Here is a 115,343-nt window from a genome sequence, read left to right as displayed (position 1 = left end):
ATTCACAATCTGGCCTTTCATTAATAGAGTTGATGATTGCTATCCCCCTCAGTTTAATGGTCATGGGAACAATATTTAAAATATTTGTCAGTAGTATGCAAGGTGTGCATCTACAAAACTCTTTTGCTCGAGTGCAGGAAAAGGGACGTATAGGTGCGGAGTTAATCATCCGTGATATTCGTGGTGCAGATTATTGGGGCTGCGCTAGAGATTTTACTTCGATCGCCAATAGTTTAAATATAACACCAGTATCCTTAGGTGCGGGGGTTGAAGGTATTGGGGATGCTCATTCAATAGAAATTGATGGGATCAGCGTTAAAGATGAAACCGATATCTTAACCATTCGTGGCGCGCGCAGTATTGAAGGCGTAAAAATAGAGACTGCAATGCTCACCACACAGTCTGATATTTCTGTCACAACAGACAATACAATTGATAAGGGGGAGATTTTATTAATTAGTGATTGTAATAAGGCTGATCTTTTCATGAATACGCATGCCGCGACTAGCAGCGATGGCAGTATCAGGTATGCAACAAGTGACAAAGTAGATGGGATCGAAAATACGACACCATACCTTTCTAAAGCCTATACAAAAAATGCGCAGATACTCAGCCTTTTCTCTAAAACATATTTTATTGGCCTGAATGAGGATTTAAATTATTCACTTTATAGAAGTGATGGTGGTAATGCCGAAGAGTTAATCAGGGGAATTAATGATTTACAGTTATTATATGGTGAAGATACTAGTCAAAATGACTCGGTAGATACGTTTGTGGACGCAACCTCGGTAACTAATATGGATAACGTTCGGTCTATCAAAGTAAGTTTGACTACAGAAGATGGAGAAGGTGTGGCGGGTTCTCCACTAGAAAGGACCTATCACATTACAACCAATATACGTAATCGAACATTAAATTAGGGAAAAGCTAATGTTTAAAAAACAATCTGGCGCGGTATTAATTATTAGTTTAATTACATTAATTATCTTAACCCTATTAGTCGTGAGTGGAAGTCAGTCAACGTTGGTACAGAATAAAATGACCTCAGCAATTCGCGATACACATGTTTCACTGCAGATCGCGGAGTCAGGCGTGAGAGATGCAGAAAAGTTGATAGAGGCATTAACGGGACTTAGTGAATTTACCAGTTCGCAGGGCATTAATGGTAAATACAGTGAAAATGCTGGACCGAGTAATCCCTTTTTAGAAGAAATTTGGGGGAGTGATTTAACCAGCAGAGTCGCAACAACGGAAGTCTCAGGACACCTTTCGCGTTATTTTATTGAGTATTTAGGCTTACTTTCTGTTGAAGATAACCCACTCGGAACCAATGTCACTGGTTACGGAAAAACCAGTGGAAGTGGTGATATTCATGGATTTAAAATTGTTGCTCGTTCTGTCGGCAGAGATGGCAATACAGAACGCATTATTGTGAGCTACTACGGTAAGCGCTTTTAGTTCATAAAATAGGTAAGGGAATACAAGAATGAATAAATTATTTACTAAAACATCGGTTGCTATGTCTGTAATGATGGTTACTACTGTTTGTTTCATGTTGCCGACAGTAAAGGCAGGTAAATTGGAACTACCGACGGCCCCATTAGTGACGACCAAGTCAGTGAAACCCAATATGATGCTGTTACTTGATAGCTCTAGCTCCATGTATAGTATTGTGGTCGAAGAGAAGACAACCGATAGCGCTTATGACTCATCTAAAAAATATTTTACTTGTCCCGCTAGTCGGAAATTAAATAGTTATCAATACTCTATGCGTATTAAAGCAGATGGTTCAATTTATCTAAATGAAAGTAATGGTAATACTAATAGTGAAAAATATTACTTTGGTTCTCATGATGGAGAAAGTTGCTTTGAGGATGATAAAAGTTACAAGGTACGTTTATATACCGATATAACGTCTGGAGGCCTTAAGACAACAAGTAGTTATGGAGCTGCCGTATACTCTGGGCATTACTTAAATTGGTATTTTTCGGAAGGAAGTTTTGATGAGTACCGTAGAGCAGGTACCCGCAGTCGTATGGAGATGGCACAAGATGCTGCCATTGACTTAGTTGCTGGATTGGAAAATATACGAGTTGGTTTAGCTATCTATGATAATTCAAAGGATAGCGATGGAACTAAAGAGGGCGCAGGCGCCAAAATATTAGTTAATATCGGTGATATTGGTGAAGTCGATGATTCCGGTGATACAGCGGCACAGCGTAATACCATTATCAATAAAATTAAAGAGATTGATGCTGTTGGCTTTACGCCATTAGGTGAGTCTTTAATGGATATGGGACATTATTTCACAATAAATGAAAATGGAGATCATGACTTAATATTGCACCCTGAAAGCAGCCCTATCAGTAAATCATCATCGCAAGTTTTTATTAATGGGCCTGCATATCAAAGTATTAGTAAGCCTACAAAAGTGATTGAAAACTGGTGCCAACAAAGCTTCGTTGTTGCAATGACTGATGGCCTTCCCTCCTATGGACGTGATATCAATATCAGTAGTTATTTACAAAATTATGCAAGCGATGATGGTACCAGCGAGTATGCAGATGATGTGGTAAAGGGGATGTTTGATATCGACCTTAGACCAGATTTTTCGGAGGCTAAAAATAACGTTACAACGTATATGGTTGGCTTTTCTGATCCCCAAGTCATTGGTTCTCAGCTAATCAAGAACATGGCCAATTATGGGGTTGGTGCTGCGACGAGTGAAGATAATTTATTGGTTGCCTCTAGTGGTGAGGAGTTAGAGGAAGCGTTTACTCGCGCCACAGACCGTATATTTGCGAAAGTCGCCGCGGGCTCTGGTGTTAGTTTTAATAGCGCTCAGTTGAGTGCCGATAGCTCGATTTATGCAGCTACTTTTAATAGTTTGAAGTGGTCTGGTAGTTTACAGGGATTTGAATTATCAAAAGATGGTAGTGTTAGCAAGCATGCTAGCTGGGATGCTGCGAAGCAGCTAGACGATATGGATTATACGGAAAGAAAAATATTTAGTTATAACTCAGATACCAAGAAAGGCATTGAGTTCAAGTCAGTTGATAATATAAGTCGCCAACAAAAACAAGATCTTGAAAAAGGTCCTAAGGGTAATGACGAGACAAGTATCAATAGTTTAATCAATTACCTTAGAGGAGATAGAGATAATGAGGGCGAATCGACGAGTGATTATCGAGGCCGAGATAGTGCTCTGGGGGATATCGTTAATTCTACTTTGGTTTATGTCGGTACACCGCAATTAAATTGGCCAAATAACAATATTAATAACAAGTTTGGATCTGATAAATATGATTATGTCGCATTCAAAAATAACCTTACCGCTAATCCAAGAACACCGATGCTATATGTTGGCGCAAATGATGGCATGTTACATGGCTTTAATGCCAAAACGGGCAAAGAGGAGTTTGCCTATATTCCTGCAAGTATTGCATCTGCAGAAGACAATGCAGGTCTCCACTATTTAGCACAATCTGATTACGCCCATCGTTTTTATGTCGATGCTACACCAACAGTAAGTGATGTCTTCATCAATGGTGAGTGGCGAACAATATTAGTCGGTGGTTTACGCGCAGGAGGAAAAGGATTGTTTGCGCTAGATATAACTAACCCCAATAATTTCACATCAACGGCAGGTAATGCTCAAGCGTTAGCGCTATGGGAATTTAGTAATACAGATGATGCCGATTTTGGTTATAGCTATAGTCCCCCTACGATAGCGATGATGGAAAATGGTCGATGGGCAGTCATTATTGGTAATGGTTATAACAGTGATAATGGAACCGCAAATCTATTCATTTTATACATTGAAGAAGGTAGTGATGGTAGTTGGGTATTGGGAGATGATTATCTCAATATTAGTACTGGTGTTGGTAGTGTGTTATCTCCTAATGGCTTAGCAACACCACGCGCAGTCGATATTAATGGTGATGGGGTCGTTGATCGTATTTACGCGGGCGATCTTCAAGGTAATATGTGGGCGTTTGATGTGAGCTCAGAAGAGGATTCTGAATGGGGAGTCGCTTATCAATATGGCAGCACACCTAAGCCACTGTTTACTGCTAAAGATGATCAACCTATAACGAGCGCACCTATTGTTGCTAAAAGCACTGGTAATACCAATGATACTGGACTTTTAGTGTTTTTTGGTACCGGTAAATACCTTGAAGAAGAGGATAAAAATACGACACAAATAATGAGTTATTACGGTGTGTTAGATAGTGGGAATGCCGGCGCTAAAACAGTCTCCGATTTAACATCAAGAAAAGTAATTAGCAGCATTAATGGAAGAGCAATTAGTGGCGAGGAGATGAACTGGAATAACTCTCATGGTTGGTATGTCGATTTAACGGATAATGGCACTGGAGTGGGGGAACGTGTGACATCTAATTCACTTATTCGAAACGGCATCTTACTCTTTGGCACTATTATTCCCAATATCGAAAATAATGATGATTGTGTTTCTAACAGTGAAAGCTGGTTAATGGGGCTTGATTTGAGCACGGGTAAGGCTCCTCGTTATGCTCTTTTTAATGCGAATAGTGATGGATCGCTTGATGATACTAATAGTATTCAAGATCCCAATAATAGCGGCAATAGAATCACCTTTAGTGGCATGAAGCTTGACGGTTCAATGATTGCTGGTGATATTGCTCTGTTAAGCTCGACCGTTTACAACAATGATGTTGATGGCGAATTAAATACGATAGAAATAAATATTGAAACTGATGGACAAGAAGGGCGTTTATCGTGGGAAGAGTTGATTAAAAAATAAAAGGTGCAGTGTGAATAACAAAATAATAAAGGAATATTAATGAAAATAAAAAATGGTTTTACTTTAGTTGAGTTGATGATTGTGGTTGCTATTATCAGTATCTTGAGCATGATTGGCTACCCTTCTTATATGACGTTTATAAAGGACTCTCGCCGTGCCGATGCACAAAGTGCATTAATGGGATTTGCTCAGGCGATGGAACACCATTATTTGACACTAGGAACTTATAAAGGAGCTGCTGTGGGAGGTGATACTGGTACACCTCGTATATTCTCTACCAAATCGCCGATTGATGGTGCCAGCGCTTATTATAATTTAAAAATTGTATCCGCAGGCGCTGCTAGCTATTTAATTGGTGCAGAGCCCTTAGATGCACAAGCTGGTGATGGCGTACTTATTTTAAAGTCAACAGGTGCACGTGGTTGGAATGTTAGCAATTCGGCTAATGGCTTGCTTGCAAGCTTAGGTGATTCACCGAATGAAGTTGTTCCTTCAGAGCAATGCTGGAAAGAAGGTTGCTAGCTTTTAGTGATATAACCTATATAAAAGAGGTCTTATAGAAGAGTTATTTACTAGCAGCGTTTTCTATTCCTATCAACTTGTATAGGTTCACTTCGAAATGAACAGGTAGATAATATTTCTTCTTTAACTACTCTTTAGACATTGCTGTCCATTGTCTACTATCCAATTCTTATTGTCTTTATTTGCGTTTCCTTAGGTATAAGTAAACGCAAATTTAGGTCAAATTAAAGTTACTCTCTGTACGTTAAATTTGATTCTCTCCTTTTAGAAATAAATAAATCATTGTCCGTAAAACCATCAACATAAAGCGAATTTATTTGAAATCATACAAAGGCTCTTCTTCCTCCGTTTAGTTGTAATTGCTGATTCGTATCGACAGACAGCACGATATAAAAAAATATAACCTATTCTTTAAGGAGTGAATCTAATAATTGTTGACCGTATTAAAGCGCATTTTTCATTTGAATTGGTTTGTTGAGGGCTGAATAAATTTAAGAGTATGCTATGAAAAAATCAGGTTTTACGATGATTGAAATGTTAATCACCTTATCTATATTAGCAATATTATTAGCCATTGCTGCTCCCAACTTTAAGAACCTTATGAGCAGCAGCAATATGGTATCAAACGCGAACGGTATGATTGGTGCATTTAATTATGCCCGTGCAGAAGCGATCAAACGTGGTAGTAACGTCAATATTGGACAAATGGGAGGCGATTGGACTAGCGGCATTGTTGTCTGGGTTGATGGTGATGGAGATGGTAATAGAGCTGCTGGAGAAGAGGTACGTTTATGGCCCGGTTTTGATAGTTCAAGCACCGTAAATAGTGCCAATGCTAACGCTAGTTTCTCTTTTAGTGCCACAGGTGAGGTTAATAACGATGATCAGTTAACTATTTGTGATGATCGCACTGGAGAAGAGGGGATGCGGATTTCTATCTTGTTTTCCGGCGCTATCATTGCTGAGAAGGTGAATTGTGTATAACAACGAAGTAGGTAGGCGTGAGCAAAAAGGTAGTTCGTTAATCGAAATACTAGTGGCTGTTTTTATTCTTGCTGCAGGTTTATTAGGTCTTGCCTCAGTACAAATGCTTAGCCTAAAAAACATTAATAATGCACAGTTTCACACCTTAGCAACAACCTATGCCTATGATATGGGCGAGCGTATGCGTTCTAATCAAGAGGCTGTCTCGCTAGGGAGTTATGACAATATATTATCTACCGTGGCAGACCCTAGTTGTAGTACCTGTTCAGCAGCACAAATGGCTCAGCTTGATGGTTTTCAGTGGAATGAATTAATACAGTCAGCCGTGAATCAAGGGGGGCTACCAGAAGGGCAAGGTACCGTTACCAAGGTTGGTAGTGTATTTAACATAACCGTCTCTTGGAAAGAGCAACAAAGAAGCGATTCAGGAGGGGACATTGGCGATGCTAGTTTTACCTTAACCATTCAAATTTAATATTGTTCAAAGATTTTAAAGCTTTTCGCTATAAAAGCTAAAGGCGCCATAAACTCAGCGATTGAAGCAGAGGGTATTATGAAATTTTTTAGTAAAAAAAGTGGCTATTCTAAAAAGCAGTTGGGATTTTCAATAATAGAGCTAATGATAGCCCTCGTCCTCGGGTTATTAGTCATTGGGGCTGTGTTGAAAGTTTTTACCGCGAGTATTCAAGGTGTACACCTACAAAATAGCTTCTCTCGAGTTCAAGAAAATGGGCGTATAGCGACGGAATTAATAGTTCGGGATATTCGTGGTGCTGATTACTGGGGCTGTGCAGGTGATATTGGCGCTATTACTAATCATTTGGATACAAGCCCAGGCTCTGGATACGATGAATCAATACTCCCTACTGCTGGCTCTGGGATTGATGGTGGTAATAATGTCACTTCTCAGACGATTGCAGGCATAACAGTTAAAGATACCACTGATACTTTAACACTGCGTGGTGCAGGTAGCCTCTCTGGCGTCAAAGTATCTACCCCTTTCATGCCAACAACGGCTGCCGTTATCCATATTACGACAGGTAGTAGCCTTGCAAAGGGCGACATCATATTAATAAGCGATTGCAAAGAAGCTGATCTGTTCTCAAATACTCAACAGAATACTCCTACCAACGGAAATATTGGGCATAACATTGGTAATCTTGCTGGTGGGATAAAAAATATAACCAAGGACTTATCGCATACCTACGGCGGGGATGCACAAATATTAGTTCCCTTTGCGAAAGTTTATTTTATCGGTGTGAATGCTTCAGGCACGCACTCTTTGTATCGCAGTGATAATGGGGTAGCAAGAGAGTTAGTAAGGGGCATTAACGATTTACAGTTGATGTATGGGGAAGATACTAGTGGTAATGGCTCGGCTAATAGCTTCACTGCCACTCCGACTAACATGGATAACGTTATCTCCATCAGAGCAAGTCTCACTGCTGAAAGTGGTGAAAGTTCATCGGGGACGCCATTAGAAAGAACTTACCATACCACCGCAAATATACGTAATAGAACATTATGATAGGTGCTAATGCAATGTTAAAAAAACAATCAGGAGCTGTGCTAGTCGTCAGCTTAATTATCTTAATTATGCTGACTGTATTGGTGCTTTCGGGGACACAATCAACCGTGATGCAAGAAAAAATGACCGCAGCAATACGTGACTCCCATATTTCACTTGAGATTGCAGAGTCTGGTGTGAGGGATGCAGAAAAAATGATTGAAACGCTGACTGGTGTCAGTGGATTTAATGCAGCGGGTACCGGTGGGAAATATAGTGAAAATGATGGTCCTGCGGATCTTTTTGATGAAACTATTTGGGCTGATAACTTAACCAGTGCCGCAACCACCACTGTCTCAGGGCATGTTTCTCGTTATTTTGTTGAATATTTAGGCCTGATGTCACTTGATGAGGATTTAGGTTCACTCAATATGACGGGGTATGGCGAAACAACGGGGGGCGGCGATATTCATGGTTTTAAAGTTGTAGCTCGGTCAATCGGAAAAGATAGCAATACGGAACGCATTATTGTGAGTTATTACGGTAAACGTTTTTAATGCGTGTAAGTGTTAAGGAGTAAGGTAATGAATCGATTATTTACTAAAACATTAGTGGCAGAGGCGGTGGTGATTGCTATCGCAGTTTGCTCAATATTACCCACTGCTTACGCAGATGCATTAGATCTTCCTAATGCTCCATTGATCACGAGTAAAACCGTCCAGCCGAACATGATGCTATTTCTAGATAGCTCCGGTTCGATGGAATATATTGTGGAAGATAGTCCATCATATGACGCGAATACTTTTAGCTTTACTTGTAATAATAATGAACTCGGTAACTCCAATAGTGTTCGTATTCGCATTCTGTCCAATGGGACGCCTTATTTTAGGTATGGCAATACTAACTATGATTTTGGTGATGGCAGTGGTAATGGCATAACAGGCCGAGATCAAAGGTGTTTTGATAATGATCTTTTATATTATGCAGAGCTATTTGCTGCGAATACTGGCAATAACAATCTAAAAACGACGACTGGTTATCCCGGTGCTGTCTATAAAGGTAAATTTTTAAATTGGTATTTCTCACCAGATAATAATAATAACAGTAATGGGGTTATCAATTTTGGTTCTGGTGCTCAGCAACGTAATGATACACAGACCCGTATAGAGGTTGCTCGCTTTGCGACAAATGGTTTAATTGATAGTTTAAAGAATATTAATGTCGGTCTGTCACAGTTTGATGGTGGCAATGGTGCAAAAATTATCGCTAATATGCTTGATGTTGAGACCAATACAACAGCTTTAAAGGCAAAAGTAGCTGACGTTGATGCCGGGGCCGGTGGAACGCCACTTGCAGAAGCGTTACAGGAGTTAGGGCGTTATTTTACCCTCGGTTATTCAGCGTCGAGTAATTTAACTATTCACCCTGATGAAAGTAATGAAGCAAGTGTGAAAGTAAGTGATTTTTTTACACAGTCACCAGCTTATTCTACAGTCAGTGCTCCTAGTGCAGTAACAGAGAATTGGTGCCAGCAAAACTTTATTGTTGCGATGACTGATGGGCAATCTACTAACGATCAAAGTAACTTTAGTAGTTATTTGCAAGATTACGATGGGGACTGTGTCGGTGGGACTTGTGGTTCACATGATAAAAAAACAACTGGTGGATACAGCTATCAGAGCAGTGGCTCTGATTATGCTGATGACGTGATATTAGCGATGCATGAGATTGATCTCCGTCCAGATCTCAGTAATGGCTCTGTTGCAGTAAAAAACAACGTGACAACTTATATGGTTGGTTTTGCTGAACAGGCATTAGTTAATGACCCATTGATGGCTGATATGGCGGAAGCGGGTGGTGGTGGAGACTTTCTCAGCGCGGCAAATAGTAGTGAACTTGCTATCGCATTTCAACGTGCCACAGATAGTATCTTTGCCAAAGTTGCTGCGGGCTCTGGCGCGGCGTTCAATACCAGTCAACTTAGTACCGATAGCTCAGTGTATGCCGCTAGTTTTAATAGTGCTAAATGGTCGGGCAGCCTACAGGCTTTTGAGTTATCTGACACTGGTGAAATTAGTTCAACGGCCTCTTGGGATGCCGCAACTAAACTCGATGCAGTTGACTACAGTACACGTAATATATTTAGCTATAACACAGGGACTAAAAAGGGGATTGAATTTAATATAGGTACGATAAGTAATCAGCAAAAGCTCGATCTCCAGCAAGGACCTAAAGGAAGTAGTGATGCAGACGTTACTAGTTTGATCAATTACCTTAAAGGAGATAGAAGTAATGAAGGCGCGAGTAGTACTGATTACCGTGTTCGTACCAGCGTATTGGGGGACATTGCCAATTCGACGGTCGTCTATGTAGGTGCTCCACAGTTAAATTGGCCTAGTTATGCAACTAACGATAAGTTTGGAGCAACAACAGAAAGTTACTCTGCATTTAAAGTTGGCAGTGCATCAACTAGAACAGAGATGCTATATGTAGGTGCAAATGATGGCATGTTACATGGCTTTAATGCAGATAAAGCGGATGCTAATGTCGGACTTGAAAAATTTGCTTATATCCCTGGAATTATCGCCTCAGATGATACTGAGAAAGGGCTTCATTATTTAGCTCAAAATGATTATACGCATCAGTTTTATGTTGATTTAACACCAACGGTCAGTGATGTTTACGTTGACAGCGCGTGGCGAACGGTGCTTATTGGTGGATTACGCAGTGGTGGGAAAGGTTTATTTGCTTTAGACATAACAGACCCAACTAAATTCGGCTCATCAACGGTTAACGCTGAAGCACTCGCTCTATGGGAATTCAGTAGCGCGGATGATGCCGATTTTGGTTATAGCTATAGTAAACCAACAATTGCGATGATGGAGAATGGTAAATGGGCTGTGATTGTTGGTAATGGTTACAATAATAGTGGTGACGGTAAAGCGAAGCTATTTATTCTCTATATTGAACAGGGGATGGACGGCACTTGGTCGGCAAGTGATTATAAGAAAATAGATACTGAGGTTGGTAGTGTTGGGACACCAAATGGACTTTCTACACCGCGAGCAGTTGATATTGATGGTGATAGCATCGTCGACCGAATCTATGCGGGTGATCTACAGGGGAATATGTGGGCCTTTGATGTTGACTCGAGTAATGATTCACAATGGGATGTCGCCTATACACAAGGGCAAAATGTGAACCCTCTGTTTACCGCAAAAGATAGTGACGGTAACGCTCAGCCTATCACTACCGCACCTATCCTCGCTAAAAATACCAATGCTGTTGATGCGACAAATAATGAACCTAATCTTTTAGTCTTCTTTGGTACTGGTAAATACATTGAAGAGGTTGATAAAACTTCAACGGATGTAATGAGCTATTACGCTGTTTGGGATAATAAATCGGATGAAAAAACACGTTCAGATTTAACCGAAAGAAAATTAATCACCAGCTCTGATAAACGTGTCATCAGTGGAGCAAACATTGATTGGACAAACACTGAAGGTTGGTATTTTGATTTTGTTAATCGTGCGACGGCAGCTGCAAGCAGTGCTGATGAACTCGGTGAGCGTGTTATTTCTGGTTCGCTGATTCGTAATAATATATTGGTCTTTACAACGGCTATTCCAAACGTCGCTAATACAGATGTCTGTGTTTCTAATAGTGAGAGTTGGCTAATGGCAGTTAATTTGAATACTGGTAAAGCGCCTGTTTATTCTATTTTTGATATCAATAGTGATGGCACAATGGATGATGCAGATACCACTTCGAGCTATGACAGTAATGATGATGACACGATTGATGCTGATGATAAAGTGAGTTTTGGTGGCACTAAACTAGGTGGGTCAATGGTTGCAGGTGAGATCGCTATTTTAGGTGATAATGTTTACAGCAACGATGTTGATGGCAACTTAACTAAACAGGAAGTAAATATTGAAGGGGTCGATAAGCAGGGGCGCTTATCTTGGGAAGAGTTGATTCAACAATAAATAACCTAATGACTAGGATACAAAAATGAAAACAAAAAGAGGGTTCACCTTAATCGAGTTATTGATTGTGATCGCCATTATTGGGATTTTAGTATCAGTCGCATACCCTACTTATCAAGATTCTATGAAGCGGGGGCGTCGTGCAGATGCACAGGGAGCTTTGCAGGGATTAGCGCAAGCAATGGAACGTAATTATACCACGCAAGGCACTTATGCGGGGGCCGCTACTGGAGGTGCTGATACTGGAGCTCCAGCCATATTCTCAAGTACTTCCCCAATTGATGGCGGTAGCATTTATTACAACCTGAGAATTGCTTCGGCAGGTGCTTCTAGTTATCTGATTGGGGCTGAGCCAGTTGGCTCTCAGGCGGGGGATGGTGTACTTATTTTGAAATCAACGGGGGCACGTGGTTGGGATGCTAACAATACCGCTAATGGTTCACTTGCAAATTTAAGTGCCTCACCCAATGAAGTTGAGGTATCAGAGCAATGTTGGAAAGACAGCTGTTAGTACTCTTGACGTTTTAATTGGTTAAATTAATTATCGTACCTTGGACTATTATATCTGTTGTGATGGTGCTATTAATCCTCTCTCAAACTATTATAAACAACAGAACGGGTGAATTAAAATTGTGACATAGCGCAAATCAGTTTGTTGCTGTAAGCTACGCGCCTATTTTGTCCGTTTAATTACCCTTTATATAAGAGACCCCGTTATGAGCTTTGATTCATTAGGTTTACCCGATTCGCTAGTTAAAGCGGTTAAAGAGCAAGGTTATACCGAGCCTTCACCGATTCAGGCGCAAGCTATACCGGTTATTTTAGAAGGTAAAGATGTAATGGCGGCTGCGCAAACGGGGACAGGCAAAACAGCTGGTTTCACGTTGCCTTTATTAGCAAATTTAATTGATGGTGAACCAGCTAAAGCAAACCAAGTGCGTGTTTTAATATTAACACCAACACGTGAGTTAGCAGCGCAGATACATGCAAGTGTTCAAAATTACGGGCAAAACTTACCGTTACGCAGTGCTGTGGTATTTGGTGGTGTGAAAATTAATCCACAAATGCAACTACTTCGTCGTGGTGTTGATGTGTTAGTTGCGACACCAGGTCGTTTGTTAGATCTGTATAATCAAAATGCGGTACGCTTTAAGCAATTAGAAGTATTGGTGCTAGATGAAGCAGATCGCATGTTAGATATGGGCTTTATTCACGATATTAAACGTATTATCGGTTTCTTACCAAAACAGCGTCAAAACTTACTTTTTTCTGCAACCTTCTCTCCAGATATTCGTAAACTTGCAAAAGGATTAGTAAATAATCCGGTTGAAATTTCAGTAAGTCCACGCAATACAACAGCAGAAAGTGTGACACAGTTTATTTATGAAGTAGATAAAACTAAAAAATCTGCACTATTAACAACGTTAATAAAAGATAATGATTGGAAGCAAGTATTAGTTTTCTCAAAAACTAAACATGGCGCTAACCGTTTAGCAAAACAGCTTGAAGCTCGTGGAATTCGTTCTGCAGCTATCCATGGTAATAAAAGCCAAGGAGCACGTACTAAAGCATTAGCCGCGTTTAAAGAAGGGCAAATATCAGTATTGGTTGCAACAGATATCGCTGCTCGTGGTATCGATATTGATCAACTTCCGCAAGTGGTTAACTTCGATTTACCGCATGTAAGCGAAGATTATGTCCACCGTATTGGTCGTACAGGTCGTGCCGGTAACTTTGGTGAAGCAGTTTCATTGGTGTGTAACGAAGAGTTTAAACTGCTAAAAGAAATTGAAAAACTGATTAAGAAAATCATCCCACGAAAAATTGTAGCTGGCTTTGAACCTGGAACGCCATTGCCTCCATCTTCTTTAGATACAAATGCACCAAAACCTAAGAAACCTAAAAAACCAAGAGTTGGGCATGCAGATGGTCAACGAGGTGCTGGTGGTCGTCAGCAGCAGCGTGGCGTACGTAACAATTTTGTTGGCTAAATAAAGAAGAATCAAGTGCTAACACACTAATCTGAATATATGCCTCATTAAGCCCTCAATAACAGTGTTATTGAGGGCTTTTTTTATGTGCTTCTGGCATGATGAAAATATCTACAATCACATGTGACTATTGAATGAAAAGAATTGCAATCTTTGCCGATGTTCAAAATATCTATTACACCTCTCGTCAAGCTTACGGTAAGCAATTTAATTACCGTAAACTTTGGAAAAAAATAGAGGCTCAGGGTGAGATCACCCATGCCTTTGCTTATGCGATTGATAAAGGTGATAACCAACAGAAAAAGTTCCAAGATGTACTTAAACACTTAGGCTTTGAAGTGAAGTTAAAACCTTATATTCAGCGGAGTGATGGCAGTGCAAAGGGCGATTGGGATGTGGGCATCACTATCGATGTGATGGAGGTTGCTAAGCAAGTCGATACCGTTATTTTACTCACCGGAGATGGTGATTTTGCTATTTTGTTAGATAAAGTTAAACAATCCTTTGGCGCTGAAACAGAAGCGTATGGGGTACCTCAGTTGACGGCTAAATCATTAATAGATTCGTGCACGGTTTTTAACCCGATCAATAATGATCTATTACTTTAGCGCGGTTTATTACCATTCTACTAACAAATTTAGTAAAGTAGTCTCCTCATTTATTTAAAGGGTTGTCACATTGAAAATTGTTATTATTGCACTGATCTTAATTGTACTGTTTTTTATATTTAAAAATTTCGCTGCTAGTAAAAATGCACCACAAAATATTCAAATAGGTGTTGAATTTTTGGCTGAAAATGGTCAAAAAGAGGGGATGCAAACAACCGACTCTGGTTTGCAATATGAGGTGTTAACTAAAGGCGATGGAACTGTTCATCCGACGGCTAAAAGTAAAGTGACTGTGCATTACCATGGCACGTTGATCGACGGCACTGTTTTTGATAGTTCTGTTGATCGTGATAAAACTATCTCATTTAAACTTAATCAAGTTATTCCTGGCTGGACTGAAGGATTACAGCTAATGGTTGCGGGTGATAAATACCGTTTTTACATTCCGAGTAACCTTGCCTATGGCAATAAAGGCGTCGGTAGTATTCCTGCTGGTTCATTACTTATTTTCGAAGTGGAATTATTCGAAGTTAACTAATTATTCAGCAGCAATAGCATAGTTGATAAAAAAAGGCCTGTTTTCAGGCCTTTTTAACATTCAATCGTTCCATTATGAGCGATTAACATCTCACGAATCGTGGTTAATGCCTTACCTCGATTAACTACTTTCCATGCTAAATAGAGCGGTACAGGTTGGTGGGCTGGGGTCAGTGTCAATTCAACTAACTCGCCACGATCAAGGTGTTTTTGAATGCGTGTTCGGGGTAGGAAGCCGCACCCGATACCTTGTAGCTGTGCGCGTAACTTATATTCTAAACTTGGCACGTAGAAGTGATTATCTTTACTGATTACTGAATTCGTTTGGGTTACCCACTGCCTTGCTGTGTCGTGCGCAACCACTGCGCGATATTGTGCAACAATATCATGGCTAATGGGTTGCTTCTTTTTTGTTAATGGGTGCTCTGGGCTGACCGCAAAAACAGGATCAAAACAACACAGTGGTAATGTTTGTATGCCTTTCTGTTTGGGTAACTCACCCGATGCACCAATGATCAAATCGACGCGATCATCCACTAACGCCTCCCATGCACCATTCATGATCTCTTCGCTAATATCCATCTCAATAGTTGGGTGCTCATCCAAAAACTGCTTAAAAATCTTAAAAATAGCATCACAATGTAAAATGGAGCTAATAGCAATATTCAGTTTAGGCTCCCAGCCATTGGCAATGGTTTGGGTTTTATCGGCAAGGCGTTGCACTGCGTCTAAAATAAGACGCCCTTCGGTGAGTAGGTTTTTTCCGGCGGGAGTCAGTACCGACCGTCTCCCCTGTTTCTGAAAGATAGTGACCTGTAATTGCTCTTCCAACTTCTGAACAATATAAGAAAGGGCGGAGGGAACTTTGTTAAGTTGCTCTGCGGCTGCTGCATAACTGCCACGTTTTTCAATCGCATCCAATACGGTAATCGCTTCCAAAGTGATGGGCAGATTTTTCATGATTTTCTCATTATTGTTCAAAAAAATTGAATAGATACGCTTAATTTAATGCCTTATTAAAATTTAAGCAATTTGTATACTGGTTTATAACTAATTAAAGGAGGCTCTGATGGGATTAATTGTAAATGGACAATGGGTTGATAAATGGTACGACACTAAAAATAGTGATGGTAAATTTGTCCGCCAAGATAGTGCTTATCGCGGCACGATTAACAATAAATCAGATAACGTATATCAAGTAGAGGCTGGGCGTTATCACCTTTATGTTTCGTTAGCGTGTCCTTGGGCACATCGCGCTTTGATATTTAGGCAGTTGAAAGGACTTGAAACAATTATTTCAGTCTCGGTGGTTGAGCCTGAGATGTTAGATAAAGGCTGGTCTTTCTCAGAAAATGGTGATGAACTTTACCAACTAAAACAAATGTTTGAAATTTATTTAAAAGGTGATGAAAACTATCAAGGTCGAGTCACTGTACCGGTACTTTGGGATAAAAAAACGGCGACTATCGTTAATAATGAATCGAGTGACATCATTCGTATCTTTAATAGTGCGTTTAATGAATTAACGGGAAATAAGGATGACTATTACCCGGCTCATTTGCAGGCAGAAATTGATAGTGTCAATCAATTGGTTTATGACGATATCAATAATGGTGTTTATAAGGCGGGATTTGCTACTACTCAAAGCGTTTACCAAGCAGCATACAAAACATTGTTCAATCGTTTAGATTGGTTAGAACAGCGCTTAGCGAAACAGCGTTATTTAGTGGGGGATAAAATCACTGAGGCCGATTGGCGCTTATTTACCACGCTGATCCGTTTTGATGCGGTTTATCATGGTCATTTTAAATGTAACCGTCAAACCTTGGCGAGTTTTACCCATATTAGTGGTTATCTACGTGAGTTATATCAGGTAGAGGGTATTGCGCAAACGGTGGATTTTGAGCATATCAAAATCCATTATTATTATAGCCATGAGATGATTAATCCAACACGTATTGTACCTATTGGACCGTTGTTAGATTTCAGTTTTCTCCACAATAGGGAAACGTTATGATAAAGCATATTCAGCATTCACAGTTAGGTCGTGGTGAACATGGTTGGTTAAGTAGCCGTTTTCATTTTAGTTTTGCAAATTATTATGATCCTAATCGTATGGGATTTGGTAAGTTACGCGTGATTAATGATGATCTCATTAAAGCGGGGTATGGTTTTGATGCCCATCCTCATCGCAATATGGAGATCATCACTTATGTGCGTAGTGGTGAGGTGTCACATCAAGATAGTCAGGGTAACAAAGGGGTGACAAAAGCGGGTGAAGTACAGGTGATGAGTGCAGGTTCAGGTATTGTACACTCGGAGTATAATTTGAGTCTTGACCCACTTGTCTTGTATCAAATCTGGATTGAAACTGAAGTCAATAATGTCACTCCACGTTGGCAAACACTGCCCTTTACTAATAAAGAGCAACAGAACAAATTATCATTATTGGTTTCTGGTTATCAGGCCGATCAATACAATAAACAGATTTTATCGATTAACCAACAAGCACGCATTTTTACTGGGCGATTAACCAAAGGCAGTCGAGTGGAACATCCATTGGATCATCAAGCATACCTGCTTGCTGCAGAGGGACAATTTATTGTCGCTGATGGTGTAAAGGATGAGCTGTTAAACAAAGGAGATGGCGCAGAGGTAACGGCAGTTAAAACAATCATTATTGAAGCTGTTAGTGATTGTGAGCTGCTGTTGATCGATACGCCTTAAAGATTGCGATGGCTTATTTTCTTGCCTGCTGTTTGAGTTCAAAATCAAACTCATCAGGGAAGAAGATTAGTCCTTCACTATTCTGGTCTGGGAAAATAACTAACGCGAGCTCGTCATCTTCAAGGCCGTGTGTCCAGCGGTTGTGCCACTTTTCTATTGAGATCGCTTCAGGGGTACAGTGTGACCACTCTTCGGTTGCCCATGCTAAGGCAAACTCTTCGTTAGGCCATACCGGCACACAATCTTCATCTTCACTATTAAGCATGACACAGCCATGTTCATCCACTAATAACCAAATTTGTTTATTTTTAACCACTTCCTTTAATAGGTAGTTATAACGTTTTTGTGCATCTAATTTTTGAATATCTTTAATCTGTTGTTCAGTGAGTGCTGTGCTCATTATTTTGATCCTAGTTATGGCGTTACCGCTAGCCTACCGCTCATTATTGATTAAGGCAACAATTGTGAATGTGTGGTCGCTTCAGCTAGTAAATGATCTAATACCGGCACCATAATAATGGGCTTATAGGTACGTTGAATGGCGGTGATCATTTTTACACGTGCCACTTCGTGTTTATCTTGGCAGTTTTGTGCATTATTGAAGTGCTCTTCACTGAGCCATTGGCTGTAGGAGATCCATTGATTATCGTGGGTTTTATGTAAGCGCGAGCCCAATGCACCGTATTTTTCTACATTACGATGGATAATCTCAGACCATCCCTCTTTAAACGCTTGTTCATATTGTGGTTTGATATCCCAACGAAACAGTACCGTTATCATAAATTCTCCAAAGCAAATTAAATATTGATTTAAGCTTTGGAGGCAATGGCTTATCTGTCAAGAAAAGTAACAGACTTTAATTGTTTTTTAACGGGTTAAGCATCTCTTGGTAAGCCTTTTTCAATTGCTTTAATTAATCGATTATTTAATCGATCAGTTTTGATTGGAATCTGTAGGGCATGCTCAGCGAGTGCCCAGCGGATATGTTCATTTAACAACTCTGAATCACTCTCCTGTAATTTTTTATTGAGCGCCTCTACAACTGCTTCGCTCGTTGCTGCATTACCCAATGCTACGGCGATATTACGTAACCAGCGTTCGTAACCGATACGCCTAATAGGAGACCCTTCTGTATTACTCAAGAATTCAGCTTCATTCCATGAAAATAGTGCTAATAATGGCTGCTTTTCAAGTTGATGGCGTGCTTGGTAATCTTGCTCTTGGGTGGTGTTTGCAAAGCGATTCCATGGGCAGATAAGCTGACAATCATCGCAACCATAAATACGGTTACCAATCGCTTTACGAAACTCGACAGGGATAGGACCTTGTAATTCAATGGTCAAATAGGAGATACAACGTCGTCCATCAACCACATAAGGGGCAACAATCGCCTGTGTAGGGCATATTTTAAGACATGCTACACATTGTCCGCACTTATCTTCAACGGGTTTATCAACGGGCAGTGGCAGGTCAATCATCAGTTCGCCAATAAAAAACCATGAGCCATTTTTTGCATCAATGAGCAGTGAGTGTTTACCTGTCCAACCTAGCCCTGCTTTTTCAGCGAGTGGTCTTTCCAAAACCGGTGCGCTATCAACAAAAGGGCGGTAACCGAGCTTACCCACTTGCTGCTCTATCTTCTGGCCAAGCTGCTTTAAGCGTTTTCGCACGACTTTATGGTAATCTCGGCCAAGTGCGTAGCGGCTGATATAGGCATTATCTTTATTTTTTAAGGTACGTGCGAATTGCGCGTTATCGGGCAGGTAATCCATGCGCACAGAGATGACGCGTAATGTACCTGGATGCAGTTCAGCAGGGCGTGCGCGTTTCATGCCATGCTTCTCCATATAGTCCATTTCACCGTGATATTGGTTGTCTAGCCACTGCTGTAATTTTTCTTCATGTTGCTTGAGATCGATATCTGAGATACCCACTTGCTGAAAACCTAGCGCTTTTCCCCATAGCTTGATATTTTCAGATAACAGATTTAAATCTATTTGCTTAGTATCAAATTGGTCATTAGCTAATTGATCGCCAGTAGTGTTTTTCTCAACCATTATTTTCTCTTTTTTACAATATGTGTAACGGGACCAAAATATGATTTCTGACCAGTTAAAAGTTAAGTCTAGTTTACCACACTCTTTGTATCGTGCTCAGCAGATAAAAGACTTTGAAGGACTCGCAGCGGAGCAAGTAGGCACCACACTATATGGTTTAATGAAGCGTGCAGGTCAGAGTTGTTATCAAGTATTCACAACACATTTTCCAGAGGCTAAAAAAGTACTGGTATTAACCGGGCAGGGAAATAATGGCGGCGATGGGTATGTGTTTGCCGCTATCGCTAAAGATGCGGGGATAAATGTACAGCTTTGCCAAGTGGGAGACGCCGCTCAATTAACGGGGGATGCGGCTGAAGCTCGAAATGCTTGGCGTATTGAACATGGGATTATTGACGGTATTGAACAAGCTGATTTTGAAAGTGCTGATGTGATCGTTGATGCCTTACTCGGTATTGGTCTACGTGGTACTGTACGCGCTGAATATCAGCGACTTATCCATAAAATAAACCAAACTAATAAGCCTGTTTTAAGTGTTGATATTCCTTCTGGTTTGAATGCGGATACGGGGTATATTTCAGATGTTGCGGTGAATGCGGATGCAACGATCTGTTTTGTAGGATTAAAACAGGGTTTATTTACCGCGCGTTCTGCTGAGTATTGTGGCGAAATATACTTCTCAGGTTTAGGTATCGAACAGCAGTTTAGCGATTTATGCCATCATACCGTATCACGTATTAGCTATGACGATATTTGTGGTTATCTCACGCCGCGCACTCGCACTAGCCATAAAGGTTTTTTTGGTAAAACACTCGTGGTTGGCGGCAACATTGGTATGCCGGGGGCCGCTCGTTTAGCTTCTGAAGCGGCATTACGTTGTGGTTCGGGTCTGGTTAAAGTGTTAACACAACCTGAAAACCTATTAACTATTTTATCGGGCCGTCCTGAATTGATGGGGCGAGGCGCAGATCTCAATAGTTTAGATAATAAAGAGATTGAAGAGTGGGCCACGGTGGTTGCGATAGGCCCCGGGCTTGGTCAAGATGAGTGGGCACAAACGCTCGTTGATTATGCCATAGCAAGTGAAGTTCCAATGGTGGTTGATGCTGATGCGCTTAATTTGCTGGTGGATAAACCTAAATGGAAAGAGAATTGGATTCTGACGCCGCATCCCGGAGAAGCGGCTACACTGTTAGGTTGCTCAATCAGTAATATTGAGCAAGATCGTTTTAGTGCGGTGCGTAATTTACAGCGCAGTTTTGGCGGTATTGTGGTGTTAAAGGGGGCTGGCACGCTAATTTGTGACGGGAAAAAGATATTTATTGCCAATGTAGGTAATCCCGGAATGGCAAGTGGTGGCATGGGGGATGTACTTTCTGGTATCATTGCAGGATTATTAGCACAGGGATTAGATTCGCTACAGGCCTCTATATTAGGGGTATCTATCCACGGTTTGGCTGCAGATGCAGCGGCTAAATCCGATGAACGAGGCTTATTAGCCAGTGATCTCTTCCCACATATTAGGAATTTAGTTAATCCATAATGGTTGATCTATTTAAAGAAAAATTAAGTGATGCGGAGCAGACCGTTGCGTTTGGCGGTCGTTTGAGCAGTGCTTGCAGCGAAGCGACTTGTATCTATCTACATGGTGATCTAGGCGCAGGGAAAACCACCTTAACCCGTGGTTTCATCCAAGGGTTAGGACATCAAGGTAATGTGAAAAGCCCAACTTATACCTTAGTTGAACCTTATGAATTAGCGGATTGGAATGTTTATCATTTTGATCTTTATCGACTGGGTGACCCTGAAGAACTAGAGTTTATGGGTATTCGAGACTATTTTTCAGATAACAGTCACTGTTTAGTCGAGTGGCCTGAGCGTGGTGAAGGTGTTTTACCTTTAGCCGATATCGATTTGACCCTACGTTATGATGGTGAGCAACGCATTATTGCTTTGCAAGCAAACACGGAAATAGGAAAGCAAGTATTACAAAAATTATGAAATTAAGTGCCTCTCTCTTTATAAACCGACTACTTGTCGTCAGCTTTTTTTTATTAGCCTTTAGCAGTGTGCATGCAAATCAACTGAAAGGTGTGCGTGCGTGGCCATCTCCTGACAATACTCGTGTTGTTTTGGATCTTAGCACTAAGCCTAGCTATGAGATTCATTATCTTAAACGACCGGATCGCCTTGTTATTGATATAGCATCTGCGCAGAGTGTGGTTAACCTAAAGTCGATAAAGCATGGTGGCCCTTTAGTTAAAAACATTCGCGAGAGCGCAAGTAATAATAAAGGCACTTATCGTTTAGTTGTGGATCTCAAGCAACCTAGCAAAGCTAAAATATTTACCCTTCCTCCTGCAAAACCTTACGGTCATCGCTTAGTTATCGATCTACCTCATCAAGCCCCCAAGGTAAATACAGCCCCCTCCAAACCCAATAATGTTGTTCAGAAGCAACCATTAGGGCGTGATGTTATTATTGCTATCGATGCAGGGCATGGTGGTGATGATCCCGGTGCCTTAGGCAAGTTTAGCCAAGAGAAAAAAATAAACTTAGAGATCGCTAGACGCTTACAAAAACGTATTAACCGTCAACCGGGTATGAATGCTTTTTTGATTCGTACGGGTGATTATTATATCAACCTGAATAAGCGCTCTGAGCTTGCCGTTAAAGGTAAAGCTGATTTTCTAGTTTCATTACATGCTGACGGATTTACTTCTAGCCAGCCAAGTGGGGCCTCTGTTTGGATACTTTCCGATCGTCGTGCAAACTCTGAAATGGGGCGTCGTATGGAACGCCACGAAGTACATTCTGAGCTTTTAGGTGGTAAAGGAGAAGCATCAGAAAGTGCGAGTAGTGTACCGTTCTTGAACAAAGTTTTCTTTGACATGTCTAAGTCTAATTCGATGCAAGTGGGAGCTGATGTAGGTAACTTAGTCGTTAAAGAACTCGATCAAATCACGAAATTACATAAGAAGAAGCCAGTTGGTGCAAGCCTTGCCGTACTTAAATCGCCTTATATTCCCTCTATTTTGGTTGAAGCGGGTTTTATTACCAATCACCGTGAAGAACGTCTATTAAATCAGGCTGAGCATCAAAATAAAATTGCTAATGCGGTTTTCTCAGGAATCTATAAACACTTTAATACCTCACCTCCGCATGATTCTCTGTTTGCCCAAAAGAAAAGAGAGATACAGCATACTGTACGTAGCGGTGAGTCATTGTCTAGCTTAGGTCAGCGTTATAGCGTCGCTTCAAGTGAGTTAAAGTCTTATAATCGCTTAAAATCAAGTTCGTTACGTATTGGGCAGGTGTTAAAAATTCCACCTAATTATGAACTAGTAGTAAAAACGGAGCCGACACCCGTCCGTAAGTTAGCCGTTGTTCAACCAAGCATACATACGGTTAAAAGTGGCGAGTCATTGTCAGTGATTGCAAGTCGTTATGGATCATCGACGAGTGAGCTTAAGCAATATAATAATTTACGCTCAACTTCACTTGCAGTGGGGCAAAAGCTTAATATTCCTTCGAAGAATGTTGTACAGGTACAACCTACGGTGCACACCGTACGCAGCGGTGAATCACTGTCTGTTATAGCAAGTCGTTATGGTAAAAGTACCAATGAACTGAAAAGTTATAATAATTTGCGTTCAACCTCATTAGCGGTTGGGCAGAAGTTAAAGATTCCTAATGCTGCGATTCAAGTTGCTAGTACTAAAGCTGCAGTTAAACAAGTATCGAGTAAACCGGTCGTACATACCGTGAGCCGTGGTGAATCGCTCTCTGTGATTGCTAATCGTTATGGTAAAAGTAGTAATGAACTGAAGAGTTATAATAATTTACGTTCAACCTCATTAGCGATTGGGCAAAAATTAAAAATTCCTAATGGCGCGACTCAAACGGCTATGGTCAAAGTGCCTGCTAAACCAATCGTCCATACAGTGCGCAGCGGTGAGTCGCTTTCAGTGATTGCCACCCGTTATGGTAAAAGTAGTAATGAACTGAAAAATCATAATAATTTGCGTTCAACTTCATTAGCGATTGGACAGAAGTTAAAAATTCCTAATGGTGCAGTTCAAACTGTTGTCGTGAAAGCACCAGTTAAGCCCGTTGTACATACTGTGCGTAGCGGTGAATCACTCTCAGTGATTGCCAAGCGTTATGGTAAAACAACCAATGATCTAAAAAACTATAATAAGTTACGCTCTACCTCGTTATCCGTAGGCCAGAAATTAAAAATTCCTAATGGTGCTGTGCAAGTCGTTAAAGCCCCTGCGAAACCTGTTGTACATACTGTTCGTAGCGGAGACTCCCTCTCTGTGATTGCTAAGCGTTACAGTAAAAGCACCAATGAGTTAAAAAGCTACAATAACTTGCGTTCAACAACATTATCGATTGGACAAAAAATAAAAATCCCTGATGCAAATTACACCGTAAAGGCTGCAACATCTAATAAAGCAACTGTACATACCGTGCGTAGTGGTGAGTCTTTATCAGTGATTGCTGCACGTTATAATACCAATTCATCGGTATTGAAACAGTATAATGGTTTACGTTCGACAGCTTTATCGGTGGGACAGAAGATCAAAATACCAGCGGGTGCCAATAGATTAACAACGCATAAAGTACGCAGCGGAGAGTCATTGTCAGTGATTGCTCAGCGTTATGGTACAACAGCCTCGGTCATTAAATCGATCAATAAACTGCGCTCTAATTCGCTTTCGATCGGGCAACTTCTTACCATTCCTACGACTTAATTTTTCTGGAAGCTATAAAACATGCCAATTAAAATTTTACCCGCCCGTCTTGCTAACCAAATAGCTGCGGGCGAGGTGGTAGAACGTCCTGCTTCTGTTGTAAAAGAGTTAATCGAAAATAGCCTAGATGCGGGGGCAACGCGCATTGAGATTGATATCGAAAAGGGCGGCGCTAAATGCATCCGTATCAAAGACAACGGTAAAGGTGTTTCTAAAGATCAACTAACCCTTGCGTTGAGTCGCCATGCAACCAGTAAAATTAGCCACCTTGATGATCTCGAAGCTATTGTTAGTCTTGGTTTTCGTGGAGAAGCGTTAGCCAGTATTAGTTCTGTGTCGCGCTTAACCTTTACCTCAAAACCTAGCGACCAAGATCAAGCTTGGCAAGCGGTTGCAGAGGGGCGTGATATGCAAGTGAATATCCAACCTGCAGCGCACCCACAAGGGACAACCGTAGAAGTATTAGACCTGTTTTTTAATACACCAGCGCGACGTCGTTTTTTAAAAACAGAAAAAACAGAATTTCAACATATTGATGAACTGATCCGTCGAATTGCATTAAGCTCCTTTGAAATCGGTTTTGTATTAAAGCATAACGGCAAGATTATTCGTCAATATCGTGCAGCACAAACACCTGCTCAAATTGATAAGCGTTTAGCTGCAATTTGTAGTGAAAGTTTTGTGAAAAGTGCACTCTCTTTTAAAAGCGAAGAGAGCGATGGCGAGGCGAGTCCATTAAAAATATCAGGGTGGATCTCAGACAGACTATCTCCTCGCCTATTAGGTGATGTGCAATATTGTTATATCAATGGACGTATGATTCGCGATAAATTAGTTAATCATGCGATCAAACAAGCCTACGCAAGATTATTGCCAGAGGGACAGTTTCCTGGTTATGTTATCTACATTAACTGCCCGGCAGATCAGGTCGACGTTAACGTGCACCCATCAAAACATGAAGTGCGTTTTCATCAGGCGCGTTGGGTGCATGACTATATCGTCAGTACGCTAGCAACAACGCTGAGTAGTGACGATGCTTATGTCTCGCATCAGCGCACAGAGCATGATTATCAACCACCCACGCTCTCTCAGCCTATAGATGCAGCCTCACCGGCATCATCTCATGGTATGAGTCCCACTGGTGGTAATACAACACCATATAACAGTGGTGCGAATGTTAGTCGTGGTCAGGGAGGTGCTTCTGCTAACTATCAAAGTGCCTATAAGCCGGATGCATTAGATGATCAGCAAGTAAATGCGTATTGTGACTTTGTTAGTGAAGCGCATCCGCCATTAACAGGTTTTACAGAAAGCGTTACAAAAGATTATTTTGAGCTCATCAGTTTGATTAAAAATCAATATGTGCTGATTAAGTTAGTTGAACAAAAACAGTTACTACTGGTTTCTCTACCTAAAACTTATTTGCACCTGCAACAATTGCAGTTAATGGATGCGTGGCAAAATGGTGAAGTTATCTCGCAACCATTATTACTACCTGTGCGCATTGAACTGACTGAACCTGTCTTACAAATTAGTGAACGTTTTGAAAGCCTATTCATACGTCTTGGTTTTAGTTTTAAAAAACAAACTAACAAGCTTATAATAAGCAAAGTACCCGCGCTGCTTCGACAAGCGCCGATTGCTAAAATATTACCTTTGTTGTTTGATTTTTTAGTTGATGCTGATGCAGATATGACAGAGCAACAAGTGGAGGGTTTTTGCACTTTTATGTTGCAGCAGCTAGTGGCTGATAAACTATTTGACGCCTCTGAAGTTGCCCCACTGTTAAGGCAGCTTTCAACGACTTCACTATTAGCGCAGAGTACGTTATATATTAAACCCGATCTCACACTTTTATTACAAGGTTTTTCAGATGAATAATTTTCCTACCGTCCTGTTTTTAATGGGGCCGACAGCATCGGGGAAAACAGACCTTGCTATTCGTTTAGCAACAGAATGCAATTGTGAAATTATTAGTGTTGATTCAGCATTAATCTACAAAGAGATGGATATTGGTACGGCTAAGCCAACAGTTGCAGAGTTGAAACAAGCACCGCATGCATTGGTTAATATTATTGATCCGCTTGAAGCATACTCAGCCGGAGACTTCCGTGATGATGCTATTCGTTTAATGGATGAAATTGTTGCCCGAGGTAAAACACCGTTATTAGTGGGCGGAACTATGCTTTATTATAAAGCCTTGGTTGATGGACTATCACCACTTCCGAGTGCAGATCCTATTATTCGTGCAGAGATAGAGGAACAGGCAGAAAAGTTGGGTTGGCAGTTTTTACATGATCAATTAATGGAAATTGATCCTGTTTCAGCACAGCGTATTCATGTTAATGATCCGCAACGTTTGTCACGTGCTCTTGAAGTTTATCGTATATCAGGCAAAAGCTTAACGGAGCTTACACAAACTAAAAGTGAGCCACTCGCTTTTAATTTTAAGCAGTTTGCTATTGCACCAACAGAAAAAGTGGTGTTACATGAACGTATTGAGCGCCGCTTTAAATTAATGCTCGATGCAGGATTTGAACAAGAAGTTGAACGTTTACGTGCACGTGGTGACTTACATTTAGATTTACCCTCAATGCGTTGTGTTGGTTATCGACAAATGTGGGAATACCTCGATGGAAAGATGGATCATGAAGAGATGATTTTTCGTGGCGTGGTAGCGACGAGGCAACTAGCAAAAAGGCAGATGACTTGGCTGCGCGGTTGGAAAAGCGACATCACCTGGCTGGAAAGTGGCGATGATAATAATTTTGATATCTGTAAAGCCGCACTTAACTAGTCTGATATAACAAAGCACTAATTCAGAAAGTGCTATTGATCAAAGATTCAACATTAGGCTCGGTTTTTATCTAGTCATTGTTTATACTTGTTTTACTAAATTTAATAATAAAAATAATTAGGGAATCACGATGGCTAAAGGACAATCATTACAAGACCCGTTTTTGAATGCATTACGTAAAGAGCGAATTCCTGTTTCAATCTATTTAGTAAATGGCATTAAACTTCAGGGGCAAATTGAGTCTTTTGATCAATTTGTTATTTTACTGAAAAATACGGTTAGTCAGATGGTTTATAAACATGCGATCTCAACGGTAGTACCAGCACGCTCAGTGCCAACTATCCCACATGTTGAGTAATTAAATCGCTCACAATTATATTTCTTGGCTTACATTCTTGTAGGCCATTTTTTTATCCAAAATTTAAGCTATTATGATAGGATAATTCTTCCGTAACTATTTACTATTTCAACAAAATTTAAGGGGTTTTAAGTATTTCTTAAATCGCTGTTTAATTACTTTAAGTACTAAACAGCCTAATAGTTACTTCTTCATTATATTTCCATTTGGAGCATTTATTTGTTTGATCGTTACGAAGCCGGTGAACAGGCAGTCTTAGTTCATATCAATTTTTCCGATGATGAAAAAAAAGAGGACCTAGATGAACTTAAGTTATTAGTGAGTTCTGCTGGCGTTACAACCGTTGGTGAAGTTACAGGACCTCGAAAAATCCCCCATGCACGTTACTTTGTAGGTACTGGTAAAGCGCAAGAAATTGCAGATGCAGTGCAAACCTTAAGTGCAAATGTGGTTATTTTTAACCACTCCCTCACCCCCGCACAGCAACGTAACTTAGAAGCGATTTGTCAGTGCTTAGTATTAGATAGAACGGCACTTATTTTAGACATATTTGCACAACGAGCACGTACCTATGAAGGTAAGTTACAGGTTGAACTAGCGCAATTGCGTTTCATGTCAACACGCCTTATTCGTGGTTGGTCGCACCTTGATAAGCAAAAAGGTGGTGTTGGTATGCGTGGTCCGGGTGAGACACAGCTTGAGAGCGATAGACGTTTATTGAGCGCACGTATTACAGCGATTAAAGGACGCTTAGCAAAAGTTGCGAAACAACGTGACCAAGGTCGTCGTGCTCGCCAACGTGCCGAGGTGCCAACGGTTTCATTAGTGGGTTACACCAATGCGGGGAAATCGACACTGTTTAATCAGATCACTGATGCTGGTGTTTATGCCGCAGATCAGTTATTTGCAACACTTGATCCAACACTACGCCAAATCGAAATAGAGGACGTGGGAAATTGTATTTTAGCTGATACAGTGGGTTTTGTTCGTCATCTACCGCATGATTTAGTCGCTGCATTTAAAGCCACATTACAAGAAACGCGTGAGGCAACACTATTATTGCATGTGGTTGATTGTTCAGATGAAAATTACCGTGGTAATATCGAAGCCGTACAACGTGTTTTAACCGATATTGATGCGGGTGATGTAGCACAGCTGACGATCATGAATAAAATTGATGCATTAGACGATGTTTCGCCACGTATTGATTTAGATGATGAAGGAAAACCAACCCGTGTTTGGTTATCTGCGCAAACGGGTGAGGGTGTTGAATTATTATTTGAAGCATTAACTGCACACTTGTCGGGACAAATTAGAGAATTACAACTGGTGTTACCACCTGCCCAAGGGAAACTGCGCGCCGCCTTTTATGCGTTAAACTGCATTGAAAGCGAAAGCTATGATGAGAAAGGGGATTGTTTGTTAGGTATTCGTATTAACAATGTTGATCTTTCACGCTTACGAAAACAGTTTGATGGTGCACTAGAAGCATGTATTGTAGCAAATAAATAATAACATAATATGTCATAGTAGCTTTATTCTTGTTAAGATCATTGCTACATTTATATTTTAAATTTAATTACTTACATATCGAGGGCTAAAATGGCTTGGATGGCTTGGAACGAACCGGGTAAAGACGGTAAGAAAGATCAAGACCCGTGGCAGAATAACGGTAAGAAGAATGAGCAGGGGCCGCCAGATTTAGATGTTGTATTTCAAAAGCTGTCTAATCTGTTTGGTGGCTTATTTGGTAAAAAACCATCTTCAGGCAATGGCGGTAGCAATAAAAGTGGTGGCGGTAAGTTTGTTGTTATCGCGGTTGCTGTATTGTTATTTGTTGTTTGGTTTGCCAGTGGTTGGTATACCATCAAAGAATCAGAGCGTGGTGTCGTATTGCGTTTAGGCGCTTACAATAGCCAAGTTGAACCGGGCTTGCATTGGAATCCTAAATTCGTTGATAGCATTATTCCTATCAATGTTGAAGCATTCCGTACTATGCCAACAACTGGTTTTATGCTGACGCAAGATGAAAACATCGTCACGGTTGCCTTAGAAGTTCAATACCGTATCGTTGCACCTGAAAAATATCTATTTAGTGTAACCGATGCTGATAATAGTTTATTACAGGCATTAGATAGCTCACTGCGTTTTGTTATCGGTCATTCAAGTATGGATGATGTATTAACAACAGGTCGTGAAGTTGTTCGTCAAGAAACCTGGGAAATGCTTGAAAAAATTATCGAACCTTATGATTTAGGTATTGAGGTTGTGGATGTGAATTTACAACAAACTCGTCCACCTGAACAGGTTAAAGAAGCATTCGATGATGCTATCGCAGCGCAAGAAGATGAAGAACGTTTTGTACGTGAAGCTGAAGCTTATGAGCGTGAGAAAGAGCCTATCGCACGTGGTCAAGTTAAACGTATAGAGCAACAAGCACAAGCTTACAGTGAAGGTATTGTATTACGTTCACAGGGTGAAGTTGCACGTTTTAATAAACTACTTCCTGAGTATAAAGCGAATCCTGAAATTACTCGCCAACGTATCTATATCGAAACTATGGAGAATGTCTTGAACAACAGCTCTAAAGTGTTAATCGATAATAAAGGTGGCAATAATTTAACGTTTTTACCACTAGACAAGCTGATGACGAAAGGTGCAGGTACTGTACAACCAGCTTATACATCGGAGATAGAGACACGTTCACGTGCAGACGAAAAAGCGGATCAAGTAGAGAAAGATTCTGCAGCGGATCGTTTTTCTCGTAGTAGCCGTAGTAGCGGGAGAGAGTAATAATGAATAAATTTTTAATTTTACCAATTGTATTGTTTTTAGCGTTTATCAGCAGTGCATTTGTTGTTTCTGAAGGGCAAGGCGCTATCGTAATGCAATTCAGTAAAGTAAAGCGTGATGCTGAAGGCCTGCCTGTTGTTTACCCACCAGGCTTACATTTTAAAGTGCCTATGATTGACTCTATACGTATTCTTGATACACGTATTCAGACACTTGATGATAATGCAGATCGCTTTGTAACCTCAGAGAAAAAAGATCTGATTATTGATTCATACGTGAAATGGCAGATTGAAGACCTTTCTGTTTATTACCTCGCAACAGGCGGTAATAAGCTACAAGCTGAAGCGCTATTGAAACGTAAAATCAATAATGGTTTACGTAATGAAATCGGTTCTCATACCATTAAAGAGATCGTTTCTGGTAAACGTGGCGAAGTGATGGAAACTGCACTGAAGCGTATGGCTCGTTCATCTGAGCTAGGTATCAAGGTAGTTGATGTACGTATTAAAAAGATTAACCTACCTGATGAAGTGAGTAGTAGTATCTACAAACGTATGCGTGCTGAGCGTCAAGCTGTAGCAAGAGAACATCGTTCTCAAGGTCAAGAAAAATCTGAAGTGATTCGCGCGAATATCGACCGTAAAGTATCGATCATGATCGCTGAAGCAAATAGAAACGGTTTAGAAGCTCGTGGTGCTGGTGATGCACAAGCTTCACAGATTTATGCAGACTCTTACTCGCAAGATGCAGGCTTTTTTGCCTTTTTACGTAGTATGCAAGCTTACGAAAAAAGTTTTTCTAGCAAAGATGACGTGATGGTATTAAGCCCTGACTCTGAGTTCTTTAAGTTCATGAATAGCAAAGACTAAGTGTTTAAAAGTTGACTGAAAAGGGCGATTATTTCGCCCTTTTTTTTCGTCTAAAATTTAAACATCTGTGATTTTGCGCATAAATTGATTGATCAAGTGAATTAATGTTTGCTAAAATCCTTTCTCAATTCGATAGAGACGTGTGATTCTGATGGGAAAAAACGTAGTAATTCTTGGCACTCAATGGGGTGACGAAGGTAAAGGTAAGGTTGTAGACCTACTAACAGACAAGGCTCAATGGGTAGTTCGCTACCAAGGCGGACATAACGCCGGCCATACACTTGTAATAGATGGAGAGAAGACAGTTCTTCACCTAATTCCATCAGGCATCCTGCGTGAAAACGTAAAATGTGTTATCGGTAATGGTGTTGTACTTGCTCCTGATGCATTGTTCAGAGAGATGAACATGCTGACTGAAAAAGGCATTCCTGCAAAAGAGCGCCTATTCATTAGTGAAGGTTGTCCTCTAATTCTTCCATACCATGTTGCACTAGATATGGCGCGTGAAAAAGCTCGTGGCAAAAAAGCGATCGGTACAACAGGTCGTGGTATCGGTCCAGCATACGAAGATAAAGTTTCTCGCCGTGGTTTACGTGTTGATGATCTATTCAACATGGAAACATTTGCAGTGAAACTAAAAGAAGTAATGGAATACCATAACTTCCAATTAGAAAACTACTACAAAGTAGAGCCTGTAAACTACGAAGACGTACTTGCACAGATGACTGAAATGGCACCGCTACTAATTAGCATGGTTATTGATGTTACTGACGAACTAGATAAAGCACGTTTACGTGGCGAAAACATCTTGTTTGAAGGCGCACAAGGTACGTTGCTAGATATCGATCACGGTACTTACCCATATGTAACATCTTCAAATACAACTGCAGGTGGCGTTGCTACTGGTAGTGGTTTTGGTCCAACACATCTTGATTATGTGCTTGGTATTGTTAAAGCGTACACGACACGTGTTGGTTCGGGTCCTTTCCCAACAGAGCTTTACGATGGCGTTGATAAATTAGATCCTGCTGGTCACCATTTAGGTACTGTTGGTCATGAATTTGGCGCAACGACAGGTCGTTTACGTCGTACAGGTTGGTTTGATGCTGTTGCAATTAAACGTGCCGTACAACTAAACAGTATTACTGGTTTCTGCCTAACTAAACTTGATGTATTAGATGGCTTAGAAGAGATCAAAATCTGTACTGGTTACACAATGCCTGGCGGTAAAGTTGTTGATGTACCACCAATGGCAGCTGACGGTTACGAAGTTGCTGTTCCAGTATACGAAACAATGCCTGGTTGGAACGAAGTTTCATTCGGTGTGACTTCTTACGATGCATTACCAGAAAACGCTAAAGCTTACATCAAGCGTTTAGAAGAAATTACTGGTGTACCAATGGATATTATCTCTACTGGTCCAGATCGTAACGAAACAATGATTCAAGTGAACCCTTTCGCTTAAGCTTAATTGAAGCTAAGTTAAACTGAACACTTTAAAAAGCCCCTATCATGGCAACATGATAGGGGCTTTTTTATACGTGAAACCGAATGCTTGTTCGTTAAGTTTTTAGGACAACTAGTTTATTATACCAATGGAATTTAATAGGTGATCAGAGTTTGCGTAGGAAAAATTATTACTAATAAGGCGTGAGTTGCAGCCTTTCGAGAGATTAACTGCGTTAATCCTCTATCGGAGAATTAAATTAAAGACGTTAATTCTTTAATAGTTGTTCTCACTTCAAAACTCACAACGCAGTTAGGGATAATTTTAACCAGCAAGAATGATCACTTTATTAATTCCTTTGGTATTAGTTGGCTATCGCGTTAAGCGCTACCGATATCGTCGTTGCAAATCGTAACTGAGCTTAAAAGGCGAAATAATAATCCAATTTCATTGGTAATATTCACAGTGTAGTTATATTTGTCGTTAACAGTGCCTCATTTATCCTCTAAGCGCTTTTGAGGGAGATAACGTGCAATTGCTTTATAGGCGGGCTAAGTTGCATATAGAGCAAAGTAGAGGGGGATTTAAGGCTCAAGGGAATTACGTTGTCTGCTATCAGAATGAGCTGTTTATATTAAACAGCTCGATTATGAATGCTATTATTTATTAACAGCTGTAGCCGTATTAGCTTTTACGATCAGCTGCTAAATGTGCAAGGCTAATTAGTGCGTCTTTATATTCGCTTGCAGGCAAAATAGACAGTGCAGCAATCGCTTTGTCAGCTTCTTCAATAGCACGCTGTTTGGTGTATTCAAGTGCATTAGTATCACTTAACGCTTGCATAATCGCGTCAAAGTTTTCCATGCCGTTCGCTTTTTCGATCGCTTCTCTAATCAGTGCAACCTGCGTTGCTGTGCCATGCTGCATTGCGTAAAGTAATGGCAGTGTTGGTTTGCCTTCAGCAAGGTCATCACCGGTGTTTTTACCCATTTCTTCGGCATCTGAGCTGTAGTCCATCACGTCATCAGTTAATTGAAAAGCGGTGCCAAGGTATTTTCCATAATCAAGTAGCGCAGCTTCTACTGCTTTGGGTTGTTCTCCGATGACCGCAACTAGCTGTGTTGCCGCTTCAAAAAGTTTGGCTGTTTTAAAATAGATAACATCCATATAACTTTTTTCAGTCGTATCTGGGTCATTACAATTCATTAATTGTAAAACTTCACCTTCAGCAATCACGTTGGTTGCATTAGAAAGTACATCCATCACTTTTAAATTTTGTAATTCAGTCATCATTTGAAATGAGCGTGTATACAAAAAGTCACCAACTAATACGCTAGCTGCATTACCAAATAGAGCATTTGCAGTTTTCTCACCACGACGTAAATCTGATTCATCAACAACATCATCATGTAACAGGGTTGCAGTATGAATAAATTCAATGATCGCAGCTAGTTTTGTTATTTTATCGTCATGTACACTCAGCGCCTTCGCCGATAAAATCGTGATTAATGGACGAATACGTTTGCCGCCACTGTTTACAATATAAAACCCTAATTGATTAATCAGCGCAACATCAGAGGTCAGCTGTGCTTGAATTAAGCTATTAACCTGTGACATCTCATTGGCAGATAATTGCTGAATTTGTTTGATATCCATGGAGTAGTGTTTCCGAATTAGGCATGATGATATATAGCGTTATTATTGCCCTTTCTGATACTTATCTCAACTCTGTTATAAGAAAATGTTACAACTAATTTACTTTCTGTATTTTTGATCCTGTTTTTAGCTAAGATATTGAAATAATGGCTGCTTGTTTGTTTTGTATATTTCATATTGTTGGCCACAAATCGATGTTTAAATTAATTCCATTATTTTTACCAAATAATATTGCCAAGTGTTAGTAATTGCCGTAGACTCCGCCACCATTGTGATTAATAAGTGTGCTCTCGATGTTGATTCCTAGATGAATAACACGAGACGCCTGAACGGAGTAATAAACATGTACGCTGTTATCCAGAGTGGTGGCAAGCAACACCGTGTTGCTGTAGAACAAACTCTTCGTTTGGAAAAACTAGATGTAGAAGCCGGCGCAACTGTAGAATTTGATAAAGTTCTTCTAGTAGCAAACGCAGACGACATCAAAGTTGGTGTTCCATACGTAGACGGAAGTAAAGTAACTGCTGAAGTAGTTGCACACGGTCGTGGTAAAAAAGTTAAAATCGTTAAGTTCCGCCGTCGTAAACATTCTCGTACTCAAGCTGGTCACCGCCAGTGGTTTACAGAAGTTAAAATCGTTGCGATTAACGCTTAATTAGGAGTTATTAAAAATGGCACATAAAAAAGCTGGTGGTAGTACTAATAACGGTCGCGATTCAGAAAGTAAACGCTTAGGTGTTAAACGTTTTGGTGGCGAATCTGTATTAGCTGGTAATATCCTTGTACGTCAACGTGGTACTAAATTCCACGCTGGCCTAAATGTTGGTCTTGGTAAAGATCACACTCTTTTTGCGAAACAAACTGGTACAGTTAAATTCGAAAAGAAAGGTAAACCACTACGTTCATACGTGAGCATCGTTGCTGAGTAATTCAGTTTCGAAATAAGATTCTAAAGCCTCGCTTATGCGGGGCTTTTTTTTTATATATAATTTTTGTACTTATTTATATTGATAGAAGAAATGTGATCTATGTTTAATATAAATAGGTATAATCAGTGTACAAAAAATGTTGTGCATGTTTTTCTTGGAGATTGTAATGAAGTTTGTTGATGAAGCAAAAATAAAAATTGACGCTGGAGACGGTGGCAATGGTTGTGTCGGCTTCCGTACAGAAAAATATATCCCACGCGGTGGCCCGAATGGTGGCGATGGTGGTGATGGTGGTGATGTTTACCTACAAGCTGATGAAAATTTAAACACCTTGGTTGATTTCCGTTTTGTGCGTTTTTACGCTGCTGAACGTGGTGAAAATGGTCAAACTCGAGATTGTACCGGCTCTCGCGGTAACGATTTAGTTATTCCTGTACCTGTTGGTACACGTGCTCGTGATGAAGATACTGGCGAAGTAATCGGCGATTTAACATCGGCAGGACAAAAACTACTTGTTGCTAAAGGTGGCTTCCATGGTTTAGGTAATGCACGTTTTAAAACCAGTACTAACCGTGCGCCTCGTCAAAAAACAGACGGTACACCAGGTGAAGTTCGTAACTTACAATTAGAGCTATTGTTGCTTGCCGATGTGGGTATGTTAGGTTTACCAAATGCAGGTAAATCGACCTTTATCCGCAGTGTTTCAGCAGCAAAACCAAAAGTAGCTGACTACCCATTTACGACGCTTATTCCAAACTTAGGTGTAGTAAGTATGGGCCACGGACGTAGCTTCGTAATTGCTGATATCCCTGGATTAATCGAAGGTGCTTCAGAAGGTGCTGGTCTAGGGACGCGTTTCCTACGTCATCTAGAACGTTGTCGTGTATTACTACATATGGTTGATTTACTGCCTGCAGACGGCACAGATCCTGCAGATAATGCAGCTATTATCCTAGAAGAGCTAGCAAAACACAGCCCTAAATTAGCGGCGAAACAACGTTGGTTAATCTTTAATAAAACTGACTTGCTGCTTGAAGAAGATGCTGAAGAGGTAATGAAGTCAGTTATCGATCGTCTTCAATGGGAAGGTCCTGTTTATAAAGTAGCGGCAATCTCAAAAACGGGTACACAGCAAGTTTGTCAAAACGTAGCTGATCACCTAGAAGAGATGCCAAAAGAGTACACTGCTGAAGAAGAACGTCAACAAGTTGAGTTCCAGTGGGATGATTACCATGAAGCTACAATGGATGAGGTCAACGAAAATTATGTTGGCGCTGAAGATGAAGACGATGATTGGGATGAAGATGAAGAGACAATGGAAGTGATTTACGTTAGAGATTAAGATCTCGGCTAACATCTTCTGTTCATAATAAAACCTCGCTTTGATACTATCAAAGCGAGGTTTTTTACTTTTAGGAATCAATATGATTGAGCAAGTCGAGTTATATCTAGAACAGTTATTAGCATCTTTAGATATCCGTAACTGGGTAGTTAATTTTACACTGATATTATGTATTACCTTACTCATACAATTAGTCTGGCGTAGCTTTGCTAACAAAATTCAGCGTATTGTTTCACACACATCTAATCACTGGGATGATATTGCTTTATATGCCGTAATGCGCCCTATGAATTGGATTATCGTGCTGATGGGGGGGTCAATGGCATTAAGGGTGGTTGCTTCAAGTGAAGAGTTAGCCATCTCAAATTATCTTCCTGTGGTTCAAAAAATATCGATATTATTGCTTCTGGGCTGGTCCTTCTGGCGTATGGCGACACGCACCGAAGAGACTTACATTGCTGATGAACGTAAAGACACAACCACGGTGACAGCGGTTGCTAAGCTAGCCAAATTGTCAGTATTGATCATCATCTTACTTTCTGTATTACAGACCTTAGGTGTTAGCGTATCAGGTGTACTCGCATTTGGTGGTATGGGTGGCTTGGTGGTGGGGATGGCAGCGAAAGATCTACTGTCCAACCTGTTTGGTGCCTTGATGGTTTATATGGATAAACCGTTTAAAGTTGGAGATTGGATACGTAGTCCAGATAAGTCGATAGAGGGCACTGTTGAGAGTATAGGTTGGCGTTTGACCCGTATTCGTACCTTTGACAAAAGACCCTTGTATGTCCCTAATAGTTTGTTTACTCAAATTGTGGTGGAGAATGCATCGCGTATGAGTAACCGCCGTATTAAAGAAAGTTTTGGACTGCGTTATCGTGATATCAATCAGGTAGAAAAAATCATTTTTGAGGTCAGGGAGATGCTCGCTAATCACCCTGAAATAGATACTCGTCAGACCTTAATCGTCAATTTTGATCTGTTTAATGACTCATCATTAGATTTCTTTATCTACACCTTCACAAAAACCACTAACTGGATTAAATTTCACGGCATTAAGCAGGATATATTGCTCAATATTGCAAAAATTGTGAAAGATAATGGTGCTCAATTTGCTTTCCCAACAAGGCAGCTTCATTTAGATACAACTAGCTTGAAAGAAGAATTTCAAGCTAAATAATTAGCAGCATCACGTTGTACATTATCAAGCTCATCGAGTAACTCTAATAGCTCAGGCTCTAATAAGTCTGGGCTAAGTCCTTGTTTAAGTTCTTGCTCAATCAGACCCGCAATTTTCTTTAGCTTAGGCACGCCACTATAGCTACAACCCCCATGAAACTTATGGATAATCTTGCTGAGTTGAACGTTATCTATCTCGCCATTTATTGCTTCATTTGCGGCGCTTTTAACCTCAGTAAAATCGTTAATTAGCATGCTTATCATCTCTTTTGCGAGATCTTCTTTACCTGCAGATTGCTTTAATGCTAATGACCAGTCAAAAGAAGTGCTGCTATTCACCGCTGGAATAGTTCTTCTTGGGGGCTGTATGATTGGTGCATCTAATAATTTTGCATTAGGAGCCCAGCGATTAATAATTTTCTGAAGTGCGCGCTCATCGATCGGTTTTGCTAAACAATCGTCCATACCCTGCTGTAAAAACTGTTCTTTTTCGCCAGGGAGTACATGCGCAGTCACCGCAATAATGGGCGTTGTATTATTTGTCGAACCATCTTTAATCTGTAGACAGGCATTAATACCATCTAAAACAGGCATCTGGATATCCATAAAGATCAGATCAAATTTCTGCAGTTTTGCATGATCGACTGCTATTTTTCCATTAACACAGGTGGTGACATGGTTAACCCGATCATTTAGCATCGCTTGTATCAGTTTTAAATTGGCAGGATTATCGTCTACTGCCATCACATTAATATCTTTACGTATTATAGTTAATGGTTTCTCAGGAGTGATAAGTTCTTGTTTTACCTCGTTGCCGGTGATTAATGCATTGGCTAAATTTTTGTGATTTATCGGTTTACTTAAACAATAATTAGCACCTGATTTTTGGATCATCTCAAAAATACTTGGATCACTTGAGTTGATAAGCACAATAATGTTTTTGGTAAATTGTTTCGCTTTGTTGATCTTCGCTAAAAGTGGCTTAAGGTTGTCACATTGGCTATGACCTATCACAATGCTGCTATATTGCTTATCTAAGTTCTGCTCAAATTGTACTTCTTTTTCACTAAGAGTGAGTGTCGTCTGCCATTGATTAAGTAGTTGTGAACAGGCTAACGCGGCATATTTATTACTTTCAAAAACTAAAATAGATTGTTCTTTTAGCTGTTGAAGTGGCAAGTTTTGTAAAGGTCGATGGCTGTTTTTTTCTATTTTTATGGTAAATGAGAACGTTGAACCCTGTTCAGGTGCTGAAATAAGATCAATGTTACCTTGCATCTCTGCGACTAGTTTCTGGGTAATAACTAACCCTAGCCCCGTCCCGCCATATTCCCTAGTAACGCTTGAATCTGCTTGGCCAAATGCTTTGAATAGTTGTTGCTGCTGCTTTTCAGAGATACCAATGCCGGTATCAGCTATCATCATCTTCAAGGTAACCGTATTATCGACATCATCTTCTTGTTTAACGCGTTGAATCTGTACTTCAATATTACCCTCTTGGGTAAATTTAATCGCATTACCAATCAGATTAGTAAGAATTTGCTGTAGGCGCATTGCGTCACCAAGTACATCTGATGGCACTTCATAATCGACCATCAAACTTAGCTCTAAGTTTTTTTCATGTGCACTTGGCGCTAATAAGTGCATCGTTTCATCGATACATTCACGCAGGTCAAAGGGCAGTTTTTCAAGTGTTGATTTACCCGCTTCGAGTTTTGAAAAGTCTAAAATATCGTTAATGATATTAAGTAAATTACCTGCAGAGCGTTCGATGGTCTGTAGATAATCTACTTGATTAGCGGTCATTTGTGTCTTTAGCAGCTGCCTAGCAAAACCGATTACACCATTAAGCGGCGTGCGTAACTCGTGACTCATATTAGCAAGGAACTCTGATTTTACTGAGGCGGCTTGTTGCGCCTCTTTTCGAGTAATATCAAGTTCGATATTCTGTACTTCCATCAGATCAAGTGTTTCGCGTAGTTCACTGGTCGCTTGGTCAATATTGTCTTGCATCTCCTCATGGTGTTTCGACATCGCGAAACCCATTTGGTTAATACCATCCTTTAGTGATTCTATTTCACCGGTATAGTTGCCCTCTACCCGTGAGTTTAGACGCCCGAGACTGATCTTTTCAACCACGGAAGCCATCTCTGAAATAGGACCTGTAATGCGGTTTGCTTGTCTAAATGCGAAGAATAGGCTGCCGATAATCCCCATTAATACGACGATGATTGATAAAGCCGCATCACGGAAAAATAACAGATCAACTTGGGACCGGTTAATCTCTAAAGAGATATAACCAATCACCCGCCGTGGTTGGTCAAAAGTAAGTTGGTACTCTAAAAAATTAGATTCATCAATGATGGGGGTATGGATGACGGTGCTATCAAGATGATGTACGACTTGGGTCATCTCGGGAATCGCTTGCCCATCGTCAATCTTTAATAACTGAAAATTACGGTGATAGTTGCTGGTTACAAAGAGTTTATTTTGTGCATCAAAGATGGCAATACTTCTGATCATGGCGCTGTTTTTACGATGTGTTGCACCGATAATTCGTCTTAAAACAGTACGTGTTTCATCTTGTATCCCATATTCACTGGCAATTGCTAATGGTTCTGCAATATTAATCGCACGGTTAATTAGAAATTCATTACCTTGCATATAACGGTTAATCGTAAAATAAGTCGCTAATAATCCACCAATCAATATCGTCGGTAAAATGGTGTAGGTGATAACCTGAGCGCGCAATCCATATTTTGTCATAGGTGGCTTTCTAATCTTTTAGTCGATGAAATGAATGCTTTTTCTATTGTATTTGACAAGCTAGACCATATTACCTCAATACGCTTTCTCTGGCACTGCTAAGTAGGTTAATTTTATAGCCGTCATTTATGCACATTGTATTGCTACAATTTGGCTTGCTGATGAAGTATCATGGAGCCTGCAAAGCTATGATGGCATAGCTTATCTTACCTGTGAATTACTTATGGCTCAGTTCTTTAAAGCAGCACCTAAAAATAGTATAAAAAGTCGAATTTTGAAAAATGTCTTGGTAGAAAAATTAGATCACCAAGGTCGAGGGCTCGCTTTTTTCCAAAATAAACCTTTATTTATTGATGGTGCCTTAATTGGTGAGACGTTAGATGTTCAAGTGACAGAAAGCAAAAAGCGCTATAGCAAAGCAAACATTATAAAAATTAATCAAGCGAGTGAGTTACGCGTGCCCGCTGCTTGTCCACACTATGAGCAATGTGGTGGTTGTCATCTGCAACATACTACCCAAGATAATCAAATTAGCATTAAGCAGGCGGGTTTATTAGACCTGTTTACCCGCTTTGCTAAGCAAGCCCCTATTGAACTTGAACAAGCTGTTAAGTCCAATGAATGGGGTTACCGACGTAGCGCACGTTTTGGTGTGCAATATAATAGAAAATCAAAAAAAGTGGAGATGGGGTTCCGTCGTGCACTGAGCAATGACCTGATTGATCAAAAAGTATGTCCGGTATTGAAAGCACCGCTAGAGCTTTTAATCGTACCACTGAAAGAGCTGTTAAATAGTTTGACTAGCAAAGCTGATTTGGGCCATGTTGAAATGATTTGGTCAGATCAAGGCGTGGTGGTTTTACTGCGCCACCTAAAAGTTTTACCAAAAGGTGATGTGGCATTAATTACAGCCTTTTCAGAGCAATATCAGGTTAACTTCTATAGCCAACCAAATAAAAATGAACTTGTTTGTTTAACGGGTGACAATAAATTAAGTTACCAATTACCTCAATGGAACTCGACACTTAATTTCAATGCCACTGATTTTTTACAAGTTAATGAAGCGGTTAATCAACAAATGGTTGCACAAGCACTTACCTGGCTTGATGTAAATAAGCAAGATAAGGTATTGGATCTATTTTGTGGTTTAGGTAATTTTACCCTGCCAATTGCGACATTAGTTGAGTCTGTTGTTGGCGTAGAAGGGGTGCAAAAAATGGTCGATCGTGCCACTGATAATGCACAAGCAAACGGTATTAATAATAGTACTTTTTTTCAAGCCGATTTAAGTGCTGAACATTTGAGTAAACAACCTTGGGCAAGTTCATCGTTCAATAAAGTATTGTTAGATCCAGCACGCGCAGGTGCACTTGAGTCGATTCCCTTTATCTTATCGCTCAAGCCATCACATATTGTTTATGTTTCTTGTGATCCGGTTACCCTTGCAAGAGATAGTCAGTTATTATTGGAAAAAGGTTATAAATTAGATAAATTGGGTTTATTAGATATGTTCCCTCAAACTGGGCATATGGAATCTATGGCACTGTTTATAAAATAGTTTTTAATTGGTGTGTAACGGATTATTACACGCCTAACACGTTAAATTTGGAGTTTTTTAATGGTTTCAGTTCGTGACACACATTTTTTTCAAACTGCACAGAAAGATCCAACCAAGTGGGTAACCACGTTAGGGTTAAGCAATAATGATCAAAGAAGCCTATTAGAAAACTACGAAAAGATAATCACCCTGTGCACTGAGCCCGAGCAGCTGCCGCTATTAGAGCTGGGCACAGAGATGGTTGAAATCCTCGTTACTCTTAACATGGATATGGATACCCTTAACGCTGCGCTGATATTTCCGCTGTTAGATCATAACATCCTTACCCAAGAGCAGGTCAATGAGATGTGGCCTAAGCGCATCGCAAAATTGGTGAAGGGCGCAATGGATATGGAAGGCATCCGTGCGTTACAAAATCAAGGCTCGACTAAAATAGCTGCCTCTCAAGTTGATAATCTACGCCATATGTTATTAGCAATGGTCGAAGATGTCCGTGCTGTAGTGATTAAACTTGCTGAGCGTATCTGTTATCTACAGCAGATAAAAGGCGCAGATGAAGAGACTAAAGTATTAGTCGCGCGTGAAATATCCTCTATCTATGCACCTTTAGCGAATCGACTTGGTATTGGCCAGTTAAAGTGGGAATTGGAAGATCTTTCATTTCGTTATCTTCAGCCAGAAATTTACAAAAAATTAGCCAAACAACTCGCAGAAAAACGCATTGATCGTGAAAACTATATTCAAGACTTTGTTGGCAGAGTGCAAAACTCATTAACAGAGATGAGTGTCAACGGCAGTGCTTACGGTCGGCCAAAACATATCTATAGTATCTACCGTAAAATGCAGAAAAAAGAGTTACAGTTTGAACAACTCTTTGATGTACGTGCGGTCCGTGTAGTGGTCGAAAAACTGCAGGATTGTTATGCTGCGTTAGGGGCCATTCACACCATGTGGCACCATATTCCAAGTGAGTTTGATGATTATATTGCGAACCCTAAACCCAACGGCTATCAATCTATTCATACCGTTGTATTGGGAGATGAAGGCAAAGCGATAGAGGTACAGATTCGTACTCAGCAGATGCATGAAGACTCAGAGCTAGGCGTCGCTGCGCACTGGAAGTATAAAGAGGGGAGTGCCGGTGGAAAATCTGCCGGTGGTTACGAAGAAAAGATTGCATGGTTACGTAAACTACTCGCATGGCAAGAAGATATTGCAGATAGCGAAAACTTAGTCGATGAATTACGTAGTCAGGTATTTGATGATCGTGTTTATGTGTTTACACCAACAGGTGAAGTGGTAGATCTTCCAGCAGGATCAACACCCTTAGACTTTGCCTATTATATTCACAGCCAAGTTGGACATCGTTGTATTGGTGCAAAAATAGCGAACCATATCGTACCTTTCACTTATAAGCTTAAAACTGGCGATCAAGTTGAAATATTGACTCAAAAAGAGTCTAACCCGAGTAGAGATTGGCTTAACCCTAATCTTGGTTATCTCAATGCACCACGTGCACGACATAAAGTAGCGACTTGGTTTAGAAAACAGGATCGAGATAAAAATATTCAAGCAGGGCGAGAGCTGTTAGAGGCTGAGCTAGCAAAGGTAAAACTGAAACTCACTGATGTGTCACCAGCCATTGAGCGCTTTAATGTCAGTAGTGACGATGATATTTTTGCTGGCATCGGTAATGGTGATCTGCGTTTAAATCAGTTGGTGCACTTTTTAGATGGGCATCATCACCAACAAACATTAGAGCAACAGGATCTTGCTGCACTTGAAGCATTAGAGAAGCGAAAACAGAGTTTTACGCAAAAGCCGACGGGTAATAATATTATTATCGATGGTGTGGGTAACTTAATGCATACCATTGCGCGTTGTTGTCAGCCGATACCTGGTGAGCCTATCGAGGGGTATATTACCCAAGGGCGCGGTATATCAGTACATCGTAAGTCTTGTGAGCAACTTGCAGATCTTCGTGATGTGCATCCTGAACGCATTATTGAAGCGAGCTGGGGAGAGTCTCACTCATCTGGTTACTCATTAACACTGCGTCTTGAAGCGATGGATAGAAGCGGCTTGTTAAAGGATATTACGACACTACTTTCTAATGAAAAAGTGAATGTTCTTGGTGTTAATAGTATGACCAATATTAAAAATCAATCGGCGACCATTGATCTTAATTTAGAGGTTTTTAACAGTAAAGATATCGTTAAATTAGCGAAGAAATTACAACAACTCAAAGATGTGACTGCGGTTAGACGTTTATAATACTGATTAGTCGAGAAGAATAAAAAAGGTGAATCAGTGATTCACCTTTTTTGTGCTTGTTTTTAACTACCGCACTGTTTACGGTAGCCAACAAAAGGCAACGGAAAACGGCCTGCTAAATATTGGTTAGCATGAACAATGCCGACCAACATACTCAATACAAAGGCGAGTATAATGTTGGTACCACCGCCAATGCTTGCTATTGCCGGGCCCGGACAGAAACCTGCCAACCCCCAACCTGCACCAAAAATAATCGCGCCCCAAATAAGCGTACCATCTATGGTGGTATTGGTTGTCCAAGTAAATGCATCCCCGCTAATTGCTGTTTTGCGTTTTTTGATAACAAGGTGGTAGATAGGTGTGAATACCGCTAACGCGCCCCCCATCACAAACATTAAGCTTGGATCCCAATCACCTGTGACATTTAAGAAACCGATCACCTTAGTAGGATCAACCATACCAGAAATAATCATGCCCGCACCAAACAGTGCGCCAGAAATAAAGCCAATTAATATTCTTATTTTTTTCGATTTAGACATCTTAAACGGCTCCAAATAAACTGCGAACAAACACCATGACAATCGCTGAAGCCATAAATGCGATGGTTGCATAGATCGAACGTTTAGAGAAACGTCCCATGCCAATAATACCATGACCGCTAGTACAGCCATTGCCTAAGCGGGTACCAAAACCAACTAACAAGCCAGCAAACGAAACTAATAAAATATTTTCACCACTAATATCTGGTAGTGAAAAACCTAATGGAGCGACGATTAATACGCTTAAAACCATGCCCGTTAAAAAGGCTGCTCGCCAACTCGATTCATGTTTTTTAGGGCTTAATAATCCGCCAATTACACCGCTTATCCCTGCGATTTTCCCACTGAATAGCATCAATAATGCTGCCGAAAGACCAAGTAAAGCTCCCCCAGCTAATGATGTCCAAGGTGTAAAGTTTTCCATTAATGACTCCTACTATATTATTTTAAAAATGTTATTCACTAGGGCAGAAAGCGTTTTGTAGTGCACTCAATAACACATTAACGCGCTGATCGTCGATTGAGTAAAAAACCTGCTGGGATTCTTTACGAATTTTAACCAAGTTATTTTTACGCAGTACGCCAAGGTGTTGTGAAAATGCAGACTGGCTAAGCTTGGTATGTTCTCTTAATTCAGAAACACCCATCTCACCACCCGATAACAGGCATAAAACTACCATACGGTCTTTATGTGCCATTAATTTTAATAGTTCGCTGACTTCTGATGCTTTGTCATGAATTAGTGCTAATTTATTTTCCATATGTCGTCCTTTATTAATATCTTTAAATAATACATTTTGTACTGTTTTGTATCAAGCTAATTTAGATAAATATTAATTAGACTTTTCTAATTTAGGGGGTTATTATTTATCTGTTGATGATTAATTCGTACAAAAAATAGGGAGAATAAAATGACAATTGAAAATGGTATTAAAGTGCTAGCGGGCTCGATGGTATTACTATCAGTAGTATTAACGCAGTTTGTACACCCTAATTTTATCTGGTTAACCGTGTTTGTTGGCGCCAACCTTTTGCAAAGTGCCTTTACGGGTATCTGTCCTGCGGTATTTTTCTTAAAAATACTCGGCTGCAAAGCAGAAACGGATAAATAACCTGTATCAAGTGAGCAGCGCTATCATTTATTGATAGCGCTTATATTATTTTCAATTTTTATTTTCAAGCTTTATAAACTTTTATTCAGGAAAAATTATGTCTAAAAAAATCTTAATCATTGGTGGCGTTGCCGGTGGCGCATCAGCCGCTGCACGTGCTCGTCGTCTTGATGAATCTGCACAGATTATTGTCTTTGAGCGTGGTCCACACATCTCATTTGCCAACTGTGGTTTGCCTTATCACATTGGTGGGGAAATTGAGCTGCGTGAAAAGCTACTATTACAAACCCCTGAAAGCTTTAATAGTCGTTTTAATGTCGATATTCGTGTTCAAAATGAAATTTTAGCGATTGATAAACAGGCTAAAACCGTCACTGTGCGTGATATTGTTGCAGATAAAGAGTACACAGAATCATACGATGCGCTTATCTTAAGCCCGGGAGCGGGTCCTTTTGTACCGCCTATTTCTGGTGTACGTAACCACTTAACGCATACACTGCGTAACGTGCCAGACATGGATGCGATCATCACTTCAATTGAGGTTAATAAACCGCAACATGCAACCGTCTGTGGCGGTGGTTTTATCGGTCTAGAGATGGCTGAAGCCCTGCGTCACCGTGATATAGCTGTCACCTTAGTTGAGCTTGCTCCACAGGTAATGGCGCCGGTTGATATTGAGATTGCTAACGTATTACATGAAGAGCTGAAGCAGCATAATGTAGACCTTAAATTAGGCAAAGCATTACAGGCAGTTGCTGAAACAACAGTGAGTGATAGCTCTCTGACGCTAACACTAAATGACGGTTCTACGCTAGAAACGAACCTGCTTATTATGGCAGTTGGGGTAAAACCGGAAACCGCATTAGCAGTGCAAGCAGGTCTTGAACTCGGTGATTTTGGTGGCATTAAAGTGAATGATGCGATGCAAACCAGTGATGAGTCTATTTTTGCGGTTGGTGATGCGATTGAAACTGCTGAGTTTGTTACCGGTGAAGCGATGCTTGCACCCTTAGCGGGACCTGCAAATCGCCAAGGTCGTTTGGCGGCCAATGTGATTTTTGGTAGTGATGAAACCTACAAAAAAACACAGGGTACCGCTATCTGCAAAGTATTTGACCTTGCGGTTGCCTCTACCGGTATGAATGAAAAAACATTGCTGCGTAAAAAAATGCCTTATGAAAAAGTTTACGTCCACGCGATGAGTCATGCGAGTTATTACCCTGGTGCGCATCCAGTGAGTTTAAAACTGCTATTTAACCCTGAAAACGGCAAAATATTAGGCGCACAAGCGGTGGGTAAAGATGGCGTTGATAAACGCATCGATGTACTTTCTGTTGCACAACGCGCAGGTTTAACTGTGTATGACTTGCAAGATTTAGAGTTATGTTACGCACCACCCTTTGGCTCTGCACGTGATGTGGTTAACCAAGCTGGTTTATTAGCAAGCAACGTAATGAAAGGCGATGAAGTGGTATTCCACAGCGCGGATATTAAGCAACTCGCTGATAATCAACTGTTGATTGACGTACGTACTGAGCACGAAGTGGATAACATGGGAATGATCCCTGGCGCAATTAATATCCCAGTTGATGACCTACGTGCAAACCTATGTAACATTGATAAACAGAAAGAGATTTTAGTTTATTGTCAGGTAGGGTTACGTGGTCATGTTGCATCAACGTTATTGAAAAACAGTGGTTATAAGGTGAAAAATTTAACCGGTGGTTTTAAAACGTGGAAAGCCTTTAACTATTAATTTCACGGCATGAATAAAAAAAGGGAAGCATTGCTTCCCTTTTTAGTCATTCATTCAAATATTATTTCTAGAAGAATACTTTATAGTTAAACCAAACTGATTTTTCAGTTGCTAGGTCTAGACTGTTATTCTTGTGTTCAAAATTAGTACTTGTTCTATCGAACTTTACTTGTCCCCACGTTTTACCATCGCTAGAAAGAGGAGTAGAAACCATTAATGTTGATTTCAAGCTTGTCATTTCTAGGTCACCATTTAGGTACGTTAATTCTGGGTATGCAGCAATAAATGTACCGTCTTCACCCGTCTTCCATACCGCATAAAATGCAGCAGAAGCACCAGTAATTCCAGTATCGTCTAAATGAATACCTGCACCTTTAAGCTGTGCAGAATCATTATTGTATTCACCGGCTAATACCGCACCACGAGCAAACATAGTAAATGCGTCAGATGAAGTACGGATCATAGCGATACCACCTAATGCTACACTGGTAAAAGTATCATTATTAATGATATCAACAGAGGCTGCCGCACGTGGTGTTGTCGCGTTATTAAAGCTAAATACGTGGAAGTATTGAAGACGTGCATCTTTATAAGCACCATCTTCATCAATAGTCCCTTCTAATAAGGTCATTGCTGTTTGACCGTTATCAAAAGCGTACGATAATGAACCGGTTAATTTAACATCGCCTTTACTGCTTAAACCAACAATAGCAGTGGTGCTTGCGCGCGTCATATCTGAAGCATCAATCTCTTCTTCTTTTTCTGCTAGTGCAAACGGTGCAACTACGCTTAGAGCCAGTGCAGTACCAAATAATTTTTTAAATGTCATATTATCCCTGGGGGTATTGTTAAGTCATGTTTACATGAAAATTAGTAATTTGAACACCGCATTAATTTTTACTTATCGAAGTTCGATAAGATGTTGTAATCAATACAGGTATGAAAATAGTGGCCAACAGGAAGTTATCGCTAGTTGGCCTTGGAAATAGGTTGGGAGCCTATTTCATATCTTTAACGAAGCCACGGATATAACCAGCAACATTATGTTTTTCAATACGGTTACTGAACCATACTGCAACGGTGTTTTTATCAGGAGAGATATACAAGCCTTGGCCACGCATACCACCTTTATAAAGGTCGCCATCTTTAAATACAGCGTCAAATTGGTAACTACCACCAATTGGCTCGTCTGGGAACATGCCAACGAATCCTGTGTGCGCAGGGCTTACTTTGTAAACACCAGGTTTAACAGAATCTTGGATATGCTTAAGCATAGAATCTGGAACGATTTGTTGTTTAGCTGTCGCTGACCATGAATCTGTGAATAACATTGCAAAACGTGCCATATCTTCGATATTAGAGTTGAACAATCCGTGTGATACTTCATAACCATCTGGTGTTAATGTGAAGTAAGAATCACCTGTCATACCCGCTTTCGCCCAAACTCTTTCTTCAAATATTTCTGAGAAAGTTTTGTTTTCAACTGTTGATGCGAGTAGCGATAACATTTGAGTATTCGCTGAGCTATATTCAAACGCTTGACCAGGTGCTTTAGCTTTAGGGATATTGATTAATGTGTTGTAGTAATCTGGTACTTGACCCACTTCTGCTAACATCATTTGTGTGATCCAAGCTTTAGGGTTAGATCGAACTGAATCATTTTCTTCGTGATCCATACCTGATTGCATGTTGAGCACGTCAATAACTGCAACATCTCCCCAGTCTTTACCTTCTAAATCAGGGATGTAGGTTTTTAATGGTTTGCTTACGTCGATCTTACCTTCAGCTTCTAGCATCGCGATGATAAGTCCAGCAGTTGGTTTTGCATTACTCATCCATACATGTTTAGTATTTGCTGGAATATTGTTATGTTCAAAAATAACTTTGCCATCTTTAACGATCATCATTGAGTTTACTGATGGATCTTCGCCGTTGATTAGGTCATCTAATTTTGTATCATTGAAAGTCGCATTGTATACCTGTTGTGCATCAATAGGCGCTCTTTCAAGTGGCATTGCAATGCCTGCTTTTTTGACTGATGAAGTTGGCATTACTTGGTCAAGGTTTTCCCAGTACCAAGAAGCTTGCTTGCTTGGAACCATAAAACTTAACATACTAAAATCGTCCATGTAATGTTGACGTTCTTCAGTTGTAATCGCAGTTGCACTTGTACTGAATGCAACAATTGCTGCAAGTAAACTTTTCTTAAGCATAGGTAACCCCTTGATAAAATACGTTGTATGCTAGGAGTTTATGGTACAGGGGGGCTTAACTCCCTATCATTTTACGACATAGTTTTATAATTGATGGGTTGTTTATTTATTAGGCGCGAGTAATAAAAAAATAAACTTACTTACAGCGCTCAACGTATTGGATAGGTGTCAAACCGGTCTGTTTTTTCATTGCTCGGGTGAGATTTGCTGCTTCTGTATAATGAAGCTGCATTGCGATGCTATTAACACTATCGCCTTGTAGCAGAAGTTGTTTTGCTTTTTTTATTTTGACACTGTTCAAGTAATCTCTAAATGAACTGCCATCATCACTAAACAGTCGTTGAATCGTTCGCTCTGAAAGTCCAAATAAGTGTGCGAGTAAATCTAAATTAAAACCCTTTAGTTCCCATAGTGCGTTGATAACAATTTTAATTTGTTGCAGCGCTTTTGTTGAAGAAGCAAAGCTACCATTATTAATAGATAATTGAGCATCGTTAAGGTTGTAACTGATAGGGATATAACTTTTATCCAACCCACATAATACTTTCCCTAGTCGGGTGTTTTTCGCAAGTAAAGCGGTGTCCGCAATATTGGGTTTTAGGGCAATATAATCAGGTTTCCACTGTGCGCCATTGTATTGCTTCATAAATTTTAGGATTCTTGCAGTTGTAAACAAGTGTGAATGTTGGAACCCTCGATGTGATGGCAGTAATGCACTGGTGTGATAAATACGCAATTCACTATTGACATAAGCAAGCTCACATTGAAAATGTGAGCCCTGTAAATGTTGTAATTGCACCACACTTACCAAGCAGCCTAATAGTGATTGTTTGTTATTAATGAGTGCGATAAGTTCAGGGTGTATATCCATCATCTTTTTATCGGAGCTACCTGAGATAAAACCGATATCATCTGATTCTGTCATTCGTGCACTTGAATCGAGAATATGACCTAAGGAGTAGGAAGGTAAGTGGAGTTGTGGATTGCCTAAAAGAAGATCATCAAAGGTTTGATTGCCAAGGCCAAGTTGGCTGGTAATTTTTTTGGGATCTTTGCCATGTTGTTCCATCATATCTAAAAACGGCAATACTATCGAAGCACGACCTAGGGCATATTTACGTGGCATATTGTTTTCCTCTAGCAAAGCCTGTAGCAAAAAACGATACGTAAATCCCTGTAACAACGTATTGCTGTTGTAAGTGTCGTGATATCAAACCCATCAATCAACCGATCACTTATGTTGGTCTAAAGTAGACCGATTAATTAATCCATTAGGTCTTATACGAAGTCTATTGGGTCTACATCAATCGACCACCTTACTTTACGCCCTTCCGGCAACTTATCTAGTGTTGGTAGCGCTTGATGTAAGGTTTTACTGATTAAAGCACGATGGTCTGCCTGTAATAGTAATTGAAAACGGTATTTCCCAGCACGGCGCTCCATTGAGGCAGGAATTGGCCCCAATACAAATAAGCGACGCTCTATTTTATTAAGCTGCGTAATCTGTTCGATAACCTGTTTACACAAGCCTAAAAAACTTTCAGCGAGTGTCGCATTATCAGATTCACAGCGCAATAACGCTTGGAAAGAATAGGGTGGTAATTGTGCCATTTGACGTTCGGTTAACGCGTGACGCGAAAAATCTTGGTAGCCACTATTAACCAACTCTTGTAATAGATCGTGCTCTGGATGATGGGTTTGTAAGATCACTTGCCCGCGTTTTTCTGCACGACCAGCACGCCCCGAAACTTGTGTATAGAGTTGTGCTAAACGTTCACTGGCGCGGTAGTCATTACAAAACAGTGCGCCATCCACATCAATCAGTGCAACTAAGGTAACATCCGGAAAGTGGTGCCCTTTAGCGAGCATCTGCGTACCTAACAGTATTTTATATTTACCGTTGTTAATATCGGTTAAATACTGATTAAAGCTCTCTTTTTTACGCGTATTATCGCGGTCAATGCGCACCGTTGGGTATTCAGGAAAGAGCTGATTTAAACTCTCTTCTAACTGTTCAGTACCTACACCGGTTGAGATAAGTTGTGTTGAGCCACAATCGTTACATTGGTGCGGGATTGGCAGTGTTGAAGCACAATGATGACAGTGCAAATAATTAGCCGATTTATGATAGGTATAAAAGGCATCACAGCGGCCACATTTGACTAACCAACCACATTCATGACACATCAATACAGGTGCATAACCACGGCGATTCAAAAATAGAATCACTTGGTTGTTCTTCTCAAGGTGTTTACCCATCAACTCTACCAGTTGTGGTGATAACCCTGATTGCAGTGGCAAGCCGGCTAAATTAATTAAACTGCTGCTCGGTGGTTTGGCGTTACCGGCACGTTCTGTGAGGTGAAGATGCTGATATTTACCCTGCAAGGCATTATGTAGTGTTTCAAAAGCAGGGGTCGCAGAGCCTAATAAAATGGGAATTTGCTCTAAATGGGCACGTTTGATAGCGAAATCACGCGCATGGTAACGAAAGCCATCTTGCTGTTTGAAGGAAGCATCATGCTCCTCATCTAAGATGATCAGCCCTAAATCTTTAAAGTCACTAAAAATAGCACTACGTGTGCCGATGATAATGGCTGCACTACCTTGTTTAGCATGACACCAACTATCCAGTTGCTCACGGGAGTTAAGTGCAGAGTGCTTGAGATAGATAGGCACATTAAAGCGTTGTTGGAAGCGTTGTATTGTTTGTGGCGTGAGACCAATTTCTGGCACGATGATCAGTACTTGCCTGCCCATCTGTAAAACGGGTTTGATAATATTAAGGTAAACCTCGGTTTTACCGCTGCCGGTTATCCCCTCTAATAAAAAACAATTAAAGGTTTGGTTTTGCTGGTTAACCGCTGTGATCGCAAGTGCTTGCTCACTGGTTAAGTTAGGCTTTTCGGTGCTTTCTTCGAAATCATCAACCCAATTAAGATTAACCTGTGGCTGCTTATCAATGGTTTCTAAAACACCTTTATCTTGCAATGCCTTGAGCGTTACCCGAGTGATACCTTGTTCTTTTAAGCTGCTGCTGGATAAGCATTGCTCACCTAATAGGGTTAATGCTTGATGTTGTTTTTTAGCACGCTTAAAGTCGTCGATGTTAAGTGATTGTTCACTAACCTGCCAATGTTCGCTGCCTTTAAAAGTGGCTTCTTTACCTTGGCGTAACGCGGTTGGGATAGCTTGCTGATAAACATCACCAAAGGGGTGCTGATAATAGAAAGATGCCCAATTTAGCAGTGACCACAGTTTTTCACTCAATAGCGCAGAATGATCAATTAACTGAGTTATTTTCTTGAGTTTGGCAATATCATAATCAAGCTCTGGGTTCACTTCACAAATGATACCTACCATCTGTCTTTTTCCACCAAAAGGCACTCGAACGCGGCAGCCTACTAACTGTTGTTCAGACCCAAGGAAGTCTGCTGATAAGTATTTAGGTAGTAGATAGTCAAATTGTTTGTGCAGTGGAATCGCTAATGCGACACGACAAATTATTGCTTTAGTCATCGGCTTTCATCAAAACGGAAAAAGCCATTGTAGCGTTTTTCAGCAAGTCGATAATAGATATTTATCTAGAAAGTGTCTCGATAGTTATTTTCATGTCTCAGGCGTATTGCTTTATATCACTGGTGTCTATTTTTCTTTCCAAAAGAGACGTTAAATAGAGAGATAAGTTAAGGGAAAAAGGAAAAACTAGCCGTAGAAAATTTATTAGGCAGAGAGGGGGAGTTTGTGATGCTAATACATTTTGATGAGTTGCTCACAGATCTTTCAATGTATCATGAGCTTAAACTTAGCAACTATCAGTGCTGCTAAGTTAATTAATGGGTTAGGTATTTCCTTTCACCTTAACAGTAAAGCCTAACCCATCAGTCATTTACATTGCTGGGTCAGCGGCTAGATCTGAGCTACCTTCAGTTGTGAATACATCAACGCCGAATGCAGAACGCTCAAAAGTATGATCCAAACCACCTAGGTCTTTAGTATTACCTTTGTGTACGATAAAGTTAAACGTATCCCAATTAGCATCTTTTAAAGGTACTACGTAATAAGCACCGTATGTTTCAGAAATACCTGTTAAAGGAAATGCAGATCCCCAGCTAGTTTCTCTTACGATATCACCGCTCCAAAGGTGTAATCCCCAATCATCATATTGGCCATCAATTCGTTTGTAATAAATAACCGCTTCAGAGGGACCTGGAGTATATAACCCCGGAATATTAGTATTTACTTCAACAGCGCCACCTTCATCAGAAGTAGTTGTACAGCCGACAATTGCGAATGCAGCAATCGCTGCGATTAAAAGTCTAAATTTCATAATTGAACCTTATAGTTTAGTTATTTTTATGCCGCAATAAAACGTCCGGCAAAGTTGATTATAATTATATTCTTAAGTAGGCAGGCCGATCTGTCTGTCTGGACTGTCTAGTTCTAAATAGGCATATCTGTCAGTTTAGGTAGGATAGGTTAATGTAAACATTAGGGGGTTACAAAACAGAAGAAATTCTTTTTATTAAATAGTGATCGTTACTGATGTCATAGTTCTCATTATTTGTTTTATGCATATAACTCGTTCATTTTTCTATTGCGAAGTCGGTGCTATATTGTGCTTTTTTGATGCTAAAACGTTAATAATGTTGCATCGATAACATCGCCTTAAGTTATCCGTTAAGGCGATTAAAGATGTCTATTGTGAATCAGCTAACTTACTTAACCTCATGCATAGACGTTGTTATTTTTTACCGCTTGGATTTGCCGCTCTGCTAAATATAGAAATAACACCGCGAGGGCACAAAATAATGTTGAAACGATGAATATGGCGTAATAACTAAAGTACTGCGCAATAAGCCCAACCATTAAACTGCTCAATAACATGCTTAACATTTGGCTACTGTTAAACAATGTTGAGGCCAGCCCCATCTGCTTTTTCATCATGTCTTGTGCGACTACCATACCAAGGCAGGCGGTAATACCAATAAACAGTGCGTTAAATACTTGCAGTAGGAGTAACTGCCAAGGTTGTGTGGCGATTAATAATCCACCGTGGAAAATTAAACCACAGCTACAAGCGATAAAAATAAGACGATGAGTACCGATTTTTAGTGATAGATAACCCGCGCTAAGCATAATAGGGATCTCAATAAAGGCGGCGATACCCATTAAGTATCCTGCCCATTTTGAGGGTAGATCTAGCTCCTGTGTCAGGTATAAACTGATCGAGGTGATATACATGCTATTGGCACTGAAAGTAAAAAACATACACAGTAGAAATAGCAGTACACCAGGGATTTTTTGCCAATGTACCGGTTTTTCCGCGCTATGTTCTATCTCAATATGCAGGTTAGGTAGTCCTATTAATACAATAAAAAATACCGAGATTGCACTACTTGCTGCAATTAAAAAAGTTTGTGTGAAACCAAACTGATCATTCACTAAAAATGCCAGAGGGGGACCGATAACCCAAGCAACAGCAATTGATGCGCGCATCATCGTGATAAATAACACCGCTTTTGTCGCGAGGTATTTATCTGCATAGTTTCGTCCCATGGTAAATATCTGTGGTAATGAACAAGCACTAAAGGACATGAAAAATATCACCGCAGCGAGGGCGATATAATAGTTACGTGTTAGTGCCAAGATCACGGTCGAGCAGAAAAAACCTAACTGTCCAAGTAAAATAATCGCTTTGCGACTAGTGCCCGCATCCGATTTTTTTGCAAAATATTGCGAGACAAGGACACCACTTAAAATCATCATGCTAATTAAAAAGCCCATGCTGATCGGTGAAACCTTTAGCTCATCAATCAGATAAAGGCTTAATAGCGGCCCCATAAAAGCAGAACTGAAACCACTAAATAGACAGGTTAATAGGTAGATGATTGGCTGGCGACTTAATAGTCTGTTGTTTGGCATTCTGTTTCTCTTTTTGAACGTTGTGATGCTAATAATAAGATCGCTAAACTACCAAGTTGTCACTTGGGAAGTGATAAAAAAACACCATTTTATGATACTATTATGTCATTGTTGCGCGAAGAAAAGGACTGAAATGAAACCGAGTATCGAAAAAATCAGTAATAAACCAGAGTTTGGATGGCGAATTCAGTCTTATCACCAATGTGAGCCTCGTTTCGATTGGCACTATCATTTTGAATATGAGCTTGTTTTGCATCGACATCTTTCAGCTAAAAAGTTTGTCGGTGATTATATTGGACCTATCGAACATAATGACCTGTCACTTTATGGCCCTAAACTTCCGCACGCGACCACCTTTGAAAACGATCCTAGCAATGCAGACAATGATATTTACATTATCTGGTTTAGCCAAGCATGGATTGCGCAGTTAATAGAAACATTGCCTGAATTAAGCAATATACAGCTCATATTAGATAAATCGATTCAAGGTATTGAGTTTTCTGAGCAGCTTGGACAAGAGGTTTTTCTGTTATTAAAAGATCATCTGGATTTTAGCCCTGCTGTTGGTGTTGCACATGTCATTGAAGTGCTTGTTAAATTGAGTGAAGCGAAACAGATCAAACGCCTCAATAGTTACAGTCAGAGGAAGATAGAGGAGAGTGATAAAGCCCTAAAGTTGGTGGGTAAAATATCTCATTTTATTGAAAAAAATTACCGTAACGAGATTAAGCTCGAGGATCTGTGTGTACAAATACATGTCAGTAAAAGTACCGTTTCACGTATTTTTGAACGCCATTTTTTAAACTCATTTTCGGTGCATTTGAATGAATACCGGTTAGGTAAAGCCTGTGAGTATTTGGTCAACAGTGAAAAGAGTATTGCGGTGATTGCGGATCTGGTTGGTTTTAATAATTTATCTAATTTTAATCGCCAATTTAAAGCTAAAAAACAGATGAGCCCCAAACAGTTTAGGTTGCTATTTGCACAGTGATTTTTATACAAAGTGTATTGTTAGCAGGAGGAATTAGCGCGAAAGTTAGCTATTATGTTTCGCGCTATAGAAGGCACTGCTGTGATTAAAGCTCTGCACCTAAGAATCCGAAGGGCAGTAATTCTGCGATCGTATGTTGTTTAACTTCATTTTCTGATGCGTAACAAAAAATAAGGGTGTCATTTAATGATTGCTCTGCAATCACTTGGCGGCATGGACCACAAGGGTAAGCTTGTACGAGTTCTTTAGCGGCATTACGCGCTAGGATATGTACCTCTTGTAGGTCACCAATTTTAGCGCCCTCGGTAACTGCGGTTTGAATCGCATTACGCTCTGCACAGTTAGTAGGGGAGTAAGCTGCTGACTCAACATTAACGCCTTTAAAACTACGACCGTCTTTTAAGACAATAATAGAAGCCACATTAAAGCCTGAGTAGGGTGCACATGATGCATCAAGTAATACTTCTAGTTCTTTGAAATAGTTCATTTTTAACCTCTTATAATTCTTTTTATAATATTTTTTTGTAGCTCTGTTTGCCATTTATTTGCTGTGGCACAAAGCCCATTTTTTGTAAGTATTTCTGATGCTCAGCATCGGAAGCATCCATTCTTAATACATTGATCCCTTTTTCTTTTAAGAAATGGGGATGTTGATTGTAGTAGTAATCACCCAATTTATAGTCGCGATACTTGGGTATCACGTAATCAACTAGCAGTGTTAGCTCGCCATGACTGTCTTGGTTACCCGCTAAAATGCCTGCAATATTATTATCACGTAACATATAAAAGGAGGTGTTCACCTGTTGTAGCAGTTGCAAATCAACCTGCTTAGTAATATCGCTTTGATTACAGCTGATAAAGTGTTGGTAATAAGCCGAACTTACTTCTGCCACCACTAAATTAAACTGTTCTTTAGTACGGTATATTTGATATAGGAAATAAAGGTTGATAAATGCAATGCTAAAGTTTGCTATAGCAACGGGCAATGAACCGACCAATAAACCATAATGTGCAAAAATGATGCAGCCAATGAAATTGAATATTCTCAATTTTATAATTGAGGTCATTGTTAGTGAGATGAAAACCGTTAATGATGCAAGGTAGCCATACCATTCAATTCCATTTACGTCCATAAATCATCCTTTATGCCTAATTTTTTAGTGTTTAGTCCGCTCGTATATGTTGGTAGACCTGTGTTTCTCGTGCTGGATGTTGCTCACTATAAGTCATTGCTTGCTGGATTATTTTTTCTGATGCCTGCCATTGTGCTTCATTTTGCGCATGCACCATCGCAATAGGTTTACTTGTATCAACAGCGTCACCGAGGCTAATAAAATCAGTATAACCGACCGCATAATCAATCTTATCTGAGGCTTTCATGCGCCCACCGCCCATTTTTACCACGCCTAAACCTATCTCACGGGTATCCATTGCGCTGATAAAGCCACTTTGCGTTGCGTACACTGGGCGAATAATATCTGCACTTGGTAGGTAGAAATCACTTCTTTCAACAAAGTCAGTTGGCCCACCTAAAGTGGCCACCATTTTTGCGAATACTTCTGCTGCTTTGCCGTTATCTAATACCGCTTGTAGTTTTTCCGTTGCTTGATCTTCGTTTTTAGCAAGTCCGCTCAGTAGTAACATTTCACAACATAACGCCATGGTTACTTTGTGTAAGCGCGGATTAACGTACTTGCCAGTTAAAAAGTTAACCGCTTCTTGTACTTCCGTTGCGTTACCTGCGCTGCTCGCTAAAATTTGATTCATATTGGTGATGATTGCGGTGGTTTTGCAACCTGCACCATTAGCAACAGCAGCAATGCTTTTTGCTAAATCGATCGCACCATCATAGGTTGGCATAAATGCGCCACTACCCGTTTTTACATCCATGACTAACGCATCGAGTCCTGCGGCTAGTTTTTTAGATAAGATAGAAGAGGTGATCAGTGGAATAGATTCAACGGTCGCAGTGATATCACGTGTTGCATAAAAACGTTTATCTGCCGGTGCTAAATCACCACTTTGTGCGATGATTGCCACACCGACTTGCTCAATGGTTTTTCTAAATTTGCTGGTTAATACATTAGTCTGATAGCCCGGAATAGCATCAAGCTTATCCAGTGTGCCACCCGTGTGTCCTAGTCCTCGACCAGAGATCATCGGTACATAACCACCACAAGCAGCAACCATTGGGCCAAGCATTAAAGAGATAACATCACCGACGCCACCCGTGGAATGTTTATCCACAATAGGGCCGTCTAGGTGAAGGCTTGACCAATCAAGTACTTGGCCAGAGTCACGCATCGCTGAAACCAATAGGATACGTTCATCCATATTCATATCTTGAAAGTACGTTGCCATCGCAAAGGCGGCAATTTGACCTTCAGTGATACTATTATCGGTGATCCCATTGATAAAAAAATTGATCTCTTGTGCGGTCAATACTTTACCGTCACGTTTTTTAGCAATCACTTCTTGAGCGAGTAATGTCATCTTTTTAACCCCTATAAAAAAATGGCGACTTAAAAGCCTTTCGTCTCCTAAGTCGCCACAATATTAATTAACTTAGGAACTGTTTAGAACTTGTAAGTTGCAGAAAAGTAGTGTGCAAATCCTGAAGATTTAAAGTCACTGCTATCTTCAATGCCGTATATATTGTTATATGCTTTTAAGCCGTAACCTAAAGAAAAGTTATCGGTATGCCAGTAAAGACCATTAAACATAGCCCCACCATTACTTGTTTCTGCATATTTATCTTCCATACCAAATTGGTAATCGATGTAACCTTGGTAAGATAAGAAACTACCATTTTCAAAGAAGTGGAAAGGTTTGAACCAGTTAGCTGAAACTTGGTAACCGTTCCAATCACGCTCATTTAAGTCGTAAAGACCGTATACATTTAAACCTGTTTTACCTAACCAAGGGATGTTGATGTCTGAACCTAGGCCCCAAAATGAGTTATTTACACCACTGTTACCGCTCCAGTTAAACAATGTTGCAATGTATAGCTCTTGTAATGGACCTGCTGATAAATCAGTTTGGAAAAGACCATCAAGTGAGATACGTGGTGCAAATTTAATAAAGATTTTTTCTTCTTCATATTTATCTGAACTATCGCTACCTGTGATGTTAAATACATCAGCGTAACCGTAGTAATCGATAATCCCTGCACGACCACCAAACTCAAGCTCTAGGTAATCATGCGAAGATCCGCCTGGTAATTCATCTACTGCGTACATTAAGTTCGCTTGCATGAAACTGTAATCGTTTTTACGCAATTCGCCGTCAGTATAATCAGCTGCAAATGCAGAGGTTGTACCAGCTGCTAGTAAACCCGCTGCAATCATTGATTTTTTCATTTTTTCTTCCTTTGTTTTCCATGGTTTTTAAGTAAGTACACTTTGAACTACATAGTTCGTGCATCTTGTTTTTAAATTTTATTGTCCATTAACGACATAGGTTAATATGTCGTTATTATTTCGAAAATCTTTTCCGAAATGTATACTTCAAAGCGTTCGCTTCGAAATTCTTATTCAGCAATGGCCGCATCAAGGGCAATCACTAACATCTCGTTAAAGCTCGTTTGACGATCGTCAGAACTTACTTTCTCACCAGTACGGATATGATCCGATACCGTTAAGATACACATTGCATTTTTGCCTTCTTCTGCTGCAACGCCGTATAGGCCTGCCGCTTCCATCTCTACACCTAAAATGTTGTATTTTTCTAATGTGTCGAATACTTCTGGCTCTGGCGTGTAAAATGTATCAGCAGAGAAGATGTTACCAACATGCACATCGATGTTATGTTGTTTAGCGGCATTGACTGTTTTTGCTAATAGGTCATAGCTTGCGATTGCTGCAAAATCGTGGCCTGCAAAACGGATACGGTTTGCTTTTGAATCTGTTGAAGCACCCATGCCGATGATCACGTCACGGATTTTAATGTCTCGACTAACTGCGCCACAGCTGCCTACGCGGATGATGTTCTGTACGCCGTATTCACGGAATAACTCTGTTGCGTAGATCGAGCAAGAAGGGATGCCCATGCCGCTGCCCATAACAGAAAGGCGTTTACCTTTGTAAGTACCAGTGAAACCTAACATGTTGCGTACGTTTGTTACTTCTACCGCATCATCTAAAAAGTTTTCAGCAATATATTTAGCGCGTAGTGGATCACCAGGCATTAAAACTGTTTCTGCAAATGCACCATTTTCAGCATTGATATGAGGTGTAGCCATGATATAAATCTCCAAGTTAAGCAATTAAGTTTTTGTTTGAAAACAACCAAAAAACAGTTTTTAGATTGCATTAATATAGCGTAAGTTTTACTTACGCTATTGTTCTAAATGTGTATATTTAAAAGACCTTTGTACCGTATTTCAGCGCTGGTAGAGCGTGAAAATCAGCAATCGTTTGGCCAATATCTGCAAAGGTATCACGTAGTCCCACGGAGCCCGCTGGCACTTTTTTCCCATAGAAAATAGCAGGGATATGTTCGCGTGTATGATCGGTACCCGGCCATGTTGGGTCACAACCATGATCGGCGGTCAGTACTAATAGATCGTCTTCACCTAATAATTCCAGCATCTCTGGTAGTCGAGTATCGAAATACTCTAATGCGGCTGCATAACCTGAGATGTTACGTCGATGGCCAAAGTCGGCATCAAAGTTAACAAAGTTGGTGAAAATAATGGTGTTATCTTGAGCGAGTTTAAGCTCTGCTAAACTGGCATCAAATAGACCATCGACACCAAACGCTTTGGTCGCTTTAGTGATGCCTTGTTCTGCAAAAATATCCGCAATTTTGCCGATACTCACCACTTCACCACCATTGGCTTTCATATTATCAAGCAGGGTTGCTGAAGGTGGGGTAACAGAGTAATCGTGACGATTAACTGAACGAGTGAAGTTACTTGCTTCTGTTCCTAAGAAAGGGCGTGCGATAACGCGACCGATATTATATTCATCGACTAATTCACGCGCTAATTCACATAGCTTGTATAAGCGTTCAAGGCCAAAGCTCTCTTCATGACAAGCAATCTGGAAAACACTATCGGCAGAGGTATAAAAGATAGGTTTACCGGTTTTTAGATGTTCTTCACCTAACTGTTCAAGAATCACGGTGCCCGATGAGTGACAGTTACCTAAGTAACCCGGTAAGTCTGCACGTTTTACCAACTCATCAAGAAGAGATTGTGGAAAGCTGTTTTGTTTGTCAGAGAAATATCCCCAATCAAACAGTACTGGTACACCAGCAATTTCCCAGTGACCACTTGAGGTATCTTTCCCCGTCGAAAGTTCTTTCGCATAACCGTAAGCAGCGATAGGCGTCACGCTCTCATCACAGCCTGCTGGATATAAACCAGAGCTTTCAAAACATGCTTGACCAAAACCTAATTTATTAAGGTTAGGTATATGAAGTGTGCCACTACGACCCTCTTCAGCTTTTCCCTCAAAGCAGGCTTTAGCAATATGCCCTAGGGTATTTGAACCGGTATCATCAAAGGTGCTGCCATCGGCATTTGTGCCTTTGAAGGTGTGCGCATCAGCTGCGCCACCAATACCAAATGAATCCAATAATAAAATAACGGTACGTTTCATTAGTAAGCTCCTTTTGCAGCCACTTGATCCGTTAAGTTTAGTTCATTTAATAAGCTTACTAGTAAACTTGAAGCGCCAAAACGGAAGTGATCCGTATTTACCCAGTCATCACCCATAATATCGCGTGCCATCTGTAGGTATTGAGCTGCAGTAGGTGCGTCTTTTACGCCACCTGCGGCTTTAAAACCAACGTCTTTACCTGAGTCTTTAATAGACTCTAGCATCACTTTTGTTGCTTCAAGTGTTGCATTAACAGGTACTTTACCTGTTGATGTTTTAATAAAATCTGCGCCTGCTGCGATACAAATATCGCTGGCTTGTTTGATCAGAGCATCGGTTTTTAATTCGCCGGTTTCAATGATCACTTTTAAGCAAACCTTCGCACCACAAATTGCACGACAACCTGCAATCATCTGTGCGCCAATTTCGCTATTACCGGCAATAAGTGCACGGTAGGGGAAAACCACGTCAACTTCATCGGCGCCATAAGCAACCGCTGCACGTGTTTCTGCAAAAGCAATATCAAGATCATCGTTACCGTGTGGGAAATTAGTCACGGTGGCAATTTTGATTGATGCACTGTTTTGCAATGCTAATGTTTTGCGAGCAATAGGAATGAAGCGTGGGTAGATACAAACTGCGGCTGTATCACCTGCTTTAGTTTTTGCATCCGTGCATAACTGAATAACTTTTGCATCCGTATCGTCATCATTTAATGTGGTTAAATCCATTAATGAAATGGATTCTTTTGCTACATGTTGTAGTGTATGCATTGTTTAGCTCCTATTCTTTGGCTCGAAGTTGTTTATAAAAAAGCCACTACTGAAGTAGTGGCTTATATTGATTATTAAACGATGGCTGTCGCGCTAAGTGCGAAGAAAATACCAACCAGCGTTGCGCTCATGAAGTTAGAAAGCGTACCAGCAAGAATTGCTTTAAGACCCATATTCGCAATATCTGAACGACGTGATGGTGCAAGCACACCTAAACCACCTAGCAAAATTGCCAGTGAAGATAGATTTGCAAAACCACATAACGCAACAGTAACAATTACTTGTGAATGTTCGCTCAGTGTCTCTTTCACACCAACAAAATCGATGTAAGCAACAAATTCATTTAGTACTAGTTTTTGACCTAGTAAGCTACCTACTGTTTGTGCTTCAGACCATGGCACACCCATTAAGAAGGCAAAAGGAGAGAACAGGTAACCAAGGATTTGTTGTAATGATAATGCTTCTAAACCAAACACATTACCAAATGCAGCTAACATACCGTTAAGCAGAGCAATCAGTGCGATGAAAGCGATTAACATTGCACCCACGTTAAGTGCTAACTGTAGACCAGATGATGCACCCGATGCTGCAGCATCAATGACATTAATTGGTTTATCTTCAGCTTCTGCTTCTTCGTCTTCAAGACGTTCATCTTTTGCAGCTTCAGTTTCTGGGTATAGAATTTTAGCCATTAATAGACCACCCGGTGCAGCCATAAATGATGCTGCGATTAGGTACTCTAGACTTACGCCAAGTGATGCATAACCTACTAAAACCGAACCTGCTACTGATGCTAGACCACCACACATTACTGCAAATAGCTCTGATTGAGTCATATTTTTAATGTACGGTTTAACCACAAGTGGTGCTTCAGTCTGACCAACAAAAACGTTAGCTGCTGCCGCCATTGATTCAGTACGGCTTGTACCAAGTAATTTCTGTAATGCGCCACCAAAAATCTTGATAACAAATTGCATGATGCGTAGATGGTAAAGTACGCCCATAAATGCGGCAAAGAAAATGATAATTGGTAGTACACGGAATGCAAAGACAAAACCGCCACCGCCAAATACTTCAAACATCGTATTTGATACTAAGCCACCAAATACAAATTCGATACCAGCATTTGCACTATCAATAACAACTTGCACACCTGCTGTTAACGAGCCAAGGATACTTGCGCCGAAAGGGGTTAACATAACAAATGCCGCAATCGCAACTTGGATGGCAAACGCACCACCAACAGTCCTTAAGTTGATTGCTTTACGATTATTAGAAAAAATAACCGCGATTAAAATAAGGGAGATAATCCCTACTAAGCCCATTAAAATGTGCATTTTACTACTCCGTTTTTATTGATGGTTTGGTTTGAAATTTTTTAAAGACGACTTTTAATCATCTCTTCTAAGGTGGTCTGGTCAATTGCAAAATTACGGATACCTTCTGCTAGCTTCTCTACTGCCATTGCATCTTGGTTGTGTGCCCATAAAAATTGCGCATGTGTTAACGCCTCTGGTTTATCAGTTAATGCTACTGTGTCGTTTAAGTGCGTTATGACTTCCCCTTCTGTTTCACTTAGTGTTTTTAAAAGTTCAGGGCTAATTGTTAAACGATCACAACCAGCCAACTGTAGGATTTCACCTGTATTTCTAAAACTTGCTCCCATCACTACGGTCTTGTAGCCATGTGTTTTGTAGTAGTTGTAAATATTCGTTACTGACTTAACGCCTGGGTCATTTTCAGGTGTAAAGTCTTGTCCTTGTTGGTGCTTATACCAATCCATAATGCGACCAACAAAAGGAGAGATAAGGTAAACACCCGCTTCTGCACTTGCTTGCGCTTGTGCAAAAGAAAAAAGTAAGGTTAGGTTACAGTTAACCCCCTCTTTTTCTAAAATCTCAGCAGCACGAATGCCTTCCCAAGTCGCTGCTAATTTTATTAATATGCGCTCGTTTTTAATGCCTGCTTGGTTATATAGGCTAACTAATTTACGTGCTTTATCTACGCTTGCCCGGGTATCATAAGAGAGTTTTGCATCTACCTCTGTTGAAACACGGCCCGGTATAATATTTAAAATCTCTTTACCGATATTCACCGCTAACATATCGCAGCTATCAGCAATTTGCTGTGCTTGCTGATCACTCTGTGCTTTTGCATAGGCTATTGCATTATCAATTAACGGCGCATAAGCACTTATTTTAGATGCCTTTAAAATCAACGATGGATTAGTCGTTGCATCCTGTGGCTGGTAACGTTTAATCGCTTCAATATCACCGGTATCAGCAACAACCATGGTGACGTTACGTAACTGCTCTAGTTTATTGTCCATTATTTAGCCCTTTCTTTATGTTAGTTACTGTTAGTAGATATAAACGTAAGTGCGTTTATATAAAATATCCACTAATAGACGTTGATAGAGAAAGCACCTATATAGATACAATAATTGCGAGCAAGCCCGCTATGAGTTTAAAAACGAAAATAGCTTACATAATAAGCACCAAAAAAATTATTGAATGGTGACCTTTGTTCACTTTAAGATGTTTTAAATTTTGCTATTTTCAAATTGCGCAGAGTCTAAATATTTACCATGTCTAGAATAGTGATCTAGATCTAATAAACGATATTTATTTCATTAAATTTACTGTCGTTAACAAAATGTGTGGTTTATTTCTTGTTTGTATTAAGCTAGATGATATTGCTCAATAGGTTATGTTTATTATTTTGTTATTAATTTTATTTTTACGGGGTAAAGGGTAGGTGTTTGATTGCTATTTCAGATAAATTTTATGGGGCAAGTTGTTTATCGTTTAACTGTGGCAAGGTGAAGTTAGTTGGTTAATTTGCTAAATAGGCCTTTCCTTTACAGTGTAGGTATTTTAAATAGAATGATTACCTTATTCACATAGCCTCATTGCGGTATTGGCTTAGTTAAGCGTAATTGAGATGACTTACGCTTTATTTAACATTGTTTTCTTACTCCCTTTGATATATTTATTGGCCTCAATCAACTAGGAATCACTGATGTTTAAATTCACTAAAGACTTTAACTGTTGTAAAACCGTTTCCTGTGCAAATTTTGGTCTCAGTAATCGTAATAGTGATAGCTATATTCAGAAAAGTGAGCGTTTAGGTTATCTCTCCATCGAATGTGAGCTTTGTGGTAGTAATCCACCTTGGATAAGCAATAGCCTAGTTAAAAATTTGATTGCGGAAAAGCTCGAGTTGCAGTTTGGACAAAAAGTAGTGGGGTGTAAAAAATGCAGTCCCTATTATTTTATGATGGCGACGCCTGATTCAAAACTACATGGTTTTACCTCTGCGGGGACGCAACGCAAAAAGTGTACCCATTGCGGAGGGATATTTACACTTCCCGATTTCAAAAATATTGATGCGTTGAAACAGGTACTAAACTCAGTGACAGAAAAAAAAGAGGTAAAAGCTGCGATTCAAGAGAGTGGTTTATCAGCGCGCCTATATTACTTTTATCTCAATAAATTAAGTCTTATTTTCTCTAATTTTAGCCGCCTTAATGAGTTGCAGTTGTTAAACAGAGAGTATTTAGGAATTCATAGTGAGGGGCGATTATTGTCGTTAAATCACCAACGTGCTTTATACCATCTTTTTAGTGTTGAAATAGAGAGTGGTTATGTTTTATTACAAAGTAACAATTTAACTAAGCTCGCGATCTCAGAGGCTGCTGTTTACCAAGAAACAACAAATACACTGGCGGCGAATATTGACTCGGATAATATTGAAACAGTATTACTCGCACGTTATCAAAGCAATTTAAAACGTAATCATTTTGAACAACTACTCATTGGCAGTGTAAAACCCTTAGGGAGGTCATCTGCAATCTACCCGGATAAGGTCGCCTATACCCATTTTCAGCTGTTAAAAGCGTTTACCGATAATGTGCAACGGCACGACCACTTTATAGAGCATGAAAGTACATTAAGATCTGCAGCGTTGATGTCATCCTATGCTGCTATTAAAAATGGCTCCGCTAATGTTTTCTATTTTTTACCTTTTCTTTCCAATGCAGGAAAACTAAATGGGCAGCCGTTAGGGTGGTGGAATGATATTTGGTTTAGTAATGAGATCGGCGCTTTTTCTTCAATAACGCGTAAATATAAAACAACGCCTTCTTTTAAAATTAAAAAGGGCACTGCTATTGAAAGTTATCATTGTTATTTAAATAACAACCTCAATAAAAATATAAACAGTATGCAAGTGGTCAATGATCTTTCTGAGATTTATCGTGTGTTGTACAACTATTGTGAGGATGAGGGGGGAGCAACAGCTGCTAGCCAATTAGGTCTTGTTCAAAAGTGTTACCAACCAGAGCAGTTACTGGCACTGGCAATAAAACAGCTAAGCAATAAATAATAGCTGTTGTATTTAATCACAAGCTTGTTTATAATTTGCGCCTTAATTTTTTATGATAAATACGTGTGGTACTTTGTTGATGAAATAGTTCATCAAGCTGAGCAGCGACACGGACCAATAGAGGTTTTCCAAAATGAAAAACGCAATTCACCCAGAATACAAAGAAATTACAGCAACTTGTTCATGTGGCAACGTAGTACAAGTTGGCTCAACAATTTGTAAAGATCTTACTCTAGACATTTGTGGTGCTTGTCACCCATTCTACACAGGTACTCAACGTGTTGTTGATACTGGTGGTCGTATTGATAAGTTCAAAAAACGTTTCGGTTCACTTTCTTCTAAATAAGAAAAGTAAAACGCACGTCATAAAAGGTATCTTCGGGTACCTTTTTTTATGCCTGTAATTCAAGAATGACGATATTAAGATGTTGTTGATAGAACGTTAAGTTTAACTGTATTTTTTTAGTGATTGTTAGACTTTTAGGTGATGTATCTTTTTATGTCACACGCCCCATTTTTGAATTAAGGTGTGTTACAGAACTGTATCAAGGCAGCAGGAGCAGCTTTATTAACTCACTCACATCTAGCATCTGAGGGGATAAGTGCGGTTCATATTTTGAGGTTGAGTTTTAACCCATAATAATATTTCCTTAAAAAGGAAACTTAAAAATTCAACTTTCTACTTAACAATAGGAGCTTTAATGAGTAAGCAAGCGATCAATGGAAATGCACAAACTTCAACAGAAGACAATGTGCAAAACACATCCAAAGGAATGGATCGTTTTTTAAATTTTATCGAAAGAACAGGTAATAAAGTACCCGATCCAGCGTTACTTTTTTTCTGGGGTTTATTATTAGTCTGGGGATTATCTGCACTATTTTCGCAATTTTCTTTTGGATTAGTACATCCAATTACACAAGCAAGTGTAGAGGTAAACAACCAATTAACTGGCGATGCATTAGCAAACTTTCTTGCTAACATGGTAAAAACCTTCACCGGTTTTGCACCACTAGGCATCGTATTAGTCGCAATGTTAGGTGTTGGTGTTGCCGACGCTTCTGGCTTTATTAATACTGCACTGAAAAACATGTTACGTTTTACACCTGCTAAATTATTAACGCCGATGTTAATTTTAGTAGCTATTGTTTCTCATACAGCCGCTGATGCGGGTTACGTATTAGTTATCCCATTAGGTGGTATTCTTTTCCATGCTGCAGGTCGTCATCCTCTAGTAGGTATCGCAGCTGCTTTCGCTGGTGTATCTGGTGGTTTTGCCGCAAACTTTGTACCATCTGGAATCGATCCGCTAATTGCTGGTTTCACCCAGTCAGCAGCACAAGTATTTGATCCTACTTATATCGTTAATCCGTTATCAAACATCTACTTCACTGGTCTTTCATCAATTTTGATCGTGCTGATTGGTTGGGCGGTTACTGAGAAAATTATTGAGCCGCGTTTAAGCAAAATCAAAATTGATGACGATGCTGAAGAGGGTGAAAACCTTGGTTCGATTACTGATAATGAACGTCGTGCATTTAAATACGCTTTATTAACGATGATTGCAGGTATTGCTGTCTTAGTTGGTTTATTAATTCCTGAAGGCTCTGCACTGCGCTCAAGCACCGGTGAATTAACTGCATTTGATGCGCCAATTATGCAATCTATTGTGCCACTTATTTTTATCTTATTTATCATTCCTGGTGTTGTTTACGGACGCTTGGTAGGTAAGTTTAAAACTAATGACGATATCATTAAATCGATGTCTAACACCATGGGCACCATGGGTAGTTATATTGTAATGTCTTTCTTCTGTGCCCAATTTTTGGTGGCATTTAGCCAATCAAATATTGGTGTGATCTTGGCGCTGTACGGTGCTCAATTCTTACAGTATTTAGACTTACCAGGTCAGATGACGATTGTTGGTATGATCTTATTAACCGCATTCATTAACTTATTAGTCGGTTCAGCTTCTGCTAAATGGGCATTGATTGGTCCAATTCTAGTACCGATGTTAATGGCGGTGAATATCTCTCCTGAGTTATCACAAGCGGCATACCGTGTCGGTGATTCTGTTTCAAATATCGTCTCTCCACTAATGGTCTTCTTCCCACTCGTAGTTGTGTATTGTCAGCGTTACGTTAAAAATACGGGTATTGGTACATTAGCGTCAATGATGATGCCTTACTCAATTGCAATGTTAATCGGTTGGACACTGTTCCTATTGGCTTACTGGGCATTAGGTATTCCATTGGGTATCCAAGCTTCTTACACGTATCCTTTATAAAAATTTGTAATCGATAGTGTCATTAAGAGTATAAGTAGATCAAAAAGGCGTTTTTATAAACGCCTTTTTTATACCTGTTATTCACCTATTTAACGCGCGTTATTGCTTTTGGCTCCGGGCAGATAGCGATACACCTCGGGCTTTCAATATCATCACACTCAGTACAAAGTGTGGGATTGATAATAAAGGTATTTACTTCGATACTGATTGCCCCTGCAGGACAGACCGTCTCACAGGCGTAACAAGAAAAGCAGCTGTTGGTAATTTTCAGCGCCATAATTAAATCACCTCTCTTTGCTCTACTTTTTGCTGCTCTACCTTTTGACGCGCTTGCCATTTACTGTGCGCTAACGGGGCATAGCGAGAATAGATATCCGCTAAACTTACATCAATTGCGTGGTATGCATAATCAATAACAACTCGAATATTTTCCTGCGCTAATGCTTCACTCGGCGGTGTCCCAATACGGCAACAGAGTACTAAATCAACCCCATGCAACGCCTTGATGGTGGTCTGTAAATTCGTTTCATTCGTTTCTATACTTTGCTCGTGATTATCACCGCTGCAATAACGTGTTATGCGTCGCTCACCAATAAAATGGTGTTGATTTTTAGTCACCAGATAAAGTTTAAAGCAGTCTGCATGTCCAAAGTGTAGGTCTATCTGTTCACTGTTTTTGGTTGCTACAGCTACCACTAAAGAGGCCTCTGTTTCTGATACCCCTTTACTGATCACTGCAGATTGAAAGCGACAGCGTCCGGCCATGGTTTGTGTGTAATCTTCAGGCTCAGGGTTAATATCTTCAATGCTAAACTCGGCACTGCGGTCTTCCTCAAGCATGCCCACCGCATCGGCGCGACATTGTTGGCAGTGTTTCATCTGGCTGACATTGCCGCCAGCAAGTTCACGTACCTCATCAAGCTCAGTTGTTAATGGCTCTCGTTGGCCAACTAAACCAAAAAATGTGCCGTGTTCAGGTTTGCTGATTAGGGGCATAATATTATGTAAAAACACCTTATTACGTCTTAATTCACGGCTCAGTTCTGGTAAGTGCCCATCATTGATGCCGGGAATCATCACTGAGTTTACCTTGGTTAATATACCCTCTTTAGCGAGGGCGGCGATGCCTTCCATCTGGCGCTGAATTAATATCCTGCCCGCTTCAACTCCTTCGTAACGCCTCCCCTCAAAATAGATCCACTTATAAATTTGTGCTGCAATCACCTCATCAAGGGTGTTGATGGTCACGGTCACATGATCCACACCGAGTTTAAGCAGTTCATCGACATGGTCAACGAGGGTTAATCCATTGGTGGAGATGCATAGTTTTATATCTGGCATCGCTGCACGTATTAACGCTAATGTTTCCATCGTACGTACTGGATTAGCTAAGGGATCGCCTGGGCCGGCAATGCCGATCACCGAGAGTTGTGGAATCGCTTTGGCAACCGCTTGTGCTTTTAATAGTGCCTGCTTAGGGGTTAATAACTCAGAAACAACACCGGGTCGCGATTCGTTTGCGCAGTCATATTTGCGATTACAGTAATTGCATTGAATATTACAGGCGGGGGCAACGGGTAGGTGCATCCGCGCATATTTATGATGAGCATCATTTGAATAGCAGGGATGATTGATTACTTTTTGTTTGACGCCTGCTGGAGTGGCATCAGCGCGACGCTCTTTGCTCAAGTTTATATTGGAGGTTAATGTATCGCTTTCACATTTCGATTTACAGCTAGGGCGAGTTGCTGCTTTTGTTGTATCGCTATTATTATCCATAATTACCTACCTAAGTTGCTTATCCATAACCTGTCTAAAACAAGTAGCCTATTTAACTTTTAACTATTAATACCGTTGTTTTGCAATCTCTATACCAGATGGAAGTTTGCAGGTAACGCATTGATAATTAGCTAATTGTTTTTTATGGCGATTACTTTAAATAGGTGCAATTGGTGGTATAGAAGACAATTGTCGCAAAATTCACATCGTTGTTATTTCCCTCGCTTTTTTTATTTCTGTGTATTAGATCCGACAAAGCCCACAATTTTATTGCGACATATGTAGGTGAAAAGTTGACATAAACCTGTAACTAAATGAAATAAAATGATTTTTTGTTTGGTCTAAGTTTTGCAACAACCTCTACTACAGGGTGTAAATCAAGATAAAACAGGAAGTGAGGTGCTTATGTGGAACTATTCAGAAACGGTTAAAGATCATTTTTTCAATCCTAGAAATGCCAAAGCGTTGGAAGATGCTAATGCTGTTGGTGACGTGGGCTCTATCAGCTGTGGTGATGCATTACGCCTTACGCTAAAGGTTAATGAACAGACAGAGGTGATTGAAGATGCCGGTTTTCAAACCTTTGGCTGTGGTAGTGCCATCGCTTCCTCTTCAGCATTAACTGAGTTAATCATCGGTAAAACGGTCACTGAAGCAGAGCAACTCAGTAACCAACAGATTGTTGATTACCTTGGTGGATTACCGGCAGAGAAGATGCACTGTTCAGTAATGGGACAGGAAGCATTGGAAGCGGCGATTGCTAACTATCGTGGAATTGAGCTAGTAGATGATGATCATGAAGAGGGAAAACTGATCTGTCGCTGTTTTGCTGTCGATGAGGGCAAGATTTTCCGCGCGGTGCAAAAACATGGTTTAAGCACCATTGAGGATGTTATCAATTACACCAAAGCGGGTGGAGCATGTACCAGTTGTCATGAAAAAATTGAGATGGTGATCGATGAAGTGGTTGCAGGGAAAGGGCCACAATCAGCTACAGCGGGAGAAGATTCGGCACGAGTACAACCGATCTCCTCATTACCACCTACCAACCCATTAATGCAAAAAGTGCTGGAAATATTAAGTAATCTCAGACCCTATCTGCAAGCGGATGGTGGTGATGTAAGTTTGGTGAAAGCCAGTGAGAATCTAATCGTAGTAAGTTTATCAGGTGCTTGTACCGGGTGCATGATGACGGATATGACACTGGGCTGGTTGCAGGAGCAATTTAGTGAAGCACTCGGATTTGCGATTCCTGTGGTGAACCATATACCAGAGCCAGTAGCAGAATCAGCGTAACAGACAGTACAACAATTTAACTTGGTGCGTGAGACCAAGTGGGAGTATAAACGATGAAAAAAAATATCTACTTAGACAACAATGCAACCACCAAGGTTGACTCAATGGCCGTCGAAGCGATGATGCCGCTGTTTACAAAGCAGTTTGGTAACCCTTCATCCATTCATAGTTTTGGTGATCAAGTCGGCGCAAAATTAAAAGTGGCACGCCGACAGGTTGCCGACTTAGTGGGCGCATTGCACGACAGTGAGATTATCTTCACCTCCTGTGCGACAGAGTCGACCACCACTGCGATCTATTCCGCTTTAAAGGTGAATAAAGACAAAAAGGAGATCATCACCACTACGGTTGAGCATCCCGCCACATTGGATGTATGCGAACAACTCGAGCGTGAGGGGTATATTATCCACCGTTTAAAAGTGAATAAAAAAGGACAATTAGATTTAAAAAAATACGCCGGAGTGTTATCTGAAAATACCGCATTAGTGACGGTGATGTGGGCGAACAATGAAACTGGCACACTATTTCCTATTGAAGATATGGCATTGATGGCCAGTGAAAAAGGAGTTTTATTTCATACTGATGCGGTGCAGGCCGTCGGTAAGATCCCGCTTGATATCCAAGACACTGAAATTGATATGCTGTCCTTTTCTGGTCATAAATTACATGCCCCAAAAGGGATCGGTGCTTTATATGTGCGCCGTGGAGTGCGTTATCGCCCCTTGTTACGTGGTGGTCATCAAGAGCGTGGCCGTCGTGCAGGCACAGAGAATAGTGCTGCTATCGTGGCCTTTGGTGTCGCTGCCGAACAGGCTGAATTGCATCTCGATACTCTATCCGGAAAAGTAAAAGCGTTGCGTGACAAACTGGAGCAGGGCATTTTATCTCAAGTAGGTCATACCTTTGTCACCGGAGATCCTGATAATCGTGTCGCTAATACCGCTAATATCGCCTTTGAATATGTTGAGGGGGAAGCGATTTTGATGCTGCTAAACCAATTTGGTATTGCGGCATCCAGTGGCAGTGCGTGTACCTCTGGTTCGCTTGAACCTTCACACGTGATGCAAGCGATGCAGATCCCTTTCACCGCGGCACATGGCACCATTCGTTTCTCACTTTCTCGCTATACCACAGAGAAAGATATCGATTATGTCATTAGTGTTGTCCCTGAAATTATTGACAAATTACGCAGTTTTTCACCCTACTGGAAAGATGGCAAACCGCTTGATATTGAAGCCTTTGAGCCAGCTGCATAAAGGAGATGGCAATGGTGATCATAAACGATACAACCCTCAGAGATGGGGAACAAACCCCCGGTGTCGCTTTTACCCGTCGCGAGAAAGTAGTCTTAGCAGAGATGCTCTTTCAAGCGGGTATTACCCACCTTGAAGTTGGCATTCCAGCAATGGGAGATGAGGAATGTTTAACCATTGCAGCCATTCGTAAAGCCCTTCCTGAGGCGACATTGATGGCGTGGTGTCGTGCTAATAAAAGTGAAATTAAACGAACCGCCGAGTTGCAGCTAGATTGGGTGGATATCTCAATTCCTAGTTCCAAACAGATGATTGAGCATAAATTAAAGTCGAGCGTGGACAAGTTATTAGCCAATATGTTGGATTGCATCCGTTATGCGGTTTCGTTAGGGCTGCAGGTGTGCATCGGTTGTGAGGATGCTTCGCGCGCAGAACTCGACTTTTTAGCTGATATTGGTGCATTAGGTTCTCTTGCAGGTGCGCAGCGTTTACGTTATGCGGATACCTTAGGGTTACTAGAGCCGTTTATGGTTTATAAGCAGATTAAGCAACTAAGTTCTGAGCAACCTTTGCCGATTGAGATCCATTGTCATGATGACCTAGGCCTGGCGACGGCTAATACCTTAGCCGCCATCAAAGCGGGAGCGAGTTATGCAAATACCACCGCTATCGGATTGGGTGAGCGTGCAGGCAATGCGCCTTTAGAGGAAGTAGCTATCGCTTTATATCAATGTTATCAGCAAGATACTGGGATTAATTTAACGGCATTACCTGCGCTTTGCCAAGCGGTATCGCTGGCAGCAGGGCGACCCGTTGCACAGCAAAAAAGTTTAGTTGGCGAGCAGGTCTTTACCCATGAATCGGGGATCCATGTTGATGGTTTAGTAAAAGATGTTCGTAACTATCAAGGGGTGGACCCACAGCTGTTAGGACGATCTCATCGCTTGGTATTAGGCAAGCATTCGGGGATTGGTGCGGTGCAAGCGGTGTTTGCACGAATAGGTATCTCATTAGATAAGATACAAACCGATAAGCTTTTAATTGCGGTGCAGGCCTTTGCGATTGATCGTAAGCGTAATCCATCCGATATAGAGTTACTTCGCCTCAGTGATCAAGTTTTAGGATCATTTTAACTAATAATAGGAAGTTTGTTATGGACGCAAAGTTTGATTATGGCGAGAAAGTACGCGTCATCAAAAATATAAGGAATGATGGCACCTTTATGGGCAGCAATCGTGGTGCGCTATTAATTCGCCGTGGTAATGAGGGGTACATCAAAGGGGTAGGCAAGTTTCTGCAAGATCAGGTTATCTACCAAGTACACTTTATGGAACAGGGCTGTACTGTCGGTTGTCGTGAAACGGAACTCAGTGATTTATCGAGTCCCTGGATAGATAGAAAGTTTGAGCGTGGTGATAGTGTGGTTGTACGACAAACCTTATCAAGTTCGGGAGAGGTGGTTGTCAGTGTCGGGCAGCGTGGGACTATTTTAGGGTTAGAGAGTAATCAAAAACCTTTTTATTATCGTGTCTCATTTAAGGAGGTAGATAGCGAAGATGTTAACTCTTGGGTGATTCCTGAAACGGTTTTATTATTAGCACAAAGTGATCCACTATTAACTGGGCAGGTGCTCACAAGGAGTACACAATGCTAGTAGAAAAAACACCTAAGTGTGAGGTAAACCTAAAGTATCAGCTAATTAAATTAGCCTGGAGTCTCTACCAGAGTACATCAGAAGCACTTGATTCCTTAACTTTAATCAAAGTAGAGCAGCAAGCAAAGGTTGCACAAAAAATAATGGTGTTAGTATTAGCGAGTGAAGAGGCTAAAACCGAACGGGTCAAAGATCAGGAGGTTCATTTTTTATTTGAACAGCTTCAGCAACAGTTCGATAGCAGAGAAAGTTTTCAGCTATCGCTACAGCAGCAAGGTTTAACCGAGTTTCAATTACAGCAGGCCATTTATCAGGATTTGCTTTGTGAAAAGACCCTTGCGACTCAAAGCCAAGGTTACCCAAAGGTAAGTGAAGCGGAAGCTTTAGCTTATTATCAGGACAATAAACAACGGTTTTCACAACCTGAACGACGTAAGGTCAGCCATATATTGATCACTATTAATGATCAATATGCAGAAAATAAACGTCAAAAAGCGTTAGCGAAGATTGAGAAGTTAGGTAACCATTTACAGCAACACATTGCAGAGTTTGCCAATATAGCTCTACAACATTCAGAGTGCCCAACTTCGCTTCATAAAGGGTTTATTGGTGAGGTTTCACGTGGGCAGTTATACCCTGAATTAGATAATGTGTTGTTTACTATGCAAGCCAATTGCATCAGTTCAGTGATTGAAACTGAGATAGGCTTTCATCTTCTGTTATGCCATGAAGTAACTGCTGCAGGCGAGATGCAACAGGCGCAAGCATTAAAAGAGATCACTCGCCAGCTTAATTCTTTTCGTCAGAAAAAACAGGAGAAAAAATGGTTATCGAGTTTACTCTCATCAGCTCCAGCATTGTTGCAATAAAAATAAGCCCCTACTTGTAAACGTTCGAATAGGGGCTTTTATAAAGCGCTAAGTTTTTAGTAACTTATGCACCACCTGGTTCGCCAGTAAATTCAACTAACAGATCCTCATCGGTCACAATCATCTGACAAGCTAAACGATGTTTCGGCGGCATATCTCCAACAGAGGCACGCTGTGCATCTTGCTTGGTTAATTTACCGATGTTTTTAAGCCCTTCTCGCTCTTTGTCGGTTAGCATCGCTCCTTTAATATGCTCACCATCTAAGTGAGTGACCTCTACTAAACAAGAACCACAGCGACCATCTTCACATTCATGAGGGATTTTAATCTCATTCTCTTTTGCTAGTCCAAGTAGTGCGTCGCGTTTGCCAGCGACGGCCGATACTTTTTTGTTCTTACGCATAATTGGCGATGAAAAATATACAGTAGCCATACAAATATCCTTATGTTGAGGGGGATTACTAAATAGCAATGGAGAGTCCTTTTTCACCCGTGAAAGCGTGGTTAGTATGGAGCTCTCTATTGATATATTTAGAATCAGTAATAGTAATGAAAGCAATTAATTTTAACGTTTCAAATTAAATAAATTGCTCCTAGATGAACTGCAATTCATACGCCATAAAGTAGCGAAAATACAATCAATATAAGATGTGGTTTTTTAAAGAGATAGATGTTTTTAATTCATAAAAACAGTGGGTTATGTGTTTTCAGGGAAAGGGCGGGAGAAGATTGCTATTTAACTGCTTACTCTTTTATAGCAGTATTGAGGTGATGTAAGGGGCGCAGAGCGGAAAGCTGATAAAGTGTCTTGTTTATAACAATTTTGTAATACAGGACAAAGGCTCGAGAGGAGCCTTAGCACTGGTAAATAAAATTGTTGTTAACAACATTGTTGCTCAATTTTATACAGTAGTGATAGCGCTTGTTGGTCTTCACAACTGTTGAAATACTCATACAGCGTATTGGTTTGGTGGCCAATAAAGTTTAAATTATCATGTTTAAACTGCACCTGTTGTTGACGTTTCTGTGCAAAATAGCGCTGCCACTTAGCTTCTCCATTCGCCGCATTGAGATGTTTGTCGAGCATACCTATTAATCGGTCTGCATTACCATCGCAGCCAATACCTAAAAAGCTAATATAGCGATCCTCTGCGAGATCGTTGTTTGATTGTTCACTGCCTGCCATTATTTACTCCTCTCTTTTTTGGTTTATTATCTGATTAATTAAGCAAAGCACTGCGCATAGGAACGACACTCAGTACAACTGGGTGCTTTACATAGGTAATCGCCACCTTGCTCACAAAGTTGTTTATAGAAAAAACGCTTCCAACGCATATTGTTACTGTTAAGTGCATATAACTCAGGAAAGTTATATTGGATAAGCTTCCCTAATTGTGCACGATCGGATAGGCCAAGGCTCTCCCAGAGATGAAATTGAGTAAGGCATGCGGTCGCGACAATAATGGCCATCAGCGCTGAAGAGGGATCATTTTTATTACCATATTCAGAGAGTAACAATATTAATTCATTACGTTCCTGCTCCTTGAATGAAAATAGCTCAGTGCAAAATTCAGCACGTTCACGGATAAATGCCCAATCTTCGTTATACCATTCGATCTCTTTATGCATCAAGTCCGCATCGTTAATCGCTTTTCTTAATGCTTGATAGTGCGCTTGGCTGAGCCCTAATCCGTGCGGTAAAACAATGTTGCCCGATAATTGTGCGCGTATTATCTGTTTGCAGTAAGCAAGGTTAAGACTGGTGTATTGATGCTTACGTTTTAGCTTTTTTGGAAAATAATTGATGAATGCTGATACAGGTTGTTGTTCGCAAATGTTATTCATAGTTAACCTCTTTAGTGTTGATACTTTGAAACACGAATCTGTTGTTTATAAAGCAATCAGTTATAAAATAACCACTGATTTTATCTGTGCCCAAATAGGGCTGCCTTGTCGTAAATTTAAGCGTTTAGTTGAGGCATAGGTTATCTGTGCTAAAAGGGTTTGATGTGCAGATATTTTGATGCAGATAATGCGCTCTCCCAGTGTGTCACTAGCTTCAATGTTAATCACAATCCCTGCTAAAACATTACCGATGGAACTATATTGGGCTGGAGTGAGGCATAAACTCACATCTTTAGCATTAATTCGACACCTCAATTTACTATTAACCGGTTTATCAATTTGTGGCACAGAGAGGCGCAAATTATCGATTGCTAACTCGGTCAAATAATCTTCAGGTTGGTGCGCATTCACCTTTGCAAAAAGCATGCTACTGCGCCCATCATAAAAGCGGGTGCCCACTTCGGCATCGAGCATCACCTGTGCTAATGCGCCACTTTTTAGTAGTCGGCCTTTGTCGATAATAGCAATGTGATCTGCCAAACGAGCGACTTCATCGGGAGAGTGGCTGACATAGATCATTGGAATTGAGAGCGCTTGTTGTAGGTTCTCTAAATAGGGTAGTATTTCGCTTTTTAAGCTGTGATCTAGTGCTGACAGAGGTTCATCCATTAGCAGCAACTTTGGCGAGGTCAGCAGTGCACGGGCGATTGCAACGCGTTGACGCTCCCCTCCTGAGAGTGATGCTGGTGGGCGATCTAACAGGGCATTGAGGCTAAGGATGTCACAGATATGGTCAATATCAACGTTACGTTTATTGGGGGCGATACGTTGTCGTCCGAAGTTCAGGTTGTCGCGCACATTAAGGTGTTTAAATAAACTCGCCTCCTGAAAAACATAGCCAATCTCTCGTTGATAGGGGGGGACAAAAATATCCTTTTCTGAATCTTGCCAAACCTCATCGGCAATAGAAAAATAGCTGTTAGGTAGTTTTTCTAACCCAGCCATCGCGCGTAGGCAGGAGGTTTTTCCTGAGCCTGAGGGGCCAAACAGTGCACTCACCCCTTGCCCTGGCAGTGATAGTTTTATATCAAGGTTAAAGTCGCCGTGATCCACCTGAAAGTGAGCATTAATTCTACTCATAGGTATTGCTCTGTTAATGCTTTATTTGTTGTCACGCTATTGTTGTTGGTTACTTTTTTGTTTCTGCTGGCTTGATAGTTGATGCAGTAGATAAGTAGCAAACCGATGAATGAAACCAACATCATCGTGCCCGCTAACCAATGCGCTTGTTGGTACTCCATCGCTTCGACATGGTTATAAATTTCAATCGACAAGACGCGCGTTTCTCCGGGAATATTACCGCCAATCATCAGCACCACGCCAAACTCACCGATGGTATGACAGAAGCCCATAATAGCGGCGCTGAAAAAGCCCGGTTTGGCAAGGGGAAATGCCACCTGCCAGAAAGTAGCAATAGGGCCTGCGCGGAGTGTTGCCGCGACCTCTAAGGGGCGTTTGCCAATCGCTTCAAAAGCATTTTGTAACGGTTGCACAACAAAGGGTAGGGTATGTAGGGCACAGGCAATTGCCACCCCAGTAAAGGTGAACGCTAAGCTGCCGAAGCCGATATATTCTGCGAATTGGCCAATGCCACCATTAGGGCTAAGAAGCAGTAACAGATAAAAACCTAATACCGTTGGCGGTAAGACCATAGGCAAAGTGCATAAACTGCCGATAAGCGGTTTTAATCGTGATGTTGTTTGCGATAACCACCACGCCAGGGGCGTAGCGATGAGCAGTAGGATGAACGTCACGATAAGTGCTAGCTTGAGGGTTAACCAGATCACCGATAAATCAGCCATTAAACATCTACCTCGTAACCAAATGAGTGAATGATTTTTAAGGCATCTGCCGTTTTTAAATATGTTAAGAATGCAATGGCAACAGGATTGCTTTTACCCTTGTTTAGTAGAACAACATCCTGTTGAATCGGTTGATAGAGATCACTGGGAATTATCCAAGCGGATCCTTCGTTTATCTCACCGCCTCGTGTGACCTGCGAAAGAGCAATAATGCCCTGTTTAATGCTGCTACTACTGACATATTGAAAAGCCTGACCAATACTCTGACCAAACACTATTTTTTCTTGTAACTGTTCATATATGCCAAGGCTTTTTAATACGTTTAGCGCCTCCTCTCCATAGGGGGCGACTTTAGGATTGGCTATCGCTAAACGTTTTAAATGAGGTGAAATAAGCCGTTTTCCTTGATTATCAACTACGTTAGGATCACTAGACCAGAGCACCAATTTACCCTTAGCGTAGGTATATTGACTACCTTTAACGGCCAATCTATTTTCAACCAACTTTGAAGCGCGTTGTTGGTCTGCTGATAAAAAAATTTCAAAGGGAGCACCATTACTAATCTGCGCATACAGTTTGCCGCTTGATCCGACTGCAATATTAACTTTATCGCCACTTTGATACTCAAAGTCTCTAGCAAGGGCCTGTAATGGTCTAAAAAAATTACCCGCAACCGCAATGTTAACCTCTCCGGCAAAAGTCAAACTACAGCTTAGTAATAGGCTACTAGCCATTAATATTTTTAACTTTTTCATAAATAATCCAGATAAAATTATTCAACTGTTTAATTAATTTGTTATACCCATAGCTGCTATCCCCCATCACCGCTAAAGACATGGGGGGGAAGCGTTACAATCACAATCCTAATTCAGGCTTGATGATTGCTAACCATTGCGTTAGCCGTTCTTCAGTTAATGCTGACTGGTTATCTAAATCAAGTACCAGCCCCACAAACTCATCACCGTCTAATGCAGTTGAGCTATTAAATTCATAACCACTGTTTGGCCAGCGTCCTACTAAGGTTGCGCCAGTCGCAGAAAAAATATCGTAAAGCTCGCCAAGTGCATCAACAAACTCATCGGGGTAACCCTCTTGATCGCCTAGCCCATAAAGTGCAATGGTTTTACCGCTAAAGTCAGCACTTTCAAGGTTGTCTGCAATCTCTTCCCAACTTTCACTTTCACAATCAACGGATAATCCTGGTAGTTGTCCCTCACCCAATGTCGGTGTACCAATAATAAGGTTATCAAAGGCTAAGAGATCATCGATGCTGCAGCGGTTAATATTGATTGGTTTCGCTACTTCATCACAGTCGAGTGCCTTATAAATCTGTTTTGCTATCTTGCGTGTTTTACCGGTATCAGTACCGAAAATAATGCCTGTTTTAGCCATGTTGATGCTCCTTTCAGTGTTAGTTTTATCGCTAAATTGTTTCTCTAATAACGTAATAAACATATTGCACAAAACATGCCTGAAAGGATAAAAATGAAATTAACTTAAGGTGTTGATTTTATTGTGTTGTGTTGCTTTGTTCGGTTGTTTTTATTGTTTGAAACAGAACAATAAAGGGCCATTTTGTAGGATCTCACAAAGGAGGTGGGTTAATGAATGTTGATAGGGGGAAGGTTGCTCGTTTTTGTCGCTAAAAAAATTGCTCTGTGTACAAGTGGCCTTGCTTGTACACATTCACTAATTAAAGCTCAACACCATTTTTATTAATGGTGATCTGTTTGAATGGCATTTTACGCTTCGCTGATTTTTGCGCCTTTTCTATTAGTTGTGCCAAACCGCCACAGCAGGGAACCTCCATTCTGAGTATGGTCAAACTATTGATCTGTCCAAATTTGAGTAATAAGTTCAATTTTTCCAGATAACTCTCCTGATTATTGTCGAGTTTAGGACAGGCGATAATTAGTTTTTTACCCGCGAGGTATTTTGAGTGAAAATTCGCTGCGGCAAATGCACTGCAGTCCGCAGCGAGTAGTAGATCTGCCTTGTTGAAATTGAGGCTGGTGGGATTGATTAGGTGTAACTGTATCGGCCAACCACTCAGTTCACTCTCCTGCTCGTTCGCAGTCTGGTTGGTTGTTGTTAACGGTGCTGTTGATACGCTGCTAATATCTTCTTTATCTGTGCATTTTGGAACTGCAATGTTTTGCTCATTTAATAGGGTGACTGCAGTAATGTAATATTCAAGTTCATTATGATCTAATAGATGTTGAAGGTGTGCTTGAATCACTTTATCGCCACCTTTAATAATATTTACCATCACTTGGCGCTCATCATAGGCAACTGCTTCTCGCTGTATCACCTGCATTGCACCAGTCGGACACTCACCTAAGCAGGCGCCGAGACCATCACACATCAAATCGCTGATAAGGTGTGCCTTATTATCTATAATTTGTAGCGCTCCCTCATGGCAAGCAGGGATACAATCACCGCAGCCGTTACACCGTTGTTTATCTATCTCTATAATATCGCGTAACATATTTTCACCTTTAATCCTTTAATCATCGTCATTGTCAATATCGTGGACAATAGCGGGTAGGTAAACCTCAACGCGATCTCCCTCCTCTACTGCTTGGCTTTTTTTGCAGGCTTTTCCAAACACACCTATTTTTAATTTATTAATATCCAATGCTGGAAATTCGCTTAATAAGCGCGATTGTTGGATCGCTTGCTCTACTGTGAGCTCATTGTCTGACTCAAGCTCTTGCCAAAAACTGGCACTGCCTGCGGCATGCGCTACGCTGAATTTCATCATCTAGTCTCCTGTTTTTATAATGCTTCATTATGTTGATTCAGTCCGATGTTGTTATTCAACGCTGCAGTGACTGCTCTCTTTCACCTTAGCTTTATCTAATAGACGTTTCCCCGCTAGCAAAACACCGAGCATGATAAATCCACCTGAGGGCAGGACAACCAATAACATACCGCGATAATCAGGGATCAGGGTTAACTCAATCATTGAAAAACTATCACCGAGTAACAAACTTGCATTCGCAAACAGCGTTCCGCTACCTACAACTTCACGAAATCCCCCCAACACCACCAAAGCAAATGTGAAACCAAGGCCAGTTGTAAAGCCATCAAAGACGGCGGGAAACCAGGGGTTTTTGGATGCGTAGGATTCAGCACGTCCTAAAATGGCACAGTTAGTCACAATCAGCGGAATAAACAGCCCCAGTACCTTGTGCAATTCATGCAACCAAGCGTTCATTGCTAAATCTGCGATAGTAACTAATGCTGCAATCAATAGAATAAAAATAGGAATACGTACTTGTGGCGTTAATAACGGACGGATCAGCGATATAAGTAAGCTAGATAAGATCATCACCGCGGTAGTGATTAACCCTAAGCCTAGGCCATTAGTCGCACCACTGGTTACAGCTAATAGCGGGCAGAGTGCTAGCATCTGTGCAAAAACAACGTTATTAACCCACAGGTTATTATTAAAAATTTCTTTATAGTTATAGCTCTGCATAATAACTCCTCTGTTTTCTGTATTCGGTTAAATCAACCAACGCATCTTTTATAATATGCTCACTGTGTTGTGTTTCTAAAGGTGAAGAGCTTGCTTGAGGATCTGTTTGCTGTTCAAGAAAAAACGCACGGTTATCCTGAAACAGTTGCAGTGTTTTGTGCACCCCTTTGACGACTGCTCTTGGGGTGATGGTTGCGCCAGTAAAGGCGTCAAACTCGCCTCCATCCTTTTTTACCGCCCAGCCCGTTAAATCGGGAAGGGTCAGTGATAAACCTGCAAAGCTGAGTATCCAGTCTGATTTTGCAAGTTCAATTTTATCGCCTAAGCCCGGCGTTTCAGTATGGCTGAGTACACGTACGCCACTCAGTGAACCATCAGCCTTAATCGCCACTAACAGAGAGATCTCACCTGAGTAACCTGATGTGCTGGTAAATATGATGATTGCACTGACCTTTTGTTGCATACGTGCACGGTAAAATAGATAGCTTTGTCCCTCGAACTCCTCTTGGTAGCGCTGATCTAAAGGTTGATTATCGTATGCCTCAACGGGTAATACTTGGTTAAGTAGTTTACTGAGATCTTCACGCTGTCGATCAGCAATCGGTTGCGCTGTTAACTGGTGGGTGATCAGCAATAGACTACAAACCAGCAGTGAAACTACGCCCATCAATAACGCAGGATAAGCATGGGTCTTTTTTATTTTCTCGCTGATAATGCTCATTTGCTCTCTCCATAGGTTCTCTGTTTGGTAACACTCTCAATCAAAGGACTCACTGCGTTCATTAGTAGGATGGCAAAAGCCGCGCCCTCAGGGTAAGCGCCAAAAATACGGATTAAAAAGATCAACGCACCACAACCTAAGCCGTACAATATTCGTCCCTTTGGCGTGGTGGGACTAGTAACTGGATCGGTGGCAATAAACAATGCCGCTAACAATAGCCCACCACTTGCCAGTTGTGCGATGGGCGTTAACACCGTCTCTGGAGATAAACCCCATGCGATGGTTGAGGGCAGCAAACAACCGACTAATAAAGCAACCGAGATACGCCAGTCGATCACCCCTTTGTAAGCCATCCATATTCCACCGATTAACAATAAAACAGGTGATTCACCTAAACTGCCGGGGTTAATCCCCAATAGCAGTGGAAATAACTGCATATCAATCACAGCGCTACCGGTTTCCATCACTGAACCTAGGGTGGTTGCGCCAGTAAAACCGTCGATTAGCTCATTGAGTCCAGAAAAAGCGGGTAATACTGGGGTGGGTGATGGCCAGTCGGTCATCTCAACGGGAAATGAGATAAGCAGTACTACACGCGCTAACATTGCGGGATTAAAAAGGTTTTGTCCTAATCCGCCATAAACCTGTTTACCAAAAATAACTGCAATCGCAGCACCTAGCGCACCGAGATACCAAGGGAAATGCGGTGGTAGACTCATCACGAGTAACAGGATGGTCACGATAGCGCTGCTATCCATTAAGTTACCGATCGGTTTATCCTGACATTTTTGGCAAAGCCATTCGGTAATTAAACCACTGCTCAATGACGCAATTACTAATATCAATGCTTGCTCACCAAACAGGTATAACCCAAAAACTAATGCTGGAAGCAAGGCTAAAATAACCTGGCGCATCAGGCGACTTACGGTCATACCGGAATGCACATGGGGGGCGCTTAATAATAATGTAGGCATAAATTAGGACTCCTGCTTAGCGGTTTTAGGGACTCTTGGGCTACGTTGAGGTCGCGTTCCACCTGCGGCTCTAGCAGCTTTCTTCGCCGCTTTTTCGGCGGCTTTTTTAATCGCCTCTTGCTCAAGTCGTCGCGTCCGTTGTTGGTTTAAACGACGTGCGAGTTGCGCTTTTTGCTGCATCTTTTTCTGGCGTCCGATCTCGGTTGTTGCGTAGGAAAAATATTGGGTCAATGGCAGAGAAGCTGGGCAGATAAAGGCACAGGAACCGCAAAGTAGGCAGCTATTCAATCCCTGTTTTTGCGCTGCTTCTAAATCATCATTGGCAATCAATTCCGCCATCGCATTGGGTAATAAACCCATTGGGCAGGCAGCAACACAGCGTCCGCAACTCACGCAGGGGCTACTGGTTGTTTGCGGTAATTCATCCTCGTTAAGAAATAGAATGCCACTGGTGCCTTTCATGATTGGGCTATGCATATTAGTGATGGTATGTCCCATCATCGGACCACCAACAACAATACGCGCCGCACTTAACTTCAAACCACCACAGGTAGCAACCAGTTCTGATATCAAGGTGCCGATGGGCGCTTCGATATTCATCGGCTGCTCAAGTGCTCCTCCACTCAAGGTCACCACGCGTTGAGTCATCGCATTACCAAAACGCAGTGCATTATAGATAGCGGCACAGGTCGCTACATTTTGTACAAATACACCAACATCGGTAGAGCGTTTGCCCTTGGGAACCTCTACCTTGCATAGTGCTTGAATAAACTGTTTTGCAGATCCCATTGGGTAATGGGTGGGTAGCGTTTGTACCTCGATATTGTCATCTTCGCTGGTGGCATCGATTAAAGCTTGTAGCGCCAGTGGCTTATTATCCTCAACGCCAATAATTGCCTTTTTAGCCGCACAAGCCTCTAGTAGATAGCGTACGCCACCGACCACTTGCACGCACTGTTCCTGCATAACTAAGTCATCACAGGTTAAGTAGGGCTCACATTCACAGCCATTAATGAGCAGGGTATCAATCTCTTTATTGAGGGTAGAGCGCAGTTTTGTTGCGGCTGGAAATATTGCCCCGCCCATCCCCACAATGCCCGCATCGGCGATAATATCGATCAACTCCGCTCGGCTTTGGTAGTGATGATGAAGTTTTATATAATTGTTATTAGGCTCGCTATCACAGAGTAGTTGCACCATCGTCTGCTTACCCCCACCGGGGATCGCCGCAACATGCTCTGCAATACTTTCAATTGTACCGGAGTATGGCGCGTGGATATTCGCACTACCACCTTGACCTGTTGCGATCATCTGCCCTGCAGTGACTTTATCTCCCACCTGTATTACCGCTTTGGCTGGTGCGCCAGAGTGTTGTTTAAGTGAAAGAAATAGACGCTTGGGGGGAGCTAATTTCACAATTGCATTATTATTGCTTAACTTTTTTTGTCCGTTGGGGTGAACACCGCCCTTAATCAATCTCTTAGAGAAAAGCATCTGTCTACCTCCTATTAATGTAATTCTGGTTTAGGCCAAGCCCAACCATTGCTAAAGATAGGATCTGTTTTATAGGCAAAGGCATCCTGCGGGCAGACCGACACACACATACCACAACCGGTACAGATATCGCTTAATACACCATGAAGTTGTTTATTGGCACCGACAATCGCATCAAAGGGGCATTTCTTAAAACAGCGTGTGCAGCCATCGCATCGCTCAGGATCAATCTCTACCACTTGAGGAAGGCTTTTCGTTTCAGCATCATTACTCAGGGGAACGTTAAGCAGTTTCGATAGCTTTTGTGCCAGTGCTTGTCCGCCAGGGGGACAGCAATCGGGGCCTAATTTTCCCTCACTCATCGCAATCGCAGCTTGTCCACAACCGGGTAATCCACATTGACCACACTGACCATTAGGCAAGAGCTCATTTATTGAATCTACGATAGGGTCTTGCGCTACCGCAAAAAAACGCGCTGCTATGCTCAGTGCAAACCCCATCGCTGTTGCTAGAAGAGGGAGACTTAATATCGCTACAATATCCATGGTTAACTCCTTTAAGCTAATCCGGCAAAGCCAGAAAACGCCATTGCTAATATGCCTGCGGTAATAAAACCAATCGGTGCACCTTCCATCGTCTCGGGAATACGACATAGGGTCATACGCTCCCTCAGCCCTGAAAAAATAACAATCACAATGGTAAAGCCCAGTGCGGATCCAAAGCCGTAAAGTATCGCTTCTAGAAAATCTAACTGTTCACGAATCGTCAGTAGCGCAACACCGAGTACCGCACAGTTGGTGGTAATTAAAGGCAGGAAAATACCGAGTACCTTATGCAGTTCGGGGCTTTGGTAAGCGACCATCATTTCGGTTAATTGCACTAATACCGCGATCACCAAAATAAAGCTCAGCAAGCGTAAAAAACCTAACCCTAAAGGAACTAATAGATAGTGCTCTAGTATCCAGCCAACCGCACAGGAAAGAGTAAGTACAAAGGTTGTCGCTAAACCCATTCCAAAGGCAGAGCTGACCTTGTTTGACACCCCCATAAAAGGGCATAACCCTAAAAATTGTGCGAGTACCACATTGTTTACCAAGCTGGTGGTTAGCAGTAGTAATAGGTATTGACTCATCTTCTTCTCCTTCATACTCCGGGCTTAACGACAACCTGAGGTTAACTTTTTGCTTTTACCTATTTATCAATGGCTAATACTTTTTATGATTGATAAATATATTTCTGATAAAGCTATTGCGATAAATATGCCAATTAAAAGTTGCTTAATAAATGCACAGTAATGAGGCAGTTTTGTAAATAATCGCACCTAAACAGCGCGTTGAATTTTTGTTGGGTGGGGATTCGGTGATGTAAACCTAATGGTTGTTTGTTTTAGATCATTTGTTGATTTAATTAAGTGGCATTTGAAGTAGGTAGTCCCTTATTTGGTATATTAATTGCCTTATTAATAGTGTGGTCATCCTTGAGCGTATCGGCTGATGTAGTTAAGACAAATTGTGGGTTTTACGACAGCAAACTTACGCTCTCATATATTTTTAAACTCACCAATCCTCTATTAATGGATTAATAGGACTTTGTATGGAAGAGTCAATTGATACTTCACAACAGGTTTTTAACGCTGAACGTCAGTTAAATGCATTGCATCGAATCAGCGTTATTTTAAGTCAATCATTAAATATGGAAGAGACACTTCAGCAGATGTTGTGTTGCTTACATGAGATGGCGGGAATGCAGTTTGGCATGGTGACGCTTTATAATGATGAGCGCCAAGCGATGCTAGTACAAGCGTTACACGGTGCTAATCCTGAGGTGATACGTGATGCCTCAAAAATAAGATACCGCATTAATGAAGGTATCTTAGGTAATGTGCAAGCACGGGGCGAATCGCAGGTGATTGCTAAAGTTTCCCAAGATCCGCGTTTTTTAGATCGCCTTAGTCTCTATGATTATGATCTGCCACTTATCTGTGTCCCTCTTGGCAGTCGCTCCAACCCTAAAGGGGTGCTTGCTGCTCAGCCAATGAATAGTAATTTAAATGAACTCTCTGCACGTACGCGCTTTTTAGAGATGGTCGCTAATTTAATTCTTAATTCACTGCAGCTATCAACACGCGTGCAACAAGAGAAACAAGAGCTACAAAATCACAATGAGGTGTTACAGCTTAAAGCGACTCAACCTCCTAAGGCGAATATGCAGCCGGGTGTCGATTTTATGGTCGGACATACAGCAGCGATGCAGCAGATATTTGAAGCGGTTAAATTGGTGGCAAAATTTGATACCACGGTATTGGTCCGAGGTGAAAGTGGTACGGGTAAGGAGTTAATTGCCACCTCAATTGCTGCTAATTCGCCACGTGCTAATGCGCCCTTTATTAAACTTAACTGTGCTGCGCTGCCTGATAATTTATTGGAAAGTGAACTATTTGGACATGAAAAAGGCGCCTTTACTGGTGCGGTTAAAATGCGCAAAGGACGCTTTGAGTTAGCCGATGGCGGCACGTTATTTCTGGATGAGATTGGGGAGATCAGCGCCAGCTTTCAAGCTAAGCTACTTCGCGTGCTACAAGAAGGCGAGTTTGAGCGAGTCGGTGGGCACACCACTATTAAGGTAGACGTACGTATTGTTGCTGCGACAAACAGGCCCTTAGAGTTGGATGTGCGCAGTGGTGATTTTCGTGAAGATCTCTACTACCGTTTGAATGTGATGCCGATCCATCTGCCTGCGCTACGCGATAAATTGGCCGACCTACCCGATTTAGCGCGTTTTTTAATAAATAAAATTGCCAAGCGCCAGCGTCGCACCCTAAGAATAAGTGAGGGTGCCATTCGTCTGTTAATGGGGCACAACTGGCCGGGTAATATCAGGGAGTTGGAAAACTGCTTGGAGCGTGCGGCAGTGATGAGTGAATCGGGTTTGATTGATCGTGATGTAGTGATGCTCAATCAATCAAGTATGCAGCTCAATAGCGCTGTACAGCCTGAAATGAACCAAGCGGTGGCGCAACCTATGGTGGCCTCTATCAGTGAGAGTGCAGAAGATGAACGCCAACGAGTGATTAATGCCTTGGAACAATCGGGCTGGGTACAAGCAAAAGCCGCACGTTTGTTAGGCATGAGTCCAAGACAGATCGCTTACCGCATTCAGACCATGAATATCCATGTAAGACGGATTTAGGTTGCTGTTATCTCAATGACTCAAAAGCTTGAGTCTGATTGCTTGAGAAACTCGCACTCTTCAGGTGTTGATACTCGTCCTAAAATAGCATTTCGGTGTGGATAGCGGCCAAAGTGATCGATTATCACTTTGTGTTTGTGCTCAAATTCTAAGTTATGTAGGTTATCTAAAGACTCAAACAGTTTGACGGCTTCAGCATGGATTAATTTAGATTCGCTATGCATAAATGGCAGGTAGAAAAAGCTACGCTGTGTTGCAGGTAACTCTGTGTCAAAGCCTTTGGATATTGCAAATTGGGCGAGCGCTAAGCCTAATGGATCGCAGGCGAAAGATTCTGGTTTATCGCGATAGATGTTACGTGAGAATTGGTCGAGAATGATGACTTCAGCAAGGCTGCCTAATGCGCTTTGACGCCACTCAAAAAGCTCGCTAGCTTTTGCTTGTTGATGCAATGCAGCAAATCGTTTTTGGATCATTGCATCAAGCGCGAGATCTTTTTGCCACCACTGAGCTGGTTCAAGCTCGTTGAACCAAAAGTCGATGATCTTTTTATGCATTCTTACTCTCCATTTGAGCTTGGAAGTTTTGTTGTAACTTTAATTGCTTGTTAAATTTCAATGTCAGGATGTAACTCTCGTAATTTCTCATCAGTAACACCAAAAACTGAAAAAGGATTAATCCCCATCGAAAACTCAGTACCATAAAATGGTTTTAATTCATATTCTCTGTTCTGTGAATATTCAACATTATCAGTAATGCTCATTAAATTAATAATTCGATTCATCTGCTCTAATTCCGATATGGCATTATCCGCAGTAGACAACATAAATGGGATTTGGGGGGCTACCCCGAGCAACTGTAAATTCATGTGATTAGTTGCCCAATCGTTATTTCTTTTCGCGACAATTAATGAGTTAGAAGTTGACCTTATGATGTCAAAGTTAATTTTTACCGCATCACCTTTTGATAGTTTGTGGAGTTGCTGTTTAGGGGGAGGTATTTCCATACCTTTAGGCATATAAATATTTTCAATAAATGAACAAGCAACAAAACATTTTTTTGGACTCAGAGGGTAATATATGGCCGTTGTTGGATTATTGAGAAAGCCTGTCATATAAATAGGGTTGTCAGTTCGCACAAAGTAATCATCCTCAGCAGCTTCAAGAATTATCCAATTTCGATTTGCAATATACTTGTTATCATCACACCACTGGCAACCAATAATTTCATCTTTATATGATTTATCACCACCGTTCAATTCTTCTAACTTTCCCCTATATTTAAAATAACTTGGAGTCCTTACTGCTTGAGAAATAATAAACTGTCCCCATTTCATTCTTTCATTCGGAGATAACAACTCATTCAATAACAGCTTTTTATAAAGTAGGCTGGCTTGATTTTCTAATTCAATATCAAGCTTATCTTCAATAGATTGTGAATATAAATTATATTTAAACCCCCATGCCGTTTTACCTTTATCCTTATGCGCTTCAACAACACATTGTCTATTCTCGCAAAAGTAATAATAACTGTAATGCCAACCTTCCTCTTTGCTCGTCCAATTTTGATTGGCAAAAGTAGGGCTAAAATGATTCTTATTAGTTGGATTCTTCATAACCCCGCCTGAAATATAACAGTATAGATAAGTAAAACTATTCCATATTTTGTGGCAATAATGAAATAGAGCTTATTATTAAAACTGATTTAATAATACTCCGCTAAAACAGTGGATCAATAGCTTAGCTTCATTGTTTGTTATTTGAACAAGCTAAATGTAGGGAAATTGGCAAAGAAAATGAAATCATTAAGAGTGATACCTTGTTCGTCTGCGCTCATCCAGTCGGTAATTAAACCTATTAGGCAGTGGTTTCGCCTTGTCGGCGACATTACTTTCTTTCAACAGCAAAAGAAAGTAAGCAAAGAATGCCGTTCCGAAACGTTTTTTTATCTTGCCAAATAAATCCCTTTATAACGCACCAGTTCGGACCGCACATCCCTGTGCGGAGCCGAACTTAGCAACGACATCCATGTCGTTACTTGCTAAAGGAATTGATTTATCAAGAAAAACGTAAACGGAATCCTTATGTGTACGCATTTATGTTATTTCTAAATGAGGGGGGGGGTATGTAGGGGAAAATAGAAAACAATGCGTACACAGGATCCCCTTCCATTTTCTTGTTAAGGCATGATTGCTTAGCAAGCCCCGACAGGGAGGTCGGGGCTAAGCTCGCTTCAGCACAGGGATGTGCTGTACGAGCTGTTGCGTTATAAGTAATCATGACGTGCAAGATAAAAAATGGTTGGGGCAGCCTTTCTTTTGGTTCCGTTTTCTTTGGCTGTTCAAAGAAAATGAACTCGCCAAAGGCGAAACACCCACAACCAAAAGGTAAAAACTGTTTACGTATTTAGTGAGTACATTTTAAATAGTGAGGCTCTTGTTTGTTGTTGTGCCAAGGGCGGAATACCTTGTTCTTCTGCGCTCATCCAGTCGGTAATTAAGCTTATTAGGCAGTGGTTTCGCCTCTCGGCGAGTCACTTTTTCTCAACAGCAAGATAAAGTAACCAAAAAGTGCCGTTGCGATACATTTTTTAATCTGCTAAAAAGTATCACTTCTTAACGCACCGCGGCTGCATGCACATCTATGTGCATGCAACCGCTAATGAAAGTCAAAGGGGACGCTGAGCTTAGCCCGCTCATAGATCTGAACTGTCGTTCAATTCGCTCCATAATTTCCTTTGCTAAAGTGATCCTTTCTATCAGAAAAATGTGACGGAATCTCTGTGTGTACGCTTTTATGCTAATTTCCCTCAGGCATTAGCCGAAACAAATACACTACTTCCTCGAAAAGTGACCATTGCGGTTAACAGAGACCTCTTTTTATTTTCTTGCTAAGGCATGACTGCTTAGCAAGGGTAGGCAGCGAATTATGCGACAGCATAGTGATATGAGCAGTCGGCTAAGCTCAGTCAGCACATGGATGTGCTGTACGAGCTGGTGCGTTATAAGCAATCAGGGCGTGCAAATCAGAAAATAATTAGGGCAGCCTTTCTTTTGGTTCCGTTTTCTTTGGCTGTTCAAAGAAAATGAACTCGCCAAAGGCGAAACACCCACAACCAAAAGGTAATATCTGTTTACGTATTTATGAGTTAATAGATTTTATGTAGTGATTCATTGTTTGTTATGGCAAGTGATACTTAGCCTCTTGGAGAGTAAATGATGATAAACCGAAACACAGTTTTGCAGTTCGATGGAGTCATTCCTATGAGCAGCAGCAATAAACAATTATGATTTAGGAAATAAGTATTACGATGAAGAAAAAAGAAAGGGACATCAGCAGCTTAAATTAGCGAACTAAATAATAAAACTCGCGTTGTCCCATTGTTGCCGTTACAAGCTTTGTGCGGCACTCACAAAACAACCCTTGGAGCAGGCTTTTGCGCAGGCGCCACAACCGATGCAGTTATCTGCATCAGCGAGTGCCATCACCATGCGTACATCATCATCGTAATCGCCCTCATCATCCTTATCGACCTCTATCTCTTCTGGGGCAAATACATCTCGGGTGCAGACGTTGTAGCAACGTCCACAACCGATACAGTTTGCCTGATCTAAACTATCTACAAATTCAGGCGTCCAACTTTGTCCTGATTTGGTTAATCCTGTTACAAATGCCATTTTTCTCTCCTTTTTTAATTAAAATTGCTTCCTGTGCAGAATCAGCCTATTCCCACTCGCTCTCTGCTAAATGGTTAAAATAATTTTCATCCTGCTTTTTGTTACGTTGCCTGCTCTGACGCTGAGCTATCGCCCCTGGCCAGTTTGCTTGAATCTGCGTTAATAGCTGTTCGATAGCTTCACGTTGTGGGTGAACCACTACGCGTGTCCCTTGTGCTAATAGTTGTTGGCGAACGGAGTTACCGCAGGCAAGGCTGTACACAGCAAAACAGTCGCTGAGTACCGCCAACCGCTGTACAATTTTTTGCTGGTTATGCCCCTGCACAGTTGCAAATTGAACGCTTTTTATATGTTTCCAGCTATCGGGAGATAGGCGGTAGATGGACAGTTGCTGACAACTACCAAAATGCTCATCCAGATCGCTTTCATTGCTGCTTGCAAAGGCGATATTGAGACGCTGTTGTTGCTGTTTAGGCATATTCAACTCCTGCCTCTATCTGGGTTAAATCTTGTTTCAGAGGAGAGTGATAAACGGGAATGCTGTGTACTTCATGGCGTAATAGATTAGACAGTTCAAACAGGGTGTTACGGATGCCGCTATAACCGATACTGTTTTTTGCAAAACAGCCAAACTGATCATGAATAGGGATACCGATACGCAGTAATGGCAAGTTCATCTTTTTGGCAATAGCGTTAACATGGGAGTTACCTAATAACAGATCTACATCTGCTTCCATCGCCAACTCTTGTAAGTCTTGTAGGTCGCCTATTTTTACCTGTTCAACGGGCAGTGAAGCAAGTTGTGGTTGGTTACAGGGGGCAATCAATACCGGTAATTTTATATTGATGGAGGCAAATAGGGCGGTGAAAGCGGTAAGGTGATCTGCCTCCATCGCTAATGCGGCACTTTTTCCACCCAGTTGGGTATGGGTATCGATTAGCGCATCACATAATTGACCGCGAGCGCGTTCAATATTGACTGGTACTTTGCGTCCGCTGAGTTCAGTTAAATATTTTATTAATCGATCTGTTTCTTCAAGGGTATGTAGGTGTGCAAAGGTTTCGGTGGGGATTTGAGTGCGCTCGATTAATAACTTAGCGGCTCGTTCTAAGGAACGACCAATGACAATGGTCGCTAATGCTTGACCGGCGGTTTTGATCTGCTCAACGGTTGCACCACCCTGCGATAACGCATTAAAGTCCTGTTTAGCTAGGTAACCATCAAGTGACAGACTGGCATCGGGTATCACAATTGGTGTCAGTCCAAACGCTTCTACATAACTTTTCAGCTGCTCAATATCGCCTGGGGTGAGCATATGGCTGACTAAAATATTGATCCGTTTTCGACGTGCGCTACTCGGTGCTTTGTTGGGTACTAGATGTGAAATCATAGCTTCCACCGCGGATGCATAACCACTCTCCAGTGAGCCATAAAAATCGGGGGTGTTAACCGGCACAATCGCGGTGTTTTTGAACTTGCTGTTTTCCTGTTTAAATAAACGTACCGATTGCTCGATATCTGCCCCTTGTGCTTCGGTTAAACCCGAGGTTAATAAACCGATCAACTTAGGGTGGTGTGTTTGTGCGATATTGGTGAATGCTTGCTTTAAGTTTTCATCGGACCCCATTACCGTGGAGATAGGATCCATTGCGGTAGATTGCATCGGAATCGGTTCATGAAAGTGCTGAATTAAAAACACCTTCGCAAAGGCGCTACAACCCTGGGCAGCATGCATCAGGGGCATCGCTTTATCCATGCCTAGAAAGGCTAGTGCTGCGCCGAGTGGTTGACCAACTTTTAGAGGTTGCTCTGCCAGTGGTTTTTTATTTGGAATTACCTGTGCCATATTGTTTTCCTCGCTTTATGGGAGAATGCGAAACGATTTAAATAGGTTATTTAGAGTGCCTATTAATGCCAAGGTGGCGCGCTGCGTGCTTGCTGCCAAACTGGGCTTTGTAAGGTTAAACACAGCTGCTGTGCTAGGGTTACCATGCCTTTAAACCCAGCAAAGGCGTGTTCACGTTCTTGATTGACCTCAACAAAGGGCATTCTTGCTTTATAGGCGGTGTACATATTACGACCACCGGCGATCATCACGTCTGCTTTATATTGGTAAGCGACATCGAGTAGGTTTCGCGGGCTAGTTTCATCTAATAAAATCGCATCTGCGCCCATTAACTCTCGGATTCTGGCTTTATCCTCTTCGGTGCTTTTGCGCGTTCCACTGGCAACCACTTGCATACCTAGGTCTTGTAGGGCAGAAACAATCGACCAAGATTTAACGCCACCGGTATAGAGCAGTGCTTTTTTACCCTGAAGCTGTTCACGGTAGGGGGCTAGCTCAGCATTCAGCCAAACGAGTTGATCTTCAATCAACTCTTCGGTGCGTTGAGTGAGGTCGGGATCATTAATTAGTGAGGCAAATTGGCGTAGTGCATCGCAGATATCACGAATACCGTAAAAGCTGCCCTCAAACCAAGGAATCTGGTATTGCTGCTCAAGTTTACGGGCAACGTTGATTTGCGCGCGTGAACAGACCAGCATCAGTGCTTTAGCATGATGCATGGTTTGCAGCTCTTTGAAACGGCAATCGCCGGAGAGGTTGGCTAAAACACGTAAGCCTAATTGATCGAGTAGCGGCAGGATGTGCCAAAGTTCGCCCGCAATATTGTATTCACCCACTAAGGCAATATCGTGTATTTGGTGAGGAGAAAGCGGCTTCGGCGCGGGTTTCGCTGTACCGACCACTTTATCAACCATCAATTCACCCGCGATACGGTTACCGAGATTTTTATTACCGTAAAAACCCGCTGCATCTACGGCGATAACAGGAAGATTTATCTTTAGCTCTGCCATGCGGCAAACCGCTTCTATATCATCCCCCTCCATCGCTGGTACACAGGTGTTGTAAACAAATACCGCCTCGGGGGCATGTTTTTTGGCGACCTGTAAAATGGAGTGATAGAGGCGTTTTTCACCGCGCCCCATGATCACGTCCTGCTCATTAAGGTCGGTGGTAAAACCTAAGCGAAATAGCTCTGGGCCTGAACTTTGTGTACCGCGTTTATCCCATGAACTGCCTGCACAACCAACCGGACCATGTACGATATGGGCAACATCGGTGATTGGTAATAGGGTGATTTGTGCGCCGTCAAAACAACATCCTCCTGCAGTAGCACCCGGTGTAGCAGGTGCACAGCCAGATTTGGATTTTTTGTTATGCTCGCAAGCTGGTTCATCTTGTAGCTCTTTTATCTCTGAATTGCGCATAGTAAACCCCATTGTGATTGTTTTAGTGACATCTAATAATTGATTGCAAGGCTTGTGCCTTATGTAACTTATTGATTTGTTGTGTTATTAATCTGTTCTGTTTGTGACAATGGGGGAGTTGTAACACGACATTTATTGGTAATGGCTGACGACTTAGAAGTTAAATGTGCGAAAGCTGAAAGGGGAACCATCTCAGCTTTCATTTTTATGCGAGTGCATCAAAGCGGCTGCTTAAGGTTTCAGTTTGTCCAGTGAGCTTGGCTAACCATGGAGGAAGTGATTCACTGTGTATACGCTGTTGTAGTTGCTGCAGTTGTTCTTCAATAGTGGGGTAAACATTATTAAGCGGTTTACATTTCATCGGGTGGATACCCGTGCGAATTACCCGTGCTGCTGCTGGCCCACCAATGGAAGCGCAAAACATCAGATGACAATCGGAAATTATCTCTGCTCGAATTGCGTTTTTCTCTATGCCCCGCCCGGATTTTGCTTCTCGCACACCAATTTTTTGGTAGCTTTGTGCATCGACGGTGTAGATATCAAACTGCTCACAGGAACCAAAGTGGCCATCAACGGTGAGACCATCGGTGGAGACAAAAGCGATTTGTAGTTGCTGTGTTTCTAAAGTCATGTCGTTCTCCTTGTGGTAATTAGTCGTTCAAGCGCGACGCATTCTGATAGTAATCGGTAGTGTGGGGCGTGCTGTTAATGGGTCGAAATAAAAGCTTGAACCGTTACTTAATGTGAGCTTTCCTCCCCAATTATCTTGCTCCTCAAACTCCAGTGAAATAACCTCCGCCTCTAGATCCTTTTTGGCAATATAACCGGTCATTATTCCATCTTGTTTTCTTAGCATTATGTTAGGCATCACTATTCCTCGCTATTTATGAAGCCGAGCCCCATGTGGGGTTGGGGTTCGGACAAAAAGTTACGCACGGGTATTGGTAACTTTACTGCTATTATCTGACTAAGTCGTAGCCAAAATCGGTCTTGCCATATTCACTGGTTTCTTTATCTAACTTCGCTAATATCTCATTGACCAGTGTCGATAACATCTGCATTGCACCTTCATAGCCCCAAGTTGTTTGGCGATGCATATGGTGACGATCAAAGATTGGGAAGCCGATACGAATCAGCGGCACTGCAAACTCATCACCTTTCGCCATGGTGTCGCGCTCAACAAACTTACCGTAGGAGTTACCAATCATAAAGTCGGGTTTATTAGTGAACATCAGTGATCGGAAATGCCATAGATCTTTGTTGATAAACACTTTACAGTCCGTGCCGTAAGGGCTTGAATCAAGGATTGCTTGCATCGCTTTCCCCCATTTTTTAGTACCATTGTGGCAAAGAATAGTGGTTGGTTCACAGCCTAACTCTAATAGGAACTTAACCATACCCAGTAGGTAATCTGGGTCGCCGTAGATACCGAATTTTTTACCGTGTAACCAAGTATGACTATCGGTCATCATGTCAACCAGACGACCACGTTCTAGGGTTAATGAATCAGCAACTGATTTTCCTGTTAGTTCACTTAAGGTCATTAAAAATGCATCGGTATTGTCTAAGCCAATCGGTACGCTCATTGGTGTCGCAGGCTGCTTCCAAACATTTTTAACGGTCTTTTTGGTTTTAATAAGCGCCCAAGGTTGCAATAGTAACGTGTCGATTGCATTCGGTGCATCTTTCATCTCATCAGCGGTTGTACCACCAGAGTACATACGGTATTGGCCATCTGCTGGTGTGTCTAACACTTCAGATGGGTCTGAAAGCAGACTGTATGGAATATCCATCTCTTGCATCATGCGGTGCAGTACTCGGTAGTTACCGAGGTAGGTTTCAAAACCTGTGACAAGGTTGATTTTGTTGTTACTACCAACCTCTTTGTCCTCCATTGATTTACTGGTAAAGTTCTTACAGAAGCCATCAAACATCGCATCCCAACCGGTAATATGACTACCCACAAAACTGGGGGTATTAGCAAGTGGTGTTGGAATATCTTTTGGTAAATGACCGTCATTTTTAGCGTTACCCACAAATGCATTAAGATCATCACCGATTACTTCCGCCATACAGGTAGTTGAAACGGCAATTATTTCAGGTTTGTAGAGTGCGTATGCATTTGCTAAACCGGCATCCATATTTTTGTTGCCACCAAATACCGCTGCATCCTCGGTCATGGAATCAGAAACACAAGCAATCGGCTCTTTAAAGTGGCGGTTGAAGTAACTACGGAAGTAAGCAACACAACCTTGCGAACCATGTACATAGGGTAAGGTTTTTTCAAAACCGAGAGAACACAGTACCGATCCTAAAGGCTGACACGCTTTTGCAGGGTTAACCGTTAATGCTTTACGTTCAAAGTTTAAATCTTGGTACGCTTGTGTCGTTGTCCATTGAAAAACCTCTTCGATTTTTTGATCGCTATGCGCTTCTTCCGATAAAGCACGTTTGCGGGCGATTAAATCTTGGTATTCCGGTTGTTTAAATAACGGATACCCAGGTTTTATTTCATCTATTGTTTGACTCATAATTTATTCTCCTCCTGCTTCCGTTCTCGAAGAACAGCCAGGTCTTAATAGGGGCGCAGTAGCAATCTTTGTTGCTACTGCTGCATATACATGAACTGTGGTTAGGTTATTTGGCTAAGCTGTTTTCTTTAACTCATCTTTTTCAACAAGCCAAGGTGCAGTCATTTTGTCCCAGCATGGGTTATTCAGTGTCATATCCATATCGCGGGCGAAGATATCAAAGCCATCATAACCATGGTAAGGGCCTGAATAATCCCAGCTGTGCATTTGGCGGAACGGAATACCCATTTTTTGGAATATGTATTTCTCTTTCACACCAGAGCCAATTAGATCAGGTTGGATCTTCTTAACAAACTCTTCAAACTCATAACCGGTGACATCGTCATAGATCAGGGTTGCATCTTTCACATCAGGTTGTGTACGGTCGTAATCATCGTTATGACCAAATTCATAACCAGTACCGACCACTTCCATACCCAGATCTTCATAAGCACCAATTACATGGCGAGGACGTAGACCACCGACGTAAAGCATCACTTTTTTGCCCTGTAAACGCGGTTTGTACTTAGCAACAACCGCTGCCCATTGCGCTTCGTAACCGGCAATCACTTGTTTCGCTTTTTCCTGAATCGTTGCATCAAACTTAGAAGCGATCTCAGTCAGTGATGCTGCAATTTTAGTTGGACCAAAGAAGTTGAACTCCATCCATGGAATTTGGTATTTCTCTTCCATGTGACGTGCGATGTAATTGACGCTTCGGTAACAATGTACGAGGTTAAGTTTTGCTTTTGAGTTGAGCTCCATCTCTGAAAGCGTACCGTCACCAGACCATTGTGAGATAACACGAAGACCAATCTCTTCTAGCAATAGTCGCGTTGACCAAGCATCACCACCGATATTGTAATCACCGATTAAGGCCACATCATAAGGGGTGCCTTCAAAGACCTCCTGTTCACGGTTATCAATAATTTTGTCACGTACCGCATCATTGGCGATATGGTGACCAAGGGATTGAGAAACACCGCGGAAACCCTCACAGCGTACCGGCACAACGACCTTGCCTGTTTTCGCTTGTGTCTCTTTCGCTACGGCTTCGATATCATCACCAATCAAACCAACCGGACATTCCGACTGAATTGAGATCCCTTTTGAGAGTGGGAACAGGGTTTCTAATTCATCCATTAGGATAGCGAGTTTCTTATCCCCACCAAAGACGATATCTTTCTCTTGGAAGTCAGAAGTAAAATTCATCGTACCAAAGGTGTTTACCCCCGTTTTACCGGTGTAATAGTTGCGTCGTCCAGCGCGTGAATACTGACCACAACCAACAGGGCCGTGGCTAACATGGATCATGTCTTTGATTGGGCCAAAAACAACACCCTTAGAGCCAGCATAAGCACAGCCACGTGCTGTCATTACGCCGGGTTGAGATTTACGGTTAGAGGTTATACAGCTACTTGTGCAACTGCTATCACTAGTGCCTAAATGTTTCGCGCGGTCAGCTTTGGCTGCCGCGGGGTAAACCTCAAGCACCTCTTCGATCATTTTTTCATGTTGCTCTTTAATGCTAGTCATAAAAGGCCCCTTTTATTTACGCTGCAGCAGCTGCTGCGGCTTCGTCAGCAAGTTCTGCTGCAGTTTTACCGATAATGGCTTCATCTTCTTCATCCATTAAACCAAAGTTCATCAATAGATCTTCTAGATCATCCATGGTGATAGGTGTTGGTATGACGAACATTTTGTTATCCATGATTTTCTTCGCTAGCATTCGGTATTCATCAGCTTGTTGACACGTTGGGTCATACTCGATAACGGTCATACGGCGGATTTCAGCACGTTGTACGATATTGTCGCGGGGTACAAAGTGGATCATTTGTGTACCTAGTTGAGAAGCCAGTTCCATGATTAATTCATCTTCACGAGCGGTATTACGTGAGTTACAGATAAGACCTGCTAAACGTACGCTACCTGATTTAGCGTATTTACAGATACCTTTAGAGATATTGTTCGCTGCGTACATCGCCATCATTTCACCAGAACAAACGATGTAGATCTCTTGCGCTTTGTTTTCACGGATAGGCATTGCGAAACCGCCACATACCACGTCACCCAGTACGTCATAGAATACAAAGTCTAAATCTTCTTCATAAGCACCTTCCTCTTCTAGGAAGTTGATCGCTGTGATTACACCACGACCAGCACAACCAACACCTGGCTCAGGACCACCAGATTCAACACACTTCACATCACCGTAGCCTGTTAGCAATACATCTTCTAACTCGATATCTTCAACGGTACCGGCTTCAGCTGCCATCTCCATGATGGTATTTTGCATTTTTGTATGCAGGATTAGACGTGTTGAATCGGCTTTAGGGTCACAACCGATAATCATCACTTTCTGTTTCTGTTCAGCAAGGGCTGCTACTAAATTCTGTGTAGTTGTTGATTTACCGATACCGCCTTTACCGTAAATTGCACATTGACGAATAGCCATGATTTGATACTCCTGTGTATTGTTTAAAAAAGATAAATGAATAAGTTGTCGTTACAGTTATCTAATTGCATTACACGTACCAAATTATTTTTGTGCGTTATCTAGTTGATTTTTAATGATTTGTTTTTTATGTGGTGGTTTACCTAAGGCCTGTTTACATCTTTGAAATTACAAAAATGAGGGGTTTTGTAACAAGTAGGACAAAGTATTGTGCATGTTGGGCACTATTTATTAAAAGGAGTATCACTACGCCCCTTTTAAAGTGATTTTTGACGATTTTCTTATATAGTCAATAAAGGTTAAGTCTAAAAAGGAGAGTAATTGTGCGTTTCGTTTGTCTATTTTATCTGTTGCTGAGTACTTCTTTTAGCTTTGCTGATTGCCCGCCCGTTGAGTGGGATGAAACGGTTATCTTAAAAACAATCAATGATGGTGATACGGTGACATTAGATAATGACCGTCGAATACGTTTTATTGGTATCAATACACCGGAGATTAATCATCGCGAACTCAGTCAATCGGACCCCTATGCCCTTGAAGCAAAAGGGCTGCTCGAAAGATATATTCGTCCGGGCGATAAATTACACCTTGTGTATGATAAAACTAAACAGGATAAATATGGGCGAAAACTCGCCTACGTCTATAGTAAAACAGGAAGAAACTTAGGGCTGTTGCAGCTTAAAGCGGGTTTTGCGCAGCACTGGGTGATTGGAAAAAATGATAAGTTTTGGCGTTGCTTCCAAGATGCGCAACAGCAAGCCAAGTTACGTAAAAGAGCACTCTGGTCAGATTTTAAACCTTTGTCAGCCAAACGCTTACAAAAAAGCGATAAAGGTTATACCTATATTAGTGGCAGAATCAGCGATAAGCAGCAAACTAATAAAGGCTTAACCTTGATACTTGATCGCTCTTTAAGCGTTTTTATTCGTAAATCTAATGTAAAACAGTTCTCGGATAGTGATATCGACTTGTCATTACACAGCAAATTATTGATTAATGGAAAGTTGTTTTTTTCGCGTAATAAGCCCAAAATAATCCTCTATCACCCTGCACAAATATTACCCTAATATGAATTAAAACTGTAATTTTGGTCAAAACTTGACTATTATCACACTTTCTTTATGGTTTAACCTCTTCATACGATTAATGGAACTTACACATGTCTGATTTGCGCCAACAAGCCCTCGATTACCACGCACTCCCAAAACCTGGGAAAATTAGTGTTGAAATTACCACTTCTGCTGAAACTGCCGATGACCTATCTCTCGCATACAGCCCAGGGGTTGCCGAGCCGGTACGTGAAATCGCTGCAAATCCTGATGATGTTTATAAATATACTGCTAAAGGTAACTTAGTCGCGGTTATTACTAATGGTAGTGCGATTTTAGGTCTAGGCAATTTAGGACCGTTAGCATCGAAACCAGTAATGGAAGGTAAAGCTTTATTATTTAAACGTTTTGCTAACCTTGATTCGATCGATATTGAAGTAAAACATCGCACGCCAGAAGAGTTTATTAATACTGTGGCTAATATTGCTGATACCTTTGGTGGTATTAACCTTGAAGATATTAAAGCGCCAGAGTGTTTTGTTATCGAAAAAGAGTTAAAACACCGTTGTAGTATCCCTGTATTTCATGATGATCAGCACGGTACTGCGATTGTAACCGCTGCAGGTATGCTTAATGCACTAGACATTCAAGGCAAAAAAATCGAAGAAGTCAAAATTGTCTGCATGGGCGCAGGTGCAGCAGCAATTGCCTGTATGGAACTATTAATACAGTGTGGCGCACTGCGTGAAAAAATCTATATGTTAGATCGTAAGGGTGTGATTCATACTCGTCGTGATGATATCAATGAATACAAACAACGTTTTGCGAACAACACAGACCAACGTACGCTACAAGATGTAATCAACGGTGCTGATGTGTTTGTTGGTGTTTCTGGCCCAGATGTTTTGTCTGCTGAGGATGTGAAATTGATGGCGCCAAACCCAGTTATTTTTGCTTGTTCAAACCCTGATCCTGAAATAAAACCAGAAGTTGCGCATGCGGTGCGTGATGATCTAATTATGGCAACAGGGCGCAGTGATTACCCTAACCAAGTAAACAACGTGTTATGTTTTCCATTTATCTTCCGTGGTGCATTGGATGCGCGTGCATCAGAGATCAATGAAGAGATGAAAGTGGCGGCGGTTAATGCAATCCGCGCAATTGCTAAAGAGCCAGTGCCAGAAGCAGTATTAAAAGCGAGTGGTGCAACATCACTTGAGTTTGGCAAGGGGTATATTATCCCTAAACCAATGGACCCACGTTTATTGAAAAAAGTAGCGGGTGCAGTAGCACGTGCAGCAGTGGCAACGGGCGTTGCTCAAATTGAGCTTGCTGATGATTATATGGCTTAATTAGTCACTCACAAATGTCGCTTTAAAACTAGAAAACTCATTGATTATTCATAATTAATGAGTTTTCTGTTATTTATTGCACAGAAATAGATTAATGCCTATCCTTTTGCCTGCATTATAAAATCAGCACTAGCATCCTCTGTTAATAAGTTGTAAATTATGCAGATCTAATTTTTTAACTCTCTATTACTATATTTGTAAGGGTACTGTATGTCAGGAAAACCTTCCTCTTCTCAGTTTGAAACAAACAACATTGCAGATCCGTTGTTTATTCATGCAGAGCATATCGCAAAAGACTTTTCGTTATTTCCGGATAACTCTTTACCATCAAACACTGAAAATGTAGAAGGTTTGATTGAGCGTAAACGCATCGAATCAAATTTAACCGCAATCAAAAAACTGGGCGTTGATGCTTATATAGCACGTACGGTTCAGCCAGCAGAAGACAATAAACGCCCTGGCGTAAAAACAATTGTTGAAGGTTTCAACGGTAAAATTGTTACTGAGCAATTAAATGGTGCATTTTATAGCGCGGAAATGGAACTTGATTTCGGTGGTTATACCCGTCGTATCGGTATCATTGGTCAGGAGCGTAGCTCAAACAATGGCGCGTGGATGCCTGAGCATCACTTGGCTGCAAGTAAAGCGATTCGTAAATTTGCTGATTTAGCGCTACCTATTGTTTACTTAATCGATACTCCTGGAGCCGATGCCGGCGAAGAAGCAAATAGTCAAAACCAAGCACACAGTATCTCGCAAATGATTACTGAAAGTGCCAACGTTGATGTACCTACTGTTGGTATTGTTGTTGGTGTTGGTTACTCGGGTGGTGCTATTCCACTCGCAACAGCTAATATTCTACTTTCTGTTCGTGATGGTATTTTTAATACAATCCAACCAAAAGGCTTACAAAGCATCGCACGTAAGTACAACCTTTCTTGGCAGGAATGTGCACAATCTGTTGGTGTTTCTCCAGAAGAGCTATACAGCAACGGTTGTATCGACGGTATTGTTGATTACTCACCGGTTGACCAAGATGAACGCCAGCATAATCTACAAAAAGCGATTATCTCTAGTATCTTATCTATCGAATCGACCTCTGTTGATTTTGTACGTAAATACCCTGATATTTTAGAACACTACAATCGCAGCTTAACGCGTTATTTAGAGCCATCTAGCAAATTAGTTGCTGTTGAAAATGCTTCTGAAAATGCACGCTTAATCGCGAAAAATCCAACCGTGCATAACAATGCCTTTGGTACGACTTACCGTTACATGCGTTATCTGACACTTCGCTCTCGTATCAAAACGATTCAGAAGAATGAATATGGTCGTTTATCAAAAATGACCATTCCTGAAGGTGACCTAAAAGCGCGTATTGAAGAAGATCGTAAAAAGGTATTTGTAAGTTGGTTAACTAATCCAGATAAACTTATCTACGATGATAAGTTAAATAAAAACTGGAAAACCTTCCTTTCTAAGCGTGAAGATAAAAGTGTTGAGCGTAACGCATTTACTAAATTAATCCTTGGTGAACCTGTTGCTAACTACGACAATGCGCGTAGCACACTGTTAATAAATCTGACTTGGTCTTTATATAACCGTTGGAAGAGCAGTGCAGAAGATAACTTCCGTGCTCTTATTGCGTACCTTGAAGATGAAAAAACATTACCAATGACCGATAGCTGGCCTGAGCTTTCTGAGTTAACAACGATTGATGTTGTTAGCCACCCAGAAACGCGTGAATGTTTTATTACTCATTGTCGTCACATGTTGGTATTTAATGCTTTATATGACAATACCATGGGTAACTTGGCGTCAATTGCAAAAGAAGCGATGGCAACTAAAGAGTTATCACGTGAATCGGTTTCATCACTGGTTCGCAGTTCATTAAAAGGCGCTTTAAATAAAGTCAGCGATGATGATTACGAAGAACTGAAATTGAGCTTCAACGCTTGGATTCAAAACTTTACTGATCAGAGTGATCGTGGTGAGACGTTAGCAAAAGTTGAAGAATGGAAAAGTATTGGTGCGCCACAAATGAACGCAAGTTTGTTTGTAATCATCACTTATTTCTTCGAGAAAATTCTGCCTTCTTATTATGCAAGCCGTGAAGATGCATCGGAATATAATGGTGTGATCAACCCTGTGCGTATTGGTCGTCGTAAAGACTTCTGGAATCGTTTAACAATGGGTTACCAAGATCTATTAATTCAAGCGGTGTTACGTGCTGAAAAGAACAAGAAAAACAACTCGCATAATGCAATTCTAGATAAGTTTTTCACTAACTTTAGAGAGTCTCGTGCAGATTTAATGACAGCGAACTTATTAGAGTTCCCTGGTTTCCGTTTATCGGTTGAAGATGCATTAGATAAAAACATTAAGCCATGTGGTTTAGTTTCTGGTATTGGTGAGTTTACATTAGCAAGCGGCGAAACACAGCGTGTTGGTATTGCTGTTTCTAACCTTTCTTTCCAAGCCGGTGCTTTTGATATGGCCAGTGCTGAGAAATTCTGTGCACTGTTAGTTAAATGTGCAAAACAGCATTTACCAGTCGTCGCATTTATCAGTTCTGGTGGTATGCAGACCAAAGAGGGTGCAGCTGCACTATTCTCTATGGCTGTTGTAAACGACCGTATTACGCGTTTTATTCGTGATAATGACCTGCCTGTTGTTATGTTTGGTTACGGTGACTGTACCGGTGGTGCACAAGCAAGTTTTGTAACCCATCCGTTAGTACAAACTTATTACCTATCAGGTACTAACATGCCGTTTGCTGGACAAATGGTTGTTCCTGCTTACTTACCATCTACATCAACACTGTCGAACTATCTTTCTCGTGCAGCGGGTGCAATGGATGGTTTAGTTATCAACCCATTCTCTGATGATCTTAACGATAAGTTACTTGAAATCGATGAAAACATGCCAATGCCAACCATCACGATTCAAGAAACTATTGAACGTGCGTTAACGGGATTTGTACCAGTTTGTAATATCGATGATGATGCTTTCTCACAAGCTGATCCGCGTGCGTTAATGCACCCAGTTAAGAAAGTTCTCGTTCATGCACGTGGTTGTACTGCGGTTAAATTAGTGCGTAAAGCACAAGATAACGGCATCAAAGTAGTATTAGTGGCATCTGACCCTGATATGACTTCTGTTCCTGCTGATATGCTAGGTGAAGGCGATAAACTAGTTTGTCTAGGTGGTAATACTTCAGACGAAAGTTACTTGAATGCAGGTTCTGTATTGAAAGTCGCAGAGTATGAAGAGGTAGATGCGCTTCATCCTGGTATCGGTTTCTTATCAGAAAGCCCACAGTTTGCTGATTTATGTGTAAGCCATAACATTAACTTTGTTGGTCCAAGCATGACTAGTATGTTAACCATGGGTAACAAGTCAAACGCAATTAAAACAGCGCAAGATAACGGTGTACCCGTTGTACCTGGTTCTCACGGTATCTTAACGGGTGCAGAACAAGCACTTGATATCGCAAACGGCATGGGCTATCCAGTACTACTTAAAGCGGTAAATGGTGGTGGTGGTAAAGGTATCTTGGTGATTGAGAAATCTGAAGATATGTTCACTGGTTTTGCACAAGTATCAGCTGAAGCGCGTGGCGCATTTGGTAACGGTGACTTGTACCTAGAGAAATATATCACTTCATTACGTCATATCGAAGTACAGCTATTACGTGATAAACATTGTAATACGAAAGTACTTGGTATTCGTGACTGTTCTGTACAGCGTAATAATCAAAAAGTAGTGGAAGAGTCTGCATCAACAATGTTGCCTGCTAACTTACAAGCTGAAGCGCTAAAACATACTGCAGCATTAGCTGACGCGGTAGATTATTTAGGTGCGGGTACGGTTGAATTTATTTACGACCTTGACCAAAATGCAATCTACTTCATGGAGATGAATACACGTCTGCAAGTAGAGCATCCGGTAACTGAAGCTACTTCTTGTATCGATATTGTAAGTGCGCAATATAACATCGCGTCTGGTGCTAGCATTGCTGATATGGAACCTGCTAATAAAGGTTATGCAATCGAAGTACGTGTCACTGCTGAAAAAGCGGCACTGGATTCTGAAGGCGTAATGCAACTATTACCGCATCCGGGTAAAGTTGTTGAGTACTTTGTACCTGAGCAAGATAACATTGAAGTTATTTCAATGATTGCGGAAGGTAAAGAGGTTTCTCCTTACTACGATAGCTTAGTTGCACAGTTTATCTGTACTGGTAAAGACCGTAACGACACAGTTAAGAAACTGCTTGAGTTCTTAGACAAGGTAGTGATTAAAGGTATCGCAACGAATATCCCATTATTACAACGTATCCTTAAAGATGAAACCTTCTTAAAGGGTGTCTACGATACTACTTACCTACCAAAATTCATGGCTGAACTCGATCAGCAAGTGATGATTGATGAGATGGAAGCATCTGCATCAACGGGTGTGAGCGATGTTTCAATTACCGTTGATGGTAGTAATGAGCTGAAAGTATTAGCGACAAGTGCGGGTATTTTCTACCGTGGTTCATCGCCAGCTGAACCTGATTTTGTTCATGAAGGTGATATCGTCACTGTTGAGCAGACATTAGGCCTAATGGAAGCGATGAAGATGTTCTCACCGTTATCACTGTCTAGCTTTAACCGCCAAGATGCTGTGTTATATGATGCAAAAACTAAGTTCCGTGTTGAGCGTATCATTAATGCTAATGGTCAACAGGTATCAAGTGGTGACCTGCTGTACATCATAACGCCGCTATAGTTTTTATTAAGCGTTATTGAGTAGCAAAAAAGCCAGTCAGATGACTGGCTTTTTTTATGCCTTTTAAAAAGAGATTGGCGTAGATCTCGCTGCAAGGTATTATCTCTATTAACCCGTGCCAATAAAAAGATGGCACGCTTCTCCAACTGCATGAGTGAATAAAAAATTAATGGATATTGCACTAATTTGTAATGATAGCGCGCTAAATTCAACGGCTAAAAAGCTGCGTGAAAAGTGGGGCTTTGTTAATCAGCAAAGTGATGACTTTCGCCTACACCTTTTACCCGAACATCTTGCATTGGAGCAGCTGGACGATCCTAAACAAGGCTTAGTGTTTGTTGATTTTGTTTCTGGTGCAACTGCGCATCGCAGAAAATTTGGTGGCGGTAAAGGGCAAGCGATTGCTAAAGCGGTTGGTTTAAAATCGGGTGTGCAAATAGATGTGATTGACGCTACCGCAGGGCTTGGTCGTGATGCTTTTGTACTTGCATCATTAGGTTGCAATGTAACCCTCGTTGAACGCTCACCGGTTGCAGCTGCATTGCTGGATGATGGTTTACAACGCGCTTATATGAACCTTGAGATTGGCGACTGGATGCAACAACGTATGCAACTTCATTTTGGCTCTGGTGTTGAGTACCTTAAAAATAATCAAACCGATGTGGTTTATTTAGATCCGATGTTTCCACATAAAAAGAAATCTGCATTAGTGAAAAAAGAGATGCGTGTATTCCAAGGCGTTGTGGGTGCTGATCTCGATGCCGATGATCTATTAGAAGTCGCATTGGCCGCTGCAAAATATCGTGTTGTAGTAAAACGTCCAGATTACGCACCGTTCTTAAATGATAAAAAACCATCGATGAGCATTAAAACTAAGAAAAATCGTTTTGATGTGTATGTGAAACAGGCGATACCGGCCATAAAGAGTAGCTAATTTTATTGAGTAATTTATTATTTTTTCGCTGAAAGCAGAGATTAGTTACAACGATAAGCATAACCTACTATTGGCGATATTAGCTTAACTCCCATATAGTGCACTACTCATTCAGGCACTCTGCCTACTTTTAATCCTATAATATTTTTAGTGAATAATTTTTAATAGGCTGTGCATGTTTAATAACTACCCCAAATGCCCGAATTGTCAGTATCAACGCGATGAATCAGATAAATTGATGAATGCAATGATGTGTCCAGCTTGCGGTATTATTTATGATAGATGGAAGGCTAAAAGGCAGACGGTTAAACCTGATATTGATGAAGTTGAAGTGCAGCTAACAATGTCATTATATGAATCACTAAAAGATTGCTTTTTAAGTGTGCCTCATCAGGTTGATGGCATGGTATTCAAGGGAAGAGTCTTTGCCTATTTGGTGATTATCATCTGGGGCTGTTATTTTATGTTTGGTGGAATAGATTGGCAAAATATTGGTAGCTCATTTTTGCACAATGTTAATCTCGCTTTTCATGAGTTTGGGCATGTTTTATTTATGCCCTTTGGTGATTTTTGGATGATTTTAGGCGGCAGTTTATTCCAAGTGCTGTTACCGTTGGTTGTGATGTTAGCATTTTCAATTCAGCAACGAGATAACTTTGGTGCGGCTATTATGCTGTGGTGGTGTGGGCAGAGTTTTATTGACGTCAGTCCCTATATTGCAGATGCACAAAGCCGTTCATTACCACTTATATCAGGACTTGGGAAAGAGTCTCATGATTGGGGTAATTTATTGCGCATGACCAACAACCTCCACAACACAGATTTTATCGCACAAAGCAGTTTTACTATTGGCTGTTGTATCATGTTGCTCAGTTTTATCTGGGCAGGGGCGTTGCTATTAAAGCAAAAGCGAGTAGTCAGATAAGTTAATATCAATCATTTTTTGGAAGTCTATGAGCAAAAAAATAATCGCTTTATTAAATATAGTTGTCAGCTTCTCGTTATACGCAGGCGAGATAACCATTGAAAAAAATGATTCATTAATCCGTAATGAGTTATTTGATCAAAAAAGAACACGAGCAGAGCAGTATAAGCAAGATGAAAGAGAACGTAATACGAGTAATGAATATTGGATAACACAGATAGACCCTAGCTGTGGCTTGCTTAAGAATAATCAACTTATCTATTATTGTGCAGTAAATGGTCGCTATTACAAAGATGAAAAAACGACTAATAAGCGACAATATCGTGAACTATCGACGGCCGAAGTAAAAAAAATACACGCAGAAAAACATTAATAGTTAAAATTTTATCTTAGATCGGTTATTCTGCGGACAACGAATTAAAAAACTATCCAGTTATTTGCTTGTTATTAAGCGGTGACTGATTGGTTACAACAATGTAGGAAGATATAGATGCTAGTACTTGGACACCAAAACCCTGATTGCGATAGCTTATGTAGTGCTATCGGCCTTGCCGCTCTTTTTAATAAAATCGGCCGCCCTGCAACACCTATTTTACAAGGTGAACCAAATCCTGAAGCACAATACCTTCTTGAGCAAGCTGGTTTTGAAACACCTGAAATTCGTACTTCTGTTGCTGGTGAAGAAATTTTTATTGTGGATTACTCTGATTGGGGCCAAGGCACTGCAGATATGAAACAAGCAAAAGTACGCGGTATTGTTGATCATCATAAACTAGGTGATATCACAACAAATGAGCCACTAGAGTGTTGGATCTGGCCTGTAGGTTGTAGCGCAACAATTGTTTACAACATGTACAAGTTCCATAATCAAAAACCAGAAGCTGATGTTGCGAAATTAATGATGGGTGCAATCATCTCTGATACGGTTAACTTTCAAGGTCCTACAACAACTGATATTGATAAAGTTGCTGCTAAAGAGCTAGCTGAAATCGCTGGTGTTGCTGATTTAGGTGCTTTTGCTCACGCACAGTTCGAAGCTAAGTCAGACATTAAACATGTGCCTGCTTCTGAGCTTATTTTACGCGACCAAAAAGTATTTGAAATGGCGGGTGAAAAATTAGCGATTGGTCAGCTTGAATTAACATCATTAGAAACTGCATTCAGTAAAAAAGAAGAGATGCTAGTTGAGATGGGACAGTTACAAGCAGACAAAGGTTACCATTCAACAATTGTGCTACTAACTGATATTAATAAGTTAGATACAACTGCGATCATCATCTCTAAAGATGCTGATAAAGTGGCAAAAGCATTAAACAGCACGGTTGCTGACCACGCATTTGAGTTGCCTGGTGTTGTAAGCCGTAAGAAACAGATTATTCCGTTTTTACAGGCTGCGTTTGAAGGTTAATCAAACGACGCTTTAAAAACCTGAAAGGGCGAACACCAATAGGTGTTCGCCCTTTTTTATTACAGGCGTTTAAGTTACTCTCAATCCATTGTTTTAAGTTCTAATTTCAGTTTGAGGTTTATATGCATATTCATATTCTTGGTATCTGTGGCACCTTTATGGGTGGTGTTGCTATTCTCGCTAAATCATTAGGTTATAAAGTAACCGGATCCGATGCAAATGTTTACCCTCCCATGAGCACCCAACTTGAAGATCAAGGTATTGAGTTGATTCAAGGCTTTGACCCAAGCCAACTTGATAGCAAACCTGATTTAGTGGTTATTGGTAACGCAATGAGTCGCGGTAACGCTTGTGTTGAAGCGGTGCTTGATAAACAGATCCCTTATGTTTCAGGTCCACAATGGTTGTTGGAGCATGTATTAAAGGATAAGTGGGTACTTGCTGTCGCAGGAACACATGGTAAAACCTCGACTTCAAGCATGCTTGCTTGGATATTAGAATATGCTCACATGAAACCGGGTTTCTTGATTGGTGGTGTACCAGAAAATTTTGGCCTTTCAGCGCGATTAGGTGAAACACCTTTCTTTGTTATCGAGGCTGATGAATACGATAGTGCTTTCTTTGATAAACGCTCTAAGTTTGTACATTATCATCCGCGAACGCTTGTGCTTAATAATCTTGAATTTGACCATGCCGATATTTTTGAAGATTTAAACGCTATTAAAAAACAATTTCACCATTTACTTCGTACTGTACCCAGTAGCGGTCGTATTATTCTGCCTAATCATGATCAAGCCTTAATGGCGGTAAAACATATGGGGTGCTGGAGTGAGGTTGAATACTTAGATACAGACCTTGGTAGTAACTGGTCGACAGAAAAGGTGAAGTTAGATGGTACGCAGTTTGAAGTTTTCTTAAATAACGAAAAGCAAGGGCAGGTGAATTGGCCGTTAATGGGGGATCATAATGTTGCTAATGCATTAGGTGCCATCGCTGCAGCTAGACATGTAGGGGTAACACCTGAAATTGCGATTGAAGCGTTAGCTGAATTTAAAAGTATTAAACGTCGTATGGAAGTAAAAGGTAAAATTAATAATATTACTGTTTATGATGATTTTGCTCATCATCCAACTGCAATTAAAACAACCCTTGCAGGGTTACGCGCTAAAGTGGGTAATGAGCGAATTATTGCCGTATTAGAGCCTCGCTCAAATACCATGAAGTTAGGTATCCATAAAGAAGCGATAGTAAGTGCATTAAAAGAAGCTGATCATGTTTATTGTTTTGAGAGTGCTGATATCAGTTGGTCGATGCAAGAGATGTTTGATGAGCAAGGTAAGAAAGTTGATATCTCTAATGATATTGATCAGTTGTGTAATAAGTTAGTGAATGCCGCTAAAACGAATGATCATATTCTAATTATGAGTAATGGTGGTTTTGCGGGTATTCATCAAAAGTTACTTGATAAGTTATAAGGGAATAATATGTTTGGCGAAAAAATCACCCTAGGGGTGACAGGTGCATCTGGCAGTGGTTACTTCTTACATCTGTTACAAGCATTGGTTGATAACAATTGTCAGGTTTATCTGCTTTTATCGGATGCTGCAAAAATAGTATTAAAAACTGAAGTTAATGAAGATTGGCCTGAGGGTCTAGATGGTTTGAATGTTTTTTTACAAAAACGTTTTAATGCTAAACAAAATCAAATTATCGCACTAGGCAGTAAAGATTGGTTTTCGCCAGTGGCATCAGGATCATCTGCTCCGAAAAAAATGATTATTTGCCCGTGTAGTTGCGGAACCTTAGCTTCTATTGCAAATGGATTATCGAATAACTTAATTGAACGCGCCGCTGATGTTATTTTAAAAGAGCGCGGGTTGTTAATTATCACCCCCAGGGAAACTCCTTTTTCCACCTTACATTTACGTAATATGTTAACGCTCTCAGAACTAGGCGTAACTATCATGCCATTAGCGCCTGGGTTTTATCATCAACCACAATCTATCGATGATTTACAAGCTTTCATGGTTGCGCGTTTATTAGATCACCTAAAAATAGAACATAAAATTAGTAAAAGGTGGTGTGAATAGGGCGTTAATATCATCGAATGCTAATAATTGATTGTTTATTGTACGTAAATATCAACGTTTTAATAAAGTGTAATTTAATTGCTAACAAAGGCTTGCCAATGTGATCTAACTCCCTATAATACGCCGCACAGACAAGGACTGTGACGCAAGTTACTAACTAAGTCCGAAGCAACAAACTCACTGAGTTTGAGTCAAAAATCTTTGAAAATAAGATGTTGACAAGCTTCAAGGTTAGCGTATTATACGCACCTCGCCGAAAGGCACGCTCTTTAACAATTTAATCAAACAATCTGTGTGAGCATTGATAGTAGATTTCAAAATAGTCCTTTCGAGGACAAAAAGAATCAATATCAATGACACACGAATTAATTCATTAATTCAGAATAACAACAGTACAT

General features: G+C 41.0%; 104 protein-coding genes and 2 pseudogenes (1 of these 106 running past the window's edge). 53 read left to right on the top strand and 53 right to left on the bottom strand.

Features of this window, described 5'->3' with window-relative positions:
- From QQK09_RS18690 to bamJ, 13 genes are all read left to right on the top strand, one after another.
- Positions 1–920, top strand: partial view of a PilW family protein gene (locus tag QQK09_RS18690; RefSeq protein WP_284205708.1) — the 3' portion only. It extends 34 nt beyond the left edge of the window; 920 of the gene's 954 nt are visible here — the last part of the coding sequence; the start codon falls outside the window, past its left edge; it ends in the stop codon at positions 918–920.
- Positions 921–930: 10 nt separating this feature from the next.
- Positions 931–1,458 (top strand): pilus assembly PilX family protein, encoded by a 528-nt coding sequence (locus QQK09_RS18685; RefSeq protein ID WP_284205707.1) that lies wholly within the window; start codon positions 931–933, stop codon positions 1,456–1,458.
- Between the two features lie 28 nt (positions 1,459–1,486).
- Positions 1,487–4,786, top strand: coding sequence for a PilC/PilY family type IV pilus protein (locus tag QQK09_RS18680; RefSeq protein WP_284205706.1), 3,300 nt, complete (start codon positions 1,487–1,489; stop codon positions 4,784–4,786).
- A gap of 39 nt (positions 4,787–4,825) precedes the next feature.
- A complete protein-coding gene (locus QQK09_RS18675; protein ID WP_284205705.1) occupies positions 4,826–5,308 on the top strand; it encodes a type IV pilin protein in 483 nt (160 codons plus the stop codon).
- 504 nt (positions 5,309–5,812) lie between these two features.
- A complete protein-coding gene (locus QQK09_RS18670; RefSeq protein ID WP_284205704.1) occupies positions 5,813–6,292 on the top strand; it encodes a GspH/FimT family pseudopilin in 480 nt (159 codons plus the stop codon).
- Positions 6,285–6,767: a type IV pilus modification protein PilV gene (gene pilV / locus QQK09_RS18665; RefSeq protein WP_284205703.1), complete on the top strand. Its 483-nt coding sequence runs from the start codon at positions 6,285–6,287 to the stop codon at positions 6,765–6,767. Before QQK09_RS18670 ends, pilV begins: the two co-directional genes overlap by 8 nt.
- 78 nt (positions 6,768–6,845) lie before the next feature.
- Positions 6,846–7,820 carry a PilW family protein gene (locus QQK09_RS18660; protein WP_284205702.1) on the top strand — a complete coding sequence of 325 codons (975 nt, stop codon included), beginning with the start codon at positions 6,846–6,848 and terminating at the stop codon, positions 7,818–7,820.
- A 14-nt stretch (positions 7,821–7,834) separates the two neighbouring features.
- On the top strand, positions 7,835–8,356 hold the full coding sequence (locus QQK09_RS18655; protein ID WP_284205701.1) for a pilus assembly PilX family protein: 522 nt from the start codon (positions 7,835–7,837) through the stop codon (positions 8,354–8,356).
- A 27-nt stretch (positions 8,357–8,383) separates the two neighbouring features.
- On the top strand, positions 8,384–11,791 hold the full coding sequence (locus tag QQK09_RS18650) for a PilC/PilY family type IV pilus protein (RefSeq protein ID WP_284205700.1): 3,408 nt from the start codon (positions 8,384–8,386) through the stop codon (positions 11,789–11,791).
- A gap of 25 nt (positions 11,792–11,816) precedes the next feature.
- Entirely contained in the window at positions 11,817–12,302 is a 486-nt protein-coding gene (locus QQK09_RS18645; RefSeq protein WP_284205699.1) for a type IV pilin protein, read from the top strand.
- 205 nt (positions 12,303–12,507) lie between these two features.
- Positions 12,508–13,782 (top strand): DEAD/DEAH box helicase, encoded by a 1,275-nt coding sequence (locus tag QQK09_RS18640; protein WP_284205698.1) that lies wholly within the window; start codon positions 12,508–12,510, stop codon positions 13,780–13,782.
- 134 nt (positions 13,783–13,916) lie between these two features.
- Positions 13,917–14,390 carry a LabA-like NYN domain-containing protein gene (locus tag QQK09_RS18635; protein WP_284205697.1) on the top strand — a complete coding sequence of 158 codons (474 nt, stop codon included), beginning with the start codon at positions 13,917–13,919 and terminating at the stop codon, positions 14,388–14,390.
- A 70-nt stretch (positions 14,391–14,460) separates the two neighbouring features.
- A complete protein-coding gene (bamJ, locus tag QQK09_RS18630; protein WP_284205696.1) occupies positions 14,461–14,928 on the top strand; it encodes a BamJ family beta-barrel-assembly machinery protein in 468 nt (155 codons plus the stop codon).
- A gap of 53 nt (positions 14,929–14,981) precedes the next feature.
- On the opposite strand, the gene QQK09_RS18625 is transcribed toward bamJ, so the two are convergent.
- Complete coding sequence (locus QQK09_RS18625; RefSeq protein ID WP_284205695.1) at positions 14,982–15,887, bottom strand: LysR family transcriptional regulator; 906 nt, start codon at positions 15,885–15,887, stop codon at positions 14,982–14,984.
- A 109-nt stretch (positions 15,888–15,996) separates the two neighbouring features.
- On the opposite strand from QQK09_RS18625, the gene QQK09_RS18620 reads away from it, so the two are divergent.
- The gene (locus tag QQK09_RS18620) at positions 15,997–16,944 is read left to right on the top strand and encodes a glutathione S-transferase family protein (RefSeq protein WP_284205694.1); all 948 of its coding nucleotides are present in this window, start codon (positions 15,997–15,999) and stop codon (positions 16,942–16,944) included.
- On the top strand, positions 16,941–17,654 hold the full coding sequence (locus QQK09_RS18615; RefSeq protein WP_284205693.1) for a pirin family protein: 714 nt from the start codon (positions 16,941–16,943) through the stop codon (positions 17,652–17,654). The genes QQK09_RS18620 and QQK09_RS18615 overlap by 4 nt, the downstream gene beginning before the upstream one ends.
- Before the next feature lie 13 nt (positions 17,655–17,667).
- On the opposite strand, the gene QQK09_RS18610 is transcribed toward QQK09_RS18615, so the two are convergent.
- The 3 genes from QQK09_RS18610 to queG form a co-directional block, all read right to left on the bottom strand.
- Positions 17,668–18,054 carry a DUF2750 domain-containing protein gene (locus tag QQK09_RS18610; protein WP_284205692.1) on the bottom strand — a complete coding sequence of 129 codons (387 nt, stop codon included), beginning with the start codon at positions 18,052–18,054 and terminating at the stop codon, positions 17,668–17,670.
- 50 nt (positions 18,055–18,104) lie between these two features.
- Complete coding sequence (locus tag QQK09_RS18605) at positions 18,105–18,434, bottom strand: antibiotic biosynthesis monooxygenase family protein (RefSeq protein WP_284205690.1); 330 nt, start codon at positions 18,432–18,434, stop codon at positions 18,105–18,107.
- 95 nt (positions 18,435–18,529) lie between these two features.
- Positions 18,530–19,711 (bottom strand): tRNA epoxyqueuosine(34) reductase QueG, encoded by a 1,182-nt coding sequence (queG, locus tag QQK09_RS18600; protein WP_284205689.1) that lies wholly within the window; start codon positions 19,709–19,711, stop codon positions 18,530–18,532.
- A 40-nt stretch (positions 19,712–19,751) separates the two neighbouring features.
- Here queG and QQK09_RS18595 point away from each other — a divergent pair, with 40 nt between their 5' ends.
- The 11 genes and pseudogenes from QQK09_RS18595 (at position 19,752) to QQK09_RS18540 (ending at position 32,753) form a co-directional block, all read left to right on the top strand.
- Positions 19,752–21,254 (top strand): NAD(P)H-hydrate dehydratase, encoded by a 1,503-nt coding sequence (locus QQK09_RS18595; RefSeq protein ID WP_284205688.1) that lies wholly within the window; start codon positions 19,752–19,754, stop codon positions 21,252–21,254.
- Complete coding sequence (tsaE, locus tag QQK09_RS18590) at positions 21,254–21,712, top strand: tRNA (adenosine(37)-N6)-threonylcarbamoyltransferase complex ATPase subunit type 1 TsaE (RefSeq protein WP_284205687.1); 459 nt, start codon at positions 21,254–21,256, stop codon at positions 21,710–21,712. Before QQK09_RS18595 ends, tsaE begins: the two co-directional genes overlap by 1 nt.
- Positions 21,709–22,833, top strand: a pseudogene (locus QQK09_RS19430) (N-acetylmuramoyl-L-alanine amidase); the annotation flags it as partial. The gene tsaE and the pseudogene QQK09_RS19430, both read left to right, overlap by 4 nt.
- A gap of 1,494 nt (positions 22,834–24,327) precedes the next feature.
- Positions 24,328–24,471: pseudogene (locus QQK09_RS18575) on the top strand (LysM peptidoglycan-binding domain-containing protein); the annotation flags it as partial.
- Between the two features lie 21 nt (positions 24,472–24,492).
- Positions 24,493–26,352 (top strand): DNA mismatch repair endonuclease MutL, encoded by a 1,860-nt coding sequence (mutL, locus tag QQK09_RS18570; protein ID WP_284205686.1) that lies wholly within the window; start codon positions 24,493–24,495, stop codon positions 26,350–26,352.
- Positions 26,345–27,268 (top strand): tRNA (adenosine(37)-N6)-dimethylallyltransferase MiaA, encoded by a 924-nt coding sequence (miaA, locus tag QQK09_RS18565; protein WP_284205685.1) that lies wholly within the window; start codon positions 26,345–26,347, stop codon positions 27,266–27,268. The genes mutL and miaA overlap by 8 nt, the downstream gene beginning before the upstream one ends.
- A 130-nt stretch (positions 27,269–27,398) precedes the next feature.
- Positions 27,399–27,626: an RNA chaperone Hfq gene (gene hfq / locus QQK09_RS18560; protein WP_284205684.1), complete on the top strand. Its 228-nt coding sequence runs from the start codon at positions 27,399–27,401 to the stop codon at positions 27,624–27,626.
- A gap of 219 nt (positions 27,627–27,845) precedes the next feature.
- Positions 27,846–29,138, top strand: coding sequence for a ribosome rescue GTPase HflX (gene hflX / locus QQK09_RS18555; protein WP_284205683.1), 1,293 nt, complete (start codon positions 27,846–27,848; stop codon positions 29,136–29,138).
- Positions 29,139–29,237: 99 nt separating this feature from the next.
- Entirely contained in the window at positions 29,238–30,419 is a 1,182-nt protein-coding gene (gene hflK, locus QQK09_RS18550; protein ID WP_284205764.1) for an FtsH protease activity modulator HflK, read from the top strand.
- Positions 30,420–30,421: 2 nt separating this feature from the next.
- The gene (gene hflC / locus QQK09_RS18545) at positions 30,422–31,288 is read left to right on the top strand and encodes a protease modulator HflC (RefSeq protein WP_284205682.1); all 867 of its coding nucleotides are present in this window, start codon (positions 30,422–30,424) and stop codon (positions 31,286–31,288) included.
- A 151-nt stretch (positions 31,289–31,439) separates the two neighbouring features.
- The gene (locus QQK09_RS18540) at positions 31,440–32,753 is read left to right on the top strand and encodes an adenylosuccinate synthase (protein WP_284205681.1); all 1,314 of its coding nucleotides are present in this window, start codon (positions 31,440–31,442) and stop codon (positions 32,751–32,753) included.
- A gap of 666 nt (positions 32,754–33,419) precedes the next feature.
- Here the strand turns inward: QQK09_RS18540 and ispB are convergent.
- Positions 33,420–34,391 carry an octaprenyl diphosphate synthase gene (gene ispB, locus QQK09_RS18535; RefSeq protein ID WP_284205679.1) on the bottom strand — a complete coding sequence of 324 codons (972 nt, stop codon included), beginning with the start codon at positions 34,389–34,391 and terminating at the stop codon, positions 33,420–33,422.
- 343 nt (positions 34,392–34,734) lie between these two features.
- Between ispB and rplU the strand changes: the two genes are divergently transcribed.
- The 4 genes from rplU (at position 34,735) to QQK09_RS18515 (ending at position 37,842) form a co-directional block, all read left to right on the top strand.
- Positions 34,735–35,046, top strand: a complete 312-nt coding sequence (gene rplU / locus QQK09_RS18530) for a 50S ribosomal protein L21 (RefSeq protein ID WP_284205677.1) — start codon at positions 34,735–34,737, stop codon at positions 35,044–35,046.
- A gap of 16 nt (positions 35,047–35,062) precedes the next feature.
- Positions 35,063–35,320 (top strand): 50S ribosomal protein L27, encoded by a 258-nt coding sequence (rpmA, locus tag QQK09_RS18525; RefSeq protein ID WP_284205675.1) that lies wholly within the window; start codon positions 35,063–35,065, stop codon positions 35,318–35,320.
- 166 nt (positions 35,321–35,486) lie between these two features.
- Positions 35,487–36,662 (top strand): Obg family GTPase CgtA, encoded by a 1,176-nt coding sequence (cgtA, locus tag QQK09_RS18520; RefSeq protein ID WP_284205674.1) that lies wholly within the window; start codon positions 35,487–35,489, stop codon positions 36,660–36,662.
- A gap of 82 nt (positions 36,663–36,744) precedes the next feature.
- Positions 36,745–37,842, top strand: a complete 1,098-nt coding sequence (locus QQK09_RS18515; RefSeq protein ID WP_284205673.1) for a mechanosensitive ion channel family protein — start codon at positions 36,745–36,747, stop codon at positions 37,840–37,842.
- On the opposite strand, the gene barA is transcribed toward QQK09_RS18515, so the two are convergent.
- Complete coding sequence (barA, locus tag QQK09_RS18510) at positions 37,830–40,607, bottom strand: two-component sensor histidine kinase BarA (RefSeq protein WP_284205672.1); 2,778 nt, start codon at positions 40,605–40,607, stop codon at positions 37,830–37,832. The two genes, QQK09_RS18515 and barA, sit on opposite strands and share 13 nt — an antisense overlap.
- A 223-nt stretch (positions 40,608–40,830) precedes the next feature.
- On the opposite strand from barA, the gene rlmD reads away from it, so the two are divergent.
- Both rlmD and relA read left to right on the top strand, forming a co-directional pair.
- The gene (gene rlmD, locus QQK09_RS18505; protein WP_284205671.1) at positions 40,831–42,165 is read left to right on the top strand and encodes a 23S rRNA (uracil(1939)-C(5))-methyltransferase RlmD; all 1,335 of its coding nucleotides are present in this window, start codon (positions 40,831–40,833) and stop codon (positions 42,163–42,165) included.
- Between the two features lie 60 nt (positions 42,166–42,225).
- Positions 42,226–44,439: a GTP diphosphokinase gene (gene relA / locus QQK09_RS18500; protein WP_284205670.1), complete on the top strand. Its 2,214-nt coding sequence runs from the start codon at positions 42,226–42,228 to the stop codon at positions 44,437–44,439.
- A gap of 62 nt (positions 44,440–44,501) precedes the next feature.
- Here the strand turns inward: relA and QQK09_RS18495 are convergent, their stop codons facing one another.
- The 3 genes from QQK09_RS18495 to QQK09_RS18485 are packed head-to-tail and all read right to left on the bottom strand — an operon-like array spanning position 44,502 to position 45,739.
- Complete coding sequence (locus QQK09_RS18495) at positions 44,502–44,978, bottom strand: YeeE/YedE family protein (RefSeq protein ID WP_284205669.1); 477 nt, start codon at positions 44,976–44,978, stop codon at positions 44,502–44,504.
- A 1-nt stretch (position 44,979) separates the two neighbouring features.
- The gene (locus QQK09_RS18490) at positions 44,980–45,402 is read right to left on the bottom strand and encodes a YeeE/YedE family protein (protein WP_284205668.1); all 423 of its coding nucleotides are present in this window, start codon (positions 45,400–45,402) and stop codon (positions 44,980–44,982) included.
- A gap of 31 nt (positions 45,403–45,433) precedes the next feature.
- Positions 45,434–45,739, bottom strand: a complete 306-nt coding sequence (locus tag QQK09_RS18485; RefSeq protein ID WP_284205667.1) for an ArsR/SmtB family transcription factor — start codon at positions 45,737–45,739, stop codon at positions 45,434–45,436.
- A 150-nt stretch (positions 45,740–45,889) separates the two neighbouring features.
- Between QQK09_RS18485 and QQK09_RS18480 the strand changes: the two genes are divergently transcribed.
- Both QQK09_RS18480 and QQK09_RS18475 read left to right on the top strand, forming a co-directional pair.
- Positions 45,890–46,090 (top strand): YgaP family membrane protein, encoded by a 201-nt coding sequence (locus QQK09_RS18480; RefSeq protein WP_284205666.1) that lies wholly within the window; start codon positions 45,890–45,892, stop codon positions 46,088–46,090.
- 97 nt (positions 46,091–46,187) lie between these two features.
- Positions 46,188–47,846 (top strand): FAD-dependent oxidoreductase, encoded by a 1,659-nt coding sequence (locus QQK09_RS18475; RefSeq protein ID WP_284205665.1) that lies wholly within the window; start codon positions 46,188–46,190, stop codon positions 47,844–47,846.
- A gap of 67 nt (positions 47,847–47,913) precedes the next feature.
- On the opposite strand, the gene QQK09_RS18470 is transcribed toward QQK09_RS18475, so the two are convergent.
- The 6 genes from QQK09_RS18470 to QQK09_RS18445 all read right to left on the bottom strand — a co-directional run bounded on the left by QQK09_RS18470 (position 47,914) and on the right by QQK09_RS18445 (position 55,984).
- Positions 47,914–48,675: a hypothetical protein gene (locus QQK09_RS18470; protein ID WP_284205663.1), complete on the bottom strand. Its 762-nt coding sequence runs from the start codon at positions 48,673–48,675 to the stop codon at positions 47,914–47,916.
- A 169-nt stretch (positions 48,676–48,844) separates the two neighbouring features.
- Positions 48,845–50,059 carry a serine hydrolase domain-containing protein gene (locus QQK09_RS18465; protein WP_284205662.1) on the bottom strand — a complete coding sequence of 405 codons (1,215 nt, stop codon included), beginning with the start codon at positions 50,057–50,059 and terminating at the stop codon, positions 48,845–48,847.
- A gap of 136 nt (positions 50,060–50,195) precedes the next feature.
- Positions 50,196–51,185, bottom strand: a complete 990-nt coding sequence (locus tag QQK09_RS18460; protein WP_284205661.1) for a helix-turn-helix domain-containing protein — start codon at positions 51,183–51,185, stop codon at positions 50,196–50,198.
- A gap of 152 nt (positions 51,186–51,337) precedes the next feature.
- Positions 51,338–53,578 (bottom strand): primosomal protein N', encoded by a 2,241-nt coding sequence (priA, locus tag QQK09_RS18455; protein WP_284205660.1) that lies wholly within the window; start codon positions 53,576–53,578, stop codon positions 51,338–51,340.
- 370 nt (positions 53,579–53,948) lie between these two features.
- Positions 53,949–54,389, bottom strand: coding sequence for a pullulanase-associated domain-containing protein (locus QQK09_RS18450; protein WP_284205659.1), 441 nt, complete (start codon positions 54,387–54,389; stop codon positions 53,949–53,951).
- A 398-nt stretch (positions 54,390–54,787) separates the two neighbouring features.
- Positions 54,788–55,984: a sugar efflux transporter gene (locus QQK09_RS18445; protein ID WP_284205658.1), complete on the bottom strand. Its 1,197-nt coding sequence runs from the start codon at positions 55,982–55,984 to the stop codon at positions 54,788–54,790.
- Positions 55,985–56,117: 133 nt separating this feature from the next.
- Here QQK09_RS18445 and QQK09_RS18440 point away from each other — a divergent pair, with 133 nt between their 5' ends.
- Positions 56,118–56,975 (top strand): helix-turn-helix transcriptional regulator, encoded by an 858-nt coding sequence (locus QQK09_RS18440; protein ID WP_284205657.1) that lies wholly within the window; start codon positions 56,118–56,120, stop codon positions 56,973–56,975.
- 85 nt (positions 56,976–57,060) lie between these two features.
- On the opposite strand, the gene cdd is transcribed toward QQK09_RS18440, so the two are convergent.
- The 9 genes from cdd to tal all read right to left on the bottom strand — a co-directional run bounded on the left by cdd (position 57,061) and on the right by tal (position 65,680).
- Complete coding sequence (gene cdd / locus QQK09_RS18435) at positions 57,061–57,462, bottom strand: cytidine deaminase (RefSeq protein WP_284205656.1); 402 nt, start codon at positions 57,460–57,462, stop codon at positions 57,061–57,063.
- Positions 57,463–57,484: 22 nt separating this feature from the next.
- Entirely contained in the window at positions 57,485–58,108 is a 624-nt protein-coding gene (locus QQK09_RS18430; protein ID WP_284205655.1) for a hypothetical protein, read from the bottom strand.
- A 31-nt stretch (positions 58,109–58,139) separates the two neighbouring features.
- On the bottom strand, positions 58,140–59,468 hold the full coding sequence (gene deoA / locus QQK09_RS18425; protein WP_284205654.1) for a thymidine phosphorylase: 1,329 nt from the start codon (positions 59,466–59,468) through the stop codon (positions 58,140–58,142).
- Positions 59,469–59,551: 83 nt separating this feature from the next.
- Positions 59,552–60,334, bottom strand: coding sequence for a nucleoside-specific channel-forming Tsx family protein (locus QQK09_RS18420; RefSeq protein ID WP_284205653.1), 783 nt, complete (start codon positions 60,332–60,334; stop codon positions 59,552–59,554).
- Positions 60,335–60,504: 170 nt separating this feature from the next.
- Entirely contained in the window at positions 60,505–61,215 is a 711-nt protein-coding gene (deoD, locus tag QQK09_RS18415) for a purine-nucleoside phosphorylase (protein ID WP_284205652.1), read from the bottom strand.
- A 118-nt stretch (positions 61,216–61,333) separates the two neighbouring features.
- Positions 61,334–62,578 carry a phosphopentomutase gene (locus tag QQK09_RS18410; protein WP_284205651.1) on the bottom strand — a complete coding sequence of 415 codons (1,245 nt, stop codon included), beginning with the start codon at positions 62,576–62,578 and terminating at the stop codon, positions 61,334–61,336.
- Positions 62,578–63,351: a deoxyribose-phosphate aldolase gene (gene deoC / locus QQK09_RS18405; protein ID WP_284205650.1), complete on the bottom strand. Its 774-nt coding sequence runs from the start codon at positions 63,349–63,351 to the stop codon at positions 62,578–62,580. The genes QQK09_RS18410 and deoC overlap by 1 nt, the downstream gene beginning before the upstream one ends.
- 74 nt (positions 63,352–63,425) lie before the next feature.
- Complete coding sequence (locus QQK09_RS18400) at positions 63,426–64,688, bottom strand: NupC/NupG family nucleoside CNT transporter (protein ID WP_284205649.1); 1,263 nt, start codon at positions 64,686–64,688, stop codon at positions 63,426–63,428.
- A gap of 41 nt (positions 64,689–64,729) precedes the next feature.
- The gene (gene tal, locus QQK09_RS18395) at positions 64,730–65,680 is read right to left on the bottom strand and encodes a transaldolase (RefSeq protein ID WP_284205648.1); all 951 of its coding nucleotides are present in this window, start codon (positions 65,678–65,680) and stop codon (positions 64,730–64,732) included.
- 692 nt (positions 65,681–66,372) lie between these two features.
- On the opposite strand from tal, the gene QQK09_RS18390 reads away from it, so the two are divergent.
- From QQK09_RS18390 to QQK09_RS18380, 3 genes are all read left to right on the top strand, one after another.
- Positions 66,373–67,737 (top strand): hypothetical protein, encoded by a 1,365-nt coding sequence (locus tag QQK09_RS18390; protein WP_284205647.1) that lies wholly within the window; start codon positions 66,373–66,375, stop codon positions 67,735–67,737.
- Positions 67,738–67,870: 133 nt separating this feature from the next.
- A complete protein-coding gene (gene rpmE, locus QQK09_RS18385; RefSeq protein ID WP_284205646.1) occupies positions 67,871–68,083 on the top strand; it encodes a 50S ribosomal protein L31 in 213 nt (70 codons plus the stop codon).
- A 355-nt stretch (positions 68,084–68,438) separates the two neighbouring features.
- Positions 68,439–70,022: an AbgT family transporter gene (locus tag QQK09_RS18380; RefSeq protein ID WP_431312611.1), complete on the top strand. Its 1,584-nt coding sequence runs from the start codon at positions 68,439–68,441 to the stop codon at positions 70,020–70,022.
- 85 nt (positions 70,023–70,107) lie between these two features.
- On the opposite strand, the gene QQK09_RS18375 is transcribed toward QQK09_RS18380, so the two are convergent.
- Entirely contained in the window at positions 70,108–70,299 is a 192-nt protein-coding gene (locus QQK09_RS18375) for a 4Fe-4S dicluster domain-containing protein (RefSeq protein ID WP_284205645.1), read from the bottom strand.
- A gap of 2 nt (positions 70,300–70,301) precedes the next feature.
- Positions 70,302–71,801 (bottom strand): nitrogenase cofactor biosynthesis protein NifB, encoded by a 1,500-nt coding sequence (gene nifB, locus QQK09_RS18370; RefSeq protein WP_284205644.1) that lies wholly within the window; start codon positions 71,799–71,801, stop codon positions 70,302–70,304.
- Positions 71,802–72,149: 348 nt separating this feature from the next.
- Here nifB and nifU point away from each other — a divergent pair, with 348 nt between their 5' ends.
- Genes nifU through nifM form a run of 5 tightly spaced genes read left to right on the top strand, consistent with a single transcriptional unit; the run spans position 72,150 to position 76,873 of the window.
- Positions 72,150–73,097, top strand: a complete 948-nt coding sequence (nifU, locus tag QQK09_RS18365) for a Fe-S cluster assembly protein NifU (protein ID WP_431312610.1) — start codon at positions 72,150–72,152, stop codon at positions 73,095–73,097.
- Positions 73,098–73,150: 53 nt separating this feature from the next.
- Positions 73,151–74,353, top strand: a complete 1,203-nt coding sequence (gene nifS, locus QQK09_RS18360; protein ID WP_284205643.1) for a cysteine desulfurase NifS — start codon at positions 73,151–73,153, stop codon at positions 74,351–74,353.
- A gap of 11 nt (positions 74,354–74,364) precedes the next feature.
- Complete coding sequence (gene nifV, locus QQK09_RS18355) at positions 74,365–75,483, top strand: homocitrate synthase (RefSeq protein WP_284205642.1); 1,119 nt, start codon at positions 74,365–74,367, stop codon at positions 75,481–75,483.
- A 20-nt stretch (positions 75,484–75,503) separates the two neighbouring features.
- Positions 75,504–76,004, top strand: a complete 501-nt coding sequence (locus QQK09_RS18350; RefSeq protein WP_284205641.1) for a nitrogen fixation protein NifZ — start codon at positions 75,504–75,506, stop codon at positions 76,002–76,004.
- Positions 75,998–76,873: a nitrogen fixation protein NifM gene (nifM, locus tag QQK09_RS18345; protein ID WP_284205640.1), complete on the top strand. Its 876-nt coding sequence runs from the start codon at positions 75,998–76,000 to the stop codon at positions 76,871–76,873. The genes QQK09_RS18350 and nifM overlap by 7 nt, the downstream gene beginning before the upstream one ends.
- A gap of 64 nt (positions 76,874–76,937) precedes the next feature.
- Here the strand turns inward: nifM and QQK09_RS18340 are convergent, their stop codons facing one another.
- The 15 genes from QQK09_RS18340 to rsxA all read right to left on the bottom strand — a co-directional run bounded on the left by QQK09_RS18340 (position 76,938) and on the right by rsxA (position 88,385).
- Positions 76,938–77,306, bottom strand: coding sequence for a 2Fe-2S iron-sulfur cluster-binding protein (locus QQK09_RS18340; RefSeq protein ID WP_284205638.1), 369 nt, complete (start codon positions 77,304–77,306; stop codon positions 76,938–76,940).
- Between the two features lie 447 nt (positions 77,307–77,753).
- The gene (gene cowN / locus QQK09_RS18335; RefSeq protein ID WP_284205637.1) at positions 77,754–78,059 is read right to left on the bottom strand and encodes a N(2)-fixation sustaining protein CowN; all 306 of its coding nucleotides are present in this window, start codon (positions 78,057–78,059) and stop codon (positions 77,754–77,756) included.
- A gap of 38 nt (positions 78,060–78,097) precedes the next feature.
- Entirely contained in the window at positions 78,098–78,718 is a 621-nt protein-coding gene (locus QQK09_RS18330; protein WP_284205636.1) for a nitrogen fixation protein NifQ, read from the bottom strand.
- A gap of 60 nt (positions 78,719–78,778) precedes the next feature.
- Entirely contained in the window at positions 78,779–79,858 is a 1,080-nt protein-coding gene (modC, locus tag QQK09_RS18325; RefSeq protein ID WP_284205635.1) for a molybdenum ABC transporter ATP-binding protein, read from the bottom strand.
- Positions 79,855–80,580 (bottom strand): molybdate ABC transporter permease subunit, encoded by a 726-nt coding sequence (modB, locus tag QQK09_RS18320; protein ID WP_284205634.1) that lies wholly within the window; start codon positions 80,578–80,580, stop codon positions 79,855–79,857. The genes modC and modB overlap by 4 nt, the downstream gene beginning before the upstream one ends.
- Entirely contained in the window at positions 80,580–81,335 is a 756-nt protein-coding gene (modA, locus tag QQK09_RS18315; RefSeq protein ID WP_284205633.1) for a molybdate ABC transporter substrate-binding protein, read from the bottom strand. Before modA ends, modB begins: the two co-directional genes overlap by 1 nt.
- 100 nt (positions 81,336–81,435) lie before the next feature.
- Positions 81,436–81,972 carry a flavodoxin gene (locus QQK09_RS18310; RefSeq protein WP_284205632.1) on the bottom strand — a complete coding sequence of 179 codons (537 nt, stop codon included), beginning with the start codon at positions 81,970–81,972 and terminating at the stop codon, positions 81,436–81,438.
- A gap of 301 nt (positions 81,973–82,273) precedes the next feature.
- Positions 82,274–83,068 carry an ATP-binding protein gene (locus tag QQK09_RS18305; protein ID WP_284205631.1) on the bottom strand — a complete coding sequence of 265 codons (795 nt, stop codon included), beginning with the start codon at positions 83,066–83,068 and terminating at the stop codon, positions 82,274–82,276.
- An 18-nt stretch (positions 83,069–83,086) separates the two neighbouring features.
- The gene (locus tag QQK09_RS18300) at positions 83,087–83,344 is read right to left on the bottom strand and encodes an RnfH family protein (protein ID WP_284205630.1); all 258 of its coding nucleotides are present in this window, start codon (positions 83,342–83,344) and stop codon (positions 83,087–83,089) included.
- Between the two features lie 51 nt (positions 83,345–83,395).
- Positions 83,396–84,064, bottom strand: a complete 669-nt coding sequence (locus QQK09_RS18295) for an electron transport complex subunit E (RefSeq protein ID WP_284205629.1) — start codon at positions 84,062–84,064, stop codon at positions 83,396–83,398.
- Positions 84,051–84,785 carry an electron transport complex subunit RsxG gene (rsxG, locus tag QQK09_RS18290; protein WP_284205628.1) on the bottom strand — a complete coding sequence of 245 codons (735 nt, stop codon included), beginning with the start codon at positions 84,783–84,785 and terminating at the stop codon, positions 84,051–84,053. Before rsxG ends, QQK09_RS18295 begins: the two co-directional genes overlap by 14 nt.
- The gene (locus QQK09_RS18285; RefSeq protein WP_284205627.1) at positions 84,782–85,759 is read right to left on the bottom strand and encodes an RnfABCDGE type electron transport complex subunit D; all 978 of its coding nucleotides are present in this window, start codon (positions 85,757–85,759) and stop codon (positions 84,782–84,784) included. Before QQK09_RS18285 ends, rsxG begins: the two co-directional genes overlap by 4 nt.
- A gap of 3 nt (positions 85,760–85,762) precedes the next feature.
- Positions 85,763–87,253, bottom strand: a complete 1,491-nt coding sequence (gene rsxC / locus QQK09_RS18280) for an electron transport complex subunit RsxC (protein ID WP_284205626.1) — start codon at positions 87,251–87,253, stop codon at positions 85,763–85,765.
- A 14-nt stretch (positions 87,254–87,267) separates the two neighbouring features.
- Entirely contained in the window at positions 87,268–87,798 is a 531-nt protein-coding gene (locus QQK09_RS18275) for an RnfABCDGE type electron transport complex subunit B (RefSeq protein WP_284205625.1), read from the bottom strand.
- Positions 87,799–87,809: 11 nt separating this feature from the next.
- Positions 87,810–88,385, bottom strand: coding sequence for an electron transport complex subunit RsxA (gene rsxA, locus QQK09_RS18270; protein WP_284205624.1), 576 nt, complete (start codon positions 88,383–88,385; stop codon positions 87,810–87,812).
- A 461-nt stretch (positions 88,386–88,846) separates the two neighbouring features.
- Here rsxA and nifA point away from each other — a divergent pair, with 461 nt between their 5' ends.
- Positions 88,847–90,442: a nif-specific transcriptional activator NifA gene (gene nifA / locus QQK09_RS18265; protein WP_284205623.1), complete on the top strand. Its 1,596-nt coding sequence runs from the start codon at positions 88,847–88,849 to the stop codon at positions 90,440–90,442.
- A gap of 20 nt (positions 90,443–90,462) precedes the next feature.
- Here the strand turns inward: nifA and QQK09_RS18260 are convergent, their stop codons facing one another.
- From QQK09_RS18260 to nifH, 12 genes are all read right to left on the bottom strand, one after another.
- Positions 90,463–90,999 (bottom strand): DUF924 family protein, encoded by a 537-nt coding sequence (locus QQK09_RS18260; RefSeq protein ID WP_284205622.1) that lies wholly within the window; start codon positions 90,997–90,999, stop codon positions 90,463–90,465.
- Positions 91,000–91,049: 50 nt separating this feature from the next.
- Positions 91,050–92,057, bottom strand: coding sequence for a DUF4238 domain-containing protein (locus QQK09_RS18255; RefSeq protein ID WP_284205621.1), 1,008 nt, complete (start codon positions 92,055–92,057; stop codon positions 91,050–91,052).
- Between the two features lie 351 nt (positions 92,058–92,408).
- Positions 92,409–92,537: a hypothetical protein gene (locus QQK09_RS18250; RefSeq protein ID WP_284205620.1), complete on the bottom strand. Its 129-nt coding sequence runs from the start codon at positions 92,535–92,537 to the stop codon at positions 92,409–92,411.
- Positions 92,538–93,830: 1,293 nt separating this feature from the next.
- Positions 93,831–94,118: a ferredoxin III, nif-specific gene (gene fdxB / locus QQK09_RS18245; protein WP_284205619.1), complete on the bottom strand. Its 288-nt coding sequence runs from the start codon at positions 94,116–94,118 to the stop codon at positions 93,831–93,833.
- 46 nt (positions 94,119–94,164) lie between these two features.
- Positions 94,165–94,596 (bottom strand): NifB/NifX family molybdenum-iron cluster-binding protein, encoded by a 432-nt coding sequence (locus QQK09_RS18240; RefSeq protein WP_284205618.1) that lies wholly within the window; start codon positions 94,594–94,596, stop codon positions 94,165–94,167.
- The gene (gene nifN, locus QQK09_RS18235) at positions 94,589–95,965 is read right to left on the bottom strand and encodes a nitrogenase iron-molybdenum cofactor biosynthesis protein NifN (RefSeq protein ID WP_284205616.1); all 1,377 of its coding nucleotides are present in this window, start codon (positions 95,963–95,965) and stop codon (positions 94,589–94,591) included. The genes QQK09_RS18240 and nifN overlap by 8 nt, the downstream gene beginning before the upstream one ends.
- Positions 95,966–96,027: 62 nt before the next feature.
- A complete protein-coding gene (gene nifE, locus QQK09_RS18230) occupies positions 96,028–97,389 on the bottom strand; it encodes a nitrogenase iron-molybdenum cofactor biosynthesis protein NifE (protein ID WP_284205615.1) in 1,362 nt (453 codons plus the stop codon).
- A gap of 205 nt (positions 97,390–97,594) precedes the next feature.
- Positions 97,595–98,020, bottom strand: a complete 426-nt coding sequence (locus tag QQK09_RS18225) for a NifB/NifX family molybdenum-iron cluster-binding protein (RefSeq protein WP_284205614.1) — start codon at positions 98,018–98,020, stop codon at positions 97,595–97,597.
- Between the two features lie 27 nt (positions 98,021–98,047).
- Positions 98,048–98,257 (bottom strand): putative nitrogen fixation protein NifT, encoded by a 210-nt coding sequence (gene nifT, locus QQK09_RS18220; RefSeq protein ID WP_284205613.1) that lies wholly within the window; start codon positions 98,255–98,257, stop codon positions 98,048–98,050.
- A gap of 91 nt (positions 98,258–98,348) precedes the next feature.
- The gene (gene nifK / locus QQK09_RS18215; RefSeq protein ID WP_284205612.1) at positions 98,349–99,920 is read right to left on the bottom strand and encodes a nitrogenase molybdenum-iron protein subunit beta; all 1,572 of its coding nucleotides are present in this window, start codon (positions 99,918–99,920) and stop codon (positions 98,349–98,351) included.
- A gap of 114 nt (positions 99,921–100,034) precedes the next feature.
- Positions 100,035–101,495: a nitrogenase molybdenum-iron protein alpha chain gene (nifD, locus tag QQK09_RS18210; RefSeq protein WP_284205611.1), complete on the bottom strand. Its 1,461-nt coding sequence runs from the start codon at positions 101,493–101,495 to the stop codon at positions 100,035–100,037.
- 16 nt (positions 101,496–101,511) lie between these two features.
- Positions 101,512–102,414: a nitrogenase iron protein gene (nifH, locus tag QQK09_RS18205; protein WP_284205610.1), complete on the bottom strand. Its 903-nt coding sequence runs from the start codon at positions 102,412–102,414 to the stop codon at positions 101,512–101,514.
- 323 nt (positions 102,415–102,737) lie between these two features.
- On the opposite strand from nifH, the gene QQK09_RS18200 reads away from it, so the two are divergent.
- From QQK09_RS18200 to QQK09_RS18160, 9 genes are all read left to right on the top strand, one after another.
- Complete coding sequence (locus QQK09_RS18200) at positions 102,738–103,481, top strand: thermonuclease family protein (RefSeq protein ID WP_284205609.1); 744 nt, start codon at positions 102,738–102,740, stop codon at positions 103,479–103,481.
- Positions 103,482–103,573: 92 nt separating this feature from the next.
- A complete protein-coding gene (locus QQK09_RS18195) occupies positions 103,574–104,815 on the top strand; it encodes a malic enzyme-like NAD(P)-binding protein (protein ID WP_284205608.1) in 1,242 nt (413 codons plus the stop codon).
- Positions 104,816–105,025: 210 nt separating this feature from the next.
- Entirely contained in the window at positions 105,026–109,588 is a 4,563-nt protein-coding gene (locus tag QQK09_RS18190; RefSeq protein ID WP_284205607.1) for an ATP-binding protein, read from the top strand.
- Between the two features lie 169 nt (positions 109,589–109,757).
- Positions 109,758–110,522 (top strand): class I SAM-dependent methyltransferase, encoded by a 765-nt coding sequence (locus QQK09_RS18185; protein WP_284205606.1) that lies wholly within the window; start codon positions 109,758–109,760, stop codon positions 110,520–110,522.
- 175 nt (positions 110,523–110,697) lie between these two features.
- The gene (locus tag QQK09_RS18180) at positions 110,698–111,447 is read left to right on the top strand and encodes a hypothetical protein (protein ID WP_284205605.1); all 750 of its coding nucleotides are present in this window, start codon (positions 110,698–110,700) and stop codon (positions 111,445–111,447) included.
- Positions 111,448–111,475: 28 nt separating this feature from the next.
- Positions 111,476–111,820 carry a hypothetical protein gene (locus QQK09_RS18175; protein ID WP_284205604.1) on the top strand — a complete coding sequence of 115 codons (345 nt, stop codon included), beginning with the start codon at positions 111,476–111,478 and terminating at the stop codon, positions 111,818–111,820.
- Positions 111,821–111,937: 117 nt separating this feature from the next.
- Positions 111,938–112,855, top strand: a complete 918-nt coding sequence (locus QQK09_RS18170; protein WP_284205603.1) for a manganese-dependent inorganic pyrophosphatase — start codon at positions 111,938–111,940, stop codon at positions 112,853–112,855.
- A 122-nt stretch (positions 112,856–112,977) separates the two neighbouring features.
- Entirely contained in the window at positions 112,978–114,330 is a 1,353-nt protein-coding gene (gene mpl, locus QQK09_RS18165; protein WP_284205602.1) for a UDP-N-acetylmuramate:L-alanyl-gamma-D-glutamyl-meso-diaminopimelate ligase, read from the top strand.
- Between the two features lie 9 nt (positions 114,331–114,339).
- Positions 114,340–114,945 (top strand): flavin prenyltransferase UbiX, encoded by a 606-nt coding sequence (locus tag QQK09_RS18160; RefSeq protein WP_284205601.1) that lies wholly within the window; start codon positions 114,340–114,342, stop codon positions 114,943–114,945.
- The last annotated feature ends 398 nt before the right edge of the window (positions 114,946–115,343 follow it).

This window comes from Psychromonas marina (assembly GCF_030161115.1).
In the GTDB taxonomy this organism is placed as follows: domain Bacteria; phylum Pseudomonadota; class Gammaproteobacteria; order Enterobacterales; family Psychromonadaceae; genus Psychromonas; species Psychromonas marina.
This window is presented reverse-complemented; position numbering and strand designations above follow the sequence as displayed.

Coding starts and splice junctions, on each gene's coding strand:
- rplU (WP_284205677.1), top strand. CDS start 34,735: ATGTACGCTGTTATCCAGAGTGGTGGCAAGCAACACCGTGTTGCTGTA.
- QQK09_RS18480 (WP_284205666.1), top strand. CDS start 45,890: ATGACAATTGAAAATGGTATTAAAGTGCTAGCGGGCTCGATGGTATTA.
- QQK09_RS18375 (WP_284205645.1), bottom strand. CDS start 70,299: ATGGCGCTGAAAATTACCAACAGCTGCTTTTCTTGTTACGCCTGTGAG.
- QQK09_RS18390 (WP_284205647.1), top strand. CDS start 66,373: ATGTTTAAATTCACTAAAGACTTTAACTGTTGTAAAACCGTTTCCTGT.
- nifD (WP_284205611.1), bottom strand. CDS start 101,495: ATGACTAGCATTAAAGAGCAACATGAAAAAATGATCGAAGAGGTGCTT.
- miaA (WP_284205685.1), top strand. CDS start 26,345: ATGAATAATTTTCCTACCGTCCTGTTTTTAATGGGGCCGACAGCATCG.
- nifK (WP_284205612.1), bottom strand. CDS start 99,920: ATGAGTCAAACAATAGATGAAATAAAACCTGGGTATCCGTTATTTAAA.
- QQK09_RS18175 (WP_284205604.1), top strand. CDS start 111,476: ATGAGCAAAAAAATAATCGCTTTATTAAATATAGTTGTCAGCTTCTCG.
- QQK09_RS18515 (WP_284205673.1), top strand. CDS start 36,745: ATGATTGAGCAAGTCGAGTTATATCTAGAACAGTTATTAGCATCTTTA.
- nifA (WP_284205623.1), top strand. CDS start 88,847: ATGGAAGAGTCAATTGATACTTCACAACAGGTTTTTAACGCTGAACGT.
- deoA (WP_284205654.1), bottom strand. CDS start 59,468: ATGACATTACTCGCTCAAGAAGTGATTGCTAAAAAACGTGACGGTAAA.
- cowN (WP_284205637.1), bottom strand. CDS start 78,059: ATGGCAGGCAGTGAACAATCAAACAACGATCTCGCAGAGGATCGCTAT.
- QQK09_RS18285 (WP_284205627.1), bottom strand. CDS start 85,759: ATGCCTACATTATTATTAAGCGCCCCCCATGTGCATTCCGGTATGACC.
- QQK09_RS18260 (WP_284205622.1), bottom strand. CDS start 90,999: ATGCATAAAAAGATCATCGACTTTTGGTTCAACGAGCTTGAACCAGCT.
- QQK09_RS18310 (WP_284205632.1), bottom strand. CDS start 81,972: ATGGCTAAAACAGGCATTATTTTCGGTACTGATACCGGTAAAACACGC.
- QQK09_RS18445 (WP_284205658.1), bottom strand. CDS start 55,984: ATGCCAAACAACAGACTATTAAGTCGCCAGCCAATCATCTACCTATTA.
- QQK09_RS18410 (WP_284205651.1), bottom strand. CDS start 62,578: ATGAAACGTACCGTTATTTTATTATTGGATTCATTTGGTATTGGTGGC.
- QQK09_RS18430 (WP_284205655.1), bottom strand. CDS start 58,108: ATGGACGTAAATGGAATTGAATGGTATGGCTACCTTGCATCATTAACG.
- QQK09_RS18540 (WP_284205681.1), top strand. CDS start 31,440: ATGGGAAAAAACGTAGTAATTCTTGGCACTCAATGGGGTGACGAAGGT.
- mpl (WP_284205602.1), top strand. CDS start 112,978: ATGCATATTCATATTCTTGGTATCTGTGGCACCTTTATGGGTGGTGTT.
- QQK09_RS18605 (WP_284205690.1), bottom strand. CDS start 18,434: ATGATAACGGTACTGTTTCGTTGGGATATCAAACCACAATATGAACAA.
- QQK09_RS18350 (WP_284205641.1), top strand. CDS start 75,504: ATGGACGCAAAGTTTGATTATGGCGAGAAAGTACGCGTCATCAAAAAT.
- deoC (WP_284205650.1), bottom strand. CDS start 63,351: ATGCATACACTACAACATGTAGCAAAAGAATCCATTTCATTAATGGAT.
- QQK09_RS18225 (WP_284205614.1), bottom strand. CDS start 98,020: ATGACTTTAGAAACACAGCAACTACAAATCGCTTTTGTCTCCACCGAT.
- QQK09_RS18190 (WP_284205607.1), top strand. CDS start 105,026: ATGTCAGGAAAACCTTCCTCTTCTCAGTTTGAAACAAACAACATTGCA.
- QQK09_RS18275 (WP_284205625.1), bottom strand. CDS start 87,798: ATGGATATTGTAGCGATATTAAGTCTCCCTCTTCTAGCAACAGCGATG.
- cgtA (WP_284205674.1), top strand. CDS start 35,487: ATGAAGTTTGTTGATGAAGCAAAAATAAAAATTGACGCTGGAGACGGT.
- tal (WP_284205648.1), bottom strand. CDS start 65,680: ATGGACAATAAACTAGAGCAGTTACGTAACGTCACCATGGTTGTTGCT.
- mutL (WP_284205686.1), top strand. CDS start 24,493: ATGCCAATTAAAATTTTACCCGCCCGTCTTGCTAACCAAATAGCTGCG.
- QQK09_RS18625 (WP_284205695.1), bottom strand. CDS start 15,887: ATGAAAAATCTGCCCATCACTTTGGAAGCGATTACCGTATTGGATGCG.
- QQK09_RS18475 (WP_284205665.1), top strand. CDS start 46,188: ATGTCTAAAAAAATCTTAATCATTGGTGGCGTTGCCGGTGGCGCATCA.
- QQK09_RS18450 (WP_284205659.1), bottom strand. CDS start 54,389: ATGAAATTTAGACTTTTAATCGCAGCGATTGCTGCATTCGCAATTGTC.
- QQK09_RS18610 (WP_284205692.1), bottom strand. CDS start 18,054: ATGAGCACAGCACTCACTGAACAACAGATTAAAGATATTCAAAAATTA.
- QQK09_RS18675 (WP_284205705.1), top strand. CDS start 4,826: ATGAAAATAAAAAATGGTTTTACTTTAGTTGAGTTGATGATTGTGGTT.
- deoD (WP_284205652.1), bottom strand. CDS start 61,215: ATGGCTACACCTCATATCAATGCTGAAAATGGTGCATTTGCAGAAACA.
- nifT (WP_284205613.1), bottom strand. CDS start 98,257: ATGCCTAACATAATGCTAAGAAAACAAGATGGAATAATGACCGGTTAT.
- QQK09_RS18240 (WP_284205618.1), bottom strand. CDS start 94,596: ATGCCTAAACAGCAACAACAGCGTCTCAATATCGCCTTTGCAAGCAGC.
- QQK09_RS18650 (WP_284205700.1), top strand. CDS start 8,384: ATGAATCGATTATTTACTAAAACATTAGTGGCAGAGGCGGTGGTGATT.
- ispB (WP_284205679.1), bottom strand. CDS start 34,391: ATGGATATCAAACAAATTCAGCAATTATCTGCCAATGAGATGTCACAG.
- QQK09_RS18195 (WP_284205608.1), top strand. CDS start 103,574: ATGTCTGATTTGCGCCAACAAGCCCTCGATTACCACGCACTCCCAAAA.
- QQK09_RS18660 (WP_284205702.1), top strand. CDS start 6,846: ATGAAATTTTTTAGTAAAAAAAGTGGCTATTCTAAAAAGCAGTTGGGA.
- QQK09_RS18640 (WP_284205698.1), top strand. CDS start 12,508: ATGAGCTTTGATTCATTAGGTTTACCCGATTCGCTAGTTAAAGCGGTT.
- nifV (WP_284205642.1), top strand. CDS start 74,365: ATGGTGATCATAAACGATACAACCCTCAGAGATGGGGAACAAACCCCC.
- QQK09_RS18465 (WP_284205662.1), bottom strand. CDS start 50,059: ATGCTTAAGAAAAGTTTACTTGCAGCAATTGTTGCATTCAGTACAAGT.
- cdd (WP_284205656.1), bottom strand. CDS start 57,462: ATGAACTATTTCAAAGAACTAGAAGTATTACTTGATGCATCATGTGCA.
- QQK09_RS18670 (WP_284205704.1), top strand. CDS start 5,813: ATGAAAAAATCAGGTTTTACGATGATTGAAATGTTAATCACCTTATCT.
- rlmD (WP_284205671.1), top strand. CDS start 40,831: ATGGCTCAGTTCTTTAAAGCAGCACCTAAAAATAGTATAAAAAGTCGA.
- QQK09_RS18680 (WP_284205706.1), top strand. CDS start 1,487: ATGAATAAATTATTTACTAAAACATCGGTTGCTATGTCTGTAATGATG.
- rsxG (WP_284205628.1), bottom strand. CDS start 84,785: ATGAGCATTATCAGCGAGAAAATAAAAAAGACCCATGCTTATCCTGCG.
- QQK09_RS18305 (WP_284205631.1), bottom strand. CDS start 83,068: ATGTTACGCGATATTATAGAGATAGATAAACAACGGTGTAACGGCTGC.
- modB (WP_284205634.1), bottom strand. CDS start 80,580: ATGGCTGATTTATCGGTGATCTGGTTAACCCTCAAGCTAGCACTTATC.
- QQK09_RS18300 (WP_284205630.1), bottom strand. CDS start 83,344: ATGATGAAATTCAGCGTAGCGCATGCCGCAGGCAGTGCCAGTTTTTGG.
- priA (WP_284205660.1), bottom strand. CDS start 53,578: ATGACTAAAGCAATAATTTGTCGTGTCGCATTAGCGATTCCACTGCAC.
- nifE (WP_284205615.1), bottom strand. CDS start 97,389: ATGCGCAATTCAGAGATAAAAGAGCTACAAGATGAACCAGCTTGCGAG.
- hfq (WP_284205684.1), top strand. CDS start 27,399: ATGGCTAAAGGACAATCATTACAAGACCCGTTTTTGAATGCATTACGT.
- QQK09_RS18440 (WP_284205657.1), top strand. CDS start 56,118: ATGAAACCGAGTATCGAAAAAATCAGTAATAAACCAGAGTTTGGATGG.
- fdxB (WP_284205619.1), bottom strand. CDS start 94,118: ATGGCATTTGTAACAGGATTAACCAAATCAGGACAAAGTTGGACGCCT.
- QQK09_RS18615 (WP_284205693.1), top strand. CDS start 16,941: ATGATAAAGCATATTCAGCATTCACAGTTAGGTCGTGGTGAACATGGT.
- queG (WP_284205689.1), bottom strand. CDS start 19,711: ATGGTTGAGAAAAACACTACTGGCGATCAATTAGCTAATGACCAATTT.
- QQK09_RS18620 (WP_284205694.1), top strand. CDS start 15,997: ATGGGATTAATTGTAAATGGACAATGGGTTGATAAATGGTACGACACT.
- rsxC (WP_284205626.1), bottom strand. CDS start 87,253: ATGCTTTTCTCTAAGAGATTGATTAAGGGCGGTGTTCACCCCAACGGA.
- modA (WP_284205633.1), bottom strand. CDS start 81,335: ATGAAAAAGTTAAAAATATTAATGGCTAGTAGCCTATTACTAAGCTGT.
- QQK09_RS18595 (WP_284205688.1), top strand. CDS start 19,752: ATGATTTCTGACCAGTTAAAAGTTAAGTCTAGTTTACCACACTCTTTG.
- QQK09_RS18255 (WP_284205621.1), bottom strand. CDS start 92,057: ATGAAGAATCCAACTAATAAGAATCATTTTAGCCCTACTTTTGCCAAT.
- QQK09_RS18330 (WP_284205636.1), bottom strand. CDS start 78,718: ATGAATAACATTTGCGAACAACAACCTGTATCAGCATTCATCAATTAT.
- barA (WP_284205672.1), bottom strand. CDS start 40,607: ATGACAAAATATGGATTGCGCGCTCAGGTTATCACCTACACCATTTTA.
- modC (WP_284205635.1), bottom strand. CDS start 79,858: ATGAGTAGAATTAATGCTCACTTTCAGGTGGATCACGGCGACTTTAAC.
- QQK09_RS18295 (WP_284205629.1), bottom strand. CDS start 84,064: ATGCAGAGCTATAACTATAAAGAAATTTTTAATAATAACCTGTGGGTT.
- QQK09_RS18250 (WP_284205620.1), bottom strand. CDS start 92,537: ATGCGTACACATAAGGATTCCGTTTACGTTTTTCTTGATAAATCAATT.
- QQK09_RS18380 (WP_431312611.1), top strand. CDS start 68,439: ATGAGTAAGCAAGCGATCAATGGAAATGCACAAACTTCAACAGAAGAC.
- QQK09_RS18460 (WP_284205661.1), bottom strand. CDS start 51,185: ATGCCACGTAAATATGCCCTAGGTCGTGCTTCGATAGTATTGCCGTTT.
- hflK (WP_284205764.1), top strand. CDS start 29,238: ATGGCTTGGAACGAACCGGGTAAAGACGGTAAGAAAGATCAAGACCCG.
- QQK09_RS18400 (WP_284205649.1), bottom strand. CDS start 64,688: ATGCACATTTTAATGGGCTTAGTAGGGATTATCTCCCTTATTTTAATC.
- nifS (WP_284205643.1), top strand. CDS start 73,151: ATGAAAAAAAATATCTACTTAGACAACAATGCAACCACCAAGGTTGAC.
- QQK09_RS18160 (WP_284205601.1), top strand. CDS start 114,340: ATGTTTGGCGAAAAAATCACCCTAGGGGTGACAGGTGCATCTGGCAGT.
- tsaE (WP_284205687.1), top strand. CDS start 21,254: ATGGTTGATCTATTTAAAGAAAAATTAAGTGATGCGGAGCAGACCGTT.
- QQK09_RS18495 (WP_284205669.1), bottom strand. CDS start 44,978: ATGTCTAAATCGAAAAAAATAAGAATATTAATTGGCTTTATTTCTGGC.
- QQK09_RS18170 (WP_284205603.1), top strand. CDS start 111,938: ATGCTAGTACTTGGACACCAAAACCCTGATTGCGATAGCTTATGTAGT.
- nifB (WP_284205644.1), bottom strand. CDS start 71,801: ATGGATAATAATAGCGATACAACAAAAGCAGCAACTCGCCCTAGCTGT.
- rsxA (WP_284205624.1), bottom strand. CDS start 88,385: ATGAGTCAATACCTATTACTACTGCTAACCACCAGCTTGGTAAACAAT.
- nifM (WP_284205640.1), top strand. CDS start 75,998: ATGCTAGTAGAAAAAACACCTAAGTGTGAGGTAAACCTAAAGTATCAG.
- QQK09_RS18180 (WP_284205605.1), top strand. CDS start 110,698: ATGTTTAATAACTACCCCAAATGCCCGAATTGTCAGTATCAACGCGAT.
- QQK09_RS18470 (WP_284205663.1), bottom strand. CDS start 48,675: ATGACATTTAAAAAATTATTTGGTACTGCACTGGCTCTAAGCGTAGTT.
- relA (WP_284205670.1), top strand. CDS start 42,226: ATGGTTTCAGTTCGTGACACACATTTTTTTCAAACTGCACAGAAAGAT.
- hflC (WP_284205682.1), top strand. CDS start 30,422: ATGAATAAATTTTTAATTTTACCAATTGTATTGTTTTTAGCGTTTATC.
- rpmE (WP_284205646.1), top strand. CDS start 67,871: ATGAAAAACGCAATTCACCCAGAATACAAAGAAATTACAGCAACTTGT.
- QQK09_RS18340 (WP_284205638.1), bottom strand. CDS start 77,306: ATGGCTACTGTATATTTTTCATCGCCAATTATGCGTAAGAACAAAAAA.
- QQK09_RS18655 (WP_284205701.1), top strand. CDS start 7,835: ATGTTAAAAAAACAATCAGGAGCTGTGCTAGTCGTCAGCTTAATTATC.
- QQK09_RS18490 (WP_284205668.1), bottom strand. CDS start 45,402: ATGGAAAACTTTACACCTTGGACATCATTAGCTGGGGGAGCTTTACTT.
- QQK09_RS18635 (WP_284205697.1), top strand. CDS start 13,917: ATGAAAAGAATTGCAATCTTTGCCGATGTTCAAAATATCTATTACACC.
- nifN (WP_284205616.1), bottom strand. CDS start 95,965: ATGGCACAGGTAATTCCAAATAAAAAACCACTGGCAGAGCAACCTCTA.
- QQK09_RS18645 (WP_284205699.1), top strand. CDS start 11,817: ATGAAAACAAAAAGAGGGTTCACCTTAATCGAGTTATTGATTGTGATC.
- QQK09_RS18185 (WP_284205606.1), top strand. CDS start 109,758: ATGGATATTGCACTAATTTGTAATGATAGCGCGCTAAATTCAACGGCT.
- nifH (WP_284205610.1), bottom strand. CDS start 102,414: ATGGCTATTCGTCAATGTGCAATTTACGGTAAAGGCGGTATCGGTAAA.
- QQK09_RS18485 (WP_284205667.1), bottom strand. CDS start 45,739: ATGGAAAATAAATTAGCACTAATTCATGACAAAGCATCAGAAGTCAGC.
- QQK09_RS18420 (WP_284205653.1), bottom strand. CDS start 60,334: ATGAAAAAATCAATGATTGCAGCGGGTTTACTAGCAGCTGGTACAACC.
- QQK09_RS18685 (WP_284205707.1), top strand. CDS start 931: ATGTTTAAAAAACAATCTGGCGCGGTATTAATTATTAGTTTAATTACA.
- rpmA (WP_284205675.1), top strand. CDS start 35,063: ATGGCACATAAAAAAGCTGGTGGTAGTACTAATAACGGTCGCGATTCA.